The organism is Azospirillum sp. A23, from assembly GCF_042938965.1.
Classification (GTDB): domain Bacteria; phylum Pseudomonadota; class Alphaproteobacteria; order Azospirillales; family Azospirillaceae; genus Azospirillum; species Azospirillum melinis.
Window position 1 is genome coordinate 337,452 of sequence record NZ_CP170664.1, and the last position, 110,435, is coordinate 447,886.

Here is a 110,435-nt window from a genome sequence, read left to right on the forward strand (position 1 = left end):
CCGTAGGCTGGCGGATCGAGGGGAGTGGGATCGGTCATCCGTCTTCTCAATCCACCGGGACCAACAAGCCGTCGGTGCGGAACTGTGCCATCAGCAGATCTTCGGGCCCAAGCGCCTCGTGCCGGCCGGGGGCGAACGGGCGGTCGAAGTCGCGGATCACGCCGCGATAGGGGCCGACCTGCTCCAGCGCGTCGCGCACTGCGGTGCGGTCGGTCGTGCCGGCACGGTCGATGGCCAGCGCCAGGATGCGGGTCAGATCGTAGGCATGCAGGAAGCCCACCGGCGACACGATGTCCTCCGGCCGGCGGATGCCGAACAGCCGCCCGGCGGTCTCCAGCACCGGGGCCAGCCGGTCCGGCGGGATGCGGAGGGGGCTGACCGTCTGGATCACGGTGAAATCGACCTCGCTGAGAGCCGGTCCGGCCTGTCCGACAAAGTCGCCGCCGGTGACGCCCCAATGGCTGAGGATCGGCAGCCGCTGCTGCACCGGCAGGGCGGCCACCTCGCGCACCAGCACGGCGGCCTCGTCGTCGTTGGCGACCAGCAGGATCGCCTGGGCGCCGTCCTCGGCCAGCGCCTGATACTTGTCGAGCAGCGAGCGGTCGCGCCAGTTGTACCAGGCGGTGCCGGCCAGGTCCGGGACCTTGTGGCCGGCGAGATAGCGGTTGGCGGCCTCCAGGTTGGAGCGGCCCCAGGCGGTGTTGGTCAGCAGGAGCCCGACGCGGGTCAGGCCGCGGTCGGCGGCGCGCTTCAGCAGGAAGGGCATCGCCAGGCTGTCGCGCAGCGACAGGCGGAAGATGTAGTTGGGCTCCATGCCGTTGTCGACGATGGCGTCGGCCGACGACCAGGGCGCCAGGAACAGGGTGCGGGTCTGTTCCAGGACCGGCAGCTCCTCGATCACCACCGGGCTGAACCGGCCGCCGAACACGGCGATCAGATCGGGAATGGTGGCCAGTTCCCGGATGTTCTTGATGCCGCGGGCGGAGATCGACCGGTGTTCACGCGTGATCAGCTCCAGCGGCCGGCCGCCCAGCACGCCGCCCTGGCGGTTGATGTCGTCGATGGCGGTCAGGATGCCGCGTTCGATGGCCTCGGCCGAGGTGCTGTTGGTCAGCCCGAATTCACCGTCCAGCGCCAGGATCACCGGCTCGCGGCCCAACTCCCGGCCCAACTCTCCCGCCGTCTGGGCGGCCGCAGCCGTCGCCAGCGCCGCAAGCGGCAGCGCGAACAGAAGAAACATCGGCCGGCAAAGGCGGAGGACTGCGATGAACATTGACCGTCGTTCGATGGGATCGGCGGACGGAAGATGGGCTCCCGCACACGCAAGGCCGCACTATGTGTGGGCAGAAGCAGCGGGGTCAATCTGCCCTTCGGCAGAGCGGAAGGTTTGGAAGACATGAAGCGACGTGGCAGCTTTACCGCCGGTGGCTCGCTGCATTATCTGCACCGGTACGCTTGCCGCCGCGGGACGCCGGCGGGGAAAGGCGCCGCCCGGCATTGGGCGGCGCCTTTCCTGCGGGACGGGTCAGAGAAGCCTGGCGGTCAGGCTGATCTGGGTGCCGGCCAGCGCCTTCGACACCGGGCAGTTTGCCTTGGCGCCGTTCGCCTGTTCCTGGAAGGTGGCCTCGTCGATGCCGGGGATTTCCGCCTCGCACTCCAGCTCGATCCGGCTGATGGCGAAGCCGGCGCCGGCCTTCTCAAGATGCACCTTGGCGGTGGTGTGGACGCGGGTCGGGGGGTGGCCGGCCTGGGAGAGCCCGGCCGACAGCGCCATGGAGAAGCAGCCGGCATGCGCCGCCGCGATCAGCTCCTCCGGATTGGTGCCCTGGCCGTTCTCGAAGCGCGACGGGAAGGAGTAGCTGCCTTCGAAGGCGCCGCTGCCCAGCCGCATCTTGCCGCTGCCCGATTTGAGGTCGCCACGCCATTCGGCGTCCGATTGCCGCATCGCCATGCTGATGTCTCCCTTTGACGGTCGTGGTTGGTCCGGCCGGCAGTGATCGGGGTTGCCGCCATTGCGGGACCGGTCGGGCCTGACCTAGGGCAGGGGGGCGCCGCGGCCAGCCATATACCACCTCCGCGCTTCACGCCGCCCGCTGCCCTCTGCCCTCTGTCGTGCGGCAGGCGTCAGGCCTCCTGGACGGTCTCGATTTCCGACAGGTCCGACAGGCGGCGGGCCAGACGTTCGGTGCAGCGCACTTCCAGAATGCCGAAGCCGGCGTTGGGGGCGATGGTGTGGAGGTCGCCGGCCATGCCGTTCTCGCTGGCCAGCCGCCGCACCCGTTCCACCATCGCGTCGCGTTCCGGCCGTCCCGGACGCAGGCCCGGCAGCGGGCGGGTGAAGTGCAGCTTGTATCGCTTGAAGATCGAAGGGGCCATTCTGGTCACGGAAGCCGGGTCATGGGTGCGAAGTGGGGGGCGGCCCCCCGGCATGAAGCCTGCGGATGCCGTCCCCCGGATCTCGCACAGGCCGGCGGTGCGGCGCCAGCCTGAAAAGCCTGTATTCCGGCAGCCTACTTCTTCGGCTCGACATTCTCGGCGCCGGCACGGGTGCCGCCGAAGCGGTCGGCGCCCTTGGCGTCGGGGGCGTCCGGCTTCTTGTGGTTGCCGGTGTTCTGCTCGCCCCCGGTATGGCGGACGGTCTCTTCGGTGTGGGGCTGCTTGTTCTGCTGGCCGGTCATCGGCGACGCTCCTTCTATATATAAGGTGTCTTCCGTTAACCGGATCGGGCCGCTTTGGTTTCAGGCGGCCTCACCGTTGCCGTACGATGGGCTGGGAAATGGCCTGCGCCACGGCGATCCAGCGCTCCTCCTCGTCCGCTCCCTCTCCCTCGTCGCGCAGCACGCGCAGGGGCGGCCAGACGCCGAGCCGGCTGGAGCGGCGCAGCGCGAAGAACCGGTCGAGTTCCTCGTCGGTCGGCAGGCGGTCGTCCTTACGCTGGTTGCAGCGGCGGTGCGCCAGCACGACGTTGGCCGGATCGTCGATCCCGCCATAGGCCTGGGGGATCAGATGGTCGAAGGTGGACTTCGCCCCCACCGGCCCGTCGCAGAAGAAGCAGCGCCCGCCCTGCTGGACGTCCATCAGTCTGGCATCGTCCGGCGTGACGGGCATGGCGCTCTCCAGTCTGTCGGCAGGGTTCAGAGGTCGCGCTCGACGCTGCCCCACAGGTCGTACTCGTCGGCATGCTCGATGGTGACGTCGACCATGTCGCCCGGCTTCAGGCCGGTCTCGCCGTTCAGGAAGACGTTGCCGTCGATCTCCGGCGCGTCGGCATAGGAGCGGCCGATGGCGCCGTCCTCGTCGACCTCGTCGATCAGGACGCCCAGCGTATAGCCGACCTTCTGCTGGAGCCGCTCGGCGCTGATCGCCTTCTGCGTCTCCATGAAGCGCTCCCAGCGCTCCTGCTTGACCTCTTCCGGGACAGCGCCGGGCAGGTCGTTGGCGGTCGCACCCTCCACCGGCTCGTACTTGAAGCAGCCGACGCGGTCGAGCTGGGCCTCCTTCAGCCAGTCCAGCATGAACTGGAAGTCCTCCTCCGTCTCGCCGGGGAAGCCGGTGATGAAGGTGGAGCGCAGGACCAGATGCGGGCACTCGTCGCGCCACTTGCGGATGCGGTCCAGCTGCTTTTCCTGGGCGGCCGGGCGGCGCATCGCTTTCAGCACGGTGGGCGAGGCATGCTGGAACGGGATGTCGAGATAGGGGAGGATCCTGCCCTCCGCCATCAGCGGGATGACCTCGTCCACATGCGGATAGGGGTAGACGTAATGCAGGCGGACCCACAGGTCGAAGTTCGCCAGCTCGTTGCACAGGTCGAAGAAGCGGGTGCGGACCTCGCGGTCGTACCATTTCTCCGTCTTGTACTTCACGTCGACGCCGTAGGCGCTGGTGTCCTGCGAGATGACCAGCAGTTCCTTGACGCCGGCGACCGCTAGCTTCTCCGCCTCGCGCAGGACCGAATGGATCGGCCGGCTGACCAGATCGCCGCGCAAGGACGGGATGATGCAGAAGCTGCAGCGGTTGTTGCAGCCTTCGGAAATCTTCAGATAGGCGTAATGGCGCGGCGTCAGCCGCAGCCCTTCCGGCGGCACCAGATCGGTGAAGGGATTGTGCGTCGGCGGCACCGCCTCGTGCACGGCGCTGACCACCTGCTCGTACTGGTGCGGACCGGTGACGGCCAGCACGCCGGGGTGGACTTGCCGGATCATGTCCGATTCCACGCCCATGCAGCCGGTGACGATGACCCGCCCGTTTTCCTTGATCGCCTCGCCGATGGCGTCCAGCAATTCCTTCTTGGCGCTGTCGAGGAAGCCGCAGGTGTTGACCAGCACGACGTCCGCGCCGTCGTAGCTGGGGGAGATTTCGTACCCCTCCGCGCGCAGGCGGGTGAGGATACGCTCTGAATCGACGAGCGCCTTCGGGCAGCCGAGGCTGACGATGCCGACCTTCGGGGCGCCCATGGTCTGGGCGGCGGCCGGCGATGCGGACTTCGGAACGGGAGATGTGGTCATCGCGCGCGTATACCGCCGAATCGAAGATTACGCCAGTGAAACATGGCGAAAAGGCGTGCGGGCATGGCCGCCATGCCCGTTTTGCCTGGAACTGTCGGGCCTTCGAGGTCTTTTGGCGCCTTGCCCATCCCTTCTTCCCTCCTGCGCCGGGCTTAAACCAATGCGACAATTTGCAACAAAAGGATGAAGTGTTCGATGTTCCGTTTTGTGTTCAACCACGCTAGTATGTATGACGATCTTATGATCGATGTGGCTGCCGCCTTGCAGCGATAGCCGCCAGCCTTGTGATGCGCCCATCGTATAGCCACTAAACCTTATAGAGTGGAAAAAATGGACTTCGCAAAAGTGCGCGGTGTTGCTGCGGGCCGGATGTCGGTCCGGAACAACGGGACGCTGGACCGGACGCCGATCGGAGCCGGAGCCATCGGAGCCGCCATGGACTTCGCCGAACCGGATCGTGCGGGGGCCGCCTCGCCGCAGGCCATCGCCGACGTGATGCTGCAGATCTCCCACATTGCCGACAGCCTTGGCTATACCCATGGCCTGAAGCCGTCGCAGTGGACGGCGCTCCGCTATTTCGCCGGCGCCAACAACAGCCAGCGCACCGTGTCGGCCTTCGCCGACTTCCACGCCACGACCCGCGGGGCCGCCTCGCAGATGGTCGAGGTGCTGGTGGGCAAGGAGCTGCTGGTCCGCGTGCCGGTTCCGGAGGACCGCCGCGTCACCCAGCTGCACCCGACGCCGAAGGCGCTGGAGCTGCTGCGCCACGACCCGCTGAACGACTTTGCCGGCATCATCGCCGCGCTGCCGGGCGAAGAGCAGTACAAGCTGGCCGAAACGCTGACCAGCCTGCTGCGCGGCCTGCTGGAAAAGCGCCAGTCCGTCTGACCGCCGGCGCGGCCCGGGCGACCGAGCCCGTCCGCCGCCGTCAGGGCTTGCGGCAAGCGGCGACCGCCGCCTCCAGCCCGCGCCGGTCGCGCTCGTTGAGGCGGTTGGCGACGAAGCCCTCCCACAATCCGTTGCGCGCCAGTTCGGATTGCACGCAGCCGCAATTGGCGGCGCAGGTGGCTTTCGCCACGCCGGCGCTTTCGCAGCTCGCCACGCAGGATGCCCGGAACTCGCGCACGGCGGGCGTCTCCACCGGCATCAGCTGCGCCGCGGCCCAGGCGATCCCGAACAGCAGCGGCTGGTGCAGCAGATAGACGGCAAGGCTGTGCCGGCCGCCGAAGGCGAGCAGCCGCGCGGCGCGGCCGGTTACCCTTATTCCCTCGCCCAGTCCCGGCCACAGCCGGCCGATCCCGATTCCGGCCAGCACGCCGCCGATCCAGGGCAGCAGCGGCACGTAATCGTTGGAGTCCGGCGCCACGCTGGTCAGCCCGATCCAGCGCAGCCAGGGGCTGTCGAACAGCGGGAAGCCCTGGGTCGTCCCGACCAGCACCGCCGCTGCCGCCGCTGCCAGTGTCACGATGGCAGGCAGGCGGACGAAGGCAAGGCCGATGACGCTCGCCACCGCGATGTGGTGCAGCACGCCGAAGAAGATCGGGCTGTCGGGGAACAGGGCATAGGACGCCGCCGACACCGCCGCGGCCCCGGCCGCCACCCGCCCCAGCCGGCGCAGGAAGCGCCCGGATTCGATCCCGTCGCGGCTCGCCAGCACCAGCCCGATGCCGGCCATGAGCAGGAAGCTCGACAGGATCGCAGTGCGGGCGGCCAGCCACAGCGGATCGCCCAGCAAATCGAAGCCGGCGAGGCCGAAATAGGTGGCGTCCCAGCTGCCGTGATAGGCCGCCATCGCCACCAGCGCCAGCCCGCGCGCCACGTCGATTGCCGGGCGGCGCGAGGACCGTCGCGCGAGGCCCTGTGCCGGCCCGATGCCGATTGCGCTCATGATCCGGCCATCCCCACCCCGAAAATCCACCCCTCCTGCCGCCTTGCGGTGTCGTCCAGCCCCGGTGGCGCCCAGGCGCGCGGGGTGCCGGCGAGCCAGCGCAAACCGGCGGCCGACACCAGGGCGTCGCTGTCATGATCGCTGACCGTCCCGGTCCGCTCCAATGGGTGCGAGCCCAATCGGCGCAAAGCCTCGTCCATCTCGGCACCGTCGCGGATCTTGCGCTGGCCAAAGCCGGTGTGCTTCAGGAACAGGCGCGGGTAGATCTCCACCATCACGCTGGCGCCCGGTGCCGGGTCATCGAAGGGCCAGACCGCCAGCCGGCCGGGCAGGGCGCGGCGCAGGGCACGCAGCACCCGCATGCCGGCCAGCGCGCCCTTGCCGACCTGACGCGAGCCGATCAGCTTGTAGGGGCTCTGCGGGTGGCCCAGCCCATCGGCGCGGCAGGCCCATTCGGTGGCGCGGTGCGGGTCCTCGTACCAGTCCGGCTGCGGCCCGCCATGCCAGAAGCCGACCCCGTGCAGCGGATGGCTGGCGAAGGGACCGCCGCCGAAGTCGGGCTCCGCCGCGCAGATCTCCTCCACCGCGTCCCACAGGTCGAAGACGGTGGCCTCGCGCCCGGGAAAGCCGCGCGCCGCCACCGCGAAGGGCAGGGAGAAGGCGCAGTCGATGCCGACCAGCGCCGGTTCGCGCACCAGTTCCGTGCGCAGCCAGTCGAACACGGCTGTCCGCGACCACCAGCCGCCGGGTCCTTCAACCAGTCGGGGGGCGGCATCGCCTGCGGTGCACTCCGCCACGGCGATGCCGGCGTAGCGCTTGGCCAGCGCGCCGGACCAGTCGATGGCGATGAAGCGCCCGAAAGCGGGCGCCGCCGTATCGGTCAAAGCTCCGCCACCTCCACCACGCCCGGCACCGCCTTCAGGGCTGAGCGGCTCTGCGCGGTGATGGTGTAGCTGCCGGGCAGCTCGATCTCGATCTCCTTCAGCGGGTCGACCTCGACCAGCACATTGATGCGGCTCTTGCCGCGCGACAGCCGGTCCAGCGTGGCGCGCAGATGCTCGATCGGGCCGGGGTCGCGCAGGACGACGCGCAAGCCGGCGCTGACCGAGGCGACGGCCTCCTCCAGCGGCTTGATCTCCTGGCAGGTCAGGCGGATCTCTTCGCCGTTCAACTGGACGTCGACGGTCAGCAGAACCGCGTTGCCCGGCTCCAGCAGGGCGCGGTTGGCCGCCAGGATTTCCGAGAACAGGGTGACCTCGTAGCCGCCGGCGGCGTCCGACAGCTCGACGAAAGCGAAGCGGTTGCCGGACTTGGAGGTCTTCTCCTTCTTCGACACGATGATGCCGGCCATCGCGCGGCGGGTCATGCCGCCGGCCTTGGCGACGTTCGCCAGATCGGCCGAGCGCACCACCTTCATGCGGCCGAGCGGGCCGGAATAGGCGTCGAGCGGGTGGGCCGACAGGTAGAAGCCGATGGCGCCGAACTCGTGCTTCAGCTTCTCCAGCGGTTCCCAGTCCTTGACCTTGGGCAGCTCCGGTTCGGGCAGGCCGCCACCGCCGCCGCCGAAGAGGTTGCCGATGCCGCTGTCGCGCTCCGCCGCCTCGGCCTGGGCGTAACGGATGATGGTCTCCAGCGCGGCATGCACCTGGGCGCGGTTGGGGTTCAGCCCGTCGAAGGCGCCGGCGCAGGCGAGATTCTCAAGCTGGCGCTTGTTGATGGTCTTCAGATCGAGCCGGCGGGCGAAGTCGAACAGGCTCTTGAACGGGCCGTTCTTCCGCCGCTCCTCCACCACCGCCTTCATGGCAGGCTGGCCGACGCCCTTGACGGCGGCCAGCGCATAGCGCACCGCCTTGGTCCCGTCGGCCAGCTGCTCGACCCCGAAGATCGCATCGGATTTGTTGATGTCCGGGGTCAGCAGCTTGACGCGCAGGCGGGCGAGTTCCTGGCGGAAGACGTTCAGCTTGTCGGTGTTGCCGAGGTCGAGCGTCATCGACGCCGCCATGAACTCCACCGGGTGGTTCGCCTTGAGATAGGCGGTGTGATAGGCGACCAGGGCGTAGGCGGCGGCGTGGGACTTGTTGAAGCCGTAGCCGGCGAACTTCATGACCTGATCGAAGATCATGCTGGCCAGATCGGCCTTGACGCCGCGCGACTCCGCGCCGTCGCAGAATTTGCGCTGGTTGTCCATCTCCTCCTTGATCTTCTTGCCCATGGCGCGGCGCAGAAGATCGGCGCCGCCCAGCGAATAGCCGGACAGCACCTGGGCGATCTGCATGACCTGTTCCTGGTAGATCATGATCCCGAAGGTCTCCTTCAGGATGCCTTCCAGGCTGTCATGCATGTAGTCGGCTTTTTCCTCGCCGTTCTTCACCCGGATGTATTTCGGGATGTTGTCCATCGGGCCGGGGCGGTAGAGCGACACCAGCGCGATGATGTCCTCCAGCCGGTTCGGCTTCAGCCGGCGCAGAACGTCGCGCATGCCCGAGCTTTCCAGCTGGAACACGCCGGTCGCCTCGGCGCGGCTGAGCAGCTGGTAGCTCTTCTCGTCGTCCAGCGGGACTGTGGTCAGATCCGGCTTCTCGGGGATCAGGTCGACCGCGGTCTTCAGCACGGTCAGCGTCTTGAGGCCGAGGAAGTCGAACTTCACCAGACCGGCCTGTTCGACATATTTCATGTTGAACTGGGTGACCGGCATGTCGGAGCGCGGATCGCGGTAGAGCGGCACCAGCTCCTGCAAGGGCCGGTCAGCGATCACCACGCCGGCGGCGTGGGTCGAGGCGTGGCGGTAGAGACCTTCCAGCTTCAGGGCGATGTCGATCAGGTGGCGCACGGTGTCGTCGCCGTCGCGCGCCTGCCGCAGCATCTCCTCGCTGTCCAGCGCCTGCTGGAGCGTCACCGGGTTGGCCGGGTTGTTCGGCACCATCTTGCAGATCTTGTCGACCTGACCGTAGGGCATCTGCAGGACGCGGCCGACGTCGCGCAGCACGGCGCGCGCCTGGAGCTTACCGAAGGTGATGATCTGGGCGACGCGGTCGTAGCCGTATTTCTTCTGAACGTAGCGGATGACCTCTTCGCGGCGGTCCTGGCAGAAGTCGATGTCGAAGTCGGGCATCGACACGCGTTCCGGGTTCAGGAAGCGCTCGAACAGCAGGCCGAAGCGCAGCGGGTCGAGATCGGTGATGGTAAGTGCCCAGGCGACGACGGAACCGGCGCCCGAACCGCGACCCGGCCCGACGGGGATGTCCTGGTTCTTCGCCCATTTGATGAAGTCCGACACGATCAGGAAGTAGCCGGGGAACTTCATCTTGACGATGACGTCCAGCTCGAACTCCAGCCGCTCGAAATAGGTCTGCCTCGTCTCGGCGCGCTGCTCCGGGGTCATGTCCGGGGTGTAGACGACCTTCTCCAGCCGCTCCTCCAGGCCGGCGCGCGACTGGGCGCGCAGCTCGTCGTCCTCGGTGCGGCCGCCTTCGCAGGCAAAGGGCGGCAGGATCGGCTTGATCGGCTTCAGCAGGAAGGAGCAGCGCCGGGCGATGGCGACGGTGTTGTCCAGCGCCTCCGGCAGATCGGCGAACAGCAGCCGCATCTCGTCGGCCGACTTGAAGCGGTGGTCGGGGGTCAGCCGGCGGCGGTCCTCCTGGCTCAGATAGGCGCCCTCGGCGATGCACATCAGCGCATCGTGCGCCTCGTACATGTCGGCGGTGGCGAAATAGCAGTCGTTGGTGGCGACCAGCGGCAGGTCGTGGGCATAGGCGAGGTCGATCAGCGCCGGTTCGATGGCGTTCTCCGCCGCGGCGAAATGGCCGCGCCCGCCCTCGTGCCGCTGCAACTCGACATAGAGCCGGCCGGGGAACAGCCGCTTCAGCCGCTCCAGAACGTCGAGCGCCAGATTCTTCTGCCCCTCGTGCAGCAGCCGGCCGACCGAGCCGCCGGGGCCGCCGGTCAGCGCGATCAGCCCGGCCGAATGGCCGTCCAGCGCGTCCAGCGTCACCTGGGGGCCGGCCAGCGGGTCCGACTCCAGGAAGGCCTTGGACACCAGTGCCGCGAGGTTGCGGTATCCCTCCTCGTTCTGGCAGAGCAGGACGAGCTGGTCGGGGGTGGCCGCCGCCTTGCCGGGCAGGCCGGGCTTCGTCTGGGCCGGGCCGACGCGGGTGATGCCCAGCACGGTGCCGATGATCGGCTGCAAGCCGGCATCGGAGGCGGCCAACGCGAATTCCAGGGCGCCGAACAGGTTGCCGGTGTCGGTGACCGCGACGGCCGGCATCTGCTGTTTCAGACAGAGCTTGACCAGCTCCTTCACCTTGATCGCACCTTCCGACAGCGAATAGGCGGAATGGACGCGCAGGTGGACGAAGTCGGCGTGGGGCATGGCAACCGGGGGCTTGCTTGCTACAGGGCCCCTGGTTCTAGCACAGCCCGGACGGTTCCCGCGACGGTCGCGCGGGGGCATGCGAACGTGGTATGGAAGTCGCCGCAACACGTTCAGGGATGGGGAGGACGCCGCGATGGATCGGCAGCACCTTGCACCCGTCGTCCGACTGCGGCTGGCCCTGCGGGACCGCCGTGCCGTCCGGGCGGCGACGCCTTCGGCCCTGCTGACCGGGGCGCTGCTGGCCGGGTTGGCGCTGACGCTGTCCGCCTGCGAGACCGTGCCGCCGCCGCCGGCAGCGGCCCCACCCGCGGCCGGGCTGCCGGACGGGCCGTCCAAACCCTTCAGCTCGGGCAAGGGCTGGACCGTCCCCATCCACACGCCCCCCGGCGGCAAGCCCTTCTGCGTCGCCGAGCGCGGCATCCCGGTCGGCCAGAACGCCGCCCCGCGCCTCAGCTTCCGCACCGCCGCCGCCGAATCGGGCTTCATCCTGTCGGGCTTCACCCCGTCGGACAGCGGGGCGACGGTGAAGCCCGGCGAGCGCTACGATCTGGCGGTGATGTCCGATCTGGGGCCGCGCCTGTCCTTGAGCGCCCGCGGCCTTCCCAACGGCAGCCTCTATGTCGCCGTGCCGACCAAGGGATTCCTGGAGGAGATGGAACCGCTCGCCCGCTCCCACCGCGTCAGCTTCCGCAGCAGCGGTCTGGGGGATATCGGCACGATGCTGCTGTCGGGATCGTCCTGGGCGATCAACGCATCGGACGAATGCCGATCCTGCACGCGGAGTCGTGAGGCCGGTTCCACCCGCGGGGTTGACGCGCAGGTCAGCCACGCAGGCCGTGCGCTCCGCCGCCGATTGACCGGTCCGGCGGAGCCCGTTTAGCCTTCGGATCATGCGCGCTTCCCACATCCTGCTTGCCGTGGCGGTCGCCGCCGTCTGGGGCCTGAACTTCGTCGCGATCAAGGTCGGATTGCGCGATTTCCCGCCGCTGCTCTTCTCCTGCCTGCGCTTCGCGCTGGCGGCGCTGCCGGTGGTGGTGCTGGGCTGGGGCAAGGGACCGCCGGTGCCCTGGCGCTATGTCGTCGGCATCGGCGTGATGCTGGGCGTGGTCAAGTTCCCGCTGCTGTTCCTCGGCATCGACGTCGGCATGCCTGCGGGGCTGGCCTCGCTGGTGTTGCAGGCGCAGGCCTTCTTCACCGCCATCTTCGCCGCCTTCGCGCTCGGCGACCGGCCGGGGCCGCGTCAGGTCGGCGGCATGGCCGTCGCCTTCGCCGGTGTCGGGCTGATCGCGCTGGAGATGCCGGCCGGCGACTCGCTGCTCGGCCTTGGGCTGACGCTGGCGGCGGCGGCGGCCTGGGGCGTGGCGAACATCGTGATGAAGCAGGCCAAGGCCCCCGACCTGTTCAGCCTGATGGTCTGGGTCAGCCTGATCCCGCCGTTGCCGCTGCTGGCGATGTCGCTGGCGCTGGAAGGGCCGGACCGCATCGTCCATGCCTTCACCTCCCTGACACTGGTCGGAGTCGGCTCGCTGATCTACATCGCGGCGGGGGCGACGCTGTTCGGATTCGCCGCCTGGGGCTTCCTGATGCGGCATTATCCGGCGAGCCTCGTCGCGCCCTTCTCGCTGCTCGTCCCCATTTTCGGCATGAGTTCCAGCGCCTTGCTGCTGGGAGAGACCTTCACCACGGCGAAGCTGGCCGGCGGGCTGCTGGTGTTCGCCGGGCTGGCGCTGTCGGTGCTGAAATTGCCGGCGCGGGTGCGGGCGCGGGCCTGATCATAGGCCGATTGGGGGCCGATTGGGGATCGGATGGGACTGGCAGGAGGAACCAGACGCATGAGAGTCCTATTGAACTCGATGAGCTTGACGCGGCGCTATGGCGTCCGGATCATTCCGGTCGATAGTTGCGTCCCTAAACCATAGGCAAGCCTTGATCCCTTCCGATAGGACCGCGCAACCGAATGGGGGGATGCCGATCCCGCCGATCCCGCCGATCCGGCACTGGCAGGCCCATCTGCGTGCCAGCCGGCCCCTGCGCGTCCTGCTGCTGATCGGCGGGCTGTCGGTCGCCGTGCTGCTGGCGGCGACGGTCCAATACATCGACAGCATGCGCGACCGCGAGATGGAGGGGGCGGAGCGCGAGCTGTCCACCCTGAACCTGTCGCTGTCGGAGCAGACGGCCAGCGCGACGCAGAGCGTCGATCTGGTGCTGACAACCATCATCGAGCAGCTGAAGTCGGACGGGATCGACACGCCGGAGGAGTATGTCCGCCGGATGGGCGGGCGCGACACCTACCAGATGCTGCGGGCGCGCATCACCGGCCTGCCGCAGCTGGATGCGGTGACGATGATCGCGGCCGACGGGCACCTGATCAACTTCTCGCGCTATTACCCGATCCCGCCGGTCAACGTGTCCGACCGGGATTACTTCGCCTATTTGCGCGACCATGACACCACCGGCCCCTTCATCAGCGAGCCGGTGCAGAACCGCGGCAACGGCAGCTGGACGGTCTATCTGGCCCGCCGCATCAGCGGCCGGGACGGCAGCTTCGTCGGGCTGGTGCTGGGCGCCATCGAACTGAGCTATTTCCAGAGGATCTACAAGGCGTTGCAGCCCGATGACGACGGCAGCATCAGCCTGTGGCGCCGTGACGGCATCCTGCTGGCCCGCCATCCGGTGCTACCTGACATCGGCCGGCCGCTGGGCCAGCGCCATTTCCTGAAGGTGCTGGAGCGCGCCAAGTCCGGCGTCTATTTCTCCTCCGGCGGGCTGAACGACGGCGCCCGTCTGGTGGCGACGCGGGCGCTGGCGGACTATCCGCTGGTCGTCAACGTGACGCGCAGGCTGGATGCCGTGCTGGACAAATGGCGCATCCAGGCCTGGACCATCGGCGTGGCAAGCGCCGTCGGCATCGCCGCGCTGCTGCTGTCGCTGTGGGCGCTGGCCCGCCAGTTCAGCGCCTACGAGGCGGCGACGCGGGCGATGGACGCCGCCCGCCGCGCCGTGGAGGGACGGGAACAGGCCGAACATGCGCTGCGCCAGAGCCAGAAGATGGAGGCGATCGGTCAGCTGACCGGCGGCGTCGCCCATGATTTCAACAATCTGCTCCAGGCCATCGGCATCAACCTGCATGTCATCGACAGCCGCACCGAGGACGAGCGCATCGCCGGCCCGGCCCGGCTGGCCTTGCAGGCGGTCGAGCGGGGCGCCACCCTGACCCAGCATCTGCTGGCCTTCTCGCGCCGGCAGCAGCTTCGCCCGGTCCCGGTCGATGTCGCGACGCTGGTGGAGCGGACCAGCCGCCTGCTCGGCCGCACGCTGGGCCAGTCGGTGCGGGTCGAGACGGAGGTGGCGCCCGGCCTGTGGCCGGCGATGATCGACCCGACCCAGCTGGAAATGGCGGTGCTGAACCTGGCGCTGAACGCCCGCGACGCCATGCCTGGCGGCGGCACGCTGTGGATTCTGGCCGGCAACCGGACGGTGGCCAGCCCGGAGGCCGGCGATCCGGCGATTGGCAGCCGGTTGCCGGGGGCCGGTCCGCTGCCGGTGCAGGTGGAGGGGCTGGCAGCCGGCGACTATGTGGTTCTGCGGGTGCGCGACACCGGCACCGGCATGGCTGCCGAGGTCGCCGCCCGCGCCTTCGAGCCCTTCTTCACCACCAAGGAGGTCGGGCGCGGCACCGGGCTCGGTCTCAGCATGGTGCATGGGCTGGCGACCCAGTCCGGCGGCGGGGTGGAACTGGACAGCCGGCCGGGGTTGGGCACCACGGTGACGCTCTATCTGCCGCGCGCCGAGCAGGCGGCGGAGGTGGCCGCGGCACCGCTTCCGCCGCCGGCGAAGGCGAAGGTGGCGGAAACGGCGCCGGCGGGCGTCGGCTGCGCCATTCTGCTGGTGGACGACGAGGAACTGGTGCGCTCCGCCACCGCCGGCTATCTGGCCCAGGCCGGCTTCGCGGTGCGCGAGGCGGCTGATGCGGCGGCGGCGCTGTCCCTGCTCGACCATGGGTTCCGGCCCGACGTGATCGTCACCGACCACATGATGCCGGGGATGACCGGGCTGGAGATGGCCCGCACCCTGCGCGCACGCCAGGACGAGACGCCGATCCTGATGGTCACCGGCTATGCCGAGGATCTGACCTCCACCGCCGCGGCGCGCGAAGTGTCGCTGACCGTGCTGTCCAAACCGATAGAACCGTCGCGGCTGGTCCGCTCTATCCGCGACATGGCGTCGGTCGAGGGGTAGGGCAGGGCGAAGCGTCAAGGATCCTTCCCAGGGACGCTGGGGCAGGGAACCCGGATGGGTATCGCGGCGTTGGAAGGGCGATCCCACTCCATTCCAGCCCCCGGAGAAGCCATGAACGCCCAATCCACGATCCGCAACGCCTATGACAGCGTCTTCGAAGGCAACACCAACCTCGGCATGGGTGAGCGCATCGTCTCGACCGGCCTCGGCCTTGCCGTCGCGGCGGGCGGTCTGCGCAAGGGCGCCAGCATTCCCGGCGCCATCATGGGTCTGGTCGGCGCCGCGCTGGTCGCCCGCGGCATGAGCGGCCATTGCCCGCTCAAGGACCGCCTGTCCGGCGACCACCAGAGCCGGCTGGGCCATGGCAGCTCCTATGGCGAGTCGCAGGCCGTCGACCATTCGCGCATGGCGGAAACCTATTGATCCGCACCGCCATGGCTCCGTCCGTTCACCGGATGTCGCATTCCATTCACGGGATTGCGCGAAGCCATTAACCCTGATGGTGAATTGTTGGGCAGGCCAGCGACGGGGTGAAGACCGGGGACCGCGGGTGTGACATCCTGCGGGGCCCGGGCGGCGGCCCCCGACCTGACGTCCCGTTCAGGAGTTTCACCGCATGTGGTTCCCTGCTTTCCGATCCCGGTCCAGCATTGCGGCGGTGGCGGCGCTCTGCGTCGGCTCCGCCCTGGTGCTGCCGGTGCCGGCGCCCGCCCAGACTGCCGCGACCTCGGCTCCGGCAACGGCCCCAGTCCCAGCCCCAGCACCGACATCGGCTTCGGTCCGCTACGACCTCGGCTACAACATCTTCTATCCCGTCCGCAGCCAGAACGGGATGGTGGCCTCCGAGCACCGGCTGGCGACCGAGATCGGCGTCGACATCCTCAAGCGCGGCGGCAACGCGGTCGATGCGGCGGTGGCCGTCGGTTTCGCCTTGGCGGTGGTGCTGCCCAATGCCGGCAACATCGGCGGCGGCGGCTTCATGGTCGTACATGACGCCAAGAGCGGCAAGGACGTCGCCATCGACTTCCGCGAGATGGCGCCGGCCAAGGCCTTCCGCGACATGTATCTGGACCAGCAGGGCAAGGTGGTCCCCGACCGCTCGCTCTACACCCATCTGGCGGTCGGCATCCCCGGCACCGTCGCCGGGCTGGCCCATGCGCTGGAAAAATACGGCACGATGACGCTGGCCGACGTGCTGGCCCCGGCGATCAAGCTGGCGCGCGAGGGGCATACCGTCACCCCCCAGCTCGCCGGGCTGCTGGAGGTCGAGCGCGACCATCTGGCCGCCTGGGACGCCACCCGTGCCATCTTCTTCAAGGACAACCGCCCGCTGACCGCCGGCGAGACGCTGGCCAACGCCGACCTCGCCAAGTCGCTGGAGACGATCGCGCAGCAGGGGCCGAAGGCCTTCTACGAGGGCGCCATCGCCGACAGGATCGCGGCCGAGATGGCGAAGCATGGCGGCTATATCACCAAGGACGACCTGAAGGCCTACAAGGTGGTGGAGCGCGAGCCGGTCAGCGGCAGCTACCGCGGCTACACCGTCAAGTCGATGCCGCCGCCCAGCTCCGGCGGGACGCACATCATCCAGATGCTGAACATCCTGGAGCGCTGGCCGCTGAAGGAGTACGGCCCCGACAGCGCCCGCTCGATCCACCTGATGGCGGAGGCGATGAAGCTGGCCTATGCCGACCGCTCCGAATATCTGGGCGATCCCGACTTCACCAAGGTGCCGGTGAAGGGCCTGACCTCGCGCAAATACGCCGACGAACTGGCGGCCAAGATCGATCCGGAGAAGGCGACCCCGGCCGGCAGCATCAAGCCCGGCAAGCCGGCGCCCTACGAGAGCGACCAGACCACCCATTTCTCGGTGGCGGACAACCAGGGCAACGTCGTCAGCACCACCTACACGCTGAACCTCAATTTCGGCAGCGGCATCGTTGCCGAGGGCACCGGCATCCTGCTGAACAACGAGATGGACGACTTCTCGGCCAAGCCGGGCGTGCCCAACGCCTTCGGTCTGGTCGGCGGCGACGCCAACGCCGTCCAGCCCTTCAAGCGGCCGCTCAGCTCGATGTCGCCGACCATCGTGCTGAAGGACAGCAAGCCCTGGCTGGTCACCGGCAGCCCGGCGGCAGCCGCATCATCACCACCACCATGGAGACGGTGATCGACCACATCGACTTCGGCATGAACCCGGCCGAGGCCGCCGCCCTGCCGCGCGTCCATCACCAGTGGACCCCCGACGAGCTGCGGGTGGAGAAGGGCCTCAGCCCCGACACCGTCCGCCTGCTGGAGCAGATGGGCCACAAGGTGGCGGTGAAACCGACGATGGGCCGCACCCAGACCATCCAGCTGCGCGAGGACGGTCTGTACGGCTTTTCCGACCCGCGCAATCCCGACGGCATGACGCTGGGATATTGAGGGGAGCAACCGGGGAGGGGGATTGGCCGGAGGGCAGTGACCGGAAGGGAGGAGGGCGCCCGGCGACGGCCGGGCGTCACAATTCCCGTGTACAAAGAAAAAGCGGCGTGCTTTGGTAACCTTTGATCCGCCATGACCGGCGGCGCAGGGGCCAAAGGCTCGTGCCCGTTCGGGAAAGGCAACGGAACAGTTGGATTAAGGCGGGCCTGTCGGTTAGCCTTTGCAGGAGTGAACCGGAGCATTTGCCGTGGACAAGGCCTTGGTCGAAAAGAACCGCGAGTGGACCTATCAGCGTGAAGGAAAGCAGCCCGTCACCATCCGGGTCGCCGATTTCGAGCGCGAGGGGAAGCGCATCGTCGCCTTCCTGGAACAGACCGACATCGCCAAAGCGGCCGGGTTGCCCCAGCCGGCCGTGAACGATTGGCCCCGCATCGCCGAGGCCTATGCGAAGGAGCAGGGTGTCGGCCTCAACGACATTTATTGGTACGAGCTGCATCCGCGCCGCTTTGCCAATGGCCGCCCCAACGTGTCGGAATACCGTCCCGGCATGGCCGAATGGCGGTTCGAGACCAGCATTCCGCTCGCCCGCGCCATCGTCGAGCAGCTGGGCTTCGACCCGGACAATCTGCCGCTCGACATCTGACAGTCCTGCATACGGCCCCCGCGCGCAGCCTCTGTGATGCGCCGCGGGACCGGTGTATGATGGCGCCATATCTCAGGCGGCCGGCGGGACGGTTTCCGCGTGCCGGGAGATAGAGGCCGGGAGACTAAAGATGAAGACGGTGCGGAGGGCGGTCGCCCTGGGTGCTGCGATGCTGGCGGTTGCGGCCGCAGCCGCCGTGATGTCCGTTCCGGGTGCGGCACAGGCGCGCACGTCGGTATCGGTCGGCATCGGCGTCGGACCGATTTTCCCGTCCTACGGCTATTACCATCCGTACCGCTACTACGCGCCGCCCCCGCCGGTGGTGCAGTATTACGCGCCGCCGCCGGTCGTCTACGCGCCTCCGCCGGTGCAATATTATGCACCGCCGCCGGGCACCATCGGCGCCGATCCGGCCGGACCGGTCTATTATTCGCGAAGCGGCCAGCAATGCCGCGAATACCAAAGCAGCGCCATGGTCGGCGGCCGGCCGCAGCCGGTCTACGGCACCGCCTGCCTCCAGTCCGACGGGACCTGGCGGATCGTGAACTGAGGGCAGGTCGAATCAAGGGCGGATCGTGAAACGAGGGCCTCACCGGCCCTCGCGCCCGTTCAGGCACGTCCTTTCAGCCGCGCTTTTCAGTGATGAATCGCTTCGGGAACGAGGTCGGACAACTCTTCGGCGTTCTCGTGGTGGATCCTGCACACGTCCTCCCAACGCGACAGGAAGGCGTCCAGCAGCGCCGGGTCGAAGTGGCGGCCGCGGTTCTCGATCATGTAGGAGCGCGCCTCCTCCAGCTTCCAGGACTGCTTGTAGGGGCGGGCGGAGGTCAGGGCGTCGAACACGTCGGCGATGGCGACGATGCGGCCGGACAGCGGGATGTCCGGCCCGGCCAGACCGTTGGGATAGCCGCTGCCGTCAAACTTCTCGTGATGGCTGAGCGCGATCTCCGCCGCCAGCCGCAGCAGCGGAATCGGGCTGTCCGCCAGGATGCGGTGGCCGATGGCGGCGTGCTGCCGCATCACCGTCATCTCTTCCGGCGACAGGCGTCCCGGCTTCAGCAGGATCATGTCCGGGATGGCGATCTTGCCGATGTCGTGCATCGGCGCCGCCTTCATCAGCTCCTGGGCGAAGGCGCCGCCGCAGCCGGCCGCTTCGGCGACCAGTTTCGAATAGAGCGCCATCCGCTCGATGTGGGCGCCGGTCTCAGGATCGCGGTATTCGGCGGCGCGCGACAGGCGGTTGACCAGTTCCTCCCCCTGGCGCTGGAGGGCGGCGGTCACCCGCTCGACCTCGGCAGCCAGCAGTGCGGCGCGGTCGCGCAGCAGGGCGCGGCTGTGGCGCAGGGCCAGCAGGTTGCGCAGGCGCGCCTGCACCTCCGGCACGACCACCGGCTTGGTCAGGAAATCGCTGCAACCCTCGTCGAGCGCCCGCACGCGGATGTCGACCGCCGTGTTGGCGGTGATCATCACCACCGGCACGGTGTCCAGCCGCGCATCGTCGCGGATGTGGCGCAGCAGCTCGATGCCGTCCATGTCCGGCATCATCTGGTCCAGAAGGATCAGGTCCGGCTCGTTCCCGCGCAGCCATTCGACGGCGTCCAGCGGGCTTTCCATGGTCACCGGCTCTGCATCGTCCAGGCGGCGGACGATGGCGGCCATGATGAAGAGATTGGTGCGGTCGTCGTCGACGATGAGGATGTTCATCTTGCGGCGTCGCCTTCCCGGCCGCTGTCCTTGCGGGCGGCGAGCAGCCGGCCGACCTCGGCCAGCAGGGCCTTCAGGTCGACCGGCTTTTCGAAGGCCGCCTCGGCCCCCAGCAGGCGGGCCATCCCCGGCAGCTCCATCCGCAGGCGCACGCTGCCGCCGGTCACCGCGATCAGGGGCGGGCGCGACTGTTGTGCCTTCAGCCGCAGGATGATCTCGTACCCGTCGGCCTCCGGCATGATGATGTCCGTCACCGCCGAATCCACCGGATGCCGTTCCATGACGGCCAGTGCCGCGTTTCCGTTCTCGGCCTCGTGCACGGTGTAGCCGGCACGCTGGAAGGCGATGCGCACCATTCCGCGAAAGTCGGGGTCGTCGTCGACCAGCAGGATGGACGCGGCGGATTCGGTGGTGGAGGAGGGGGTGGGCAGGCCCCGCAGCTCGAAGAGGGTCATTTCCATGGGTGCCGCTTCCGTGATCCACCGCGTGACCGTCGGGCCGCGCTGGAGAGAAATCGCTAAGCGTCACCATAACCGGCTACCGGCGCGCGCACCCGCTGTGTCTGGGATAGCGGGGACGGGAAATGGGATAGTGGGGATATTATCCCGCATCTATGAAGATGCGGTACTGGACGGAGGCAGGGAAGTATGACCGTCATGCAATTATGACTGGCGTGAAATATGCGGAAGCCACGAAAACTTAAGATTTCGGCCAGTATAACAGAAAATCTTGATACTGTGGGATGAGCGGTTGCCGAGGGTGGCGGAGGCTGGTTGATGAAGATCTTGGTGGCGGACGACCATCCCTTGTTCCGGGACGCCTTGGAGCTGTCGGTCCGTCAGGCTTGGCCGGATGCGGAAATCGGCTGCATCGGTTCACTTCTGGAATTGCCCCTGGCGCCGGCATCGGCCGACGGCAGTCCCGCCATGCTTTTCCGCTATGACCTGATCGTGCTCGACTGGCGGATGCCCGGTGCGGAGGGAAGCAATCCGATCGCCGTGCTTCGCCAGGCGGGGGTCCAGGGGCCGGTCGCCGTGGTGACGGGGGCGGAGGATGCGCTGACCGCCCTGGAGGTGCTGCGCTGCGGTGCCGAAGCCTTCCTGCCGAAAACGACGCCGCGCCGCATCCTGGCGCAGGCCCTGCGTCTGGTGGCCGAAGGCGGCAGCTTCGTGCCGAAATGCGTGGCGCTCGACCTGCTGCACATGACCGACCTGTCGCTCGACATCGACGAGGCGGAGGAGGCCGACGGAGCGCCGCTGGACGGGGAGGGTGCACCGTCCTCGCCCCTGACCGACCGGGAGCAGCAGGTGCTGTCGATGCTCGCCACCGGGGCGACCAACAAGGAGATCGGCCGACACCTCAGCCTTCAGGAGGTGACGGTCAAGCTGCACACCCGCCGCATCCTGCGCAAGCTGGGCGCCCGCAACCGCACCGATGCCGTGCGCCGCGCCCAGCAGGCCGGCCTCTTGTCCCGCAGCCTGAACGAAGCGTCGTCCTGACTCCGGCAGGCGTGCCGGGAAGACCGCTTGCCGCATAGGGCTGGTCCCAGCAGCGGGAGGCCGGCCGTTCTGGTATGGTCGACTCCTCTCGTCACACGCCTTCGTCCGGTGCGGCAGAGATGGGCGTAACCGCTACAGGGCCGCAAAATGGGGCCGCATTCCGAGTCGCCGATGAGCCCATCCGACCATTCCATGCCCGCTCCGCAAACGGTCCGCGCCGCGCCCGCCGCTGTGCCCGCCGCCTTGCCTGCCGCCGGTGCGCCCTCCATCGCGGCGCCCGCAATCTCGGCGCTGTGCGGTGCGGCAGTGCTTGTGCTGTCCGCGCTCGACCCGCTGCGCGAGGCGGCGCCCCTGGCGCTTCCGCTGATGGCTGCCGGCTGCGCTGCGGCGGCCGGGCTGACGCTGCTGTCGGCCTGGAATGCCGGGCGCCGCAAGGCCGCGCGCGACAAGGCGGCGGAATCCACGCCGTTTTCCGTCCCGTTCCCCGGCCCCCTCCCTGGACCGGTGCCGCCGCCGGAGCGGCCGGCCCCCGACATGGCCGCCGGGGCCACCGTCCGCATCGCCGCGCTGGAAGAGGCGTTGCGCCAAAGGGACAGGCAGGCTGCGGAGCGGCTGCGCAGCCAGCAACTGACGGCGATGGACGTCCGTGCCGAGCTTGCCTGCGCCATCGTCCACGACATGAACAATGCGCTGGGCGCGGTTTCGGGCTATGCCGACTTCCTGGTCAGCGACCTGCCCGCGGACTCGCCCCAGGCCGACTATGCCAACCGTGTCCTGACGGCGGTGACCCGCGTCGGTCCCGGCCTGCGCAGGCTGGTGTCGGCCGCAAGGATGGAGCCGGTCCCGCTGAAGCCCGAGCGGGCCGCCGGCATTCTGGACGAGGCGGCCGCACTGCTGCGGACCGTTCCGGTGCAGCCGGGCAGTCTGGCCGTCCGCCACGATCCCGGCGTGCCCGATCCGGTCTGTAACGCTGGCCTGCTGGCGCGGACCCTGGCGGGTCTGGCGGCGGAGATCCTCGCCGCCTCCGGCCGGGCCGGCGATGCCCGGCTTTGCCTGCGCGCCTCGGTTCCCGTGCAGTTGGGGGCAGGGTTGGGATCGGAACCGGTTGCGGATCAGGACGATCCGGATCGGGACGCCACCGGCTGGACCGTCCGGCCGCTCCTGACGCCGCGCCGCGGACCCCACATCCTGTTCGAACTGCGGGTCGACGGCCCGCCGCTGGCCGACGACGTGCTGTCCATGCTGGTCGACCCGCTGTTGTTCGCCCGCGCCTGCTACCGCCGCGGCCAGTCGGAGCGGGAGGAGGGCGCCTCCTGGCCGGCAGCCCTGCTGACCGCGCGGCTTCACGACGGTGGGCTGAGCCTGCTGACCCACCCGGTGGAAGGAACGGCGGTGCGGCTGCACATTCCTGCCGTCCCGCCGCCGCTCCGCACCGCCAGGGCGGCGACACCGCAACCGGAGAACGCGCCGCCACAGCAGCCGCAGCAGCCGCAGCAGGCGCCGCCGCTGCTGCCCCGGCAGGTGCCGGGTCCGGCGACGCGCAGTTCCGCGCCGGCCTGCAAGGTTCTGGTCGTCGATGCCGACCCGGCGTCCGGAGACCGGTTCCAGACCGGGCTGGAGCGGCAGGGATTCGAGGTGTCGGTCTGCGACGACCTTCGCGATGCGCTGGACGTCGTCGCCGACGAGCCGGGCTTCTTCGATGCGGTGGTCATCGGTCCGGGGCTGAGCGCGCTTCCCGCCGGCCTTGCGCTGGCCGGCCGCCTGAAGGCGCTGCGGCCGGACCTGCTCTGCGTGCTCTACGGCGCGGCCGGCACAGAGCTTCCGGGGGCTGGCGCCGTCCCGCTTCACCTCGAGGCCGGCGGACCGGCCGACCTGCTTCTGCCGTTGCCTGTCGATCTGCCGCGGCTGGCGCGCGCGGTGGCGGCGCTCGCCGCCGGCGGCAGCCGGAGGGGCAGCGGGGAGGAAAGCGGGGACGGGATGGCCGGAGGGCGGCGCTGATGCGTGGACGCCTTCATCTGCAAGGCTTCATCGCCGCCATCTGGACGGCGACCCTGGTGATCGCCGCCGGACTGTGGGCGGCGGCCCTGACGCTGGCCCATTACGACGATGCCGAGGCGATGGCGCGGGCCGAGCGCGACAGCGGCAACCTCGCCCGCGTCGTCGCCGAGCAGGCGACCCGAACCGTCGCCGAGGCCGACCAGATCCTGCTGTTCCTGATCGACGATTATCACGAGCATGGCGACAGGTGGACCCACGGCATCACCCAGATGCTGCGGCAGGCGGTGGAGCGTTCGAGCATCCTGGTCCAACTGGCGGTGATCGACGAGCATGGCGACCTCATCCACACCAGCGTCGAGGATGCGCCGGTCCGCATCCATCTGGCCGACCGCGAGCATTTCCGCGTCCATGCCAACAACCCGGCCGCCGGCCTGTTCATCGGGAAGCCGGTGTTTGGCCGCGCCTCCGGCAAATGGTCGATCCAGCTGACGCGGCGCATCAGCAACAGCGACGGCAGCTTCGCCGGGGTGCTGGTCGCGTCGATGGACCCCTTCTATTTCAGCCGCTCGCTGGAGGAGCTGGACGTCGGCCTCAACGGGGCGGTGGCGATCATCGGCACCGACGGCATCCTGCGCGCCCGCTCGCTGATGAACGACCGCATCGTCGGGCGGGACGTCGGCGAATCCCCGACCCTGCAGATGGCGCGCCTCCGGCCCACCGGCTTCGTGCGCAGCGCCAGCGTGATCGACGGGATTCCGCGCCTGCAATCCTTCCGCACCCTGGCCTCCTATCCGCTGATCGTCACGGCGGCGTTCGACGAGGGCTCCTTCCTGGCCGACACGCGGCGGCGGCAGCGGGTCTATCTGCTGGCGGCGGCGGCGTGCAGCGCCGGGCTGATCGGGCTGGCCCTGCTGGCGACGCGGCAGACGGCGCGGCTCGCCGCATTGGCCCGCCAGCTGGCCCAGAGCGAGGAGCGGTTCCGCGACCAGGCGGAAACGGCGTCCGACTGGTTCTGGGAGATGGACGCCGACCTGCGCTTCTCCAATCTGGCTGGGCCGCTGGTCCCGCATGTCGTCAACGGGACGCTGCCCATCGGCCTCAGGCGGGAGGATGTCGCGCTACGCGAACCGGGGGATGCGCCCAAGTGGGAGCGGCACCGTCAGGCGATGGAGCGGCGGGAGCCGTTCCGGAACTTCCGCTACCGGGTGATGACGGCGGCGGGCTTGCGCTATTTCAGCGTCAGCGGCCGTCCGGTCTTCGAGGAGAGCGGGGAGTTCCGCGGCTATCGCGGCTCGGCCACCGACATCACCGAGCGGGAGCTGGCCGCCAACCGGCTGGCCTCCAGCGAGGCGCGCTACCGCGCCATGTTCGAGGCGGTGGGCCAGCCGATCGTCACCATCGACGAGCATGGCACCATCGACGCCTTCAACCGTGCGGCGGAGCGGCTGTTCGGCTACCGCGCAGCCGACATGGTCGGCGGGCCTATGACCCGGCTGATGCCGACCGCGATGGGCGCCGTCCATGACGGGCTGCTGGCCACCTACCGCGAGAGCGATGCCTCCGCGCCGCGCTCGGAGATCCGGGAACTGACCGGCCGCCGCAAGGACGGCAGCGAGTTTCCGCTGGAGGTGACCCTGGCCGGCTGGCGCGAGGGCGACCGCCGGTACGTCACCGGCGCGCTCCGCGACGTCACCGCCCAGCGCGAGATCGAAGCCAGCCTGCGCCGCGCCAAGGAGGCCGCCGATCAGGCCAACCGCGCCAAGGGCGAGTTCCTGGCGACCATGAGCCACGAGATCCGCACGCCGATGAACGGGGTTCTGGGTGCGCTCGCCCTGGTCGAGGGGCCGAACCTGAACGAGGATCAGCGCCAGCTTCTGGACGTCGCCAACCGGTCGGGCAACGCGCTGTTGCAGATCATCGACGACATCCTCGACCTGTCCAAGCTGGAGGCCGGCAAGGCGGAGGTCGAGCCGGTGGATTTCGAGCTGCGCGCCGTGCTGGGCGACAGCATCGACCTGCTGGAGCCGACCGCCTGCGGCCGCGGCCTGATCCTGACGCGGGAGGTGGCGCCCGCCGTGCCCGACCGGGTGCGGGCCGACCTGCGCCGCATCCGGCAGGTGCTGGTCAATCTGGTCGGCAACGCGCTGAAATTCACCAACAGGGGCGGCGTGTCCGTGCGGGTCGGGCTGGAGGGGAGCGGAACGGGAGCGGCGGCACTGGCGGCAGATGGCGGCTTCTTCCTGCGGTTCGAGGTGGCCGACACCGAAATCGGCATTCCGGAGAATGTGCAGCAGACCCTGTTCCGCCGCTTCACCCAGGCCGACAGTTCCACCACGCGGCGCTTCGGCGGCACCGGGCTGGGGCTGGCGATGAGCCGGGAGTTGGTGACGCTGATGGGCGGGCGCATCGGTGTGGTCAGCACCGAGGGCAAGGGCAGCACCTTCTGGTTCACCGTCCGCTGCGAACCCGCCGCCGATCCGTCGTCGGGGCTGCTGGCCGCGCCCTGCGCTCCGGAACCGGTGCCGGCGGCAGGGGACGGGGCTGTCCACACCGGATCGGTGGGGGGCGGAACCGCGCAGCCGGCCGGCCTGCATGTCCTGGTCGCCGAGGACAACGAGATCAACCGCGACATCGTCGTCACCATGCTGCGCCGCGCCGGCCATCGCGTGACGGCGGTGGAGGACGGCTTGCAGGCGGTGCGTCTGGTGGAGGAGGGCGGTTTCGACCTCGTCCTGATGGACGTGCAGATGCCGGTGATGGACGGGGTCACCGCGACCCGGCACATCCGCACCATGCCGGGCGAGGCCGCCCGCCTTCCCATCGTGGCGCTGACCGGCAACGTCATGCCCGGCCACCGCGCCGAATATCTCGCCGCCGGCATGACCGCCTATCTGACCAAGCCCATCGTGTCCGCCGACCTGTTCGACGTGCTGGCCTCGGTGGCCGCGTCGCGGGCGGCCGGCGGGACATGGGGGGACTCCGGCCTGCCGCCGCGGGCGCCCATGGCATCCGTTTCCCCGGCAGCCCCGTCGCCCGCCCCGTCCGAGGCGGAGGTCTGGCGCGCGACGCCGCTGCTGGACGACGCGCAGGCCTCGTCGCTGCGCGCGGTGATCGGCGAGGAGGCCTGGGCGCAGACGGTGGTCGCCTTCCGGCGGACGGTGGGCGACAGCGTGGCCGCCATCCGCGCCGCGGCCGGGCGGGAGGGGGGCGCCGTGCCGCCGGTCCGCATCGCCCATACCCTGAAGGGAACGGCCGCCAACATCGGCGCCGTGCGCCTGAGCCGTCTGGCTTCGCTGCTGGAGCAGCGGGCGCTCGACCATGGCGGCTGGACAGCCGGAGACCCGCACTGCGAAGCGCTGGAGGGCGTCGCCGAGGCCACGCTGGACGCTCTGGCGTCCCGGTTCCAGCCGGCGGACGATGCCGCGCTGGAGCAGGAAACGGCCTGACGCAACGAATACTCTGTCAGCCGTTGTTTTGTTTCCGAAAAGATTTCATAGAATTTCTCAAGTAGAGCAGCGACTTCGCGTCGCATATGCATCCGTTAAAAAGTATTTGCGGTGACCGAATGGTGTGGAATGTCTAGGGTACGCAGTCTCGGCCTGTGCCGATCATTCGTACTCTTAATCAGTAAAGTTCCTCATCATGATGGCTGCCGGAAGCATTCTCCATGTCATCTCGATCCGGGCGAAGGTCGTGGCGGTCGCGGTGTTCGTCTTCGCTGCGGTCGGCCTGTCCTCGGTTCTCACCATGCGCGACATGAACCGGCAGACCGACCATCTGTCGGAGGTGCAGCACGACACGCATGACCTCGTCGGCAGCGTCATCCCCCTGGTTTCCCTGGTTGGGGAAATCCGGTTCGACGTGGTGCAGACGCAGCAGTGGCTGACCGACGTTTCCGCCACCCGCGGGCTGGACGGCATGAATGACGGGCCGGAAAAGGCCGCCGACTATGCCCGCCGGTTCGAGGAGCACACCGCCAAGGCCACCGAACTGGCACGGGCGCTGACCCTGCCCCAGGTGGTCGACGAGATCGGGCGCGCCCGCAAGGCCTTCGGTCCCTATTACGAGATGGGGCGGCGCATGGCGCAGGCCTATGTCGACGGCGGGCCGGAGGCCGGCAACCGGATCATGGGCGAATTCGACAGCGTCGCCGACGCCATGGGCGACAGCATGGAGGCGCTGGGCGCCAGCGTCGTCGCCCTCAGTGCCGACCGGCTGAAGGAGCTGACCGGCGGCATCGGGGCGGTGCGGGAGGCGGCTGATGGGCTGCGCTGGGCCCTGATCGGCGCCGGGCTGGTCATCCTGCTGATGGCCTCGGCCTGCGTCGTCTTCCTGGAGGCGGCGATGATCCGTCCGCTGGAACGGCTGGGCCGCGCCATGGCGGCGCTGGCCGGCGGCAGCCTGGAAGTCGAAGTCGGCCTGAGCGAGCGCCGGGACGAGATCGGCCACATGGCCGACACCGTCCGCGTCTTCCAGCAGGGCGCGCGGGAGAATGCCCGGCTGCGCCTTGCCCAGGAGGAGACCCGCCGCCGGGGCGAGGAGGAGCGGCGCAGGCGCTGGAGTCGATGGCGGAGAAGGTGGAGCGCGAGACCCGCGTCGCCGTCGATCATGTCGCCGAACGGACCAGCCGCATGAGCGGCAATGCCGGCGCCATGGCGGAATCGGCGGTGCAGGTCAGCGACAACGCCCAGAACGTCGCCGCCGCCGCCCAGCAGGCGCTGAGCAACGCCGAGACCGTCGCCGCCGCGACGGAGGAACTGTCGGCCTCCATCGGCGACATCGGCATGCAGGTGTCCACCGCCACCCGGGTCACCGGCCGCGCGGTGGAGCGGGCGGGGCTGGCCCGCTCCACCATCGAACGGCTGTCGGCATCGGTCGAGCGCATCGGTGCCGTCGCCCGGCTGATCGGCGACATCGCCAGCCAGACCAACCTGCTGGCGCTGAACGCAACCATCGAGGCGGCGAGGGCCGGCGATGCCGGGCGGGGCTTCGCCGTGGTGGCGAACGAGGTGAAGAACCTCGCCAGCCAGACCGCGCGGTCCACCGAGGAGATCGGCTCGCTGATCGCGGAGGTGGAGTCGGTGACCGCATCGGCCGTCGGCGTCGTCGGCGAGGTGGCGGAAACCATCGACGAGGTGGCCGGGATTTCCTCCTCCATCGCCGCCGCGGTGGAGGAGCAGGCGGCGGCGACCCAGGAGATCGCCCGCTCGGTCAGCCAGACCAGCGATGCGGCGAAGGAGGTGTCGCTGCGCATCGGCCGCGTTTCCGCCGAGGCCAACTCAACCCAGAACCGCGCCGGCGAGGTGCGGACGGTGGCGGACGACGTCGCCGGCGGCATCGACGCCCTGCGCAACGTGCTGATCCGCGTGGTACGAACCGCCACCAGCGACGTCGACCGCCGCCAGCGCCCGCGTTTCGCCGTGTCGATGGGCTGCGGTCTGGAGGTCGCCGGCGCCGGCCCGGTGCGTGCCGTCGTCGCCAACCTGTCGGCGGGCGGCGCCATGCTGACCGGCGCTCCTGACCAGTTTACCGGCGGGCATGCCACCGGCGGGATGGTGACCCTGCGCATCGACGGGGTGTCCCGGCCGCTCACCGCGCGGGTCAAGTCCAGCGAGCGCGGCCGGTTGCACGTGAAGTTCGATCTGCCCGACGCCGACCGGGAGGCGTTCGAGCGTGAGGTGGAGCGCCTGACCCACGGCCTGACGCCGATGGCTGCCGTTGCGTGACCTGCGGCTTCGCGGAGGCCGGCCTACAGCCCGCCCCTAAAGCCCGCCCCTAAAGCCCGATGAAGGGCTGCATCAGCCGGCCCATCAGGCCGGTGAAGCGCAGCGGCGCGTCGGTCGCGATCAGGCAGATGCAGTCGCGGTGGCTGTCGGCGATGGGCTGGTGGTTGGTGTCGCCATCGACCTCCGCCAGATCGCCGGGGCCGTAGCGGCCCAGCTCGTCGGCAAAATGGCCGCTCAGCACCACGGTCAGCTCCAGCCCGCCATGGCCGTGGTGGGGCAGGGCGGTGCCGGGCGCGATGCGCAGAAGCTGCGCGGCGCCGCCGGACGCCGTGCGCGGCAGCAGTTCCACCCGCCGCACGCCGGGGGCCAGACGCTGCCAGGACAGGCCGTCCAGGGACGGGACATAGGCCCGCAGCGGACGTGGCAAACCCGTCGCCGGTTGCGGCGCGGAGGCGGCTTTCGGCTTGCTCCACTGCGGCTTGAGGCGCAGAGCCTTGCAGGGATTGGCCGGGGCCTCCTCCCGGTCCAGCCGGTCCAGGGTGGCGGCCAGCGACAGGCTTTCCAGCGGGGCCGGCGGCAAATCCTCCAGCAGGGCGCCGCCCAGCGCCTCCACCTCCGCCAGGGTGGCGCGGCAGTCGGGGCAATGGGCGAGATGGACCGCCACGGCCAGCGACAGCCCCTCTCCCAGGCTGCCGGCACCGTAGGCCACCAGCAACGCATCGCTGGGATGGTGGTTCGGCAGGAGGGCCAGGGCGGCATCGGGGTGATTGGCGGTCATCGGTCGTCGTCTCCCAACGCCTTGCGGATCTTGGCCATGGCCAGACGCAGGCGCGATTTCACTGTGCCCAACGGCACGTCCAGCCGTTCGGCGATGGCCGGATGGGCAAGGTCGGCGAAGAAGGACAGCCGAACCACTTCCGCCTGTTCCGGCGTCAGCGCCGCCAGCGCACCGCGCAGGCGGCGGGCACGGCGGTCGCCGTCCAGCAGCTCGTCGGCGGGCGGGCGGTCGTCCTCATGCTCCAGCAGCTCGTCGTCGGACACCTCCGGATGCCGTTCACGGCGCAGCGCGTCGATGCGCAGGTTGCGCGCGATGGTGAAGACCCAGGTGGCGGCCTCCGCCTTCGCCGGATTGTAGAGCCGGGCCTTGCGCCACACCGACAGCATGGTGTCCTGCGCCAAATCCTCCGCCCGCTGCGCCGGCATGCCCAGCTTCAGCATGTACGCCTTCACCCGCGGGGCGAAATGGGCGAACAGCCGGGCGAAGGCCTGACGGTCCCCCGCCGCCACCGCGACCAGATCGGCGGACAGCCGGGCTGCCGCCGGATCGTCGCAGCCGCGCGCCGCCAGCCCGGCTTTTGCCCGGTCCGGCTTGGCCCGGTCCGCTCCGGCGGTGTGCGTCAGAAGAGTGGCGAGGGGGGCGATCATGCTGGAGTTACGCCGACGCCTGCGCTTCGGATCACTGCCGCCCCTTGTCTTTTTGTTCATCCGGCCGGGTGGCGGGAAAGCGCGGGCGTGGCGATGATCCAACCGCGATCCGCCTCCGTATCCCGATCACACGCCGAGCCTACCCAATTCGGATAGAGTGCGGCCCCGGACATCGTCGAGACCCCCCCGATTAGCGCCAAGACCCCCCAAGAGGGCCACCCCATGCCACATTCACCGCCCGAGACCAGCCCGCCGGCCCCGCTCGACATCGCCGTCATCGGCGCCGGCATCGCCGGACTGTCGGCGGCGTGGCTGCTGTCGAAGTCGCACCGCGTCACCCTCTACGAGAAGGAGGACCGGCCGGGCGGCCACGCCAACACGGTGGAGGCGGACGGCGCAGGTCCGGTCGACACCGGCTTCATCGTCTACAACGAGCCCTGCTATCCCAATCTGGTGGCACTGTTCGACCATCTGGGCGTGGCGACGCGGGCGACGGACATGAGCTTTTCCGCCTCGCTGGACGGCGGGCGGGTGGAATATGCCGGCAGTTCGCTCGCCACCCTGTTCGCGCAGAAGCGCAACCTGCTGCGGCCGCGCTTCTGGCGGATGCTGGCCGACCTGCTGCGCTTCTACCGCGAGGCGCCCGGGCTGCTCGCCGAGTTGCAGCAGGGGTCGGCGGCGGAGACGCTGACGCTGGGCGACGTGCTGGACCGCGGCGGCTATTCCGACGCCTTCGTCCGCGACCATCTGCTCCCCATGGCCGCCGCGATCTGGTCGACCCCGGCCGTCGCGATGCGCGACCATCCCGCCGCCGCCTTCATCCGCTTCTGCGACAACCACGGCCTGCTGAAGATCAAGGGCCGGCCCGTCTGGCGCACGGTGGAGGGCGGCAGCCGCAGCTATGTGGAACGCATCCTGGCCGATATGCCCGGCGCCCTGCGTCTGAACCGTGCGGTGGAGGGCATCGTCCGCGAGGGGGGCCGTGTCCTGGTGCGCGACCGCCGCGGAGCGGTGCGCGCCCACGACCATGCGGTGATCGCCACCCATGCCGATCAGGCGCTGGCGCTGCTGGAGGATGCCGGCGAGGAGGAACGCCGGCTGCTGGGCGCCTTCGGTTATGAACGCAACCTTGCCATCCTGCACAGCGACGCCTCCCTGATGCCGAAGCGCCGGGCGGTGTGGTCGAGCTGGAATTATCTGGCCGAGCAGGGCGACAATGGGCGCGACGCCGTGTGCGTCAGCTACTGGATGAACCGCCTGCAAGGCTTCCTGCCCAGGGAGCGCGACCTGTTCGTCACGCTGAACCCGCTGCGGCCGCCGCGCGAGGGCAGCATCCTGCGCAGCGTCCTTTACGACCATCCCATCTTCGGGATGGCGGCGCTGGCGGCGCAGAAACAGCTGTGGAGCCTGCAAGGGCAGCGGCGGACTTGGTTCGCCGGCTCCTATTTCGGCGCCGGCTTCCACGAGGACGGCGCGCAGGCCGGGCTTGCGGTGGCGGAGGCTCTGGGCGGCCTGCCCCGGCCCTGGACGGTGCCGAACCAGTCCGGCCGCATCCATGTGGGACCGGTGCCGGGCTCCCGTGCCGCCGCGCTGGAGGCGGTGTGATGGAGGTGCGGCCCTTCGCCTCCGGCCTCTATGTCGGGAACGTCATGCACCACCGGGTGAAGCCGGTGCGGCACCGGCTGTCCTACCGGGTGTTCAGCCTGCTGGCCGATCTGGACGAGCTTCCCCGGCTTGACCGCGAACTGCGGCTGTTCGCCCACAATCGTTTCGGACTGCTCAGCTTTAATGATGACGATTTCGGCCCGTTGGGTGGTGAATTCCCTCTCCCCCCCGGGGAGAGGGTTAGGGTGAGGGGGGCGCACAACGAGGATTCTCGGGATAGCCACGCAATGCATCCCCCTCACCCCGACCCTCTCCCCGGGGGGGAGAGGGAGATTAAGGGCTTGAAGCAGTGGGCCGAGGGCCAGCTGGACGCCGCCGGGATCGAGGGGGGAGGGCCGGTCCGGCTGCTCTGCTTCCCGCGGGTGCTGGGCTTCGTCTTCAACCCGCTCTGCGTCTGGTTCTGCCACCGCCGCGACGGGACGCTCGCCGCCATCATCCACGAGGTGTCCAACACCTTCGGGCAGCGCCACGCCTATCTGATCCCGGCGGCGGCCGGACCGGACGGGCTGGTGCGCCAGCGCTGCGACAAGGGCTTCTACGTCTCGCCCTTCATGGATATGGAGACCGCCTATCACTTCCGCATCCGTCCGCCCGGCGGGCTGGCCGGGGAGCCGATGGCGGTGTCGATCCGCCAGACCGATGCCGAGGGGCCGGTGCTGCACGCCGCGCTGACCGCCCGGCGGGTGGAGCTGACCGACGGCGCCATCCTTCGCGTCTGGGCCCGCCATCCGCTGATGACCGCCAAGGTGGTGGCCGGCATCCATTGGGAGGCGCTGCATCTGTGGCGCAAGGGGCTGGCGATCCGCCCGCGCCCGCCGGCTCCCGCCCATCCCGTCACCGTCGTAAAAAGCGCCATCCTACCCGTTTCCGAGAAGGCTTTCCGTCCATGACCGACGCTGTTACCGACATCGCTGCGGGAAGGATTCGGCGGCAGCCCCGATGGCTGCGGCTGCTGACCGGAGGGGATTTGTGGACCTCCGCCCTCGCGAGGATGGCCGGCCGCATCCGCCGAGGCGAGCTGACCCTGCGCCTGCCCGACGGGCGGACGATGGGCGTCGGCGATCCAGCCCAGGGGCCGCGGGCCGACCTGACCCTGCTGGACGGGGCGGCGGCACGGCGTCTGTTGCTGGGCGGCGGCATCGGCATGGCGGAGGCCTATGGCGACGGGCTGTGGCGCAGCAGCGACCTGCCGGCGCTGATCGAACTGGCGATCCGCAACGAGGGGGAACTCGGCCGCGGCTCAAAAAGGAATGTGCTGAAGGGCACCCTGGCGGCGGCGCTGGCCAACCGGCTCTTCCACCGCAGCCATGCCAATTCCCGCCGCGGCAGCCGCCGCAACATCGCCTTCCATTACGATTTGGGCAACGACTTCTACCGCCTGTGGCTCGACCCCGGCATGACCTATTCCTCCGCCCTCTACGGGCGTGAGGGCCAGAGCCTGGAGGAAGCACAGGACGCCAAGATCGCCCGCGTCGCCGAGTTGCTGCAGCTGCGTCCCGGCGACCGGGTGCTGGAGATCGGCTGCGGCTGGGGTGGCATGGCGGAGCATCTGGCTGGCCGCTTCGGCGCCTCGGTCACCGGCCTGACCCTGTCGGCGGAGCAACTCGCCTTCGCCCGCGGCCGCGTCGATGGCGCCGGACTGGCAGATCGGGTCGATCTGCGGCTGATGGACTACCGGGATGCCGGCGGCAGCTTCGACCGCATCGTCTCCATCGAGATGATCGAGGCGGTGGGGGAGGAGCATTGGCCGCGCTATTTCGCCGCCCTGCGCGACCGGCTGCTCCCCGGCGGAGCGGCGGTGGTGCAGGCGATCACCATCGACGACGCGCGTTTCCCGTCCTACCGCCGCAACTGCGATTTCATCCAGCGCCACATCTTCCCCGGCGGGCTGCTGCCCTGCCCGTCGGCCCTGCGCGCCGAGGCGGAGCGGGCCGGGCTGGTGGTGGAGAATGTCGAGACCTTCGGGGACTCCTATGCCCGGACCTGCGCGGAGTGGCGGCGGCGCTTCCTGGAGGCCGGGCCGCAGGTGGCGGCGCTGGGCTTCGACGAGCGGTTCCGCCGGCTGTGGGATTACTACCTCGCCTATTGCGAGGCCGGGTTCCGCGCCGGGACCATCGATGTCGGGCTCTGGCGTTTCCGCAAGCCGTGAGCGGGGGACCCTTGCGATGAAGATCGAGGATTTCGCCGCCAACACGCCCGAACTGCGGATCGAGCGGTATTTCGCCGGGCGCACCCATGCCTGGGGGGTGTTCGAGGACCGCTTCGGCACGCTGCGCCGCAGCTTCACCGTGACCATCGACGGGCAGTGGGACGGGCGGGAGCTGGTGCTGGACGAACGCTTCCTCTATGCCGATGGCGAGACCGAGCGCCGGGTCTGGCGCATCGCCAGGGCGGCGGAGGGCCGGTATGAGGGGCGGGCCGACGACGTGATCGGCAAGGCCGTCGGCCGGTCTGCCGGCAACGCGCTGAACTGGACCTACGAGATGGCGCTGAAGGTGGGCGGCGACCGCTGGCGCGTGCGCTTCGACGACTGGATGTGGCTGCAGCCGGGCGATGCGCTGATCAACCGCGCCAACGTCTATCGCTGGGGCCTGTGGATCGGCACGGTCAGCCTGTTCTTCCTGCCCGAAGGCCGGCTGGCGCGGCCCGACGCCGTCAGTCCGGCGGATATGCGCCCAGCCGCTGCCGAATGAGGCGTAGCGGCGCGCCCAGCAGCGGCAGGCGCAGATAGACGTGCTCGCCGGAATCCCAATGGTCGATGTGTTCGGCCACCCGCCCGTCGGCGGCCTGCCGCACCTCGCTGGTGCCGATCACGTCCATGCGTCCGATGCCGGTCACCGTCGCCTCGAACCGCCAGCGCAGGATCGCCAGATCGGGGGCGAACAGCCGGTGGGTGACGGTGAAGCGCAGGTCGCGGCAGCCGTTCAGCGTGTGGACCAGCACCGCGCGCACCGCATCGCGCCCGCGGGCGTCGTTGAAGGGATCGCGGAACCGCACCTCCGGCATCGTCAATTCCGGCAGCCGGTCGAGCGTGTCGAGGCTCAGATGCTCGAAGAAGTCGGCCCAGGCGTCCAGCCCCTGGCTTCTGGCGTCGTCCGTCATGCTCCCGTCGCCTTGCGCACCAGGGGGAAGTAAAGCCGATAGGGCAGGCAGCGCGCCAGCTTCAGCTTGCGGGTGAAGCGCCGGGGAAAGGCGATCTCGAACCGGTTGCCGTCCAACCCGTCAGCCAGTTCCCGTGCCGCATCCTCCACCGGCATCAGGTCCGGCATGCGGAAGCGGTTGCAGGCGGTCAGCGGCGTGTCGATGAAGCCGGGGCAGACCAGCTGAAGCTTGATCCCGGCGCGGTCGCAGTCGGGCTTCAGCGATTCGCACAGGTTGATCAGCGCCGCCTTGGTCGGGCCGTAGGCCGCCGCCGTCGGCAGGCCGCGGTATCCGGCGACCGAGGCCACCACCGCCAGCTGCCCGCGCCCGCGCGCCCGCATCCGCGGCAGCAGCGCCTCCAGCCCATGGACGACGCCCATATAGTTGACCTCCATCAGCCGGCGGGCGGTGTCGGCGGAGAAATCCTCCAGCGACATCGGGCTGTGGGTGCCGGCGTTCAGCACCGCCCGGTCGATGGGCCCCAGCCGGCTTTCGATGGCGGCGACCGTGGCCGCGGTCGCCTTGCGGTCGGTCACGTCGAGCGGGAACATGTGCATCCGGTCGGGCAGCATCTGAACGGCGGCGGTCAGATCCTCGACGGTGCGGGCGGAAAGCGCCACCCGCGCCCCGGCATTGGCGAGGTGGATCGCCAGCGCCCGGCCGATGCCGCTGCCGGCCCCGGTGATCCAGGTGACGCCCTGCGAACCGCCGTCCGAGCCCTTGCCCATGTCACCACCCGCGCCATCCATGGCGTGTGCTCCGCGCAGTTTCGCCGTCGCGGTACGCAGCCAAGGCTCCGCCGGATCACCGGAGCCGGCGGGCCAGTTGGTCGCCGCGTTCCGACAGGTCGCGCATCAGGGTGCGGGCCTCGTCCTCTCCGGTCCAATGGGCGACCGACGCCACGCCGTCGGGGGTGTCCACGGCACCGTCGCGGCCGCCGCCGGAATCGTCCGGCATGCCGAACACCTGTCCCGCCCGCGCCTCCACCACCGCGAAGCGGCCGTCGCTGGCCACCAGACGGAAGCTGCCTTTCTCCTCCACCACCGAAAGCTGGGTCATCGGCCGTCTCCCTGACGCTGTTCCATTGTTCCATGGGCGGTTCAACCGGCGGGAGTGCCGGAAGGTTGCGGTGCGTCGAGATTCTTCGCGACAAAGGACCGGAACGATGGTAGTGAGACTTATTCGCACTTGGTTGCAGGCGCGCTTATTGCCCCGGGATGGTTCGTCAGGCCAATAAAACTGCGGCCGGACGGTGTCGAATTCCCACAAAAAACGACTGAATCCCCGCTGGGCGTGGTCGATTTTCAGTGCGAGTGCGACTCATTCGCATTATAACCGCGGTGGGGTATCCGCTTCGGGGCATTGCTCCGGAGCGCCATCGGGTTTTTTGCAGTGCGCGTGCGGAGCACGCGCCGAGGGGGAGTTGGACCGCCATGCCGACATCGTTTCGCCACCGTCCTGTCCTGGCCGCCGTCCTTGCCGGCGCCGGGGCGCTGATGGCCGGCGCCGTCCAGGCGCAGGAGGCTGCCGCGCCCGTCGCCGCGCCGTCGGCCGGGCCGGGGGTGGCACAGGGCATGGCTCAGGGAGCGGCGCAGGGCGTGCCGGACGCTGCGGCGGCGCTGGCGTCGCTGCCGCACGACCTGTCGCCCTGGGGCATGTTCGTGACGGCCAGCCCGGTGGTGCAGGCGGTGATGGTCGGTCTGGCCCTCGCCTCGGTCGTCACCTGGACCATCGCCATCGCCAAGACGGCGGAAGTCACCTCGGCCAAGCGTAAGGCGCGGACGGCGCTGGCGATGCTGGAAGAGGCGCGGTCGCTGTCGCAGGCGGCGGAGCGGGTTGGCTTCAGCCAGGGCACGGCCGGCGCGCTGGTCCGCGCGGTGCTGGCGGAAACCCACATGTCGGCCGATGCGCCGTCGCGCGACGGGCTGATGGACCGCGCCGCCTCGCGGTTGGAGCGGATCGAGGCGGCGGCCGGCCGGCGCATGGCGCGCGGCACCGGCATCCTCGCCACCATCGGCTCGACCGGTCCCTTCATTGGCCTGTTCGGCACGGTGTGGGGCATCATGACCAGCTTCATCGGCATCTCGAAGGCGCAGACCACCAACCTCGCCGTCGTCGCGCCGGGCATCGCCGAGGCGCTGCTGGCGACCGCCATCGGCCTCGTCGCCGCCATCCCGGCGGTGGTGGTCTACAACGCCTGCAGCCGCGCCATCGGCGGGCACAAGGCGCAGCTGACCGACGCGTCGGCCGCCGTGCTGCGCCTGCTGAGCCGTGACATCGACCGCCATGCCCTGCCGCGCCCCCACGCCGTTCAGGGCCATGCCGTGCCGGGCCATGGTGTTCAGGGCCATGGCAATTCCCGTGCGGCGGAGTAAGGGCGATGGGTGCGCGCCTCGGCTCCGGCAACGAAGACGATCTGACCGAAACCCATGAGATCAACGTCACGCCCTTCATCGACGTCGTCCTCGTCCTGCTGATCATCTTCATGGTCGCGGCGCCGCTGGCGACGGTGGATGTGCCGGTCGATCTGCCGGCCTCCACCGCGACGCCGACGCCGCGGCCGGACAAGCCGCTGTTCCTGACCATCCAGGCCGACAAGACGCTGTCGCTGGGCGAAACCGCGACGACGAAAGAGGCGCTGGGTGCGGCGCTGGACGCCGCCACCAACGGCGACAAGACGCAGCGCGTCTTCCTGCGTGCCGACAAGACCGTCGATTACGGCGCCCTGACCGAGGTGATGAACAGCCTGCGCGGCGCCGGCTATCTGAAGATCGGCCTCGTCGGGCTGGAATCGGCGCCCGCCCCATGAGTGCCGCCTTCGACCAAGGTTCCGCCGACTGGTCCGCTGGCGATGAGGACCGGCCGGGGCGGGGAGCCTTCCGCTGGGGCGGCAGCCTGATGGTGGCACTGGGCGTCCATGCCGCGGCCGGTGTCGCGATGGTCGCCTGGCATGTGCCGATCATGCCGTCCGACGCCGAACCGCCGGCCGTTCTGCTGGAGCTTGCCCCGCTGCCGGTGGCTCCGCCGGAACCGACGCCGGCCATCGACATCCCCTTGCCGGAACCGATGCCGGAGCCGGTGATCGAACCGCCGCCGCCGGAACCCGAGCCGGAGCCGGTCGTCGAGGAACCGCCCCCGCCCCCCGAGCCGCCCCCCGTGGTCGAGCCGGAGGTCGTGCTGCCCAAGCCGCCGCCCGAACCGCCGAAGCCCAAGCCCGAGGTGAAGAAGGAAGCGCCCAAACCGAAGCCGGAGAAGCCGAAGCCGCCCCGTCCGGTCGCCCAGCCGGCGCAGCCCGCCCCGGTGGCGGCACCGCCTGCACCGACCCAGGCGCCCGCCCCGGCGGCACCGGCGCCGTCGGCCGCACCCAGCCGGGCGGTGCCGAGCTGGCAGGGCCGGTTGCTGAGCCATCTGGAACGGCACAAGCGCTACCCGCGCGCCGCCCAGGCCCGCCGGCAGGAAGGCGTCGCCCAGGTCCGCTTCACCATCGACCGCGAGGGCAACGTCCTGTCGGTCCAGCTCGACCGCAGTTCCGGCGTCAGTTCGCTGGACGAGGAGACGGTGGAGATGGTCCGCCGCGCCTCCCCCCTGCCGGCCCCGCCGGAGGAAATGGCGAAGGACCGCATCGAGCTGGTGGTTCCGGTCCAGTTCTTCATCCGCTGACCCGCAGCCCGTCCAACCGCTTATCCCGTCAGAGCCCCTCCCATGGCCAACGCCAGCAAGCCGCGCAGCCAGCGCCTGTGGTATCGCACGCTTCAGAACATCCACCTGTGGGTCGGCCTGATCCTCTGCCTGCCGCTGGTCGTCCTCGGCATCACCGGGTCCATCCTGGTGGTGGACGAGGAACTGCGCAGCCTGACCGGCGACGCGCCGGCCCGGGAATTGTCCGGGACGCCGGCCGACGGTCCGATGCAGCCGGTGTCCGCCATCCTGGCCGCCGCCCGCGCCGCCGCGCCGGCCGGGACGCAGCCGGGCTTCCTGGTCCTGCCCGAGGAGCCGGGCCGCCCGGCCACGGTGCGCCTCGTCGCCGCTCGCAACGGTGACAGGGGCGGTGACAGGGGTGCCGAACGGGGCGGGGAGCGGCCGCAGGGTGCTCCCCAGGGCGCTCCTCAAGGTGCTCCGGCGCCGCAGGGGGGGCCGGTCGGCATGCTCAGCATCGATCCGGTGTCGCTGGCGGTGAGCGGCGGCGCCAACCCGGCGCAGGCGTCCGGCGGCTTCCTGCGCACGGTCCATATGCTGCACGGCAACCTGCTGATCCGCGACCGCAGCGGCCGCGAACTGGTCGGCTGGCTGGGCGTGGCGATGCTGGTGCTGGGCGTCAGCGGCCTCGTTCTGTGGTGGCCGCGGCCGGGCCGCTGGAAGGCCGCCTTCACCGTCAAGGCCGGCGCCCGCGGCATGCGCCTGCACCGCGACCTGCATGGCGCGGTCGGCATCTGGTCGCTGCTGGTCTTTCTGATCGTCAGCTTCTCCGGCGTCTATCTCGCCTTTCCGCAGACGCTGGGGGCCGGCGTGTCGTCGGTTCTGCCGGCCCGCGACCTGCGCACCGCGGTGACGGTTCAGCCGGTGAAGGGCGCCACCCCCATCGATGTCGACCGCGCGGTCGCCCTGGCGCGCGAGGCGATGCCGGGAGCGGCGCTGCGCTCCGTCTCGCCGCCGGCGCGGCCGGATCAGGCGTACCGGATCGGCCTCGCCCCGGCCGGTCAAGCGCATGGCGCGCCCATCGCCACGGTGTTCGTCGATCCCTGGACCGCGCAGGTGGCCGAGGTCCGTGACCCGGCAGCCTATAGTGCCGGCGAGACGGTCATCGCGTGGCAGCGCCCGCTGCATGCCGGCGAGGGGCTGGGGCCGCTGTGGAAATGGGCGGTCTTCCTGTCCGGCATCCTGCCGCCGCTGTTCGCCGTCACCGGCACGCTGATGTGGTGGCTGAAGCGCAAGGCCCGCCGGGCCAAGAACGCCGAGCGTGCGGCGGCGCTGGCGGCTGCGGAGTGAGAGTGGCGGGGGCGTCGTCGGCTGACGACGTCTCCTCAATCCCGCCCCTCAATCGCCCGCCCCTCAATCCAGCGTCGGTTCCATCCGCTTGCCCACCCGCCGCTGGGAGTCGACGGCGGCGCGCAGACGGTCGCGGGCGGCACCGCGGCTGCCGGCGGTGGCGGCCGGACGCAGGCCGTTCAGGGCCGCCAGGAAATTGGTGCCGGCGCGGCCCTTCGGTTCGGCACCGCGCCGGGCCGGGATTGCCGGGATCTCCTGTGTCACCACATCGCGGCTGGCGTCGGTGTCTACCGTCTCCGTCGCCTTCGCCTGGGTGCGGGCCTGCTGCGCCTCCACCCGGGCGCGGGCGACGATGCGGTCACGCAGCTCGGCATCGAGCGTGCGGAACACGCGTGACGCCTCGGTCAATTCGTTCTCCCGGCCGCTGTCCAGCGTCCGCTTCAGGGCGTTGGCGAGCAGGCGGCATTCCAGGACGCCGGGCACCCGCTCGCGCTCCACCGCGCGGGCGAGGACGCCGACGGCTTCGAGGGTTTCGCGGTCGAGGGTGCCCTGGGGCATGGTGCGGCCCGATCCAAAAGGGTTAGGGCCGACACTATCGGTCGGCAAGCGAGCTTATTCAACCCGCTTGTTAACCTTTTGTGCGATGCACCCGGATCAGCGCCCGGCGGTGGTTTCCGGCCGGTCCTGCTCCACCGCACCCCGGCGCTGGAGCCATTCGGCGATCATCCAGCAGAAGGCAGCCCAGGCGGCGCCGACGCTCCAGCCCGCCAGAACGTCGGTCGGCCAGTGGACGCCGAGATAGACGCGGCTCGACCCGATGATGAGGGTCAGCACCATCGCCCAGGTCAACAGATAGGCCTTGGTGCGCCGGCCCTCGACGAACTGCGTCAGCAGGGCGCCCAGCGTCAGGTAGACGACGGCCGACTGCATGGCATGGCCGCTGGGAAAGCTGGCGGAGATCACCTCGTCGCCATGCGGCACCAGATCGGGGCGGGCGCGGTCGAACAGCATCTTCAGCCCCGTGCTGAGCATCCCGCCGCCGCCGACCGACACCAGCACCAGCAGGGCCGCCGCCCGCTTGTGCAGCAGCAGCAGGAAGCCCAGCGTGGCGACGGTCAGGATGGCGAGGATGGTGGTGCTGCCGAGCGAGGTGATGTCGCGCGCCACCCGCGCCAGCCACCAGGGACCGCCGGGCTGGTCGGGGTTCAGCGGATCGCGGAGCGCCAGCAGGATGCGCTTGTCGAAGGCGCTGGTTTCGCCCTCCATCACCTCGCCGGCCAGTTCGACGAAGCCGAACAGCAGGCCGGCGATCACCGAGAGGCTGACGAGCATGCCAAGCCGGTGCCGGCTCAGATTCGCCCAGAACCCGTTTCTACCGCTGCCTGCGACCGCTTCGTTCCGGCTCACCCGCACCCTCCATCCCTGTTGCCGTTCAGGCGGGAGAGAGAAGCCGCACCGGTGAGCCGGCCGTCCAGGCCAGGATGTCCTCCAGGGCGTCGCGGTAGAACACCGCGTAATTCTCCCGCGTCACGTAGCCGAGATGGGGCGTCAGCACGGTGTTGGGAAGGTCAAGCCAAAGGCTGTCTTTCGGCAGAGGCTCGATGGGGAAGACGTCGATTCCGGCGCCGCCGATATGGCCGCGGCTCAGCGCATGAACGAGCGCCGCCTCATCCACCAGCCCGGCGCGCGAGGTGTTGACGAAGAGCGCGGTCGGCTTCATCGCGCCGATCTCGTCGGCCCCGACCACGCCGCGGGTGCGCTCACTCAGCACCAGATGGACGCTGACCACGTCGGACGTGGCGAACAGCGCGCGCTTCTCCACGCGGGTCACGCCGGCGTCCGCCGCGCGCTCGTCGGTCAGGTTGGGGCTCCAGGCCACCACCTCCATGCCGAAGGCCTGTCCGACCCTGGCGACCTTGCTGCCGAGCTTGCCCAGGCCCACCAGACCCAGCCGCTTGCCGCCGAGATCGCCGGTCAGGCCGGTCTGCCAGCGGCCCTCGCGCAGCGCCCGCTCTTCGGTCGGGATGCGCTTGGCCAGCGCCAGGATCAGGCCCCAGGTCAGTTCCGCCGTCGGTGCCCCGACCATGCGGGTGCCGCAGACGGGAATGCCGCGGGCGGCACAGGCCTTCAGGTCGATGGCGTTGTTGCGGGCGCCGGTGGTGATCAGCAGCCTGAGGTTCGGCAGCCGCCCGATCAGGGAGGCCGGGAACGGCGTGCGTTCCCGCATGATCACCAGCGCGTCGAAGGGCTCCAGCGCCGCGGCCACCGCGTCCTCGTCGCCAAGCGGTTTTTCGAACACCGTCAGGCTGCTTCCCGGAGGAAGCCGCGACCAGTCGGCAAGGTCGCAGGCGACCCCCTGGTAGTCGTCGAGGATGGCGATGCGCATGGAGCCCGTCCCCCTTTACTTGGTGAAGTAGGGCGCCAGATTGGCGCGGATGCGGTCCAGCACCGGGACGGCGGTCGCCGGCACCTCGAACGGGCGGCCGGTGATGGTCTCGCCGGCCTCGATGTAGACGCGCGCGGCCTCCAGAACCACGTCGGCGGGGATTTCCGGAACGTCCTGGGTGTAGGGATCGCAGCGGGCGACGACCCAGTTGCGGACGAAGTCCTTGTCGAAGCTCTCCGGCTTCCCGCCGGCCTCGAACCGCTCCTGATAGCTGCCGGCGAACCAGTAGCGCGAGCTGTCGGGCGTGTGGATCTCGTCGGCCAGCAGGATGTTGCCGTCCGCGTCGAAGCCGAACTCGTACTTGGTGTCGACCAGGATCAGGCCGCGGTCGGCCGCCATCTTCTGGCCGCGGGCGAACAGGGCCAGCGCCTTGTCCGACACCTCGTCCCACTGGGCGCGGGTCAGCAGGTTGCGGTCGACGATCTCGGTCGCGGTCAGCTCCTCGTCATGGCCGGCGTCGAAGGCCTTGGTGGTCGGCGTGATGATCGGGGTGCCCAGCTTCTGGTTCTGGCGCAGCCCGTCGGGGAAGATGTGGCCGTACATCTCGCGCCGGCCCTGCTTGTACATCGACCAGATCGAGGTGCCGGTGGTGCCGGCCATATAGTCGCGGACCACGACCTCGACCGGCATGATGGTCAGCCGCTTCGCCACCACCACGTTGGGGTCCGGATATTCCAGCACGTGGTTGGCGCAGATGTCCTTCGTCGCCTCGAACCAGAAGCGGGCGGTCTGGGTCAGCACCTGTCCCTTGAAGGGGATGGCGGTCAGGGCGCGGTCGAAGGCCGACAGCCGGTCGGTTGTGATCAGGATCCGCCGCCCATCCGGAAGGTCGTAGTTTTCACGCACCTTGCCGCGGTAATGATTGGGCAGCTCCGGGATGAAGGCGTCGCGAAGAACGTTGGTCAGATGCGGGGCGAGCAGGGCGGTGTCAACCATGGGATCCTGGTCCGGATGCAGGGGCGGATGCGAGAGGCGCGCATGATACCCGAAACCCCTGCCGGAGCCAGGACGCTAATTTAGGAGGGAGGATCGCTGTCCGATGCATGACGGGACCATCGAAATGCCGGAGGCCGGGGGCGCAACCGGGCTTGCCGAAGAGTATGTCCTGGCCCCCGGAGTCGTCCGCGTCTGGTTCGCCGATCTCACCGCGCTGTCCGGACAAAAGGCGGCGATGCGCGCCCTGCTGTCCGGTGACGAGGTGGAGCGCGCCGACCGGTTCCTGATGGAGCGGCTGACCGAGCGCTTCATCCTGCGCCGTGGGCTGCTGCGGCTGCTGCTGGGGCGCTGCACCGGCCGCGATCCGGCGGGGCTGGTCTTCGACTATGGGACGCACGGCAAGCCGTCGCTGCCCGGCGGCCCCGCCTTCAACCTCAGCGACAGCGAGGACAGCCTTGCCATCGCCGTGGCGGCGGAGGGACGGATCGGCGTCGACATCGAGCGGCTTCGTCCCATCGAAAGCGCCGACGGCATCGCCGACCGCTTCTTCCATGCCACCGAGCGCGCCGCGCTGCATGGGCTGGGGCCGGAGCGGCGGGACGAGGGCTTCCTGCTGGCCTGGACGCGGAAGGAGGCCTTCATCAAGGCGGCCGGCGTCGGGCTGTCGATGCCGCTCGACCGGTTCGCGGTGGAGGTGAGGCCCGATGCGCCGCCGGCCCTGCTGGAGATCGGCGAGGACCTGCGCGGCGATGTCGGCGTGCCGGCGGACTGGAGCCTGTTCGACCGCCGGGTGCTCCCCGGCACCATCGCCGCCATCGCGGCGCACGGCACCGGCTGGACGGTGGAGACTAGGGTGATGGATGCGGGGTTCGTGAAGTAGGGAGACCCTACCTCACTCCCCGCCGGCCAGCGTCCCGGTCAGGCGGTTGCGGATGGCGGAGACGGCGCATTCCAGCGGGCGGTCGTCGTCGGGCTTGGGCGCCTTGTCCATCACGTCGGGGCACATGTCCTGCGCCATCCACACCTGCGGCTTCGGCGGGACCGGGGCGTTGGGGTCGCAGGTCGCCGGGTCGGGATGGGTTTCCTCGGTGCTGCCGTGGGTCGGCTTGACCTCCAGGTTCGGCGAGACGCCGAAGCAGTCCACCAGCGCGCCCGACGGGCGGTAGTAGCGGGCGGTGGTCAGCCGGATGCCGGTGTCGGCGCTGAGCGAGGAAATCGTCTGCACCGACCCCTTGCCGTAGGAGCGGGAGCCGAACAGCAGCGCCCGGTGATGGTCCTGCAGGGCGCCGGCCACGATCTCGGACGCCGAGGCGGAGCCGCTGTTGATCAGCACCACCACCGGCAGCCCGGCCATCAGGTCGCCGGCGGTGCCGCGGTAGGTGCGGGATTCTTCCGGATCCCGGCCGCGGACGGACACGATGTCCACCGTCTCCAGGAAGCGGTCGGCCACCTGCACCGCCTGCTCCAGCAGGCCGCCGGGGTTGTTGCGCAGATCGATGACGGCGCCGGTCAGCCGGCCCTTCGATTGCCGGCGCATGTCCTCGATGGCCGCGTCCAGCGCCGAGGAGGTCGATTGGTTGAAGGTCGCGATGCGGACATAGGCGACGTTGCCTTCAAGCCGGTAGCGCACCGGTTGGATCTTCACGATGGCGCGGGTCAGCGAGACGCGGGTGTTGGCGTCGGTCGCCGGCGGGCGGCGGATCGACAGGGCGACCGAACTGCCGACCGGTCCGCGCATGCGGGCGACGGCGTCGTGCAGGTTCAGCCCCTTCACCGCCACGTCGTCGATGCGGGCGATCAGGTCGCCGCTGCGCAGGCCGGCGCGGGCGGCGGGCGAGCCGTCGATGGGGGAGACGACCTTGATCAGTCCGCTTTCCTCATCCATCGTCACTTCGATGCCCAGCCCGCCGAACTCGCCCTGCGTCTGTTCGCGCAGATAGCGGTAGCGCTCGGCGTCGAGGAAGCTGGAATAGGGATCGAGCCCTCCCAGCATGCTGTCCAGCGCCGCTTCGGTCAGCAGCCGGTCGCTGGCCTTCGGGTTCTCCGCCTTCTTCTTCTTCAGCCCGTCTTCCGCCTTGTCGATCAGCACCTGCGGATCGAAGGGCTTCACATGCTCCGTCAGGACACGGCGCATGGCGTCGGAAAAGAGGACGTAATTGCGGTCGGCGGTGGACAGCGACCCGTAGCCGCGGATTTTCGCGAAGTCCGTACGGTAGCGGTCGAGCGCCGCAACGGTGTCGGCACGGCTGGTGGGCGCCACGGCGCAGGCGGGCCCGATCGCCACCATCATCAGCAGCAGGGCAGCCAGCAGCTTCGCCATCCTTGGACCCTCTTGACTGGCCGATCCGGCCGGCGGTCTTGCACGCATCGTTCACTATACCAGGGTTTCGCCGGTTGCCCCGACCCTAGCACGTCGTCCGCCCATTCTCAAAGTCCACCCGATTTCGGCAAGAGGGCATGCCTGGGGCGGAACGGCCGAACCGCAAGATGGAGCGGAGTCCTGACATAGGACGCACAAACAGCGATGTCGCGCGCCCCGATGGGACGCGCGACCGACGTGAAGGGATGAACACTTTTGGAGGGTTGAGGCCGGCCCCGGCCCAAGCAGATGCGCTCAGTAGGCGCCGCTGCCCTTCACCACGACGCGCACGGTGCGCAGCATGATGCCGATGTCGGCCCAGAAGTTCCAGCCGACGACATAGGCGGTGTCGAGCTGGACGCGGCGCACGTAATCGACATCGCTGCGGCCGCTGACCTGCCACAGCCCGGTCAGGCCGGGGCGGCAGCGGGTGTAGAAGGGGAAGCAGGCGTGATAGTAGGACACCTCGTCGTCGATGATCGGACGCGGGCCGACCAGGCTCATGTCGCCGCGCAGCACGTTGACCAGCTGCGGCAGCTCGTCCAGGCTCGATTTGCGCAGGAAACGGCCGACAGGGGTGATGCGCGGGTCGTTGCGCAGCTTGCGCGTCGCCAGCCATTCGGCGCGCGCCTCGTCGTCGGTGGCGAGCAGCCGTTCCAGCACCTCGGCGGAATTGACCACCATGGAGCGGAACTTCAGGCAGGTGAAGGAACGCCCGTCGGCGCCGATGCGCCGGTGGCCGAACACCGCCGGGCCGCCGTCGCGCGCCACCATCCAGGCCAGCACCACCATCAACGGTCCGAAAACGGCGAGCAGCCCCAGCGCGCCGACGATGTCGAAGGCGCGTTTGACGCGGTGCCTGTGCAGAGGGGGGCAACCGGGAAGCCGGTCCATCGCCTGCATCGCCGACCGGGTCCCGGCCATCCGGCCGGGGTCCAGACGGGGAGCGCCCAAAAGAGCGATGTTGGACAACGCCATTGTATCTCTCGTCGCTGATCGTCTCTGGTCAGAGCATAGGACCATCCGAGAGAGGCAACGGCCAGCGCGCGAAAGGGGTCCCGCCAATGGGGCCGCTTCTTTGGAAACAGCGGGTTAGCCCGCCGGTACGTATCAGCAGATACGGGGAAGCTGTTCTCCGGTCAGCCAATCCACGATCCGGCGGCCACCGAAGCGGGTCTCCATCTGAACGAAGCGGTGGGGGTCTTCCACCACCCGTCCGATGCAGGAGGCATCCCGTCCCAGCGGGTGATCGCGCATGGCGGAGAGCAGGCGGTCGCACTCCTCCTCGGCGCAGATCGCGATCAGCTTACCCTCGTTGGCGGCGTAAAGCGGGTCGAGCCCCAACAATTCGCAAGCCGCCGTCACCTGCGCCCGCACCGGGATGTCGGATTCGCGCAGCCGCATGCCGACGCCGGACTGGTGGGCGATCTCGTTGAGCGTCGTCGCCAGCCCGCCGCGGGTGGGATCGCGCAGCACATGGATGTCCGGCACCGCCGCCACCATCGCCGCGACCAGCCCGTTCAGCGCGGCGCTGTCGGACAGGATCGCCGTTTCGAAGCCCAGATTGTCGCGGGTCGACATGATGGCGACGCCATGGTCGCCCATGGTGCCGCTGACCAGGATCACGTCGCCGGGCCGCGCCCGGTCGCCCGACGGGGCGACGCCGGGCGGCACCATGCCGATGCCGGTGGTGGTGATGAAGATACCGTCGCCCTTGCCGCGCTCCACCACCTTGGTGTCGCCCGACACGATGGCGACCCCGGCCTCGCGCGCCGCGGCGGCCATGCTGTCGACCACCCGCTTCAGGTCGGCGAGCGGGAAACCCTCTTCGATGATGAAGCCGGCGGTCAGGTGCAGCGGCACAGCACCCGCCATGGCGACGTCGTTCACCGTGCCGTGGACGGCCAGCGACCCGATGTCGCCGCCGGGGAAGAACAGCGGCGAGACGACGAAGCCGTCGGTCGTCATCACCATGCGCCCGCCCGGCACGTCGAAGGCGGCCTGATCGTTGCCCTGGTCGAGATACGGGTTGGCGAAGGCGGCGGCGAACAGCTCGCGCACCAGCTGCGCCATCGCCTTGCCGCCCGACCCGTGGGTCATGTCCACCGCCCCGCGGGCGATGTCGAGCTTGCGGGTGAAGAGGCGGCGGTCGGTCATGGCGGGGGTCCGGATGGTCGGCGGGTGTGTGGAAGGGGAGGGGACGTCAGGCCGCGGCTTCGGCGTTGGCGGCTTCGACTTGGGCGACTTCGGCCAGGAGAGCGAGCGTTCGCTCGGCTTCCTCCGCATCCAGGCGGGACAGGGCGTAGCCGACATGGACGATCACGTAATCGCCTACGGCGACGCCCTCCACCAGCTCTAGCGAGCAGGTGGAGGTGACGCCGCCCAGGCTGACGGTGGCGCGGTCGTCGGGCAGCAGGGCGGTGACCAGGGCGGGGACGGCAAGGCACATGGCGGCGGTCCTCCGGTCAGACGGCTGCGGCGGCAGTATGAGACGCGCGGGCCTCGGCCAGCCCGTCGGCGATCCAGTCGTACCATTCCTCCAGCCCCTGGCCGGTGGTGGCCGACAGCTGGATCACCGCCAGCGACGGGTTCAGGCGCTGGGCGTAGCCGATCATCCGCTCCACATCGAAGGTCAGATGGGGCAGCAGGTCGATCTTGTTGACGACCAGCAGGTCGGCGCGGACGAACATGTCCGGGTATTTCAGCGGCTTGTCCTCGCCCTCCGTCACCGACAGCACGACGACGCGGTGGGTCTCGCCCAGATCGAAGCCGGCGGGGCATACCAGATTGCCGACATTCTCGACGAACAGCACGCCGTCCCCGGCGAACTGGCCGTCGGCCGCCAGCTTGTCGGCGGCCTGCGCCACCATCGAGGCGTCGAGATGGCAGCCCTTGCCGGTGTTGACCTGCACCGCCGGGGTGCCGGTGGCGCGGATGCGGTCGGCGTCGAAGCTGGTCTGCTGGTCGCCCTCGATCACCGCGACGGGGAAGCGGCCCTTCAGGTCGGTCAGGCTGCGGGTCAGCAGGGTCGTCTTGCCCGAGCCGGGGCTGGACATCAGGTTCAGCACGAACACGCCGCGGTCGGCGAAGCGGCGGCGGTTGACGGCGGCCAGCCCGTCGTTCTTCGCCAGGATGTCGCGCTCGATGGTGACCAGCCGCGGCTGGTTCAGCGCGGCACCGCCGTCGATGGCGTCCGGCCGGTCGGGGCGGTGGTGGTCGTGGGTGGCGTGATGGTGGCCGTGGTCATGGCTGTGATCGTGGCCATGGTCATGCCCATGCCCGTGGTCATGATCATGCCCATGGTCGTTGTGGCTGTGGCGGAACACCGTGCCGTCGGGGGCGACATGCTCGTGGGTGTCGTCATGGTGATGGTTGGCATGGTGGTGCGCTTCGCCATGGCGGTGGCGGTATATTTTGCCGTCGGGGCCGACGTGCTCATGCCCGGCATCGGTGGCCTTGCCGTCGATCCGGGTCTCGCCTTCACCGCATCCGCAAACCGTGCACATCACGCGCTCTCCCACTCTTCCATCCGCAAGACGCCCGCCATCATCGACTTGCCCGCGGGCTTCGGCAAGCGCTCGTCATTCGTGTACGTCTATGCCGCAGGCGACGCACGGATCCAGCATCGCGACCAGCAGCCGCACCCGCTCCACCGCATCGTCGCGGTCGCGCACCGCCGCTCCGGCGAGGCCGCGCGCCAGCGGGCCGTCGGCGGCGAAATTCCAGTCGGTCGGCGCCACCATCCGGGCATCGGCCAGCCGGCCGTCCCCGTCCAGCCGCAGCCAGTGGGCCAGCCGCCCGCGCGCTGTCTCCGCCACGCCGCAGCCTTCGCCCGGAGCGGAGTTTGTGGGAGCGGCGGCAACCGGATCGGCCGGCCGAAGCGCGGCGATAGCCGCCTCCATCCGACGTGGCAGCTCCACCAGATCGGCGAGCCGCGCCGCGAACAGCCCAGCCAGCCCGTCGCCGAAGCGCTCCGTCACCGAGACGACCAGCGGGTGGTCCACCTGCCGCTCCAGCGGGCCGGTCAGGGCCGGGGCACCGTTGCGGCGGGGGGCGGTGGCGAAACCCGGATCGCCGGCCAGTGCCGCTGCAAACCAGCCGGGCGACCGTTCATCGAGCAGCGGCACACCGCAGGCCCCCCAGCCGGCCAAACTCCAGCCCGCCGGACCGGGCGACAGCAGCCGGGCGGCCAGCAACGCCGCGTCCGTGCCGCCGCGCGCCGCCCAGCCGGCCAGTTCATCGGCATCCCGCGGCGGCGGGCCGGCGAAGACCGTCGCCTCCAGCCAGCCGGCCATCCGGTCCAGCGCGTCGCGCAGAGCCGCCACGTCCGGCCGCAGGACGCCGCCGCCGGGGCGCAGCCCACCCTTGGCCGGATAGAGCGCCGGCAGGACGGCGGACACCGCGGTCCGAAGCTCGCGCAGGGCCGCCGGCCGCGGCGGAGCGCCCAGGCGCACCGGCCATTCGACCACCGCCTGCCAGCCATGGCTGTCCAGCGCCTCCGCATCGGTCAGCAGGCTGCGCGCCGCGTCATGGGCGCCCGCGTCGAGTCCCAATGCCGCCTCGCAGGCGCGGGCGACGGCCAGCCCCTGGGCGCTGCCGCACAGGCTGAACAGCAGGGGCGCCAGCCGCGCCGCCTCCTCCGCCCTGCGGCCGACCAGGGCGGCGACGGCGCGCGGGCGGCGGGTGGCGACCTCGGCCCGGCGGATGGCCATGCCCTCCGGACCGCCGTCCAGCCACAGCCGGACGGACACCGAACCCTCTCCGGGAAGCATGACGGTGGACATTAGGGTTTCCTGGAGTGGAGTTTCCCGATGGCATTAACGGATTGCATCCTGACGGATCGGGGGTGCAACTCATTGACCTGCGTCAAAATACGTAGATCCGGCGGGGGTGTAGCGCTGTCTCGGCCATGGCCGGGCCGGCGCTTTCTGCTACACTTCGCCCCAACCGCGCCACACCGTCCGGTTTCCCCTGCGTCGGGCGGGAAAGCCGGGACGGCACAATCCGATGGGCGCGACACGACATCAGAGGATGCTGGTCCATGAAACGTTTCCCTCTCGCCTCGGCCGTCCTGCTGGCCGGGCTGGTGCTGCCCGCGGTCGCCGACGCCCACACCTTCGGCGCCCATGACGCCGGTTTCGCCCACGGCTTCCTGCATCCGATCGGCGGCTGGGACCATCTGCTGGCGATGGTGGCGGTCGGGCTGTGGGCGGCGCAGCGCGGCGGTGCCGCCCTGTGGGCGCTGCCGGCGGCCTTCGTCACCGCCATGATCGGCGGCGGTCTGCTGGGCATGACCGGCATCGGGCTGCCGGCGGTGGAGCTGGGGATCGCCGGGTCGGTGATCGCGCTGGGCGCCCTGATCGCCGCGCAGTCGCGCCTGTCGCTGCCGGTCTCGCTGGTCTTGGTTTCGGCCTTCGCCCTGTTCCACGGCCATGCCCATGGCGCCGAGATGCCGGAGGCGGCACAGCCGCTGCTTTACGGCCTGGGCTTCGCGCTCGCCACTGCGCTCCTGCATGGCGCCGGCGTCGGCGCCGCCCTGTCGCTGCGCGGCGTCGTCCGCGGAGGCAAGGGCGCGCTGGCCCTGCGCGGGCTGGGTGCCGCCATCGGCCTTAGCGGCGTGGCCCTGGTGGCCCTGGCCTGAGCGCCGCCACCGGTTCGCCCAGGATGGCTTGCCCATGAGGAAGGGCCGGGCGGGAAACCGTCCGGCCCTTCGGCGTTATGGTCTCCGCGACATTTTCTACCGTGGCCGGGTGGCGATGTTGCGCCACCGCGCGTTCACGCGCTATAAGGCGGATCTTCCCCGCCCGCCTCCTCTCCACCGACAATCGACGGACCGCCCGTGAACTCGCTGATTCCCGAACTGATCGCGCTTGGCCAGGTGGTCTTCATCGACCTCGTGCTTGCCGGTGACAACGCCATCGTCGTCGGCATGGCCGCCGCCGGGGTGGCGCGGGAAAAGCGGGCCCGCGTGATCTTCTGGGGCATCGCCGCCGCGGTGGTGCTGCGCATCGGCTTCGCGCTGGCGGCGACGAAGGTGATGGACATCATCGGCCTGACGCTGGCCGGCGGTCTGCTGCTGCTGTGGGTGTGCTGGAAGCTGTTCCGCGAACTGCGCAGCCAGCGCGAGGAGGCCCAGGCCGCGGCGCTGGTTGGCGACGGGGATGGGGATGAGGCTGGCGATGGCGGGGCCGCGGTCCCGGCCGGCGGCGGCAAGTCGGTGCGCACCGCCGTTTGGGAGGTGATCGTCGCCGACGTGTCGATGTCGCTCGACAATGTGCTGGCGGTGGCGGGTGCGGCGCGCGAGCATCTTTGGGTGCTGGCCATCGGGCTTCTGCTGTCGGTGGCACTGATGGGGGCGGCGGCCAGCGTGATCGCGCGGCTGCTGAACCGCTTCCACTGGATCGCCTATCTGGGACTGCTGGTCATCGTCTATGTCGCCGTCCGCATGATCTGGCAGGGCAGCATCGAGGTGATGGCCTTCGCCCAGATTATCGGCTGACCTTATGGGTTGATGGCCAGGAGGGTAAGCGGGAGGGACCGGAACAATCGGCCTGTGGTGGTGTTGCAAGCCGGCAGCCCCCACAGGAGACGCCCGGCATGACCAATCAGAACGACGCCATTCCGTCCGCCGCTCCTCCCGACACGACAGCCACCCAAGGCCGCCGCCCGGAAGACATCGAGCACGAGATCCAGTCGATCCGCGCCCGCATGGATTCGGTGATCGACGAGATCGAGTTCCGCCTGTCGCCCGGCCAGATGTCCGGCGGGGTGGTGCAGGTGGTGCGCGACGTGATCCAGGGCGGCGGTGACGGACTGTCCGGCCGCATCGCCCGCGCCGTGCGCGCCAACCCGATCCCGGTGGCGCTGATGGGCGTCGGCGCGCTCTGGCTCGCCGTGGCGGTCGCCCGCACACCGGAGTGCACCACCGAATTCGACGATTACGCCCCCGACGGCCGGCAACTCGACCCGCGCGGCCGGCATCTGCTGACCGACCTGACCGGCGCCTGCCGTGATGGCGCCGAGGCCTTCCGCCGCGCCGACATGACAATTGCCGACCCGTCGCTGTCGGGCCGGTTGCAGGAGCTGGCCGACCAGCTCGACCGCAGCGCCGTGGCGCTCGACGCCGAACTGCGCCAGGGGGGCGGCTGGATCGAGACCGCCGGCGACGGTGCGCGCGTCTGGTCGCCGATGCATGGGCTGGCGCAGGCCAGCGCCCGCAGCGTGATGGCCGGGGCCGGCGGGCCGGGTGCCCGCGGCGACCTGCTTGCCCGGCTGGAAAGCGGGCTGGACGGCACGCTGGCGCTGTTCCGCGACGCCCTGCGCGATGCGCCGGACGACCATCTCCAGGTCGCCATCGGCGCCCAGTTCCATGCCCTGGAAACGGCGCGGCACCGGGTCGGCGCTCTCCGCGAAGCCGTGGCCTGAGGAGGGCGGGGGATGCTGGGGCTGAGCCGCCGACATTATTACGAGCACCGCAGCCGCTTGAACCGGCAACACGGTGGGCAGCATGGCGGCGGGCATGCTGCCAATACCGGCGACGGCAGGGGCCGGTCGGCGGACAGCCCGTCGGAAATTCCCAAGAAGGGCTGGAAGGACATTCTGCTGCGGGTGTGGGACGAGCAGAGCAAGGACAATGTGTCGATGCTGGCCGCCGGCGTCGCCTACTACGCCCTGCTCGCCATCTTCCCGGCCATCGCGGCGCTGGTGTCGATCTATGGCCTCGTCGCCGACCCGGCGACCATCGAGAGCCAGCTGAACCAGCTGGGCAGCCTTTTGCCACCCGAGGCGCTCAGCATCGTCAGCGACCAGGCGCGCAAGGTGGCGACCGCACCGTCGCAGGGGCTGGGCTTCGGCCTGATCTTCGGCCTGATGCTGACGCTGTGGAGCGCCTCGCGCGGGACCAACTCGATGGTGTCCGCGCTGAACATCGCCTATGGCGAGAAGGAGACGCGCGGTTTCCTCATGCTGGCGGCGCTGTCGATGGGGCTGACGGTGGCCGGGCTGCTGTTCGTCATCCTCGCCATGGCGATGATCATCGCCGTCCCCGCCGCCATCAACATCATCGGGCTACAGGACACACCCATCGGCTGGATCGCCAGTTTGGCGCGCTGGCCGATCCTGGCGGTGACCATCATGCTGGCGCTGGCCGTCTTCTACCGCTATGCCCCTGACCGGCGGGAGCCGAAATGGCGCTGGGTCAGCTGGGGTTCGGCGATGGCGACGGTCGTCTGGCTGCTGGGCTCGCTCGGTTTCTCCATCTATGTGTCGAACTTCGGCAGCTACAACGAGACCTACGGGTCGGTCGGCGCCGTCGTGGTCCTGCTGCTGTGGTTCAACCTGACCTCCTACGTCGTGCTGCTGGGGGCGGAGCTGAACGCGGAGATCGAGCACCAGACCGCCCGCGACACCACCGACCGCGACGGCCGTCCGGCCCGGCCGCTGGGCCAGCGCGAGGCCTATGTCGCCGACACGGTCGGGGAGCGTAAGGCCAGCTAGCCGCGAAGCCGCCGCTTGGCCCAAAAGCCTCTTGGCAAGGCGGTGGCCGCGCGCTATGGTCGCGTTCATGCAACAGATGCTCGCCATCGCGTCCTGCGGACGCTCCCGATATTTTGGCCGCTGGTTTCGTTCGGCGGCCTAGGAACGCGCATCTGTCGCTCACTCCCGAAGCCGCCCGGACCGACCCGCGGCGGCTTTCGTGTTTGTGACCCACGGCCCTCAATGGGCTGCACATCCTGAAAAATCCGAACACGGGCGACCCGGGCGGCTTCATCACAAGCCGAGAGAGGTTGTCATGTTCGATTTCGATGTCGTCACCGGTCCCACCCAGCCGCCCCACTGCCATCTCGCCGACGAAGCCGCCGGCCCGGCAGCTTCCGAGTCGGCCCTGCCGCCGGCCAACCCGATCAGTGCTGCGGACACCGCCCTGGCCGAGCCGCATACGGCGAAAGGAGAAAAGCCGCGATCCTGATGCGGATCGGGCCGCCGGCCATGGCGTGCAGGGGCCGCATCCCAGCTTTCGACCAAAAAAATCACGAATCCTACCTATGTTCGGCCGGCTGTTGTCGTATACTCCCTTTGGGCAGACGTGTCCGGGTGGCGGCTCAGCCGGCCGCACTCTTGTTGTCAGTTCCTCGCCGATGTCCGGGTTGGGACGGGCGTGATGGTCGGATCGGAAGAAGGATGACGAATCATGGCGGATGATGCTCTCTCAGGCGTCAACTCTATGGTCTCCAGCCTCAACGCGTCGATCAACAACGCGGTGGAGGCCATCAAGAAGTCGCAGAGCAATCAGGCTGTCGGCGACGTCAAGGAATATTCCAAGACGGTCAAGAAATCGGCGCTGACCACCACGAGCGGCGCCACCGACATCGGCGTGCTTGCGAAGAACACCACCCGCCTGAACGTCGCCAGCACCCTGGCGCCGAACGACAAGGTCGATTTCTATAAATTCAAGGTCACCTCGAAGGGCGAGATGACCATGGGGCAGGTCGGCGACGACGGCCTGCGCGTCCAGCTGATGAACAAGCTCGGCCGCGTGGTGGCCGACAGCGACCCGAAGGCCGGTGACGACTACAAGGCCTTCAAGCAGTTGCAGGCCGGCAATCTGACGGTTGACAAGGGCGACTACACCCTGCGCGTGAGCCGCGACAAGGGCCAGTCGGACAAGGACCCGAAGAATTACGCCATGCAGCTGGTCATGGGGAATTACAGCCAGGATTTCGACACGGTCGCCAAACAGCCGGCCAAGGGTGACACCGGCATGGCGCTCACCACCGGGCAGCAGGCGACGCTCGACGGTCTGAACCAGGCCATCGGCAGCATGAACTCCATCCCCAGCGGACAGACCGGCACCCAGAAACTGATGGGCAGCTTTAGCCTGTTCGTGTGAAGGCGGGCCGCCGGCTGTGCTATGACGGAACGGAGCCGATCCGTTCCGGAGCAAGATTTTGCCGTCCATCACGCGCCTGAGCCTCGCCGACCATCGCCGCGTTCCCTGGAAGAACGGCGGCGGCGTTACCACCGAGCTGGCGGTGGAACCCTCCGACGATGGCCGCCCCGATGGGCGTTTCGTCTGGCGAGTCAGCATTGCCGACGTGGTCGAGCCCGGTCCCTTTTCCGCCTTTCCCGGTTATGACCGCCTGATCGCCGTGGTGGAGGGCGACGGCATGCGCCTGTCGGTCGATGGCGCGCCGCCGGTCGAACGCCGCCGCCTCGACCCCGCCTTCGCCTTTCCCGGCGAGGCCGCGGTATGGTGCGAGCCGACCGCCGGGCCGATCCGCGACGTCAATCTGATGCTCGACCGCGCCTCGGCGACCGGCGTGTTGACCCTGCTGGCCGGCTCCGCCGCGCACCGGGCCAATGTGCACCAGGCTGCGGGCGACGTGCTGCTGGTCCACGCCCTTGCCGGCACGCTGACGGTGACCCCCGAGGATGGCGAGGCGCTGACGGTTCCCGCCGGCCACAGCCTGCTCCTGCGCGACGCGGCGGCGCTGGTGGAGGCGCCGGGCGAGGCGGAGGGCGTCTGTGCCGAGGTGTGGCGGCGTTAGGACTTCGCCGCCCGGATCAGTTCCGCGTACCAGTGTGCCGAGTCCTTGCGTGTGCGGGCCAGGGTCTGGAAATCGACGTGGACGATGCCGAAGCGCTGGCCGTAACCGCTGCCCCATTCGAAATTGTCCAGCAGCGACCAGACGAAATAGCCGCGCACGTCGGCACCCTGGGCCATCGCGTCGCGCATCGCCGCGTTGTAGATGGTCAGGTAATTGATGCGGTGGGGGTCGTGGACCCTGCCGTCCGGGCTGACGGCGTCGCTGCCGCCGCAACCGTTCTCCGTCACAACGATGGGCAGGCGGTAGCGGTGCTGGATGGTCAGCAGCTCGTCCCGGAAGGCATCGGGGAAGATCGCCCAGCCGACGCCGTGGGTCGGCGAATCGGCCGGCGCGTCGCCCCAGCCATAGCCCCAGCTCCGGGCCGGATCGGCCTTGGCGAAGATCGGGCCGTAATGGTTCAGCCCGAACCAGTCCACCGGCCGGGCGATGCGCGCCATGTCGCCGGGCTGGACATGGGGCTCGATGGCGGCGGCGGTCTGCGGCGGGTAATGGCCCAGGATCTGCGGGTCGCAGAACACCAGATTCCAATGCTCGTCCAGCAGGGCGGCGGCGGCGCGGTTCTCCGGCGTGTCGGTCTCCGGGATCACGACCTGACGGTTGTGGATGGCGCCGATGGAGGCGCCCGGCACCATGTCGCGCAGCACGTCCACCCCGGCGCCATGGGCGAGGTTGACATGGTGGATGGCGCGCAGATGCTGCGCCCGGTCGACGATTCCCGGTGCCGCCCAGGGGATCGCATAGCCGAACAGGGTGAAGACCGAGAATTCGTTGAAGGTGATCCAGCGCTTCACCCGGTCGCCGTAACGCTGGGCGCAGAGTGCCGCATAGTCGGCGTACCAGCCGGCGCAGTCGCGGGACGACCAGCCGCCCAGATCCTGCAAGGCCTGCGGCAAATCCCAATGGTAGAGGCACAGCCAGGGCTCGATGCCCGACTCCAGAAGCCGGTCGATCAGCCGGTCGTAGAAGTCCAGCCCCGCCTCGTTCACCGCCCCCTTGCCGCGCGGCATCACCCGCGGCCAGGAGATGGAGAAGCGGTAGGCGTCGACGCCCAGCCCCTTCATCAGGGCCACATCCTCCGGCATGCGGTGGTAGTGGTCGCAGGCGACATCGCCGGTGTCGCCGTTCACCACCCCGCCCTGGGTTCGGCAGCGCACGTCCCAGATGCTGGCGCCGCGCCCGTCCTCGGCAGCCGCCCCTTCGATCTGGTAGGCGGAGGTGGAAACGCCCCAGACGAAGCCCGGCGGGTATGGGGTGGACGGGAGGGGGGAGGTCCGGTCATTCATCGTCAGGCTGCGATCTGGTTGATGCTGCGGCAGCGGGCCTCGAAGGCGTCGGAGATGAATTCGGGGCGCTTGTAGTAGCCCTTGATCCAGCTCGCCAGCAGGCAGAGTTCCTCCAGCTTCACCAGCTCGTCCAGCGTCCCGTCAGGAAAGCGGATGGCGAAGCTCTCAGCGATATATTCCAGCACCTGCTCGACCTGGTCGATGGACAGCTGGATGTCGGTTTCCAGCGTCGCATTGCGGGTCAGCAGAGCCTCGTCGACCCCATACTCGTCGCGGATCAGCTTCACGATCCAACGGAACATGTGCATCCAATTGGATACACCCTCGATCGACTTGCTCATCGCGACGCTCGGCTTCGGTTGCGCGAAAGGGGTATGCGGCAGCGACTGTACGCACGGATCGTTAAAGAATAACGCAGCCCCCGTCGGGGTCTCCAGCCGGGCGCGGCAATAAACCGCGCGGCTTTTGCCACCTGTACGGGCAGCGGTGTCGTGGATCTGCCCAAGCACTGTGCATCGGCGGGCGGGGAAGCGGCCGGAAGCCGCCATCCGCCGGTGCGGCACGCCCCATGCAGAACGAAGCCGACCGATTGCAGAGCGAGGCTTCCGCCATGAAAAGCGCCGCCACCCCCGATGTCCATCCCGTCGACGAGGTTCTGGCGCCCTGGCGGCTGCTGGCGCTGGGGTTGCAGCATGTGCTGGTGATGTATGCCGGGGCCATCGCGGTGCCGCTGATCGTCGGCGGCGCCTTGAAGCTGCCGAAGGACCAGATCGCCATGCTGATCAACGCCGACCTGTTCGCCTGCGGCGTGGTCACGCTGATCCAGGCGGTGGGGGTCTGGCGATTCGGCATCCGGCTGCCGGTGATGATGGGCGTCACCTTCGCCGCCGTCGGCCCGATGGTGGCGATGGCGACCAACCCGTCGCTGGGGCTGCTGGGGATTTACGGCGCGGTGATCGGGTCGGGCATCTTCGCCATCCTGGCCGCCCCGCTGGTCGGCCGGCTGCTGCCGCTGTTCCCGCCGGTGGTGACCGGCAGCGTGATCGCCATCATCGGCGTCTCGCTGATGCGGGTGGGTGTGGGCTGGGCCGGCGGCGGTGTCGGCAACCCGCGATTCGGCGATCCGGCCTTCCTGGGCGTGGCCGCCTTCGTGCTGCTGACGATCCTGGCGCTGATGAAGCATGGCCGCGGCTTCGTCCGCAACGTCGCGGTGCTGCTGGGGCTGGTGGCCGGCATGGTGCTGGCGATGGTTCTGGGCATGGTCGATTTCAAAGGGCTGGGGGAGGCGCCTTGGGTCGCGCTGGTCCAGCCCTTCCAGTTCGGCATGCCGGTGTTCGATCCGGTCGCCATCCTGACCATGTCGCTGGTGATGATCGTGGTGATGATCGAGTCGACCGGCATGTTCCTGGCCGTCGGCGACATGGTCGGCCGCCCGGTGAGCCGGGAGGATCTGGTCCGCGGCCTGCGCACCGACGGGCTGGGCACGCTGATCGGTGGCGTCTTCAACACCTTCCCCTACACCTCCTTTTCGCAGAATGTCGGGCTGGTCGGGGTGACGGGCGTGCGCAGCCGCTGGGTCTGCGCTGCGGGCGGGCTGATCCTGCTGCTGCTCGGGCTGCTGCCGAAGCTGGCCCATGTGGTGGCGTCGGTGCCGGCCTTCGTGCTGGGCGGGGCGGGGCTGGTGATGTTCGGCATGGTGGCGGCGACCGGCGTGAAGATCCTGGCGCAGGTCGATTTCGCCGGCCGGCGCGAGAACCTGATCGTCGTGGCGGTCAGCATCGGCGTCGGGCTGATCCCGCTGGTGTCGGACAAGTTCTTCTCGCAGATGCCGGCCTTCCTGTCGCCGCTTCTGCACAGCGGCATCCTGCTCGGCACCCTGACCGCGGTGGCGCTGAACTGGTACTTCAACGGGTTGGAGAGCGCCGACCGCGCCCGCCACGACGTCGCGGCCGCAGCGCAGGGGGCGGAGGCTTAGGCCTTCCGCCGCAGCAGATCCTTGCTGGCGAGCAGCGACCCGCCGGCGATCAGGGCGCAGGACACCCAGATGATGCCCGAGTTGGGGGCGAGGCCGAACAGGACCAGCAGCAGGGTGGACAGCAGGGGCGCCAGATAGGACAGCGCCCCCAGCGCCCGGATGTCGCCGTGGCGCACGCCGTAATCCCAGACGAAGAAGGCCGCGCCCACCGGTCCCAGCCCGAGCAGAAGCATCGCTCCCCAGCCGGCGGCGCTGTCCGGCCACACCGTGCGCTCCAGCGCCAGATGGCAGAGCAGCGACAGCAGCGCGGTGACGAGGCAGAAGGCGCTGACCGCGTCGGTCGGCGCCTCGCCGATCTGGCCCAGCCGGCGGCGCAGCACCGAATAGCCAGCCCAGGTGACGGCGCTGCCGAGTGCCGCGGCATAGCCCGGCAGATGCGCCGGGTCGATGGAAAATCCACCCGTGCCGCCGCGCGCGATCAGCAGGGCGGTGCCCGCCAGCCCGGCGACGGCGCCGCCGAGATGCCATGCCTGCAGCCGCTCGCCCGGCAGCAGGGCGGAGAACAGCACGATCAGCAGCGGCCACAGATAGTTGATCAGGTTGGCCTCCACCGGCGGGGCGGCCTGCAAGGCCATGAAATAGAGGAAGTGGAAGCCGAACAGTCCGCCGACGCCCAGTGCCCAGGCCGCGACAGGCTGGCGGAAATAGCGCAGGGGGTTGTCGCCGCGGGACGCGGTCCAGCCGCTGCCGACCAGGAAGGCCAGCAGGAAGGAGGTCGCCACCAGCTGGAACGGCGGCACCATGGCGGCCAGCGTCGCCAGCGGGGCCAGCGTTGCCCACAGCAGGATGGCGATGAAGCCGACCAGCGTGGCGCGGTTGGATGAGCGGCGGTCGGGCAGGGTGGCGGTGGTGGAGGAGGCGGTCATGATGCCTGTCGGTCGGTTGGCCCCGGGGAGGCGACCATAGCCGGCATGCTGAGGGCTGTCTTGACCGGACCTCCGCCGCGCATTGACCGAAACTCCGGCCTCACGCCGTCATCGGCAGCGGCTCGGTCCGGGCGAAGGTGGTCATCACCATCGCTTCGGCCGCCTCGGCCGCCAGCGGGCGCGAGATCAGATAGCCTTGCAGGCAGTCGCAGCCGGCCTCCGCCAGCCAATGGCGCTGCTCTGCGGTCTCCACCCCCTCCGCCACGGTGGACAGCAGAAGCCGCTGGGCAAGGGCGATGACGGTGGAGGCGATGTCGGGGGCATGCGGCAGGTCGTTGACGAAGCTGCGGTCGATCTTCAGCACATCGACCGGCAACTGGCGCAGATAGGCCAGAGAGGAATAGCCGGTGCCGAAATCGTCGATGGCGATGCGCACCCCCAACGCCCGCAGCCGGTTCAGCGTCGGCAGATGGTGGCGCACGTCCTTCATGATGACGGTCTCGGTGATCTCCAGCTCCAGCAGGTTGGGCGGCGTGCCGTGGCGCTGCAACACTTGTTCGACCAGCCGGGCGAAGCCGGGATCGGCGAGCTGGCGGGCGGAGACGTTGACCGCCACCGGCACCGGGCCGTGGTCGAGCGCCCAGCGGGTCGCGGTGCGGCAGGCCTCCTCCAGCACCCAGCGGCCGATCTCGATGATCAGGCCGGTATCCTCGGCGACCGGGATGAAATCGGCGGGAGAGACCGCCGCCCCCTCGTGCCGCCAACGGATCAGCGCCTCGAAGCCGGTCAGCCGGCCGCCCGCCGCCTCGATCTTCGGCTGATAGACCAGCTCGAAGGCGCGCGTCGCCACCGCCTCGCGCAGGCCGGACTCCAGCCGCAGGCGGGTCTCCGCCCGGTCGGTCATCTCGCGGGTGTAGAAGACGAAGCGGTCGCCGCCCGCCGCCTTCGCCGCCTGCATCGCCGAATCGGCCATCCGCATCAGGCCGGTGGCGTCCGGCGCTTCTCCATTCACCGCTTCCGGATGGACGGCGATGCCGATGCTGGCGGTGAGATGGACGCGGTGCTCCCCCACCTCGCGCAGCGAGGACAGGCCGTCGAGCAGCCGTTGCGCGACCATCGCCGCCTCGTCCCGGTCGGCGACACGCTCCAGCACCACCAGGAACTCGTCGCCGCCCAGCCGGCCGACGGTGTCGCAGCGGCGCACGCTGGCGCCCAGCCGCTCCGCCACCCGGCAGAGCAGCAGGTCGCCGATGCCGTGGCCCAGGCTGTCGTTCACCCGCTTGAAACGGTCGAGGTCGACATAGAGCACCGCCAACCGGCCGGCATCCGGTTCGCGCGCGCGGTTCGCGAGTTCGATGGCGTGGTCCAGCCGGTCGAGCAGCAGAGCCCGGTTCGCCAGCCCGGTCAGCGGGCAGCGCGTCGCCAGCCGCCGCAGCTCGTCATGTTCGTGCTCCAGCAGGGTGAGGGTCTGGTTGAAGCGGGCGATGACGAAGCCGAGCTCGTCGTCGGCATGGCCGCGCGGCACGGCCAGCGGCTGGCCATAGGGCTTTTCCGGGTCGATCCGCGCCACCGCGCGGCCGATCTGCAACAGCGGGCGGGTCAGCAGCCGATGGAACACCGCCGCCATCGCCAGCCCGATCAGCAGGTTGCGCAGGGTCCCCGCCACCAGCGCCGCGGAAACATAGGTGAGGAAGCCGGAGGCGGCCCGTCCGGTGTCGATGCCGACGATCAGCTGTCCGATCCGCGAGCCGTCGGCGGCCCGCGGCCCGCTCGCCAATCCGTTCGGCGGGGTCATCAGCTCGTGCGTCACCACCGGCCGGTCGACGAACAGCAGGGCGGTCGCCCCGCGCTCCAGCAGGCTGGCCGGCTTGGGCGGGCGTTCGCGGCGCGCCAGCAGGGTGCCGTCGCTGAGACGGATTTCCGCCCAGGCGGCGTTGGCGCGGACCATGCCCTGCAACACCTGTCCGGCCAGCTCCGCGTCGATCAGCCAGGCGGCGCTGGCGGCCGGCCCCTCGACCAGCGCGACCACATCCTTGACCTGCGCCAGCGCCGCCGCCCGCTCGCGCGTGGCGGTCCAGGCGAATTCGGCCGCGGTGATGGTCAGGCCGATGACGAAGGCGGCGAGGACCGCGTGAATCGCCTGCTTCAGCGTCAGGCTGCGCAGGACTGGGATCGCCATCGCACCGTTCCTAAGGCCGGGTGTTTCGCATCGCCGCCCCTGCCTGGGGTTAAGCCTTTCGGCAGGGACGGCGAACCGCAGCATTAGTGGTACGGGCGATGACCGGGACGCGGCGGATCTGTGAAATTTTTGTAACCGGGGCTGTGCTCTATTGCTGACAATGCATATTGCTGCATAGGGCTATTCCCGTGGCGCATGGCTACCATTCAGCATTGGTAATACCAGTTCGTGTGCGCCGCAGCATATTCTGCCCTTGCCCATTCTCGGGGCGTTTCCTCCCTAAACTATAGGGCCGCGCGATTGCGCGGCCCTTTTTCTTTTTCGGGGTCTTTTCCGGGAAAGCCGGGCGGGTCAGACCCGGCGGGCGAGCGCCAGCAGGCCACCGGCGCCGATCATCAGCCCGCCGGTCAGGCGGTTCAGCGACTTGGCCGCCGACACAGTGGTCAGCTTCGCCGCCAGACGGTCGCCACCGGTGGCATAGGCCATGATCCAGCCGAACTCGATCACCACCATGGTGGCGACCAGCGCCACCAGCTGCGGCGCCAGCGGGGCGGCGGCGTCGATGAATTGCGGGAACAGCGCGCCCATGAAGACCAGCGCCTTCGGGTTGCTGAAGGCGACCAGCGCGCCGCGCAGGAACAGGCGGACAGGGGTGCCCTCCCCCGAAGCGGCGGCGGCGGCATCGCGCTCGCCCGGCTGTTCGACCGGCGCGCGCCATGCGGCGATCCCGAGCCAGGTCAGATAGGCGACACCGGCCCAGCGCACGATCTCGAAGGCGAGGACGGAGGTGGAGAGCAGGGCGCCCAGCCCGAAGGCCGACAGCGCCGCCATCACCGCCAGCGCCGCGCACATGCCGGCCCCGCCCCAGGCGGCGCGGCGTGCGCCGAACCGCAGGCCGAGGCTCATCGCCAGCAGCATGTTCGGGCCCGGCGTCATCGAGATCACGAAGGCGGTGGCGAAGAAGAAGGCGAGCGTCTGCCACGTCATGGCTGGAAACCTCGATACCAGGGGGTATGCCGGGGAGGGAGCGACAATCGGCCACATCACAGCAACATGCGCCCGGTTCCGCCGCAAGCGGCGGCGGCGAAACACAGCCATGCTTGCGGAACCGGCTTTCCGCAACCGGCATTTACGATGCCGGCTTTCCGATACGGCTCAGTGCGACGCCGTCTGGACCTGCCAGGCACGGAAGGCGAGGTTCGCCGAATCCTGGTCGGGCCGCTTGTAGGAGGCGAAGCGGCGGTCGCGGATGCGGCCGCGCGCCTCCTTCCACACGGCGTTCCAGTCGATGGCGCCGTCGGCCAGCAGCCGCTCCTCCATGATGCCGAGCAGAGCCTCGTTGACCGTCGACACGCCGATGTTCTGGGTCGCCAGAACCAGCGCGTCGGGGGCACGTTCCAAGGTCGAGCGCAGGCGCGTGTGTCCGCCGCAGGAGCCCCAGAAGACCAGCGCCGTGCCCGGCGCGATCTCCGTCATCGTGGCGTCCTCGTGATAGCTGTGGCCGCGATGGATGACGATGGACGGGGCCAGCCCCTCGCGCGCCATCCAGTCCCAGGCGGCGGCGCGGCCGGCATCGCCGGCACCGGGGATGTCGGCGACGATGATGATCCGGCGTCCGTGGCGTTCCGGGCTGATGGCGACGGCGAAGCCGGACTGGGCGTGCAGCGCCCAGCCCTGCGCGCGGTGCTGGCGCAGGAAGCCGCGGAAGGACGCCCGGCCGTCGGGATCGTCGTAGAAGGTCATCCGCTGCACATTGATGCCGTTGCGGAACAGGCGCTCTCCGCTCAGGACCGGCAGGGCGGCCAGCGGATGGTGCTGGGGGAAGCGTTCCGCCTCGAAGGCGGGGGTGGCCACCCGGCCGGACAGCCGTGCCGCGTGCAGGCTGCCCGCCAACCCGATCATGCTCCGGGCCGGCGTGTCGCCGGTCCCGTTCCGTACGGAAACTTCCTGAAGGCCGGTCTTTGCCGGCGTGTCGCCAGCGGCGCGGTAGCGGGCGGCCAGCTCGTCCTCGAGCGCGGCGCGGATGGGAGGGCTGTCGAGATCCATGGCGTCGGCCAGGGCGCCGATCACGACCGCGGTGTCGATCGCCGGCGGCTTTCCGTCGACCGGCAGCAGAGCCCGCAGGCTCTCGCGCATCAGGTCCCGCGCGATGGCCGGGTTGGTGCCGAACAGGCTCGCCGCCCGTCCGCCGCCGACCGTCGCGACGAAGAACTCCGCCCACAATGGCCGCGTCCGCTCCTCGCGCGCGAGGTCGAGGAAACTGCGCTTCTCCAGCTTCACCTGGATCCGCAGGATGTTGACCAGCCCGTCGAGCGAGGAGGTGTAGAGCTGCGGCCCGATCCGCGCGATCAGCCCGAGCAGATCCTCCGACGACATCGCCATCGTGATGCGGAAGCGGTCGGCCGGCGGATCGTCGACCATGTCGTCGAGCAGCGCGCCGATCTTCGGCGCCATCCCCGCCGGATCGCGCGCCAGCGAGGCCGCCAATGCCTTGGCCGCATGGATTTCCAGGGCCCGGAGATCCGTCTTCGGCAGGCGTTTGCGCAGCTCGTGCCGCGTCTCGTAGAAGGGCATGCCCCCCTCCAGCGAGCGGGTCAGCAACCCGAGGTCGAGCGCACGGGCGATGATCTCCTCGCCGCCGGGCCGGGTGCCCAGCTGGTCGGCGGCTCCGACCGCATCGAAGGGCGCCTGCGGAACGGCGTCGCGCAGGGCGGCCAGCGCCGCGTCGCCGGGGAACAGGCTGGAGCAGCGGAACGCCTCGGCCGGCGACCGGCGGGCCAGGTCTGCGAAGGCCGCATCCCCGCCGAACAGGGCGTCGAGCACCTGCTGGCTCGCCGGCTCATGGTCGGCGCAGGCGGTCTGCCCGTCCGCCGGCCGGCTGTCGGAGGCCCGGCTGCTCATGATCCGCTCGTCGGCGGCCCTGGCTTCGGCCGCCCTGGCGGCTCTCGCCGCTTTCGCGGCGGCCCTCGCCTCTGCGGTCTGCGGATCGGCGTTCAACGCATTGGAAGGCGTGGCGGGCGGCTTGGTGGCGACGGGCTGGGTCCGGCCCTGCGGTTTGGGCCGCTCGGGCGCCATCAGTTCCGCCGCATGGATGGGCTTGGGCGGCAACTCCGTCACCGGCTGTGCTATGCCCAAAGCCGGAAATCCGGTTGCGAGGACGGTGCAGACGGACAGCAGCAGCCGGCTGGTCCATCGCGACGGGGAAGCCGCAGCGGGAGCGGGGAGCGAACGACCAGGGAGCACGTCGATGGCTGCTTCGGAGATTGAACGGGGCGGGCGGCGGAACAGGATAGCGCCGGCCTGACGGCTTACCCCGTTAGGACTAGCGTATGCAGGCAATATCGGATTTGTCACCCGTTACCCGCACTTCGCCTGCATATTCTTGCCGCTTCGGCGGTGGAGTACCCCGCACTGGCCGTCGGGCGGGAACGGAATAGCCCAGTGAAGCATGGACAGGGACCGTTCGCGTACCAATCCTCAATCCTTCGTCCGGCGCCTTGGCCGGACCGGTGGCTGGATGGAGGGTGCGTATGCGTGCATACCGTCTCTTGGCCCACTCCTTGGCCCGCGCCTTCGCGCCTGCGGTCGCCCCTCTTCCGATCCTCGCTTTTTTATGCCTGTCCGCATTCGTGGGTCCGGCCGTGGCACAGACGCCGGTGGACGTGGAACTGGTCTTTGCGGTCGACGTGTCCGGCAGCGTCGATCCGGACGAGGCGAAGCTTCAGCGCAACGGCTATGTCCAGGCCCTGCTGAACCCGAAGGTGCAGGCGGCGATCCGTGGCGGACCCTTCGGCCGGATCAGCGCCACCTATGTGGAATGGGCGGGGGAAAGCCACCAGCACACCGTCGTCGGCTGGACCGAACTGAGCGATCCGGCCAGCATCGAACGCTTCGCCGCCAACGTGGCGGAGGCGCCGATGATGACGGAGCAGTGGACCTCGATCAGCGCGGTCATCGACTACGCCATCCCGCTGTTCGGCAACAATGGGTTCGAGGGGACGCGGCGGGTCATCGACATTTCGGGCGACGGCGAGAACAACCGCGGCCGTCCGGTGGAGGAGGCGCGCGACGCCGCGGTCGCCCGCGGCATCACCATCAACGGGCTGCCGATCCTCAACGACCGTCCCAACCCCTGGGGCGGGGCGGCGCCGAACGATCTGGAAGCCTATTACCGCGAGCATGTCATCGGCGGTCCCGGCGCCTTCCTGGTGCCCGCCCGCGATTTCGACGCCTTCGCCGACGCCATCCTCAACAAACTGCTGCTGGAGGTGTCGGGCGTGCCGCCGACCGGGCGGGGAAAGGACTTCGCCGCCCGCTGAACGGGCGGTGATTCGGTTCACCGCCCGGCCGTCAGTTGAGCGCCTGGTCGTCAGTTGACCGTCCGGTCGATGGCACGACCGGCCTTTTCCGCCGGACCCGGCGGGTCGATGGCGTCCTTGACGCTCTGGCCGGCATTGTCGAGGGATTTGCCGGCCCGCTCGGCCGGGCCTTCCTGGTGGCAGGCGGCCACGGCGACCAGCGGCAGGACCAGGGCGGCGGCGCGCAACAGCGTCAGCATCGGAGTCTCCTTCACGTATGGCGCGCGGCGTCCGGTGACGGGCGGCGCGCTGCAGTGCGGAAGGAACGCCATGGCCGGGCTTCGGGTTCGCCGGCCTAGCCGATTTCTCCGTCGACGGCCACGCCTGGGCCGGAACGCCGCCGTTCAAGCTACTCCCCCTGATCGCGCCTTCCTCTCTCCGGCCGGCATTTTGTGTTCTACGGTCAACTGCCCGCCGCCGCACCCGTGCCACTCTTCTGTCCGTGACGAGACAGGCGGGAGGCCGGCATGGCTGGTTACCAGTGCGACCTGGGGCGGCAGCGCCACCGGTTCGACGATCTGAAGGCGGTGATGGCCTGCGCCTCGCCGCGGCGGTCGGGGGACGAACTGGCGGGCATCGCCGCCGACAGCGACGAACGGCGGGTGGCGGCGCGCATGGTGCTGGCCGACCTGCCGCTGAAGATCTTCCTGAACGAGGTGCTGGTCGCTTACGAGACCGACGAGGTGACGCGCCTGATCATCGACCGCCACGACGCGGACGCCTTCCGACCGGTGGCGCACATGACGGTCGGGCAGTTCCGCGACTGGCTGCTGTCCTATCAGGCCGACGGCGCGGCGCTGGCCGCACTCGCCCCCGGCCTGACGCCGGAGATGGTGGCGGCGGTGTCGAAGCTGATGCGCAACCACGATCTGGTCTGCGTCGCCGCCAAATGCTCGGTCGTCACCCGCTTCCGCACCACGGTCGGGCTGCCGGGGCGGCTGTCGAGCCGCTTGCAGCCCAACCATCCGACCGACGATCCGACCGGTATCGCCGCCTCCACGCTCGACGGACTGCTCTATGGCATCGGCGACGCGGTGATCGGCATCAACCCGGCGACCGACAATGTGCCGGCCTGCATCGCGCTCCTGGAGATGCTGGACGCCGTGCGCACCCGTTTCGACATCCCGGTGCAGTCCTGCGTGCTGGCCCACGTCACCACGACGATGCAGGCGATGGAGCGCGGGGCGCCGGTCGATCTGGTGTTCCAGTCCATCGCCGGCACCGAGAAGGCCAACCGCGGCTTCGGCGTCACCCTGTCGCTGCTGGCCGAGGCGCAGGAGGCGGCGAAATCGCTGAAGCGCGGCACCATCGGCGACAACGTCATGTATTTCGAAACGGGGCAGGGGTCGGCCCTGTCGGCGGACGCCCATTTCGGCGTCGACCAGCAGACGGTGGAAACCCGCGCCTATGCCGTCGCCCGCGCCTTCGACCCGCTGCTGGTCAACACGGTGGTCGGCTTCATCGGCCCCGAATATCTGTACGACGCCAAGCAGATCACCCGCGCCGGGCTGGAAGACCATTTCTGCGCCAAGCTGCTGGGCGTGCCGATGGGCTGCGACGTCTGCTACACCAACCATGCCGAGGCCGACCAGGACGACATGGACGTCCTGATGACGATGCTGGCGACCGCAGGGGTCAATTTCCTGATCGCGGTGCCCGGCGCCGACGACGTCATGCTGAACTACCAGAGCCTGTCCTACCACGATGTGCTCGGCCTGCGGCACCTGCTGAAACGCCCGCCGGCGCCGGAGTTCGAGGCATGGCTGGAGAAGGCCGGCTGGCTCGACGAGCAGCGCCGCCTGCCGCCCTGGCCCGACCAGAGCCTCGTCGTCTCCGCCCTGCTGGGGAGTGCGGCCTGATGAGCGAGACTCCGAAAGATAATCAAAAGGATCCGTGGGCACGCTTCCGCAGCGCCACCCGCGCCCGCATCGCGCTCGGCCGCAGCGGCGACGCCCTGCCGACCAAGGCGCTGCTGGAGTTCCAGCTGGCCCATGCCCGCGCCCGCGACGCGGTGCACAGCGCGGTCGATTTCGACCGGCTGGCCGCCGACCTGTCGCCGCTGGAGACGGTCCGCGTCCACAGTGCCGCCCCCGACCGCCCGACCTATCTGCGCCGTCCGGACCTCGGCCGCCGGCTCGATCCCGCCAGCGCCGCCGGACTGCCGGCGGGGGAGTGGGACCTGCTGTTCGTGATCGCCGACGGGCTGTCGGCCGCCGCGGTGCAGGTCAACGCCGCTCCGCTGGTCCGGGCCTGTACGGCGCGGCTGGAGCATCTGCGCATCGGGCCGGTGGTGCTGGCGGAGCAGGCGCGGGTCGCTCTCGGCGACGAGGTGGCGTCTGCCATGGGCGCCCGGCTGGTGGCGCTGCTGGTGGGCGAGCGGCCGGGCCTGTCGGCCGCGGAATCGCTGGGGGTCTATCTGACCTGGGATCCGAAGCCCGGCCGCGCCGATTCCGAACGGAACTGCATTTCCAACATCCATTCCGGCGGCCTGTCGATCCAGACGGCCGCCGACAAGCTGTGCTGGCTCGCCACCGAGGCGGCGCGGCTGAAACTGACGGGTGTCGCCTTGAAGGAGGACACCCCGTCGCTCGCCGGTCCGGACAACGAGAAAAACCAACTGACCGACCGGTCGTGAGAGAGCGCCGCCATCGGCACCAATGCCGTGACTTTCAAAGCCTTGAACAGGGGCAGGAGGCAACATGTCTGGGAACACGAAACCTGAATTGAGCAAAAGCCTGAGCGGGCTCCATCTGTGGGGCATCGCCGTCGGGCTGGTGATCTCCGGCGAGTATTTCGGCTGGAGCTACGGCTGGGCGGCGGCGGGGACGCTGGGCTTCCTCGTCACCACGATCCTGATCGCGGCGATGTACACCACCTTCATCTTCAGCTTCACCGAGCTGACCACCGCCATCCCCCATGCCGGCGGTCCCTTCGCCTACAGCTACCGCGCCTTCGGGCCCAAGGGCGGCTTCGTCGCCGGCTTCGCCACGCTGATCGAGTTCGTCTTCGCCCCGCCGGCCATCGCGCTGGCCATCGGCGCCTATCTGAACGTGCAGTTTCCCGGGCTCGACCCCAAGACCGCGGCGGTCGGCGCCTACATCCTGTTCATGGGGCTGAACATCGCCGGCGTGTCCATCGCAGCCACCTTCGAGCTGTTAGTCACCATCCTGGCGATCATCGAGCTGGTGGTGTTCATGGGCGTCGTCTATCCCGGCTTCTCCTGGGCCAACTTCACCGCCAACGGCTGGGCGGGGTCGCCGAGCTTCAGCAAGGACGCGCTGGGCGGCATCTTCGCCGCGATCCCCTTCGCCATCTGGTTCTTCCTGGCCATCGAGGGGGCGGCGATGGCCGCCGAGGAGACCAAGGATCCCAAGCGCACGGTGCCGCGCGCCTATATCGGCGGCATCCTGACGCTGGTGGTGCTGGCCTTCGGCACGATGATCTTCGCCGGCGGCGTCGGCGACTGGAACGCGCTGTCCAACATCAACGACCCGCTGCCGCAGGCGATGAAGGCGGTGGTCGGTGAGTCGAGCGGCTGGCTGCACATGCTGGTGTGGATCGGCCTGTTCGGCCTGATCGCCTCCTTCCACGGCATCATCATGGGCTATTCGCGCCAGATCTTCGCGCTGTCCCGCGCCGGCTTCCTGCCGCCGGTGCTGGCCCGCCTGCACCCGACGCGCAAGACCCCGCACTGGGCGATCCTGGCCGGCGGCGTGATCGGCATCGCCGCCATCTATTCCGACGAGCTGATCCAGATCGGCGGGCAGCCGCTGACCGCCAACATCGTCACCATGTCGGTCTTCGGCGCCATCGTCATGTACATCATGAGCATGGCCGCGCTGTTCCGACTGCGCGCCACCGAACCGGCGCTGGAGCGTCCGTTCCGCGCACCCTTCTATCCGGTGTTCCCGGCGATCTCGCTGGTGCTGGCGGTGCTGGCCTTGGTGACGATGGTCTACTACAACACCCTGGTCTTCGGGCTGTTCGTCGCTCTGTTCGCTCTCGGGTACCTGTTCCACCTCGCCACCGCCGGCATGCGGGTGAAGGCCGGCGGGGCCGAAGGGCTGACGCACATGGATGCGTTCACCGAGGCGCGGACCATGGTGGATTGAGGCGGTGGACTGAGAAATTTCAACTGGTTGACGTCAGAAAAGGGGCGCCGGTGTTCGGCGCCCCTTTTCTGTTCATCGCCCGCCTTCACTCGCCGTCGTGGCTTTGGATGAAGCTGCGGATTTCCGGCAGGATGGCTTCGCGCCAGCGGCGGCCGTTGAAGATGCCGTAATGGCCGACGCCCTTCTGGAAATGCGTCTTGCGCATGTCGTCCGGCAGCGACGAGCACAGGCGCTGCGCCGCGATGGTCTGGCCGGGGGCGGAGATGTCGTCCAGCTCGCCTTCCACCGTCATCACCGCGGTCTTGGCGATCGCCGACGGCTCCACCTTGCGGCCGCGCGACACCATGGTGCCTTCGGGCAGGGCGTGCTTCTGGAACACCGTCTCGATGGTCTGCAGGTAGAAGTCTGCCGACAGGTCCATCACCGACAGATATTCGTCGTAGAAGCGGCGATGCTGCTCGGCCGAATCGCCGTCGCCGCGGACGAGGTGGCGGAACAGCCCGACATGCTCGTTGATGTGGCGGTCGAGGTTCATCGACATGAAGCCCGACAGCTGGATGAAGCCCGGATAGACGCGGCGGAAGGCACCCGGATAATAGACCGGGACCGTGGTGATCACGCTGCGTTCGAACCACTTCAGCGGGCGTTCCATCGCCAGCTTGACCGGCACCGTCGGGTTGGCCATCGGGTCGATGGGGCCGCCCATCAGGGTCATGCTGCGCGCCTGCACCGGCTCGTCCGCCGCCGCCATCAGCGACACCGCCGCCATCACCGGAACCGCCGGCTGGCACACCGCGATGACGTGGGTGTTGGGGCCCAGGAAGCGGATCAGCTCCGCCACCGTGTCGATGTAGTCGTCCAGATCGAAGCGCCCGGCCGACATCGGCACCAGCCGCGCGTCGATCCAGTCGGTGATGTAGACGTCATGGTCGCGCATCAGCGCTTCCACCGTGCCGCGCAGCAGCGTGGCGTGATGGCCCGACATCGGGGCGACCAGCAGAACCTTCGGCTGGCGCGGCGTGCCTTCCGGCTTGGCGAAGTTCAGCAGCTGGCAGAAGGGCGACTGCCAGACGAACCGCTCGGTGACCGGAACGGTCTGCCCGTCTATCACCGTCTCCGGCAGCCCGAAGGCGGGCTTGCCGAAGCGGCGGGTCGTCCGCTCCACCAGCTCGGCCCCGGCGGCGACCGCCCGGCCCAGCTTGGTGTAGGACAGGGGCATCAGCGGGTTCTGGAAGGTCTGCTGGGCGGCTTCGGCCCAGAAACGCATCGGCCGCATGGCAGCGTGTTGCATGTCGTACAGGTGATACAGCAAATCAGATCCTCACGTCACGGCTACCCCCGGGCGGCCAGGGTCGGTCATTCCTTCGACCATATATTGATCGTATTACCAACCATATCCTTCGTCGGGGATCGCGTATAGGTCAAGAGCCTTTTCGCGTTTGCAAAGCTCTGTTGTTAAAAGAACATTGCAGTGCACAAAAAATTATCAACCGCAACAATTCCCCTATGACCTCCGCGCAGGATTCCGTTGGTCATACTGACGTTTTGATGCGCAATCGACGATCAGGGAACGGCCAGCACGGCGCGGACCGGCAGATGGTCCGATGCCCGACGGGTGAGGATGGTGCGGATCACCTCGAAAGCGGGGATTTGCAAGCCTCCCGTCACATAGATGCGGTCGAGCCGCAGGGTCGGCATGCGGGCGTGGAAGCTGCGCGGATTGGCGACGTCGGCGAAGGAGGACGCCAACTGGCGCAGCCGGGGGGAGCTGGGCGTCCATTCGTTGAGGTCGCCCATGAACAGGGTCGGCAGCTCCGGCTGGCTCTCCACCCGCGACACTATGTCGCCGACCTGCTTGGCCCGCTCCCAGGGATCGAGGCCGAGATGGGCGACGATTACCCGCACGGGGCGGCCCTGCACCTCCACCACCGCGTCGATGCCGCCGCGCGGCTCGCGCTTGCCGACCGACAGGTCCATCGTCTCCATCGACCGCACCGGCAGGCGGGTCAGCAGGCAGTTGCCGTAATGGGCGCGCTCGCTGTGCTTGGTCGGGCCGGCATAGGCTTTCAGCCCGGTGTTGCGTTCCAGGAAGGCGAACTGGTCCATCCCCGATTCGCCACGGTGGTGCCAGCCGACCTCCTGCAGCCCGATCAGGTCGACGTCGAGGTCGCGGATCACCTGGGCGATGCGGTCGGGGGCGAAGCGGGCATCCAGGCCGACGCAGCTGTGGATGTTCCAGGTGGCGACGCTGAGTGCGGCCATGCCGTCGGGAACGGGGAGACTGCGGCGGTCGGCACGGCGGGGGCGGCGGGAGCGGGCTGCGCGCAACGCGGCGGCGATGCGCTGGACACGGTCGCGGCTGAAACGGATCACGGTTCCAAATTCCTTTCCTTTGGCCTTGCGTCAGCCCTGTCGTCCTGCCGGCCCGGCGTGTCGCCAGCCCGATCCCGGCCGGAGCGTCCGAGAAGCCGGCTGGTCAGCCAGCCGAGCCCGATGGCCACCGCCGCCATTCCCGCCAGCAGGGCGAAGTCGGCGGCGCCGGGATTCGTCATGGTGCGCTCAAGCTGGTGCCCGAGCAGATTGAAGGCAAGGATGCCGGGTGCAAGACCGACCATGGTGCCGATCACGAAATCGCCGAAGCTCAGCTTCGAGGCGCCGGCGGCGAGATTGACCACGGTGTAGGGCGCTATCGGCACGGCGCGCACGCCGGCCACGGCCGCGATGCCGCTGTCGGCCAGTTTTCCGTTGATGCGGGCGATCAGCGGCCCGCCATGGCGGTCCAGCAGGTCGCGTCCGGCGATCCGCCCGGTCCAGAACATCGCCGCCGCCGAGGCGACCGCCCCGGCCATCGCGGTGGGGAAGCCCCACCACGGTCCCATGACGATGGCGGTGGCGGCGATCATCACGGTCAGCGGGAACATGACGTAGCCGCCGGCGACATAGGCCAGCATCAGCCACAGCGGCGCCAGCGGGCTGTCGCCCAGGCCGTGGAAGGCCGACAGCACGGCATCCAGCGTCGCCCATTCCCTAAGCGCGGTGTAGCGCCACATGCCCCACAGCCCCAGCAGAGCCAGGATTCCGGCCAGCGTCAGCCAGTGGCGGGTGCGCGGGATTCGCGACGGCAGCACGCGGCGGACGATCTCCACCGCGCCGACCGGATGTTCGGGATCGAAGACACGGGCATCGGCCACCGCGGCGGCCAGCCCGTCCGGTTCGGGGTCGTGCAGCGGCTCCAGCGTGCGGCCGACCGGCTTGCGCAGCGACTCGATGGCCGCGGCGAGCGAGCCCAGCCGCCGGTGCGCCGCCGCCACCTCCGCCGCGGTGGAGCCCAGATGCTCGGCGATCAGGTCGTCGCGGGTGTGCAGGATGGCCCGGCGGGTGTCGGCATGCTCCGGCCCCGGCCCGGCCTCCAGCGCCAGGTCGCACTCGGTGTCGAGCCCCATGGAGCGGTTGTTCAGGTTGGCCGAGCCGATGCGCAGCAGCCGGTCGTCGACAACCATCACCTTGGCATGGACGGTGATGCAGGCGCCGCTGTCGGTCAGCGCGGCGAACAGGCGGAAGCGGCCATGGCGGTCGGCCTCGCGCAACTCGCGGGTCAGCCGGGCGCGGGCGCCGAGCATGACGGTGTTCTCCAGCCAGCTGGTGGTGCGCACCGGGTTGACGACGATCACCTCCGGGCCGTCGGGCTCCGCCAGCCGGGCCTTCAGCGCCTCGGCCACCGCGGTCGAGGCGAAATACTGGCTTTCCAGATAGATGACGTCGCGCGCCGCGGCGATGGCCGCCAGATAGAGCGCCTCGACCTCGCGGATCTCGTCGCGCCCGTTGCAGGCGGGATCGGTGCGGGCGATGCCGACGCGCACGCCGCGCAGCATCGGCTCGAAGCCCGGCGGCCAGGGGTCGGCGGCCAGAGGATGGCGGCGGGCCGGCCGGCCGGGGGCCGGGGCGGGGGGCTTCAGCGTCTCGCCGGTGGCGCGCGCCCAGCGGTCGCGGAACATCTCGCCCAGCGCGCGGGCGGCGTCGCCATCCACCGCCATCATCACGTCGTGGAACGGCTCGTAGGGCTTGCCGTCGGGCTGGCGCCGCCGCGGGTCATGGGCATGGTGGGCGCGGGTGTCCCAGCGGTTGGCGGTGATGTCGAGCCCGCCGCAGAAGGCGACCCGGTCGTCGATCACCAGCATCTTCTGGTGATGGCAGGCGCCGGTCGGGTGGTCGCCGTCCAGCCGGTATTGCAGGCGCCGGTGGGTCAGCCAGTTGCGCAGCATGAAGGGGTGCGACCAGCGGGCGAGGTCGAACAGCTCGGCATAGTCCCACTTCAGCACATGGATGTGCAGGTCGGGCCGGGTGGTCGCCAGCCAGTTCAGCAGCGTGCCGAGCCGGTCTGGGCGGCGCGGCCGGCGGGTCTGCGGCATCAGGCGGATGCGGGCGTCGAAATCCCAGGCGGTCATGTAGATGCTGCGCCGGGCGCGCCGCATGGCGGCCTTGGCCAGCGCGAAGTAATCCTCCGCATCGACAATCACGCCGAGCCTTGCGGTGTCCTCCACCCGCCAGCAGGTCTGCCCCGGTTGCAGGATCGGTCGCAGCACACCGGCCGATCCGGCGATGTCGGGCGTCGATCCGGCTGACGGAAGCGGCTGGGGCGAGTGGGCGTACATGGCGTCCGATCGGGTGGCTGTCCTGGGTCATAACATGTGGGAAGGCCAATCCTTCCCCACCCTTCGCCATTTGGTGAAAGCCGATGGGAATTGCAGCCATCCAGGCCACGCCTACGCTCAAAAAATCACGATGGCCGGAGCTTTCAAGGGCGCCGGCCCCCCCGATTGACCTCGCTCAGTGCGGGCGGGTGCCGGGCGTGGCAGGACTGCGCCGTCGTCGGGCACCGCCTTCGAGGGGACCGCAGAGCATGAAGATCGCCATCGGCACCAAGGATTTCGCCACCATCGCCACCCATGGCGGCCGCACCCGCCGCTTTCTGGTCTATGAGGCCGACGCCGGCACCGCCCCGGTGGAGACCGGGCGGATCGAGCTGGGGGAGGAGGAGGTGCTGCATCTCTGCGGCGACGGCCGGCCCCATCCGATCGATGCGGTGCGGGTGGTCATCACCGGATCGTCGGGCGCCGGCTTCGTCGCCCACATGAAGCGCCGCGGCATCGAGCCGGTCACGACGACGGAGACCGACCCGCTGCGGGCGATCCACGGCTGGTTCGCCGGCACGCTGGAACCGGCGGCGGAACCGGCGCATCCCCATGAGCACCATGACGGTGACGGGCACGCGCATTGACTGGATTTCCGCCTTCGCGGAAATGACGGCGATCCGAACCCCGATCAGACCGGGAAGCTGACGCTGGCGGTGGTGCCGGCGGCGTCGCTGTCGGTGGACAGCGTGTCGCCGAGCTGGCCGGCCAGCGCCTCGGCCAGCATCAGCCCGTCCTCGGCGGTGGTGTCGAAACCGGCGGGCAGGGCGCGGCCGTTGTCCTCCACCGTCAGGCGGGCGCGGCCGCTGTCGCCCTGCTGGCGCACGGTGATGCGGATCCACCCGTCGTCGGGGAAGGCGTGGTGCAGGCAGCTCGTCACCAGTTCCGCGATGATCAGGCCGAGCGGCATCGCCTCGTACAGGCCGATCTGGATCGGGTCGGAATTGACGGTCACCGGCACGCGCGACAGGGCGCCCGGCGTGCCTTCCCGCACCGCTTCGCAGAGTGCCGTGACATAGCGGCCGAGATCGACATGGGTGCCGGCGCCGCTCTCGTGCAGCTGGCGGTAGAGGATCGCCAGCGCCTCGATGCGGACCATGGTCTGCTCGTAGGCGGCGCGGGCGTCGGGGTCGCGGATGCGTCCGGCCTGCAGCTTCAGCAGGCTGATGACCAGTTGCAGGCTGTTCTTGGCGCGATGCTGCAATTCCCGCAGCTCGGCTTCCAACTCCTGGATGCGCGCCGTCAGCCGGTCGGCCGGAGACAGGCCGGACACGCCTGACGCGATGCCGTCGCCGGTCTGGTCCGGAGGAGAATAGGCGGTCTGCGACCGCGGAAGCATCGGCATGGGGACGGACTCGGCTCGATCGTCACGGGTAAGGATCGTCGAAAACATTCGTCAATCTAAGCGCTTGTCCGGCAGGCCCCACCGGTTCTGAGGGAGTAATCCGCCGCGCCTAGCCGATATGACCGGGCCGTTATGAGAGAGGTGGCGTAACGCTCGCCCTGCATCCTGCCGTATGTCTGACGCCGCGACCAGAAGAAAGCCAAAAGAAATATTGTATCCCTCGGTTGCACTGGCAAGAGTGGCCCGATGACGATACGCAAAAGCCTGGCCTGGAGCCTGTTGCTGGTCGCCCTGTCCGGCGGTTGCGCCGCCGTGGTCGGTGCCGGCGGCGACTCCGATCCCACTCCCGGCTCCCTCCCCGTCACCGCCTCCGCGGTGCCGCTCGACCGCGGGCGGCCGGACAAGGTCGCGGTCGGGCCGCTGCGCTTCCTGGGCGGCCTGGATATTGCCGGAGGAGAGCAGGTCGGCGGCCTGTCCGGCCTTTGGGTCGGTCCGGCCGGCGACCGCTTCGTCGCCATCGGCGACACCGGGCTGGTGATGGACGGCCGGCTGCAAACCGATGCCGAGGGCCGGCTTGCCGGCCTGTCGGAGGTCCATGCCCGTCCCTTGCCGGTCGAGGAGGGGATCTCCCATCGCAAGCGCCGCACCGATGCCGAGGATTTGACGCGGCTGCCCGACGGCGGCTGGCTGGTGTCGCTGGAGCGCGACCACCGCATCCTGCGCCACAAGGGCGGCGATGGCGGTGATCGCGGACCGGAGGGCACGCCCACGCCGATTCCGATGCCGCCGGGGATGGACAGCACGCCGGAGAATGGCGGGCTGGAGTCGCTGACCCTACTCCCCGACGGCCGGCTGCTGACCATCGAGGAGGGCAAGGACGACGGCCATCAGGACCGCCGCGCCTGGATAACCCGCATGGGATCGTCCGGAGACGGCGTGCCGCCGAGTGCCGACGACTGGCAGCCCTTCACCTACCGGACGGCCCCGCGCTACCGCCCGACCTCCGTCGCCCCGCTGCCGGACGGCGGCGTGCTGGTGCTGGAACGCAGGGTGTCGCTGCTGGGCGGCTGGTCGTCGCGGCTGGTGCGGGTGGCGGCGCGCCAGTTGGCCGCCGGTGCGGTGGTGGACGGCGAGGAACTCGGGCGTCTGGAGGCGCCGCTGGTGAACGACAATTTCGAAGGCATCGCCACCCGGCCGGGGCCGGCGGGGGAAACGCTGGTCTATCTGATCTCCGACAACAATTTCAGCGCGCTCCAGCGCACCTACCTGCTGATGTTCGCCCTGCACGGCCCCTCCTCGTGACCCTCTCGGCCCGACCAAAGTAGGACGCGGACGACAGTGCTGGGCATTTGACAGGGATGCCGCCCTGCGGCTAGCTGGGCGGGTCTGGTTGCAAGGGAAACAATCGTGGTGGCGAGCGATAAGACGGGTGCCGTTCCGGCGCCGGCGGTGCCCACTGCCGGTCGGGCGGCGCTGCTGACCGTGCTGGCGATGCTGGCCTTCGCCGCCAACTCCATCCTGTGCCGGCTGGCGCTGACCCAGACCGTCATCGACCCGGCCGGCTTCACCCTGGTGCGCATCGCCTCCGGTGCGGCCAGCCTGTGGCTGATCGCCCGGGCGACCGGGCACGCGAAGGCGGGCGCCGGCAGCTGGCGCGGGGCGGCGGCGCTGCTGGCCTATGCCGCCGCCTTCTCCTTCGCCTATCTGACCATGACCGCGGGGACCGGGGCGCTGCTGCTGTTCGGGGCGGTGCAGGCCACCATGATCCTGGTCGGGCTGTATCGCGGCGAACGGCTGGTGCCGCTGCAATGGGGCGGGCTGGCGCTGGCGCTCGGCGGGCTGGCCCTGCTGCTGGCGCCCGGCCTGTCGGCGCCGGACCCGCTGGGGGCGCTGCTGATGGTGGTGGCCGGTGCAGCCTGGGGGATCTATTCCCTGCTGGGACGGGCCAGCTGCGACCCCATCGCCACCACCGCCGGCAATTTCCTGCGCGCCGCACCGATGGCGGCGGTTCTGGCGCTGCTGGCGGCGTTGGCGGGGCCGCTGTCCGGCGGCGGCCTGCGCTGGGACCAGGGCGGGCTGGTCTATGCGGTGCTGTCGGGGGCGCTGGCGTCGGGGGTCGGCTATTCCATCTGGTATGCCGCGCTGCCGGCCCTGACCGCCGCCCGCGCCGCCTCCGTCCAGCTGAGCGTTCCGGTCATCACCGCGCTTGTTGCGGTGCTGGCGCTGGGCGAACGGATCACGCCGGTCCTGGCGGTGTCGTCGGTCGCCGTGCTCGGCGGCATCGCCCTGGTCATTCTCGGCAAATCCCGGCGGGGGTGAGCCGCCCCGCCTCACACCGGAGCAGCCTCTGTCCGCGTCAGCGCCCGTAGGGCCTCCGACCGGTTGCGCAGCCGGGAGGGCGGGAACAGCACGGTTGCGGTGGTGCCCCGGCCCAGCACGCTCGACAGCACGAAGCGGCCGTCCTGCAACTCGACCAGCGACTTGACCAGCGGCAGCCCCAACCCGGTTCCGGCATAGCGGCGGGTGTGGGAGTTGTCGACCTGATGGAAGGGCTCCATCACCTGGTCCAGTTCGATGGCGGGGATGCCGATGCCGGTGTCGCTGACCCGCAGGCGCAGGCTGCGCGCCACCCGGTCGGCCTCGACGACGATCCGCCCGCCGGGCGGGGTGAACTTCACCGCGTTGGACAGCAGGTTCAGCAGGATCTGTCGCACGGCACGGGCATCGGCATGGAGGATGGGCAGGGAGCCGGGCAGCGCCGCCGTGAGGGTCACGCCCTTTTCCACCGCCAGCGGCCCCATCTGGCGCAGGCATTCGCCGATCAGGTCGTCGACCGGCAGATCCTCCTGATGCAGCACATATTTGCCCGACTCGATCTTGGTGGTGTCGAGGATGTCGTTGATCAGGCTCAGCAGATGCTGGCCGGACTTGCGGATGTCACCGACATATTCGGTCTGCTTGGCCGACATCTGGCCGAAGATGCCGCTTTCCAGCGCCTCGGCGAAGCCGATGACGGCGTTCAGCGGGGTGCGCAGCTCGTGGCTCATGTTGGCCAGGAACTGGGTCTTGGCCCGGTTGGCGGCGTCGGAGACCTGCTTGGCGGCGATCAGCTCCGCCTCGATCCGGTGGCGGGCGGCGATGTCCTGGATCAGCCGCTGCTGGCTGTCGCGCAGCGCCCGTTCGCTGTCCTGGAGGTCCGCCATCGCCCGTTCCCGCCGCCCCGCCTCGCGCAGCAGGGCGAGCGTCATCGCCGCCAGCACCAGCGTCCCGGCAAGATCGGCCACCGCCAGCGTCATCGCCTTCGACCACCAGGGCGCCAGCACCGCATCGCGCGACGACGAGACGGTCACCGCCACCGGCATCTCGGCCGACGCGCGATGGCTGAGGATCCGGCGCGGCCCGTCGCCGGCGCTGTCCAGCAGTTCGGTGCCCGCCCGCGCCTGCTTCAGCAGGGTGGTGAACAGCGGCAGATGGTGGGCGGAAAGGCCGATGTGGCTGTCATGGTCGGGGAAGCGGGCGATCACCGGCCCGTCGGCGTGATAGAGCGTGACCACCGCGTCGCCGGAGAGGGGAAGCGTCTGGTAGAAGCTGCGGAAGGCCATCGGTTCCATCACCGCGACCACCACGCCGGCGAAGCGGCCGTCCGCCGATTCGAGCCGCCGGCTCATGCTGATGAACCAGGTGTTGGAGGTGCGGCCGCGCACGGGGTTGCCGACGAAGACAGCATCGGCACCGCCGGGAACCAGCCTGTCGCGGTGCGCCATCAGGTAATCGCGGTCCGACAGGTCAATGCCGGCCGGCTCCAGGGTCTGGGTGTCGTGGATCAGTTTGCCGTCGGCCGACACCACCAGGATGGCGCGGATCAGCGGCGACAGGGTTGCCTGACGGCGCAGCAGGGCAAAGACGTCGGTGTCGCCGCGCTCCCAGGCGTCGGCGCGCACCGCCAGGACCTCGACCACCCCGGCCAGGATTTTCGCCACGCCGGACAGGCTGTCGGTGGCATGGTGCTCCAGCACCAGTGCCATTGCCGCGCTGTCCTCCCGCGCCCGGGCCAGCGTCTCGTCGCGCTGGTGCAGCAGGTCGTAGCCGACCAGGGCGTTGAGGCCCAGGATCAGCGCCACACCGAATGCGCCCATTCCCCCTTTGAGACGCGAGATCAAGCGACGGCCCGCCATGTCCGGTCAAGGATTGATCGATCCTACACCGTGCAGGGGTTGGCTGGAAGTCGCCTTTTCGTGGAATAAGGAGGTCGCCTGTTCCCTTAAAGGCGGACGGACGTGCTGGAATAGCGCTCCGTGGTCGAGTGGCCCATCGTGTTCAGCACCGCAGCCGTGCCCAGCGCGATCACCGCCGCGGCGGCGAAGCCGAGGATCATTGCCTTCATTCCATCACTCCCTGACACATGCGCGACTTCGGTCGCATAAAAGCAAAGCGGCCGCGGCGGCGCAATCCGCGCTTTCCCGGACGCCGGAGACCCGGCCGAAGCCGCTCAGATCCCGTCGGGATCGACCAGCGTCAGCGAGATGACGTCGCTGTCGATCAGCACCTTGCCGGCATGCTCGAAATTGACGGTGATGCGGTTGCGGATGGCCGACTGCACCTGTCCCAGCCCCCAGTCGGGCTGGTCCGGGTGGCGCACCCAGGCGCCGGGCACCAGCGAATCGTCCATGTCGGGTCCCATCTATCGAACTATTGTACATAGGAAATGCGACCGCCTGTGCGGCGGCGCCGGGAAAGTATAGAATCTCCAGCACCGCGCCGTCGCCGTTCCTTTTTTCCGGAGTCTGCCTCGTGACCGAATCGTCCTCCCTCCCCGTCAGCGTCGACATCCGCGTTCTGGAACTGCTGGCGTCGAAGCTCTGCCACGATCTGGTCAGTCCGGTCGGCGCCATCCGCAACGGGCTGGAACTGATCGAGGAGATGCAGGAGGACGAGGATGGCGGGACTGCCGTCGGCGGATTTCTCGGCGAGGCGGTGAAGCTGATCGACCATTCCTCCGGCCAGGCCGACCGCCGGCTGCGGGTGTTCCGGCTGGCCTATGGGGTGGCGGGGCGCGACCAGAAGGGCTTCGGCGACGCCCGCGCCGCCGCCGCCGGCTATGTCGAGGGCGGACGCACCCGGCTGGACTGGCCGGAACGGGTGCCGCACGACATGACCGCCCAGCGCCGAGGCGTGGTCAAGCTGGTGCTGAATCTGGTGATGCTGGCGGACGAGGCGCTGACCCATGGCGGTCTGGTCTCCGTCGCCGCCGACGGCGACGAGACGGCGGGCCGCATCACCGTGACCGCCGCCGGCCGGCCGGGCACCCTCAAACCGGAGACCGCGGCGGCACTGGCCGGAACGGCGACGGCCGAGGCGCTGAGCCCCCGTACCATCCACGCCTATCTGGCCGGCAGGCTGGCCGAGAGCGACGGCTTCCGCATCGCCGTCGCCACTGAAAGCAGCGAACGGCTGGTCTTCACCGCGGAGTGGTGAGGCGTCCGGCCGGTCTTCCGGCCGCGTCTACAGCTGTTTGAAAATCCGCGGCTCCACCACGACCTGCTCCACCCCGCCGGTGGTCTGGTGGGCCGTGGTGCGCAGCGTGATCGCCAGATTGTGGCGCGCGGCCTCCGCCAGCGCGGCGTTGAGGCGTTCCACGGCTTCGCGCACGGATTGGGCGATTTCGGCGTCGCTCATCGATCCTCCCTGTGACAAAGGAACCCCGATCCTACCGGTAGCAGCCCCCGGAAGACTCCCTATCGGAAGAGGTAAGGTTCTCTTAATCAGTGTTTGACAGGCTCCCACCCTACCTGGACTGGAGCGCAACCGGCAGCCTTTCGATGCTGCCCGTTCGAGCCGCAGGCCGGCGCGGACCATAAACATTGGGCCTGGGGAATGCGACATGGATGATCTGCTGTCCGAATTTCTGACAGAGACCAACGAAAACCTCTCGGTGCTCGACGTCGAGCTGGTCAGGTTGGAGCAGAATCCCAACAATCCGGAACTGCTGTCGAACATCTTCCGGCTCGTTCACACCATCAAGGGAACCTGCGGCTTCCTCGGCCTGCCCCGCCTGGAAAAGGTGGCGCACGCGTCGGAGAACGTGCTGGGCAAGTTCCGTGACGGCGAACTGACGATCAACCCGGAAGCCGTTTCGCTGATCCTGCAGGCTCTGGACACCATCAAGAGCCTGCTGGCGGTGCTGGAAGCGACCGAGGCGGAACCGCCCGGCGACGACCTGCCGCTGATCGAGCGGCTGAACCTGTGCGCCGAAGGCAAGCTGGGCGGTCCCGCCCCGGCCGCCGCCGCCGCTCCGCCGCCGCCGCCGACCGCCCCTGCGGTTGCCGCGTCGGAATCCCGGCCGGTGACGATGGACGAGCTGGAGGCGCTGTGGAACTCCACGCCCGGCCCGAACGACATTCCCGCTCCGGCGGCCGGCACCGCGGTCGCCACCCGCGCGCCCGAGCCGGCCGAGGAGCCCGCCCAGTCGCACGACCTCGTCGTGCCCGATGCCGAGCCGGCCGCTGCCAAGGTGCCGGCGCCGGTCGCCCCGATGGCGGGTGCCTCGGGCGGCGGCAACGCCGGTGCCGCCGATGCCGGTGCCGAGGCCGCGACCAAGGAATCGGCGGTCGCCGCCCAGACCATCCGCGTCAACGTCGACCTGCTCGAAAACCTGATGACCATGGTGTCGGAGCTGGTGCTGACCCGCAACCAGCTGCTGCAGATCCTGCGGTCGCAGAAGGAAAGCGAGTTCGCCGCACCGCTGCAGCGCCTGAACCACGTGACGTCGGAGCTGCAGGAGGGCGTCATGAAGACGCGCATGCAGCCCATCGGCAACGCCTGGGCCAAGCTGCCGCGTCTGGTGCGCGATCTGGCGCATGAACTGAACAAGAAGATCGACCTCCAGATGCTCGGCGCCGACACCGAGCTGGACCGTCAGGTCCTGGAGCTGATCAAGGATCCGCTGACCCACATGGTGCGCAACAGCGCCGACCATGGCCTGGAGATCCCGGCGGAGCGCGTGAAGGCCGGCAAGACGGAGACCGGCCGCATTACCCTGAACGCCTATCACGAGGGCGGCCACATCATCATCGAGATCCAGGACGACGGTAAGGGCCTTGCCATCGACCGGATCAAGCAGAAGGCGATCCAGAACGGGATGGCGTCGGAAGGCGAGCTGGCCTCGATGACCGACCAGCAGATCATCCAGTTCATCATGAAGCCGGGCTTCTCCACCGCCGCCAAGGTCACCAACGTGTCGGGCCGCGGCGTCGGCATGGACGTGGTGAAGACCAACATCGAGAAGATCGGCGGCACGATCGAGATCAAGTCGGCCCAGGGCAAAGGCTCGACCTTCGTCATCAAGATCCCGCTGACGCTGGCCATCGTCTCGGCCCTGATCGTGGAATGTGCCGGCGAGCGCTTCGCCATTCCGCAGATCAGCGTGGTCGAGCTGGTGCGCGCCGCCGCCGACAGCGAGCACACCATCGAGCGGCTGAAGGGCACCCCGGTCCTGCGCCTGCGCAACCGCCTGCTGCCGCTGGTCTCGCTCCAGCAGCTGCTGCGGCTGGACGACAGCGAGGACGCCAAGAAGCCGGCGGATGAGACCTTCATCGTCGTCACCCAGGTCGGCACCTACACCTTCGGCATCATGGTCGACCGCGTGTTCGACACCGAGGAAATCGTGGTGAAGCCGGTGGCGCCGATCCTGCGCCACATCGAGATGTTCTCGGGCAACACGATCCTGGGCGATGGCTCGGTCATCATGATCCTGGACCCCAACGGCATCGCGTCGGCCACCGGCGAGATGGCGATGGGCGAGGCCGCCGGCAAGGAGACCACCGCGGTCCAGACCCAGCGCCAGGAGGACAAGATGGCGCTTCTGCTGTTCCGCGCCGGCGAGGGTGCGCCCAAGGCGGTGCCGCTGTCGCTGGTCGCCCGCCTGGAGGACGTCGATCTCGCCACGGTCGAGCTGTCGAACGGCCTGCCGGTGGTCCAGTACCGCGGCAAGCTGATGCCGCTGGTCCCGATCGACCCGAACTTCGTCGTCGCCAACGAAGGCCGCCAGCCGGTGCTGGTCTTCGCCGACGGCGACCGCTCGATGGGCCTGATCGTCGACGAGATCGTCGACATCGTGGAGGAGAAGCTGAACGTCCAGCTGGCCGCGGAGCGTCCCGGCCTGATGGGGTCGGCCATCATCGCGGGCAAGGCGACCGAGGTGATCGACGCCGGCTTCTTCCTGACCCAGGCCTACAAGGACTGGTTCGGCTCCTCCACCCAGGAGGGGTTCGAGGAGGAGAAGCTCCAGCGCGTGCTGCTGGTGGACGACAGCCCCTTCTTCCGCAACCTGCTGACGCCGCTGCTGTCGGTCGCCGGCTACGACGTGACGGCGGTGGAGAATGCCGGCGACGCGCTGGCGCTTTGCGAGGCGGGCGAGGACTTCGACGTCATCGTCTCCGACATCGAGATGCCGGGCATGAGCGGCTTCGACTTCGCCGAGGCGGTGCGCCACGGCAGCCGTTGGCAGCGCGTTCCGATGGTGGCGCTGTCCAGCCACGCCAGCGCCCGCGATCTCGACCGCGGCCGGATCGCCGGCTTCAACGACTATGTCGCCAAGTTCGACCGTGACGCGCTGCTCTTCGCGCTCCAGCAGACGCTGACCGACCAGAAAGGTGCCGCATGAGCAACGCCAAGCTGCCGTCCACCGTCCGCAAGTCGCGGGGCGACGATCTCGTCGTCTCCGGCAACCAGGACTTCGTGACCATGACGATCGCCGACCAGATGTTCGGCATCCCGGTCCTTCAGGTGCAGGACGTGCTGGGCCATCAGCGGATCACCCGCATCCCGCTGGCCCCGCCGGAGGTCGCCGGATCGCTGAACCTGCGCGGCCGCATCGTCACCGCCATCGACGTCCGCCTGCGGCTCGGCCTGACCGGCCGTCCGAAGGACAAGCCCGGCATGTCGATCGTCGTCGATCTGCGCGGCGAGCTGTACAGCCTGATGGTCGATTCGGTCGGCGAGGTGCTCAGCCTGACCAAGGAGGACTTCGAACGCAACCCGGCGACCCTGGATCCGCGCTGGCGCGAGGTATCGACCGGAATTTATAGGCTGAACGGCCAGTTGATGGTTGTGCTGGACGTGCCCCGTCTGCTCAACTTCACAACCATCGAGACGGCCTGACGGTTTGCGGCGCCTTGCCCCCTGGGGGAGGGCGCCGCACCGGCCGGCCGGCTTTCGCCGACGAACAGATGACCTGAGGCCCTGCCGCAATGAAATCCTGCCTGGTGGTCGATGACAGCCGCGTTGTCCGCAAGGTCGCGCGCAAGATCCTGGAAGAGCTGAATTTCGCCTGCTCGGAGGCGGAGGACGGCAAGCAGGCGATGGAAGCCTGCGCGGCACAGATGCCGGACGCCATCCTGCTGGACTGGAACATGCCGGTGATGACCGGGATCGAGTTCCTGCGGCGGCTGCGCAAGATGAGCGGGGGCGAACAGCCCAAGGTGGTGTTCTGCACGACCGAGAACGATCTTGCCCATATCCAGGAGGCGCTGTCCGCCGGGGCCAACGAGTACATCATGAAGCCCTTCGACAGTGACATCATCCAGACCAAGTTCGCGCAGGTCGGCCTTCTGTGACCCCGAGCGGGATGTCAGGAGAGCCAGCGTTGAACCAGTCGAGTTGAAAGGCGAATCGCCGTTATGTCGGACAGTTTTGGCAGAGGCCCCCTCACCACCGCGCGACCGGCCAACCCGGATCCCGTCCGGGTCATGGTGGTGGACGACTCCGCCGTCATCCGCGGCCTGCTGACCCGCGCGCTGGAAGGGGACCCGGACATCCGCGTGGTCACCTCCGTCGGCGACGGCCAGATGGCGGTCAATTCGCTGCAGCGCAATTCCATCGATGTCATCGTGCTGGACATCGAGATGCCGGTGATGGACGGGCTGACCGCCATCCCGAAGCTGCTGGCGGTTGCGCCGCAGGTGAAGATCATCATGGCCTCCACGCTGACGCTGCGCGGGGCCGACGTGTCGATCCGCTGCCTGTCGGCCGGTGCGGCCGATTACATCCCGAAGCCGACCTCCACCCGCGAGATCGGCGGGGCGGAGGACTTCAAGCGCGAGCTGGTCGCCAAGGTCAAGGCGCTGGGTGCCGCCGCCCGGCGTGCCGGATCGCGCTCGCGCGGCGAGATCCGGCCGCTGACCCCGGCGGCTCCGCTGGGGCTGCTGAAGCGCGAGGTCGGGCCGATCGTCACCCGGCCGACTCCGGCCGGCGCCATCGCCACCAAGCCGGACGTGATCGCCATCGGCAGTTCCACCGGCGGGCCGCAGGCGCTGTTCGAGGTGCTGTCGCACCTGAAGGCCGGCGTCAGCCAGCCGATCCTGATCACCCAGCACATGCCGGCGACCTTCACCACCATCCTGGCCGAGCACATCACCCGCCAATGCGGGATCGATGCGCGCGAGGCCAAGGACGGCGAGCCGATCGTGCAGAACCGCTGCTACATCGCGCCCGGCGACTTCCACATGCTGGTGACGCAGCGCGCCGGCGCCAACGTGATCGCGCTCAGCAAGGATCCGCCCGAGAATTTCTGCCGCCCGGCGGTCGACCCGATGATGCGGTCGATCCTGAAGGCCTTCGGCGGCCGCAAGATCTTGGCCTGCATCCTGACCGGCATGGGGCAGGACGGGCTGAAGGGCTGCACCGACGTGGTCAATGGCGGCGGCACACTGATCGCCCAGGACGAGGCATCGAGTGTGGTCTGGGGCATGCCCGGTGCCGTGGCGCAAGCCGGCATCTGCAACGTCATCCTGCCGCTCAAGGAAATCGGTCCCCACATCCGCAAGCTCGCTTCGAGGGCAGCATGAGAGTCGAAGATTTCGACATGTTCTCCACGCTGCTCAAGCAGCGTTCCGGCCTGGTCCTCACCCGCGACAAGGCGTATCTGCTCGAATCCCGGCTGATGCCGGTGGCGCGCAAGTGGAACATGAAGGGGCTTGAGGAGCTGGCGACCACCGTCCGCACCCGCAAGGACGAGGCGCTGCTGCGCGACATCACGGAGGCGATGACGACCAACGAGTCGTCCTTCTTCCGCGACCAGAAGCCGTTCGACCAGTTCCGCCAACTGGTGCTGCCCAAGCTGATGGAGGCGCGGGCGGCCAAGCGCAGCTTGCGCATCTGGTCGGCCGCCTGTTCGTCGGGCCAGGAAGCCTATTCGCTGTCGATGATCCTGAACGACGAGGCGGCGAAGCTGGCCGGCTGGCGCATCGAGATCGTCGGCACCGACATCTCGGCGGAAATGGTGGAGCGGGCGAAGGCCGGCGTCTACACCCAGTTCGAGGTGCAGCGCGGCCTGCCGATCACCATGCTGGTGAAGCATTTCAAGCAGAACGGCGACAAGTGGCAGATCAGCCAGCAGCTGCGCCAGATGGCGTCGTTCCGCGAATGGAACCTGCTGGGCGATTTGTCGGCGCTGGGACAGTTCGACATCGTCTTCTGCCGCAACGTGCTGATCTATTTCGACCAGCCGACCAAGGCGAAGGTTCTGGAATCGATTTCCCGCCAGATGCCGCAGGACGGCGTTCTGTATCTGGGCGGTGCTGAAACGGTGCTGGGCATCACCGACAAGTTCAAACCGGTGGAAGGCCAGCGCGGTCTCTACAGCCTGGGGGGCTTCTCGGCCGCCGGCGCCAAGGTGGCGTAAGGGGCCTCGGGAGCGGCGTCTTCGGGAGCGACGGGGGCGGGGAAGCCGCCCCCACTCGAATCGGTGAAAAATCAGGCCGACGGCGTGATCGACTTGATCGGGCCACGCGGATTGCCGGACATTTCGGCGATCTTGCGGTCCTGCGCTTCGATGTACGTGCGGATGGAATTCTCGCGGTCGAACTGATCGATGTCGGTGGTCGGCACCTTGCGGTTCGAGGTGCGCGCACCGTCCTGGTAAATCACGTCGAAAAGCGCGAAGGCGTTGTCGACGGGCTGTTTCTTCTGACGGGCCATGGCCTGTCCTCCGTATGGTCGCGGTCGGCCGCGCCTGCGGCCGTCCGTTCAGGCATTGTTGGTGTCGGTTTTGGTCTCGGCATCGCTGTCGGTCGCCAGGGACTCGTCCTGCGTCTCCGTCCCGTCCGGATCGCCGGCGCGGCGGGCGGCGACGCCTTCCTCGCGACGCTGAAGCTTTTCCTGCTTCCTCTGTTCCTTGGCCCGGTTGCGCTCGGCCCGCTGCTGGTTGTAGTTCGGTTTGAAAGCCATCGCGGATCTCCTCTGGGCAGAGCCCTGCATCTGGGCGACAGGGACTTGTGCAACACGGAAAAAGGGCACCGGTTTCCCGATGCCCCTTTTTCCGCAGGTCGGCGGTCAGGCGGTCAGACCGCCTTCAGATTTTCCGCCGAGGTCTTGCCACGCTTCGGATCGCGCTGCTCCTCGTAGGAAATCTTCTGGCCATCGACCAGGCTGCGCAGCCCGGCGCGTTCGACAGCGGAGATGTGAACGAACACATCCGGGCCGCCGCTTTCCGGCTGAATGAAACCGAAGCCCTTGGTGCTGTTGAACCATTTGACGGTGCCGACGGGCATGTCTGTCTCCCATAACGCAAAGGGCGCCACACCACCGGTGCGGCGCATCAGACTGGGTGTGGGATTGGCGGCCCCCAGGTGCTCGCGATCGAATTTTGCGATGGCGAAAAAAGAGGGGCTGAGCGTGGAGGCTTTTGAAAGCCCCGCAGTCCGAAGCAGAATGACCCACCAGATATGGCAACGCCCGGTCCGGCTTTCAAGGTGAAAGACGGCCGGGCGTGGAGGAGCGGCAAAAGAAAAGCGGAAGCGGTGAGGAGTCAGCCGGCGGCCTGCTGTTGCGGCACGCGCGGCGGGGGCGGGGGATTGCCTTCGACGATTTCCTCGTGCGGGTCGCGCAGCACGTAACCGCGGCCCCACACCGTTTCGATGTAGTTGTCGCCCTGGGTGGCGGCGGCCAGCTTCTTGCGCAGCTTGCAGACGAAGACGTCGATGATCTTCAGTTCCGGCTCGTCCATCCCGCCATAGAGATGGTTCAGGAACATCTCCTTGGTCAGCGTCGTGCCCTTGCGCAGGCTCAACAGCTCCAGGATGCCGTATTCCTTGCCGGTCAGGTGCAGCGGCGACTGGTCGACCTCCACCGTGCGGGTGTCGAGGTTTACGGTCAGGCGGCCGGTGCGGATGATGCTGTCGGAATGGCCCTTCGACCGGCGGACGATGGCCTGGATGCGGGCGATCAACTCGCGCTTGTCGAACGGCTTGGTCAGGTAATCGTCGGCGCCGAACCCCAGCCCCTTGATCTTGTTGTCCATTTCGGTCAGGCCGGACAGGATCAGGATCGGGGTGGTCACGCGCGCGGCGCGCAGGCGGCGAAGAACCTCGTAACCGTCGATGTCCGGCAGCATCAGGTCGAGAATGATGATGTCGTAATCGTAGAGCTTGCCGATCTCGAGTCCGTCCTCACCCAGGTCGGTAGAATCGACGATGAAACCTTCCGTGTTCAGCATCAGCTCGATGCTTTTGGCGACGGAGGAATCGTCTTCAACCAGCAGAACCCTCATGGCGATATCCCGACGTTTGATGGCGCGCTTTCGCTACCCGACCCCGGACATGGTCCCCGATCCTTGATGACCGATTTCAACCATCCCGTTTACACAAGTTAACAGACGATTCAGCTTAACGCCAGTGCCAAGCGCTTACACAACGTTAATCCTTCCATCGCAAGATGCGATCATGGTGGTTAACGTCGCCTCCGTCCACAGAGCTACCACTTAATAGGAGCGCGTCCCGTCTTGGGACCGCCTTCCCTGGAAACGCCGGTATCCGATCCATGACGTTCGATATCGATCAGTTGATCCGCGACATCGACCGGATCCCGGACTCCAGCCGGTACGGCCGCGTCACCGCCGTGTCCGGCCTGATGGTCGAGGTCGGCGGGATCGAGAAGGAACTGTCGGTCGGCGGCCGCTGCATCGTCGAGACGCGCGACCGCCGTCAGGTCCCGTGCGAGGTGGTGGGCTTTCGCCAGGGCAGGGCGCTCGCCATGCCCTTCGGTGCGCTGGACGGCGTGGGGCTGGGCTGCCGCGCGCTTGTGGCGGGCGATCAGGCACGGATCTTCCCGACCGACGCCTGGCTCGGCCGCGTCGTCAACGCGCTGGGCGAACCGGTGGACGGCAAGGGGCCGCTGCCCAAGGGGCCGCAGGGCACGCCGATCCGCAACACGCCGCCCAACGCCCATTCGCGGGCCCGCGTGGGAGAGAAACTGGATCTGGGCATCCGCGCCATCAACGCCTTCCTCACCTGCTGCCTCGGCCAGCGCATGGGCATCTTCGCCGGATCGGGCGTCGGCAAATCGTCGGTCATGTCGATGCTGGCCCGCTTTTCCGCCGCAGAGGTCGCGGTGATCGGCCTGATCGGCGAGCGCGGGCGCGAATTGCAGGAATTCATCACCGAGGATCTGGGCGAGGAGGGGCTGGCCCGCAGCGTCGTCGTCTGCGCCACCTCGGACGAGGCGCCGCTGATGCGCAAGCAGGCCGCCTACATGACGCTGGCGGTCGCCGAGCATTTCCGCGACCAGGGCCGCGACGTGCTGTGCATGATGGACAGCGTCACCCGCTTCGCCATGGCCCAGCGCGAGATCGGCCTGTCGGCCGGCGAGCCGCCGACTACCAAGGGCTATCCGCCGACCGTCTTCGCCGAGCTGCCACGCCTGCTGGAGCGCGCCGGTCCGGGCGTGGTCGGGGCGGGCACCATCACCGGCCTGTTCACCGTTCTGGTGGACGGCGACGACCACAACGAGCCGATCGCCGACGCCGTGCGCGGCATCCTGGACGGCCACATCGTGATGGAGCGCCAGATCGGCGAGCGCGGGCGCTATCCCGCCATCAACATCCTGCGCAGCGTGTCGCGCACCATGCCCGGCTGCAACACGGCGAACGAGAACGAGCTGGTCGGCCATGCCCGGCGCCTGCTGTCGTCCTACGACAACATGGCGGAGATGATCCGGCTGGGCGCCTACCGCCGCGGCACCGACCCGCAGGTGGACGAGGCGATCCACTTCCAGCCGGCATTGGAAGCCTTTTTGAAGCAGAGCAAGCGCGAGGCCACCGATCTGGAGACCAGCTACGCCATGCTCGCTGAAATCTTTGGGGTGCAGTGGCCGCAATGAGCCTGAAGACGATCATCCGCCTGCAAAAGCTGCAACTGGACGAGAAGCGTCGCGTCCTGGCGGATCTCCATACGCTGGCCGACCGGCTGCGCAACGAGATCGAGAAGGTGAAGCAGGAGATCGTGCACGAGCAGGAAACGGTCCGTGACGACTTTTCGGTTTCCTTCACCTATTCCAACTTCGCCCAGGCGGCGATGGAGCGCGGCCGCAAGCTGGGCGAATCGCTGGGGCAGGTGGAGATGCAGATCAACATCGCCACCGACGAAATGGCCGAAGCCTTCCAGGAATTGAAGCGCTACGAGCTGGCCGAGGAAGAGCGGCTGAAGCGCGAACGCGACAAGCAGAAGCGCAAGGAGGCCGCCATGCTGGACGAAACCGCGCTGGTGGGGTTCAGGCGCCGGCAGGCGGAGGAGGAGGCGACCGGGGGGTGAGGCTTACGGGCGGGGCAATCGGACGCGCTGCCCGGTTCAAAGCTGCCCGGTCAAGCCCTTCAGACGGTCACCGAAACCAGTCCGCCCGGCGACCCGCCGCTGTATCCGCCCGTCGCGGCCGGTGTGAATCCGCTTGTCGCCGGTGCCGCGGCGGTGGACCCCGCCGCCGTCCCGCTGCTGCCGGGAGCGCTGGCGAAGGACACGCCAATCGACGCGCTGGCCGCCGTGCCGGTCGTCGTGCCACCGGACCCGGACCCGCCCGCCGTCGCGCCATAGCCGCTGCCGGGCGATGTCCCGGTGCCGCCCGCCGATCCGTCCGAGTTGCTCTTCGCCGCAGCTGCTTTCCGCTCGTCCTCCTGGGACAGGCGGTTGGCGGTGCGGCGGTATTCCTCGACCACGCGCTGGGACGGGATCTGGTCCTGGGTTTCGCCGGTGTCGAAGTCGCGGAAATACAGCACGGCCACCCGCGCGCCCTGGTCATAGCGCAGGAAGGGGCTGATGAAGCCGGCGCCGGAGGATTTATCCGTCTCGCCGGAGGCTGGCGCTCCGGTGCTCTCGGCTGAAGTCGACGGGGAAGCGGTGCCGGCTTCCGTCGGCTGGAAAGCCGTCGGGCGGACTGCCGTCGAGCTGGAAATGCCACGGATCTCCATCGCTGCCTCCCGCGCTTCTTGCCCGCTTTCCAGGCGTTGCCCCTGGGACAGCCCCTTGGCGGGCACCGCCCCTCGATGGTCTCCTCAACCGACCCTGCCGCACCGGACCTGCCATGCGATCCGCTACGGATCAGACCGTGATGTTCAGGTTCTGGCCGCGGGTGGCGGTGGTGTTGCCGCCGTTCGATCCGCTCTGGGCCGTCTGCGCGTCCTGCTGGCGGCGGGTGCGCTCGGTCTGGTCTTCCTGTGCGGATTCGACGGGCGAGGTCGACCGCTGCGCCGCGGCCGGGCCGCTGCTGAGCGGGGTGACGTATGGCTGCTGCTGATAGCCGCCGATGCCGCCAATGCTGCTGACGCCCATGATCGTTCCTCCGGTCGCTGACGCGACGCTTCTCAACCCAACTAGGCAAATTTTGCCTGATCGAAAGGGTTAGCGCCAGCGAAATCGCTTCGGTGGAGAAGCTTTGTCGGGAATGTCAACGATCAAAGTGACTTGGGGGTAAAGGGTCACAACTCTTTTTCGGCGGTTGCTTCTGATCCGGCAACCTGCGCGGCGGGCTCCGGCGGCGACTCGGCGTTCCGCCACAGGGCGGCTTCGACCGCCAGCGTCCAGAAGCTTTCGGCCGCCTTGCTCTGGCGGGCGCGCGGGCGGACCAGCCGGATCTGCACCGGCACGGTCCAGCGTTCGTCGCCGGAAGGCACACCGGCGCGCACCAGGGAGCCGCGCGCCAGATCCTCGACGATCAGGCTTTCCGGCAACCAGGCCACGCCGCGCCCGTCGCGCGCCAGCGTGCGCAGAACCGCGGCAAGATGGGAGGTGAAGACGGTGTCGAGCGCGGTCGGCAGCGGCTGCGCCGCCCGCACCGCCTCCAGGATGCGGCCCATGCCGGATTCGCGGCTGTAGGACAAATGCGGCAGCGGTGTGTCCTGACCGTCCGCCAGCAGATGGCGCGGCCGGCCGCCGGCATCGGGGGCGGTCACCGCCAGCAGCCGGTCGCCGCCGACGACGACGGAGCGGAAGGACTCCGCATCCAGCCGGCCGGCCGCCGCCGGATGGGCGTGGCAGAGCAGGAACTGCGCCTGGCCTGCCAGCATCAGCCGCTCGCAGGCCTCCAGGCTGTCCGACGACAGGGTGATGGCGCCCAGCCTTGCGCGGGCTTCCAGCGCCCGCAGCCAGGACGGGAAGAAGGTCAGCGACAGCGCATGGGTGGCGGCGAAACGCAGGGTCGCCGCTTCCGACTGGGCGGCGAGCCGGGCCTCTTCCCGGCCTTGCAGCAGGCGGCGCACGGTTTCGTCGGCGAAGGGGCGGAAGCGCCGCCCGGCTTCCGTCAGGGTCACCGGCTGTCCGCTGCGGTCGAACAGCGGGGTGCCGGCCCAATCCTCCAGCGCGCGGATGCGGCGGCTGAAGGCCGGTTGGGTCAGGTGGCGCATGTCGGCGGCGCGGGAGAAGTTGCCGCAATCCACCAGCGCCAGGAAATCGTCGAGCCAGGAGAGTTCCATCGCCCAATCTTCGTCACGTCTGCCGGGCCGGCCCGGTGCCTGTAGGCGCCCGATTTCTCTGGGCGCCCACCCTCCGGCCACCCTATGCCGAACCCGCATGATGCGTTCCGACCTTGGCATTGGCCCGGCGGCCCGCAACATCCCTACAGTGCCGGCACGAAACGCGCCACCACGCTGCAAGGGAAACCGCCATGCGCATCGTCGAAATCCGCGAGCAGACCGCCGGCATCAAGTCCGACATCGCCAACGCCTTCATCGATTTCAGCCAGATGACGTGCAGCGTCGTCGCGGTGGTCACCGACGTGGTGCGCGATGGCAAGCCGGTGATCGGCTACGGCTTCAATTCGAACGGCCGTTATGCGGCGGGCGGGCTGCTGCGCGAGCGCTTCATCCCCCGGCTGATGTCGGCGGCCCCCGACAGCCTGCTCGACGACACGGGTGAAAATCTCGACCCGTTCCGCATCTGGGCGCGGCTGATGACCAACGAGAAGCCGGGCGGCCATGGCGAGCGCTCCGTTGCCGTCGGCACCATCGACATGGCTGTGTGGGATGCCGTGGCGAAGATCGCCGGCGTGCCGCTCTACCGCCTGCTGGCCGACCGGTTCCGCGGCGGTGTGGCCGATGACAGCGTCTGGGTCTATGCCGCCGGCGGCTATTACTATCCCGGCAAGGATGTGACGGCGCTTCAGGACGAGATGCGCAGCTACCGCGACCGCGGCTACAAGGTCGTGAAGATGAAGATCGGCGGCGCCCCGCTGGAGGAGGATCTCCGCCGGATCGACGCGGTGCTGGAGGTGGTCGGGTCGGGCGAGAACCTGTGCGTCGATGCCAACGGCCGCTTCGACCTCGCCACCGCCGTCAAATACGCCGAGGCGCTGAAGCCCTACGGCCTGTTCTGGTACGAGGAGGCCGGCGATCCGCTGGACTATGCGTTGCAGGCCGAACTCGCCGCCCATTACGACCGGCCGATGGCGACGGGCGAGAACCTGTTCTCCCACCAGGACGCCCGCAACCTGATCCGCCATGGCGGCATGCGGCCCGACCGCGACTGGCTGCAATTCGACTGCGCGCTGAGCTACGGTCTGGTGGAGTATCTGCGCACGCTGGACATGCTGAAGGACAATGGCTGGTCCAGCCGGCGGGTGGTGCCGCATGGCGGGCACCAGATGTCTCTGAACATCGCCGCCGGCCTGCATCTGGGCGGCAACGAATCCTATCCGGACGTCTTCAAGCCCTTCTGCGGTTTCGCCGACGGTATCGCAGTCGAGGATGGCCGCGTGCGGCTGCCCGATCTGCCCGGCGTCGGTTTCGAAGCGAAGTCGGAACTGTTCGCGACGATGAGCGGGCTGCTGGAAACCCGATAACAGCGCTCAGGTTCAAGGCCCGGACCTGTTCCATTGGGAGACGGCGTCGCCGATGTTCGAATCGGCCATTGACCAAGCGCTGCACTGTGTCAATCTGTTGGAGGTCGCAACGTTTCAGAAAGGAGGTGATCCAATGTCTCATGGAGCCAGTCCGGTCGTCGCCGCTTTGTTCGGTCTCGCCACTCTCCTGACGGCGGGGATCGCCAACGCGGACTGTTCGCCCAACCACAGCGCGAGCGCATCGCCGCCGCCGGCCTCCAGCACCGTCGGGTCGGCAGGAGCACCGGCGCCCAGCAGCACGCGCGGCGGGTGACGGCCCAACGCTGACGACCAGGAAAATCCATGCACAGGAACGGGCCGCTCTTTGCAAAAAGGGCGGCCCGTTTTCATTTCGGCAACGAACCGAATCGGGTTGTGGAGAGCGCTATCCGAAAAATGCCACAAGGATGAATTTTTATTGCTTTTCCATATGGTGGTAGACCCTATATTGAAATTTTTAACAATCCGCTGCCACCATTGCGCGTGAAACCTCGATATGGGTTCGAGGCGTGTTGGAGGGCAAGATGGATCATTCGACCGGTCATCACCATGGCTGCTGCCAGAGCGAACACAGCTCGCGCCGCGGGTTCCTGAAGCTGGCGACATTGGGCGCCGGCGTGACGTTGATGGCACCGATGATGATGAGCCGCCCGGCCCAGGCCGGCAGCGTCGATACCCTTCTGCTGTCCTGCATGGACTATCGCCTGATGGGCCATGTCGCTGGCTACATGAACGCCCGCAACATGCAGGCGAACTACGACCACGTCATTCTGGCCGGTGCCAGCCTGGGCGCGCTGACCGACAAAAAGCCGGCCTGGGGCGACGCCTTCTGGGATCATGTCGCCGTCGCCAAGGAACTTCATCACATCAAGCGCCTGATCGTCATGGATCACCGCGACTGTGGTGCCTACAAGGTCTTTCTCGGCATGGACCTGTCGCCCGACCCGGCGAAGGAGGCCGAGGTGCACGGTCAGTACCTGAGCAAGCTGAGGGCGATGGTAAAAGAACGCCACCCGGACCTTGAGGTCGAACTGCTGCTGATGGGCTTGGACGGCAACGTCGAAAAGCTGGCTGCGTAAGCATTGCGGACCCAGAAAGCCCCTTCTCCTGGTTCGAGAAGGGGCTTTCTGATTCCATCCTCACATATCCAGGCCGAGATCCAGGTTCGGAGCACTGTGGGTCAGCCAGCCGCAGCTGATCATGTCGACGCCGGTCTCGGCGATGGCGCGGACGGTGGCGAGCGTGACGTTGCCCGATGCCTCGGTCAGCAGGCGGCCGTCCACCATCCGCACGGCGCGGCGCAGCGTGTCCGGGTCCATGTTGTCGAGCAGCACGACATCGACCGGCAGGCCCAGCAGCTCGTCCAGCTGGTCGAGCGTGTCGACCTCCACCTCCACCTTCACCATGTGGCCGATGGCGGCGCGGACGCGCTCCACCGCCGGGCGCACGCCGCCGGCGACGGCGATGTGGTTGTCCTTGATCAGCACCGCGTCATCCAGCCCGAAACGGTGGTTGAAGCCGCCGCCCAGCTTGACCGCATGCTTTTCCAGAACGCGCAGGCCGGGGGTGGTCTTGCGGGTGCAGACGATGCGTGCCTTCGTGCCCTCCACCTCGCGCACCAGGGCGCGGGTGGCGGTGGCGATGCCGGACAGCCGGCCCATCAGGTTCAGCGCCGTGCGTTCCGCCGTCAGCAGGGCGCGGGCCTTGCCGGTCAGGGTGGCGATGGTGCCGCCGGGGGGCACGTCGTCGCCGTCCGTGCGCTCCACCGTCACCGAAATACCGGGGTCGAGCAGGCGGAAGGCGATCAGCGCCGCCTCCAGCCCGGCGACGCGGCCATCCTTGCGGGCGGCGATGCGGGCGGTCGCCACCGCGTCGGCCGGGATGATGCTGTCGGTGGTGATGTCGCCGGCCCGGCCCAGATCCTCCGCCAGGGCGGCGCGGACGATGGGCTCGACGGTCAGAGGATGCAGCATGCGGCGTCTCCGGGCAGGGGGCCGGCGGTGCCGGCCAGTTCGCTGAGGGTCAGGGTGCGGGAGATGGAGGCGGGGTTCGGCAGGGGATGGTCGCTGCGGCAATGGGCGCCGCAGCTTTCCTCCCGCGCCAGCGCGGCATGGACCACCAGACGGCCGACCAGCAGCCGGTTGCGCGCCTCGCCCCAGTGCCGGACGATCTCGGGCGGAGCCTGGACAGTGCCATAGGCGTCGCCGTCCTCGCAGCGGAGCATGTCCAGCGCCGCCGCCAGCCGGTCGAGCTTGCGCCGGGCGGCCAGCAGCCCCAGACCGTTGCGGACCAGACCGGCCCCGTCATAGAGCGCCGTCCGCGCCTCCGCCCCGATGGCGTCGAGCAGGGCATGGCCGACATCGGCGGCGACCGCCGGCGGGCGGGGTAGTGCGAAGGGCGGCAGCGGCGCCAGGGGACGGTCCGCCACGTCGCGGGCGACGCGGGCGCCGAACACCAGCGCCTCCAGCAGGGAATTGCTCGCCAGCCGGTTGGCGCCGTGGACGCCGGTGCAGGCGACCTCGCCGCAGGCCCACAGCCCCTCCAGGCTGGTCCGCCCGTCGGCGTCGGTGACCACTCCGCCCATATGATAGTGGGCGGCGGGCGCCACCGGCATCGACTCGGCGAAGGGGTCGAGGCCATGCTCGGCGCAGAGCGCCAGGACGGTGGGGAAGCCGCCGGGCTTGGCGGCGAGCGCCGGACGCAGGTCGAGGAACACCGGCTCCCCCGCCGCGACACGCCGGCCGATGGCGCGGGCCACCACGTCGCGCGGCGCCAGCTCCGCCAGCGGATGCTCGTCCGGCATGAAACGGTGGCCCTCGCTGTCGAGCAGCAGGGCGCCCGCCCCGCGCAATGCCTCGGTCAGCAGCGGCACCGGGTCGGCATCGACGGCCAGCGCCGTCGGGTGGAACTGGACGAACTCCAGGTCGGCGAGAGTGGCGCCGGCCCGCGCGGCGATGGCGAGCCCGTCGCCGGTGGCCTCCGCCGGGTTGGTGGTGCGGGCGAAGGTGGCGCCGATGCCGCCGGTCGCCAGGATCACGCGCGGTGCCCGGTGCAGCACCCAGCCCTGCCCATGGCAGGCCAGCAGGCCGCAGACCCGGCCGTTGCGCAGCACGAGATCGACGGCGAAGGCGTCGGTCTCCACCCGCACCGAGGGGGTGGCGCGCAGGCGGTCCGCCAACGCGCTGACCAGGGTGCGTCCGGTGGCGTCGCCGCCGGCATGGACGATGCGCGCAGCACCATGCGCGGCTTCGCGGCCTAGCAGCGGCGAGCCGTCGGGCGCACGGTCGAAGGGCAGGCCGTCCTCCAGCAGCCGGCGGACCTGGGCGGCGCCGTCGCGGGTCAGCAGGGCCGCCATCGCCGCATCGACCAGACCGGCCCCGGCGGCGACGGTGTCGGCGGCATGGTCCTCCGGCCGGTCGCCGGGACCGACGGCGGCGGCGATGCCGCCCTGGGCGTAGAGGCTGGAGCCGCCGGGCAGGCCGGCGGTCTTGGTGATCAGCGTGACCGCGCGCGGCGCCAGTTGCAGCGCCGCGGTCATCCCGGCAAGGCCGGAGCCGACGACGATCACCTCGGCATCGCGGACATCGTAAGGCGTGCTGGAGGTCATGGGGGACTCCTACACAACGCGAGCAGATCCCTTCTCCCCCCAGGGGAGAAGGTTAGGATGAGGGGGTTCGGCGAAGCCGAAGACGTTCGGCAAATGCATCCCCCTCACCCCGACCCTCTCCCCGCTTTCGGCGGACCAAAGGTCCGCCTGTCGCGTCAGCGCAAACGTCGTTTGCGCGAGAGCGGGGGGGGAGAGGGGGAGGTCGACGCGCTCACTTCGGCTTCACCGCCAGCATGCGTTCCACGGAGCGGCGGGCGCGGGCGGCCAGCGCGTCCGGGATCTCGACGCGCGGTTCCAGGGTCCGCAACGAGTCCAGGATGCTCGACAGCGTCACCGTCTTCATGTGCGGGCACAGGTTGCAGGGCCGCACGAACTCCGTCTCGGGCGAGGCGGCGGCGACGTTGTCGCTCATCGAGCATTCGGTGACCATAAGCACCCGCTGCGGCTTCTCGGTGCCGACGAAGTCGATCATGCGGGCGGTGGAGCCGACGAAATCGGCCGCTTCCAGCACGTCGGGCGGACATTCGGGGTGGGCGATCACGGTCAGCCGGTCGAAGCGGCGGCGGAACTCGTCGATCTCGGCGCCGGTGAAGCGCTCATGCACCTCGCAATGGCCCTTCCAGGCGATGATCTCGACCTTGGTCTGGGTGGCGACATACTTCGCCAGATACTCGTCGGGCAGGAAGATCACCCGGTCGACGCCGAGCGATTCCACCACCTCCACCGCGTTGCCCGACGTGCAGCAGATGTCGACCTCCGCCTTCACCTCGGCCGAGGTGTTGACATAGGCCACCACCGGCACGCCGGGATGCGCCTCGCGCAGCAGGCGGACGTCGGCGGCGGTGATGCTGTCGGCCAGCGAGCAGCCGGCGTTGCGGCTGGGGATCAGCACCGTCTTGGCCGGATTGAGCAGCTTCGCCGTCTCCGCCATGAAATGCACGCCGGCCAGCACGATCACATCGGCGTCGGTCTCGGTCGCCTTGGCGGCCAGCGCCAGGCTGTCGCCGACGATGTCGGCCACGCCGTGGAAGATCTCCGGTGTCTGGTAGTTGTGCGCCAGGATGACGGCGTTGCGCTCGCGCTTCAGCTCGTTGATGGCGTGGACCAGCGGGGCGTGGAAGGGCCATTCGATGGCCGGCACGACACGCTTCATGCGGTCGTAGATCGGCGCGGTCGCCGCGGCGACGGCAGGGGTGTAGGCGAGTTCGGCGACCTCGGGCATCGGATGCTCCGCTCTATGCTCGTTCTGAGCAAAACCATATGTGCTCGATTAGAGCATATCAAGCGGAAAAGCGAGGATGGAAACAATCGGCTCCGGGCGGCGTTGTGCGATGGCGGGAAAGGCCGGCATCGCGGCTTTTTCCCCGGTAAGCGCTGTCTGGAGAATCACCGATGAAAGCCTTCCTCGCCGCGCTCTGCGCTATCGTCGTCCTGGCTGGCGGCGCCTGGGCGGTGCTGCCGAGCCTGTTCGCCCGCAGCGCCGATGAGACCTTCGCGTCGAGTGGCGCACGGGTGGGGGAAGAGGCGTCGGTCGCGCACCGCAACTTCTCCGGCCGTCCGCATCCCGACAGCCAGCAGGGCGGCAATCCGCAGAAGTGACACCGCAGGCAGAGCGCAGGGCAGGCGGGAAAAATGGATGACCCCGGCAGGGTAGCCCCGACCGGGTAAGGCAACCTTTGCCCGCGCGGGCCGTTGTTACGGTTCGGGCCTGCCATGGCCTCGAACAGGGCTTGCGGGAGTGTGATGACGGTTCACGATCCGGAAAGCGGCGCGGAGGACTTGCGTGCCGATGTCTACCGGCTGCTGGCGCTGACGCTGGCCGCCCCGCCGGGCGCCGACCTGCTGGCTCTGCTGGGCGGTCTCACCGGCGACACGACGCCGCTCGGCCGGGCCTTCGACGGTCTGGCCGCCCGGGCCAGCGCCACCGATCCACAGGCGGCGGAGCGCGAGTTCAACGCGCTGTTCATCGGCGTCGTCCAGGGCGAACTGGTTCCCTATGCCTCCTACTACCGCACCGGCTTCCTGACCGACCGTCCGCTGTCGGCCCTGCGCGCCGACCTCCAGGCTTTGGGGTTGGAGCGCGCGCCCGACGTGTCGGAGCCGGAGGACCACATCGCCGCGCTCTGCGATGTGATGGCCGTGCTGATCCGCGAGGGGGCCGATCCGGTGGTGCAGCGCCACATGCTGGACAGCCACCTGACGCCCTGGGCCGGGCGCTTCTTCCAGGATTTGGAAAAGGCGGAGGCGGCCGGCCTCTACCGCCCGGTCGGCACCATCGGCCGCCTGTTCCTGGAGATCGAGCAGGAGGCCCTGAACAGACAGATCGACCAGATGGAGGGAGCCGACGCATGAAGTCGCAGCAAAACCCACCGCAAGACCCGCCCCGCAACGGCCCCGCACGCAATCCCCTGCAACGCCGCGACATCCTGAAGACGCTTGGCCTGGGTGCGGCCGGCGCCGCCGCAGCCACCATGCTTCCGGTGGGGGACGAGGCGCAGGCGATGGAATCGCCGCAGGAGCAGGTGAAGGCCCGCTACCGCGAAACCGAACACGTCAAGCGCTTCTACGCGCTGAACCGCCTCTAAGGGCGATCCGGAGAATGTCCATGCTGGTCAAACGCAGCTCGGCGAAAACGGCAGGCGGAAAGCGGTCCGGTCTGGTCACCGCCCTGGCCAACAGCCTGGAATCGGGCGTCAGCCGCCGCGGGTTCCTGCGCCGCTCCGGCCTTGCCGCGGGCGGCATCGCCGCCGTCGGCGCGCTGCCGGGTGCCATGATCCGCAAGGCGGAGGCCGGTCCCATCCTGCCGAATGTCGAGGTGGTGACGCGCAAGAACGTCTGCACCCACTGTTCGGTCGGCTGCACGGTGATCGCGGAGGTGCAGAACGGCGTCTGGGTCGGGCAGGAGCCGGGCTGGGAAAGCCCTATCAACCAGGGCACACACTGCGCCAAGGGCGCTTCGGTGCGCGAACTGACCAAGGGCACCCGCCGCGTCAAATACCCGCTCAAGCTGGTGGATGGCGTCTGGCAGCGGATTGGCTGGGATCAGGCGATCGAGGAGATCGGCAACCAGCTGATGGACATCCGCAAGGCGTCGGGGCCGGACGCGGTGTTCTGGCTTGGCTCGGCCAAATTCTCCAACGAGGGCGCCTATCTCTACCGCAAGCTCGCGGCCTTCTGGGGGACCAACAACGTCGATCATCAGGCGCGCATCTGCCACTCCACCACGGTCGCCGGCGTGGCGAACACGTGGGGCTACGGCGCCATGACCAACAGCTACAACGACATCCAGAATTCAAAGGCGCTGGTGATCGTCGGCGGCAACCCGGCCGAGGCGCACCCGGTGTCGATGCAGCACATGCTGCGCGGCAAGGAGCACAACCGCGCCCCCTTCATCGTCATCGACCCGCGCTTCACCCGCACCGCCGCGCATGCCACCGAATATGTCCGCATCCGTCCCGGCACCGACATTCCGGTCGCCTGGGGCCTGCTGTGGCACATCTTCGAAAACGGCTGGGAGGACAAGGAGTACATTCGCCAGCGCGTCTACGGCATGGACGAGATCCGCGCCGAGGTGAAGAAGTGGACTCCGGAAGAGGTGGAGCGGGTGACCGGCGCCCCCGGATCGCAGCTTCGCCGCGTGGCGGAGGCGCTGGCGAAGAACAAGCCCAGCACGGTGATCTGGTGCATGGGCGTCACCCAGCACACGGTCGGCACCGCCAATGTCCGCGCCCTGTCGATCCTGCAACTGGCGTTGGGCAACATCGGCGTGGCCGGCGGCGGCGCCAACATCTACCGCGGCCACTGCAACGTGCAGGGCGCCACCGACTTCGGCCTCGATGTCAGCACGCTGCCCGCCTATTACGGGCTGGCGGAAGGGGCGTGGAAGCATTTCGCCCGCGCCTGGGACGTCGAATACGACTATCTGAAGGGCCGCTTCGCCACCAAGGATCTGATGGAGGCCAAGGGCATCCCGACCACGCGCTGGTTCGATGCCGTGCTGGCCAAGCCGGGCGAGATCGACCAGCCCAGCCCCTTGCGCGCCATGATGTGCTTCGGCCATGGCGGCAACACCGTCACCCGCATGCCGGAGATGGTGAAGGGTCTGGAGAAGCTCAGCCTGCTGGTCATCGCCGACCCGCACCCGACCACCTTCGCTGCCATCAAGGAGCGGCGCAACGGCACCTACATCCTGCCGGCCTGTTCCCAGTTCGAGACCGACGGGTCGCGCACCTGCTCCAACCGCTCGATGCAGTGGGGGGAGAAGGTGGTGGAGCCGATCTTCGAATCGAAGGACGACTACACCATCATCTATCTGCTGGCGCGCAAGCTGGGCTTCGCCGACGAGATGTTCAAGCACATCACGGTGGAGAAGGACCGGCCGGTGCCGGAGGACATCCTGCGCGAGATGAACCGCAGCTGCCTGTCCATCGGCGCCACCGGCCAGTCGCCGGAACGGCTGAAGATGCACATGAAGCATCAGGCCGATTTCGACAAGATCACCATGCGGGCCGCCTCCGGTCCCTGCGCCGGCGACTATTACGGCCTGCCCTGGCCCAGCTGGGGCCATCCGGAGATCCGGCATCCGGGATCGGCCGTGCTCTACGACACCTCCAAACATGTGATGGACGGGGGCGGCGTCTTCCGCGCCCGCTTCGGGGTGGAGCGCAACGGCGTCTCGCTGCTGGCCGACGGCTCCTATTCGAAGGGGTCGGAGATCGAGGACGGCTATCCCGAATTCACCATGGCCGTGCTGAAGAAGCTGGGCTGGGACAAGGACCTGACGCCGGACGAGATGCGCGTCATCCAGGCCATCAGCGGCGGCGGGGCCGAGGTGGACAATGTCAGCTGGCAGACCGACCTGTCGATGGGCATCATCCGCGTCGCGCTGAAGCATGGTTGCGTGCCGCACGGCAACGCCAAGGCGCGCGCCGTCGCCTGGAACCTGCCCGACCCGGTGCCGGTCCACCGCGAGCCGATCTATTCCCCGCGCCCCGATCTGGTGAAGGCCTTCCCGGCCATCGAAGACCGGCGCGACTTCCGTCTGGTCCAGCTTGCCCGCTCGTTGCAGTTCAAGGTGGCGGACAGCGACCTGCGCCAGCGCTTCCCCATGGTGCTGACCTCCGGCCGGCTGGTCGAGTACGAGGGCGGCGGCGAGGAAACCCGGTCCAACCCCTGGCTGGCCGAGTTGCAGCAGTCGATGTTCGCGGAGATCAACACCAGGGACGCCGAGCGGCTGAACATCAGGGACGGCGCCTGGGTCTGGGTCTATGGGCCGGAGGACGGCAGCAAGGCCAAGGTCAAGGCGCTGGTGACCGACCGCGTCGGCGGCGGCACGGTGTTCATGCCCTTCCACTTCTCCGGATTCTGGCAGGGCGACAGTCTGCGCGGCAACTACCCGCCCGACACCGACCCCATCGTGCTGGGCGAGCCGGTGAACGGGGTGACGACCTACGGCTACGACCCCGTCACCTTCATGCAGGAAACCAAGGTCACCCTCTGCCGGGTCGAGCCGGCATGACGTACGGGAGCTGAACAGAACAATGGCCCGGATGAAGTTCCTGTGCGACGCCGAACGCTGCATCGAATGCAACGCCTGCGTCACCGCCTGCAAGAACGAGCATGAGGTGCCGTGGGGCATCAACCGCCGCCGGCTGGTCACGCTGAACGACGGCAAGCCGGGCGAGCGGTCGATCTCCATGGCCTGCATGCATTGCAACGACCCGCCCTGCGCCGCGGTCTGCCCGGTCGACTGCTTCCTGCAAACGGCTGATGGCGTCGTGCTGCACAGCAAGGATTTGTGCATCGGCTGCGGCTACTGCTTCTACGCCTGCCCGTTCGGCGCGCCGCAATTTCCGCGCACCACCGACTTCGGCAGCCGCGGCAAGATGGACAAATGCACCTTCTGCGCCGGCGGCCCCGAACCGGACGGCAGCGTCGAGGAATACCAGAAATACGGCGCCAACCGGTTGGCCGAGGGCAAGTTGCCCTTGTGCGCGGAGATGTGTTCCACCCGCGCGCTGATGGCCGGCGACGGGGCGGTGCTGGCCGACATCTATCAGGAACGCTCGCTGCGCCGCGGCTATGGCTCGGGCGCGCCGGGCTGGTCGACCGCCTATGGCCGCAACGACCGCGGCTCCCCCTTCGCCCCCGGCGGGCCGGGCACGGGAGGGGCGTAAGCGCCCCCGCAAGAAAGATCATACCGGGAGACCACCATGCGCCCCACCAGACTCCCCCTGCACGCCCTGCTGCTTTTGATTGCCCTGCTGGCCGTCGAGAGTCTGGCCGCTCCGACTTTCGCACAAGCGCAGCTCACCCAGGTGCCCGGCCAGAACTCGCCGACCAGCAAGGAGCAGGTGCCGCTCTATGTCCCGCAGGACGACAAGCTGATCGGCCGCGTCAGCATCCCGGACGAAAAGCTGGCGGTGCTGGTCCAGCCGGAAGGGCGGGAATGGCGGGAATGGCGCACCCACACGCTGCGGCTGGCGATCGGCGGGCTTGCCATCGGCATGACGGCGGTGCTGGCGATCTTCTTCCTCTATCGCGGCACCATCCGCATCCATGGCGGCAAGTCGGGGCGGCTGGTGCTGCGCTTCAACGGGCTGGACCGCTTCGCCCATTGGACGACGGCGGTCAGCTTCCTGCTCATGGCGCTGACCGGGGTGATCATGACCTTCGGACGGCCGCTGCTGATCCCGCTGATCGGCCATCAGGCCTTCACGCCGCTGGCGGAATATGCCAAGTCGATCCACAACTTCGTCAGCGTGCCCTTCGTCGTCGGGCTGCTGATGATCATGGGCCTGTGGCTGCGCGACAACATCCCGGAGAAGGCCGACTGGACCTGGATCAGGACGGCGGGTGGCCTCTTTTCCAAGGCCGGCGGACAGCATCCGGAGGCCGGGCGCTTCAACGCCGGGCAGAAGCTGGTGTTCTGGAGCATCGTGCTGGGCGGCATCGGCATGGCGGCCACCGGCTATCTGCTGATGGTGCCCTTCGCCGTCTCCGGGATCGGCGGCATGCAGATCATGCACGTCATCCACGGGCTGCTGGCGGCGGGCCTAATTGCCGCGGTGATCGGCCACATCTACATCGGCACCATCGGCATGGAGGGCGCCTTCGACGCCATGGGCTGCGGCGAGGTCGACGAGAACTGGGCGATGGAGCATCACCGCCGCTGGTATCAGGAGCAGCTGCGCAAAGGCTATGTCGAGGGTCGCCAGCCGGCGGAATGAGGTGCTGCAACGATGCGTTCATAGGGCGGGATACGAACAATCCCACCCGCCGACCGTCTCCTTCCATAGTACAATTTACCCCCTCCCTCTCAGAGTGGCTGAATGGCCCTCGACAAACGCGCTGGACCGGAGACCTGACCGGTTCACCACACTGAGAGGAACGGCCCAAATGCTCCACCAGGCTCTCGACACGCTCCAGAAGCAGATCGCGCTCCGCCCCCGCTACGACAACTATATCGGTGGTCAGTGGGTTGCGCCGGTGGATGGCCAATACTTCACCAATCTCACCCCGATCACCGGCAAGCCGCTGTGCGAGATCGCCCGCTCCCAGGCCGCCGACGTGGAGCTGGCGCTCGACGCCGCCCACGCCGCCAAGGATGCCTGGGGCCGCACCTCGCCGACCGAACGCTCGAACATCCTGCTGAAGATCGCCGACCGCATGGAAGAGCGGCTGGAGGTCATCGCGCTGGCCGAGACGCTGGACAACGGCAAGCCGATCCGCGAGACCCGCGCCGCCGACGTGCCGCTCGCCATCGACCATTTCCGCTACTATGCCGGCTGCATCCGCGCCCAGGAAGGTTCGATCGCTGAGATCGACCACACCACCTACGCCTACCATTTCCATGAGCCGCTGGGCGTCGTCGGCCAGATCATTCCCTGGAACTTCCCGCTGCTGATGGCCGCCTGGAAGCTGGCCCCGGCGCTGGCCGCCGGCAACTGCATCGTGCTGAAGCCGGCTGAGCAGACCCCGATGGCGATCATGGTGCTGGCCGACATCATCGGCGACCTGCTGCCGCCCGGCGTGCTGAACATCGTCAACGGCTTCGGCATCGAGGCCGGCAAGCCGCTCGCCACCAACAAGCGCATCTCGAAGATCGCCTTCACCGGCGAGACCTCGACCGGCCGCCTGATCCTGCAATACGCGTCGGAGAACATCATCCCGTCGACGGTCGAGCTGGGTGGCAAGTCGCCGAACATCTTCTTCGAAGACGTGATGGCCGAGGACGACGAGTTCCTCGACAAGGCGCTGGAAGGCTTCGCGATGTTCGCGCTGAACCAGGGCGAGGTCTGCACCTGCCCGAGCCGCGTCCTCATCCAGAAGTCGATCTACGACCGCTTCATCAAGCTGGCGGTCGAGCGCGTCGCCAAGATCGCCCAGGGCCATCCGCTGGACGGCGGCACCATGATCGGTGCCCAGGCGTCGCAGGAGCAGCTGGAGAAGATCCTCTCCTACATCGAGATCGGCAAGGCCGAGGGCGCCAAGGTTCTGATCGGCGGCGAGCGCGCCCATCTGGGCGGCGAGCTGGAAGGCGGCTACTACGTGCAGCCGACCATCCTCGAAGGCCACAACAAGATGCGCATCTTCCAGGAGGAGATCTTCGGCCCGGTCGTCGCCGTGACGACCTTCGAGACCGAGGAAGAGGCGCTGGCCATCGCCAACGACAGCGAGTTCGGCCTGGGCGCCGGCGTGTGGAGCCGTGACGGCAACCGCGCCTTCCGCATGGGCCGCGGCATCCAGGCCGGCCGCGTGTGGACCAACTGCTACCACCTGTACCCTGCGCACGCCGCCTTCGGCGGGTACAAGAAGTCCGGCATCGGCCGCGAGACGCACAAGATGATGCTCGACCACTACCAGCAGACCAAGAACCTGCTGGTCAGCTACAGCCCGAAAGCGCTCGGCTTCTTCTGAGCCCTGCTCCTCCCTATCGGGCAAACCTGGGCCGGGGGCGTGTCCCCCGGCCTTTTTTCTTTCTCCGTGTGGTTTCGTGATAAAGGACCACCATGATCGCCACAACGCCGACTGACCGCGTCATCGCTACCCCCGAGGCCGTCGCCCTGCTGGACCGGCTTGCCGCGAAGCACGGGCCGCTGATGCTGCACCTGTCGGGCGGCTGCTGCGACGGCTCGGCGCCGCTCTGCCTGCCAAAGGGGGAGTTCAGGATGGGCGGTCGCGACCTGTGCCTGGGGACGGTCGCCGGTGCGCCCTTCTGCATGTCCGACGACACCTTCCAATGGTGGCGCAACACCCAGGTCATCCTGGACGTTATCCAGGCGCGCGGCGGCGGCTTCTCACTGGAGGCGCCGGACGGTATCCGCTTCACCGCCAGGGCCCGCCTGTTCACCGACGAGGAGCTGGCCGGCCTGCCGGATCCGCAACCGGCCGAGACTGTCTAGGAGCCGCCCCGCATCATGTCCTCCTTCACCGGTCCGCGGATTGGTCTTGCCCGCCGCCATCCCTGGAGTACCCTTGCCGGATCGCAACCGCAGACCGGGAGGGAGGCGGCAGGGGCAGCGATGTCCGCACAGGGGAACTCCGCAGACGGTCCCACCGTAAATCGCCCGGTTAGAACGGCATCCGGCGACGGCATGCCGCGCGCCGTCACCCATGCCGAGCGCGCCGACGAGGCGGCGCGGGAACTGCGCGCCGGGCTGGGCGAGGTGGCGCTGGAACTGGTGGTCGTCTTCTGCGCCCCCAGCTATGACCGCGAGGCGCTGGCCGACGCGCTGGCGGCGCAGTTCGGCATGGTGCCGGTGATCGGCTGCACAACGGCGGGGGAGATCGGCCCCGGCGGCTACACCACCAACGCCCTGGTGGCGGTTGGCTTCCCGACCGAGGATTTCTGCATCGTCACCGCGCTCGTGGACCATGTCGACCGCTTCGAGATCGCCGACAGCACCGCCATCGCGCGGTCGCTGCTGTCGCGCCGCGACCGCGCGATGGGAACTCGCCCGGTGCCGCTGGGCGAGGAGGCCCGCAGCTTCGCCATGCTGCTGATCGACGGCCTGTCGATGAGCGAGGAGACGGTGGTCAGCGCGCTGCACAACGCGCTGATCGACATCCCGCTGTTCGGCGCGTCGGCCGGCGACGACCTGCATTTCGAGCGCACCTTCGTCCTGCACGAGGGTGCCTTCCATCCCAATGGCGCGGTGGTGGCGCTGTTCACCACGACGCGGCCCTTCACCGTCTTCCGCACCCAGCATTTCGTCAGCTCCGACCGCAAGATGGTGGTCACCGGCGCCGATCCGCAG

The 110,435-nt window shown here is 69.0% G+C and carries 107 protein-coding genes and 2 pseudogenes (2 of these 109 cut by a window edge); 57 read left to right on the forward strand and 52 right to left on the reverse strand.

Annotated elements, in window-relative coordinates; genetic code table 11:
- The 7 genes from ABNQ40_RS06920 to rimO all read right to left on the reverse strand — a co-directional run.
- A protein-coding gene (locus ABNQ40_RS06920) for a hybrid sensor histidine kinase/response regulator (RefSeq protein WP_109047844.1) crosses the window boundary here: on the reverse strand, window positions 1-38 show its start. It extends 2,317 nt beyond the left edge of the window; only the first 38 of its 2,355 coding nucleotides appear in the window; the start codon lies at window positions 36-38; the stop codon falls past the left edge of the window.
- Window positions 39-46: 8 nt separating this feature from the next.
- Window positions 47-1,240 (reverse strand): ABC transporter substrate-binding protein, encoded by a 1,194-nt coding sequence (locus tag ABNQ40_RS06925; RefSeq protein WP_247879547.1) that lies wholly within the window; start codon window positions 1,238-1,240, stop codon window positions 47-49.
- 285 nt (window positions 1,241-1,525) lie between these two features.
- Window positions 1,526-1,951, reverse strand: a complete 426-nt coding sequence (locus ABNQ40_RS06930) for an OsmC family protein (RefSeq protein ID WP_109047845.1) — start codon at window positions 1,949-1,951, stop codon at window positions 1,526-1,528.
- Window positions 1,952-2,124: 173 nt separating this feature from the next.
- On the reverse strand, window positions 2,125-2,376 hold the full coding sequence (locus tag ABNQ40_RS06935; RefSeq protein WP_042690341.1) for a hypothetical protein: 252 nt from the start codon (window positions 2,374-2,376) through the stop codon (window positions 2,125-2,127).
- A gap of 134 nt (window positions 2,377-2,510) precedes the next feature.
- Window positions 2,511-2,678 carry a hypothetical protein gene (locus ABNQ40_RS06940; protein WP_199235232.1) on the reverse strand — a complete coding sequence of 56 codons (168 nt, stop codon included), beginning with the start codon at window positions 2,676-2,678 and terminating at the stop codon, window positions 2,511-2,513.
- 70 nt (window positions 2,679-2,748) lie between these two features.
- Window positions 2,749-3,108 (reverse strand): HNH endonuclease, encoded by a 360-nt coding sequence (locus ABNQ40_RS06945; RefSeq protein ID WP_109047846.1) that lies wholly within the window; start codon window positions 3,106-3,108, stop codon window positions 2,749-2,751.
- A 26-nt stretch (window positions 3,109-3,134) separates the two neighbouring features.
- Entirely contained in the window at window positions 3,135-4,454 is a 1,320-nt protein-coding gene (rimO, locus tag ABNQ40_RS06950; RefSeq protein WP_391346078.1) for a 30S ribosomal protein S12 methylthiotransferase RimO, read from the reverse strand.
- Window positions 4,455-4,940: 486 nt separating this feature from the next.
- On the opposite strand from rimO, the gene ABNQ40_RS06955 reads away from it, so the two are divergent.
- Window positions 4,941-5,393, forward strand: coding sequence for a MarR family winged helix-turn-helix transcriptional regulator (locus tag ABNQ40_RS06955; RefSeq protein ID WP_109490701.1), 453 nt, complete (start codon window positions 4,941-4,943; stop codon window positions 5,391-5,393).
- A 40-nt stretch (window positions 5,394-5,433) separates the two neighbouring features.
- On the opposite strand, the gene ABNQ40_RS06960 is transcribed toward ABNQ40_RS06955, so the two are convergent.
- From ABNQ40_RS06960 to dnaE, 3 genes are read right to left on the reverse strand one after another with little or no spacing between them, the layout of a single operon-like run.
- Window positions 5,434-6,393, reverse strand: coding sequence for a DUF1624 domain-containing protein (locus ABNQ40_RS06960; RefSeq protein ID WP_109047848.1), 960 nt, complete (start codon window positions 6,391-6,393; stop codon window positions 5,434-5,436).
- The gene (locus tag ABNQ40_RS06965) at window positions 6,390-7,277 is read right to left on the reverse strand and encodes a hypothetical protein (protein ID WP_109047849.1); all 888 of its coding nucleotides are present in this window, start codon (window positions 7,275-7,277) and stop codon (window positions 6,390-6,392) included. The genes ABNQ40_RS06960 and ABNQ40_RS06965 overlap by 4 nt, the downstream gene beginning before the upstream one ends.
- Entirely contained in the window at window positions 7,274-10,762 is a 3,489-nt protein-coding gene (gene dnaE / locus ABNQ40_RS06970; RefSeq protein WP_391345878.1) for a DNA polymerase III subunit alpha, read from the reverse strand. Before dnaE ends, ABNQ40_RS06965 begins: the two co-directional genes overlap by 4 nt.
- Before the next feature lie 136 nt (window positions 10,763-10,898).
- Between dnaE and ABNQ40_RS06975 the strand changes: the two genes are divergently transcribed.
- The 7 genes and pseudogenes from ABNQ40_RS06975 (at window position 10,899) to ABNQ40_RS07005 (ending at window position 18,621) form a co-directional block, all read left to right on the forward strand.
- Window positions 10,899-11,645, forward strand: a complete 747-nt coding sequence (locus ABNQ40_RS06975; RefSeq protein WP_391345879.1) for a hypothetical protein — start codon at window positions 10,899-10,901, stop codon at window positions 11,643-11,645.
- 10 nt (window positions 11,646-11,655) lie between these two features.
- Complete coding sequence (locus tag ABNQ40_RS06980) at window positions 11,656-12,537, forward strand: EamA family transporter (protein WP_109047852.1); 882 nt, start codon at window positions 11,656-11,658, stop codon at window positions 12,535-12,537.
- A gap of 193 nt (window positions 12,538-12,730) precedes the next feature.
- On the forward strand, window positions 12,731-15,004 hold the full coding sequence (locus ABNQ40_RS06985) for a hybrid sensor histidine kinase/response regulator (protein ID WP_158285528.1): 2,274 nt from the start codon (window positions 12,731-12,733) through the stop codon (window positions 15,002-15,004).
- Window positions 15,005-15,115: 111 nt separating this feature from the next.
- Window positions 15,116-15,427, forward strand: a complete 312-nt coding sequence (locus ABNQ40_RS06990; RefSeq protein ID WP_109047854.1) for a DUF2892 domain-containing protein — start codon at window positions 15,116-15,118, stop codon at window positions 15,425-15,427.
- Window positions 15,428-15,620: 193 nt separating this feature from the next.
- Window positions 15,621-17,428, forward strand: a pseudogene (gene ggt / locus ABNQ40_RS06995) (gamma-glutamyltransferase).
- Between the two features lie 247 nt (window positions 17,429-17,675).
- A complete protein-coding gene (locus tag ABNQ40_RS07000) occupies window positions 17,676-18,071 on the forward strand; it encodes a hypothetical protein (protein WP_109047856.1) in 396 nt (131 codons plus the stop codon).
- 130 nt (window positions 18,072-18,201) lie between these two features.
- The gene (locus ABNQ40_RS07005) at window positions 18,202-18,621 is read left to right on the forward strand and encodes a hypothetical protein (protein ID WP_109047857.1); all 420 of its coding nucleotides are present in this window, start codon (window positions 18,202-18,204) and stop codon (window positions 18,619-18,621) included.
- An 86-nt stretch (window positions 18,622-18,707) separates the two neighbouring features.
- On the opposite strand, the gene ABNQ40_RS07010 is transcribed toward ABNQ40_RS07005, so the two are convergent.
- Together ABNQ40_RS07010 and ABNQ40_RS07015 are read right to left on the reverse strand one after the other, a co-directional pair.
- The gene (locus ABNQ40_RS07010) at window positions 18,708-19,775 is read right to left on the reverse strand and encodes an HD domain-containing phosphohydrolase (RefSeq protein WP_109047858.1); all 1,068 of its coding nucleotides are present in this window, start codon (window positions 19,773-19,775) and stop codon (window positions 18,708-18,710) included.
- The gene (locus ABNQ40_RS07015) at window positions 19,772-20,236 is read right to left on the reverse strand and encodes a response regulator (protein WP_391345882.1); all 465 of its coding nucleotides are present in this window, start codon (window positions 20,234-20,236) and stop codon (window positions 19,772-19,774) included. Before ABNQ40_RS07015 ends, ABNQ40_RS07010 begins: the two co-directional genes overlap by 4 nt.
- A 315-nt stretch (window positions 20,237-20,551) precedes the next feature.
- Here ABNQ40_RS07015 and ABNQ40_RS07020 point away from each other — a divergent pair, with 315 nt between their 5' ends.
- From ABNQ40_RS07020 to ABNQ40_RS07040, 5 genes are all read left to right on the forward strand, one after another.
- On the forward strand, window positions 20,552-21,274 hold the full coding sequence (locus ABNQ40_RS07020; protein WP_109047860.1) for a response regulator transcription factor: 723 nt from the start codon (window positions 20,552-20,554) through the stop codon (window positions 21,272-21,274).
- A 192-nt stretch (window positions 21,275-21,466) separates the two neighbouring features.
- Entirely contained in the window at window positions 21,467-23,272 is a 1,806-nt protein-coding gene (locus tag ABNQ40_RS07025) for a hypothetical protein (RefSeq protein ID WP_247879548.1), read from the forward strand.
- Window positions 23,272-26,718, forward strand: coding sequence for a PAS domain S-box protein (locus ABNQ40_RS07030; protein WP_391345885.1), 3,447 nt, complete (start codon window positions 23,272-23,274; stop codon window positions 26,716-26,718). The genes ABNQ40_RS07025 and ABNQ40_RS07030 overlap by 1 nt, the downstream gene beginning before the upstream one ends.
- A 196-nt stretch (window positions 26,719-26,914) precedes the next feature.
- Window positions 26,915-27,907, forward strand: a complete 993-nt coding sequence (locus tag ABNQ40_RS07035; RefSeq protein ID WP_391345887.1) for a HAMP domain-containing protein — start codon at window positions 26,915-26,917, stop codon at window positions 27,905-27,907.
- Window positions 27,838-28,998, forward strand: a complete 1,161-nt coding sequence (locus tag ABNQ40_RS07040) for a methyl-accepting chemotaxis protein (protein WP_391345889.1) — start codon at window positions 27,838-27,840, stop codon at window positions 28,996-28,998. Before ABNQ40_RS07035 ends, ABNQ40_RS07040 begins: the two co-directional genes overlap by 70 nt.
- 49 nt (window positions 28,999-29,047) lie before the next feature.
- Here ABNQ40_RS07040 and ABNQ40_RS07045 read toward each other — a convergent pair whose 3' ends face one another.
- A complete protein-coding gene (locus tag ABNQ40_RS07045) occupies window positions 29,048-29,776 on the reverse strand; it encodes a ChrR family anti-sigma-E factor (protein ID WP_109047863.1) in 729 nt (242 codons plus the stop codon).
- On the reverse strand, window positions 29,773-30,423 hold the full coding sequence (locus tag ABNQ40_RS07050) for a sigma-70 family RNA polymerase sigma factor (protein ID WP_391345891.1): 651 nt from the start codon (window positions 30,421-30,423) through the stop codon (window positions 29,773-29,775). The genes ABNQ40_RS07045 and ABNQ40_RS07050 overlap by 4 nt, the downstream gene beginning before the upstream one ends.
- Window positions 30,424-30,645: 222 nt before the next feature.
- Between ABNQ40_RS07050 and ABNQ40_RS07055 the strand changes: the two genes are divergently transcribed.
- From ABNQ40_RS07055 to ABNQ40_RS07070, 4 genes are read left to right on the forward strand one after another with little or no spacing between them, the layout of a single operon-like run.
- Entirely contained in the window at window positions 30,646-32,028 is a 1,383-nt protein-coding gene (locus tag ABNQ40_RS07055; protein ID WP_391345893.1) for an NAD(P)/FAD-dependent oxidoreductase, read from the forward strand.
- Window positions 32,028-32,978, forward strand: a complete 951-nt coding sequence (locus ABNQ40_RS07060; RefSeq protein ID WP_391345895.1) for a DUF1365 domain-containing protein — start codon at window positions 32,028-32,030, stop codon at window positions 32,976-32,978. The genes ABNQ40_RS07055 and ABNQ40_RS07060 overlap by 1 nt, the downstream gene beginning before the upstream one ends.
- The gene (locus tag ABNQ40_RS07065) at window positions 32,975-34,237 is read left to right on the forward strand and encodes a cyclopropane-fatty-acyl-phospholipid synthase family protein (RefSeq protein WP_109047867.1); all 1,263 of its coding nucleotides are present in this window, start codon (window positions 32,975-32,977) and stop codon (window positions 34,235-34,237) included. The genes ABNQ40_RS07060 and ABNQ40_RS07065 overlap by 4 nt, the downstream gene beginning before the upstream one ends.
- 16 nt (window positions 34,238-34,253) lie before the next feature.
- Entirely contained in the window at window positions 34,254-34,781 is a 528-nt protein-coding gene (locus ABNQ40_RS07070) for a DUF3833 domain-containing protein (RefSeq protein WP_109047868.1), read from the forward strand.
- Here the strand turns inward: ABNQ40_RS07070 and ABNQ40_RS07075 are convergent.
- The 3 genes from ABNQ40_RS07075 to ABNQ40_RS07085 are packed head-to-tail and all read right to left on the reverse strand — an operon-like array spanning window position 34,744 to window position 36,288.
- Entirely contained in the window at window positions 34,744-35,190 is a 447-nt protein-coding gene (locus tag ABNQ40_RS07075; protein ID WP_109047869.1) for a nuclear transport factor 2 family protein, read from the reverse strand. The genes ABNQ40_RS07070 and ABNQ40_RS07075 overlap by 38 nt on opposite strands.
- Window positions 35,187-35,978, reverse strand: coding sequence for an SDR family NAD(P)-dependent oxidoreductase (locus ABNQ40_RS07080; RefSeq protein ID WP_247879550.1), 792 nt, complete (start codon window positions 35,976-35,978; stop codon window positions 35,187-35,189). The genes ABNQ40_RS07075 and ABNQ40_RS07080 overlap by 4 nt, the downstream gene beginning before the upstream one ends.
- A gap of 55 nt (window positions 35,979-36,033) precedes the next feature.
- A complete protein-coding gene (locus ABNQ40_RS07085) occupies window positions 36,034-36,288 on the reverse strand; it encodes a hypothetical protein (RefSeq protein ID WP_109047870.1) in 255 nt (84 codons plus the stop codon).
- A 374-nt stretch (window positions 36,289-36,662) separates the two neighbouring features.
- Here ABNQ40_RS07085 and exbB point away from each other — a divergent pair, with 374 nt between their 5' ends.
- From exbB to ABNQ40_RS07105, 4 genes are read left to right on the forward strand one after another with little or no spacing between them, the layout of a single operon-like run.
- Complete coding sequence (gene exbB, locus ABNQ40_RS07090; RefSeq protein WP_247879551.1) at window positions 36,663-37,604, forward strand: tonB-system energizer ExbB; 942 nt, start codon at window positions 36,663-36,665, stop codon at window positions 37,602-37,604.
- Between the two features lie 5 nt (window positions 37,605-37,609).
- Window positions 37,610-38,038 carry a TonB system transport protein ExbD gene (gene exbD / locus ABNQ40_RS07095; protein ID WP_098735982.1) on the forward strand — a complete coding sequence of 143 codons (429 nt, stop codon included), beginning with the start codon at window positions 37,610-37,612 and terminating at the stop codon, window positions 38,036-38,038.
- On the forward strand, window positions 38,035-38,889 hold the full coding sequence (locus ABNQ40_RS07100) for an energy transducer TonB (protein ID WP_109047871.1): 855 nt from the start codon (window positions 38,035-38,037) through the stop codon (window positions 38,887-38,889). Before exbD ends, ABNQ40_RS07100 begins: the two co-directional genes overlap by 4 nt.
- Window positions 38,890-38,931: 42 nt before the next feature.
- On the forward strand, window positions 38,932-40,215 hold the full coding sequence (locus tag ABNQ40_RS07105; protein ID WP_109047872.1) for a PepSY domain-containing protein: 1,284 nt from the start codon (window positions 38,932-38,934) through the stop codon (window positions 40,213-40,215).
- A 63-nt stretch (window positions 40,216-40,278) separates the two neighbouring features.
- On the opposite strand, the gene ABNQ40_RS07110 is transcribed toward ABNQ40_RS07105, so the two are convergent.
- The 4 genes from ABNQ40_RS07110 to ABNQ40_RS07125 all read right to left on the reverse strand — a co-directional run bounded on the left by ABNQ40_RS07110 (window position 40,279) and on the right by ABNQ40_RS07125 (window position 43,597).
- Window positions 40,279-40,773, reverse strand: coding sequence for a hypothetical protein (locus tag ABNQ40_RS07110; protein ID WP_109047873.1), 495 nt, complete (start codon window positions 40,771-40,773; stop codon window positions 40,279-40,281).
- 96 nt (window positions 40,774-40,869) lie between these two features.
- On the reverse strand, window positions 40,870-41,547 hold the full coding sequence (locus ABNQ40_RS07115) for a phosphatase PAP2 family protein (protein WP_247879552.1): 678 nt from the start codon (window positions 41,545-41,547) through the stop codon (window positions 40,870-40,872).
- 100 nt (window positions 41,548-41,647) lie between these two features.
- Window positions 41,648-42,601 (reverse strand): D-2-hydroxyacid dehydrogenase family protein, encoded by a 954-nt coding sequence (locus ABNQ40_RS07120; protein WP_109047875.1) that lies wholly within the window; start codon window positions 42,599-42,601, stop codon window positions 41,648-41,650.
- A 15-nt stretch (window positions 42,602-42,616) separates the two neighbouring features.
- The gene (locus ABNQ40_RS07125; RefSeq protein WP_109047876.1) at window positions 42,617-43,597 is read right to left on the reverse strand and encodes a phosphoribosylaminoimidazolesuccinocarboxamide synthase; all 981 of its coding nucleotides are present in this window, start codon (window positions 43,595-43,597) and stop codon (window positions 42,617-42,619) included.
- Between the two features lie 103 nt (window positions 43,598-43,700).
- Between ABNQ40_RS07125 and ABNQ40_RS07130 the strand changes: the two genes are divergently transcribed.
- Complete coding sequence (locus ABNQ40_RS07130) at window positions 43,701-44,477, forward strand: 4'-phosphopantetheinyl transferase superfamily protein (RefSeq protein WP_247879553.1); 777 nt, start codon at window positions 43,701-43,703, stop codon at window positions 44,475-44,477.
- Between the two features lie 12 nt (window positions 44,478-44,489).
- Here ABNQ40_RS07130 and ABNQ40_RS07135 read toward each other — a convergent pair whose 3' ends face one another.
- The 6 genes and pseudogenes from ABNQ40_RS07135 to ABNQ40_RS07160 all read right to left on the reverse strand — a co-directional run bounded on the left by ABNQ40_RS07135 (window position 44,490) and on the right by ABNQ40_RS07160 (window position 50,740).
- Window positions 44,490-45,917, reverse strand: a complete 1,428-nt coding sequence (locus ABNQ40_RS07135; protein WP_109047877.1) for a S41 family peptidase — start codon at window positions 45,915-45,917, stop codon at window positions 44,490-44,492.
- 294 nt (window positions 45,918-46,211) lie between these two features.
- Window positions 46,212-46,808: pseudogene (locus ABNQ40_RS07140) on the reverse strand (sugar transferase); the annotation flags it as partial.
- Window positions 46,809-47,066: 258 nt separating this feature from the next.
- Window positions 47,067-48,113 (reverse strand): hydrogenase expression/formation protein HypE, encoded by a 1,047-nt coding sequence (gene hypE / locus ABNQ40_RS07145; RefSeq protein WP_391345907.1) that lies wholly within the window; start codon window positions 48,111-48,113, stop codon window positions 47,067-47,069.
- 46 nt (window positions 48,114-48,159) lie between these two features.
- The gene (locus tag ABNQ40_RS07150) at window positions 48,160-48,405 is read right to left on the reverse strand and encodes a HypC/HybG/HupF family hydrogenase formation chaperone (protein ID WP_109047879.1); all 246 of its coding nucleotides are present in this window, start codon (window positions 48,403-48,405) and stop codon (window positions 48,160-48,162) included.
- Between the two features lie 16 nt (window positions 48,406-48,421).
- Window positions 48,422-49,462: a hydrogenase nickel incorporation protein HypB gene (gene hypB / locus ABNQ40_RS07155; RefSeq protein ID WP_391345909.1), complete on the reverse strand. Its 1,041-nt coding sequence runs from the start codon at window positions 49,460-49,462 to the stop codon at window positions 48,422-48,424.
- A 75-nt stretch (window positions 49,463-49,537) separates the two neighbouring features.
- Window positions 49,538-50,740 (reverse strand): nickel-dependent hydrogenase large subunit, encoded by a 1,203-nt coding sequence (locus ABNQ40_RS07160; RefSeq protein WP_391345912.1) that lies wholly within the window; start codon window positions 50,738-50,740, stop codon window positions 49,538-49,540.
- A 257-nt stretch (window positions 50,741-50,997) separates the two neighbouring features.
- On the opposite strand from ABNQ40_RS07160, the gene ABNQ40_RS07165 reads away from it, so the two are divergent.
- The 7 genes from ABNQ40_RS07165 (at window position 50,998) to ABNQ40_RS07195 (ending at window position 56,503) form a co-directional block, all read left to right on the forward strand.
- Entirely contained in the window at window positions 50,998-51,597 is a 600-nt protein-coding gene (locus ABNQ40_RS07165) for a HupE/UreJ family protein (RefSeq protein ID WP_391345914.1), read from the forward strand.
- A 198-nt stretch (window positions 51,598-51,795) separates the two neighbouring features.
- On the forward strand, window positions 51,796-52,455 hold the full coding sequence (locus tag ABNQ40_RS07170) for a YjbE family putative metal transport protein (RefSeq protein WP_391345915.1): 660 nt from the start codon (window positions 51,796-51,798) through the stop codon (window positions 52,453-52,455).
- A gap of 98 nt (window positions 52,456-52,553) precedes the next feature.
- Complete coding sequence (locus ABNQ40_RS07175) at window positions 52,554-53,381, forward strand: DUF3618 domain-containing protein (protein WP_391345917.1); 828 nt, start codon at window positions 52,554-52,556, stop codon at window positions 53,379-53,381.
- Between the two features lie 12 nt (window positions 53,382-53,393).
- Entirely contained in the window at window positions 53,394-54,452 is a 1,059-nt protein-coding gene (locus ABNQ40_RS07180; RefSeq protein WP_391345919.1) for a YihY/virulence factor BrkB family protein, read from the forward strand.
- 295 nt (window positions 54,453-54,747) lie between these two features.
- Window positions 54,748-54,924: a hypothetical protein gene (locus ABNQ40_RS07185; protein ID WP_158285529.1), complete on the forward strand. Its 177-nt coding sequence runs from the start codon at window positions 54,748-54,750 to the stop codon at window positions 54,922-54,924.
- A 222-nt stretch (window positions 54,925-55,146) separates the two neighbouring features.
- Entirely contained in the window at window positions 55,147-55,845 is a 699-nt protein-coding gene (locus ABNQ40_RS07190) for a hypothetical protein (protein WP_199235233.1), read from the forward strand.
- A 58-nt stretch (window positions 55,846-55,903) separates the two neighbouring features.
- The gene (locus ABNQ40_RS07195) at window positions 55,904-56,503 is read left to right on the forward strand and encodes a HutD family protein (protein WP_109047887.1); all 600 of its coding nucleotides are present in this window, start codon (window positions 55,904-55,906) and stop codon (window positions 56,501-56,503) included.
- Here the strand turns inward: ABNQ40_RS07195 and ABNQ40_RS07200 are convergent.
- Both ABNQ40_RS07200 and ABNQ40_RS07205 read right to left on the reverse strand, forming a co-directional pair.
- Window positions 56,500-57,846, reverse strand: a complete 1,347-nt coding sequence (locus tag ABNQ40_RS07200; RefSeq protein ID WP_109047888.1) for a GH1 family beta-glucosidase — start codon at window positions 57,844-57,846, stop codon at window positions 56,500-56,502. The two genes, ABNQ40_RS07195 and ABNQ40_RS07200, sit on opposite strands and share 4 nt — an antisense overlap.
- Window positions 57,847-57,848: 2 nt before the next feature.
- Window positions 57,849-58,187, reverse strand: coding sequence for an acyl carrier protein (locus ABNQ40_RS07205; RefSeq protein ID WP_098736002.1), 339 nt, complete (start codon window positions 58,185-58,187; stop codon window positions 57,849-57,851).
- A 269-nt stretch (window positions 58,188-58,456) separates the two neighbouring features.
- Here ABNQ40_RS07205 and ABNQ40_RS07210 point away from each other — a divergent pair, with 269 nt between their 5' ends.
- Window positions 58,457-59,821, forward strand: coding sequence for a nucleobase:cation symporter-2 family protein (locus ABNQ40_RS07210; RefSeq protein ID WP_391346079.1), 1,365 nt, complete (start codon window positions 58,457-58,459; stop codon window positions 59,819-59,821).
- Here ABNQ40_RS07210 and ABNQ40_RS07215 read toward each other — a convergent pair.
- From ABNQ40_RS07215 to ABNQ40_RS07230, 4 genes are all read right to left on the reverse strand, one after another.
- Window positions 59,818-60,747 carry a DMT family transporter gene (locus ABNQ40_RS07215; protein ID WP_109047890.1) on the reverse strand — a complete coding sequence of 310 codons (930 nt, stop codon included), beginning with the start codon at window positions 60,745-60,747 and terminating at the stop codon, window positions 59,818-59,820. The two genes, ABNQ40_RS07210 and ABNQ40_RS07215, sit on opposite strands and share 4 nt — an antisense overlap.
- Before the next feature lie 100 nt (window positions 60,748-60,847).
- Window positions 60,848-62,926 (reverse strand): bifunctional diguanylate cyclase/phosphodiesterase, encoded by a 2,079-nt coding sequence (locus ABNQ40_RS07220; protein WP_109047891.1) that lies wholly within the window; start codon window positions 62,924-62,926, stop codon window positions 60,848-60,850.
- 351 nt (window positions 62,927-63,277) lie between these two features.
- Complete coding sequence (locus ABNQ40_RS07225; RefSeq protein WP_098736211.1) at window positions 63,278-63,913, reverse strand: LysE family translocator; 636 nt, start codon at window positions 63,911-63,913, stop codon at window positions 63,278-63,280.
- A gap of 168 nt (window positions 63,914-64,081) precedes the next feature.
- Complete coding sequence (locus tag ABNQ40_RS07230) at window positions 64,082-66,061, reverse strand: hypothetical protein (protein ID WP_247879556.1); 1,980 nt, start codon at window positions 66,059-66,061, stop codon at window positions 64,082-64,084.
- Between the two features lie 506 nt (window positions 66,062-66,567).
- Here ABNQ40_RS07230 and ABNQ40_RS07235 point away from each other — a divergent pair.
- Window positions 66,568-67,245, forward strand: a complete 678-nt coding sequence (locus tag ABNQ40_RS07235) for a DUF1194 domain-containing protein (RefSeq protein ID WP_247879557.1) — start codon at window positions 66,568-66,570, stop codon at window positions 67,243-67,245.
- Between the two features lie 50 nt (window positions 67,246-67,295).
- On the opposite strand, the gene ABNQ40_RS07240 is transcribed toward ABNQ40_RS07235, so the two are convergent.
- Window positions 67,296-67,484: a hypothetical protein gene (locus tag ABNQ40_RS07240; protein ID WP_247879558.1), complete on the reverse strand. Its 189-nt coding sequence runs from the start codon at window positions 67,482-67,484 to the stop codon at window positions 67,296-67,298.
- A 267-nt stretch (window positions 67,485-67,751) separates the two neighbouring features.
- Between ABNQ40_RS07240 and ABNQ40_RS07245 the strand changes: the two genes are divergently transcribed.
- The 3 genes from ABNQ40_RS07245 (at window position 67,752) to eat (ending at window position 71,396) form a co-directional block, all read left to right on the forward strand.
- A complete protein-coding gene (locus ABNQ40_RS07245; protein WP_109047895.1) occupies window positions 67,752-69,143 on the forward strand; it encodes an ethanolamine ammonia-lyase subunit EutB in 1,392 nt (463 codons plus the stop codon).
- On the forward strand, window positions 69,143-69,919 hold the full coding sequence (gene eutC, locus ABNQ40_RS07250) for an ethanolamine ammonia-lyase subunit EutC (protein ID WP_109047896.1): 777 nt from the start codon (window positions 69,143-69,145) through the stop codon (window positions 69,917-69,919). Before ABNQ40_RS07245 ends, eutC begins: the two co-directional genes overlap by 1 nt.
- A gap of 64 nt (window positions 69,920-69,983) precedes the next feature.
- Window positions 69,984-71,396 carry an ethanolamine permease gene (eat, locus tag ABNQ40_RS07255; RefSeq protein WP_109047897.1) on the forward strand — a complete coding sequence of 471 codons (1,413 nt, stop codon included), beginning with the start codon at window positions 69,984-69,986 and terminating at the stop codon, window positions 71,394-71,396.
- Window positions 71,397-71,481: 85 nt separating this feature from the next.
- Here eat and ABNQ40_RS07260 read toward each other — a convergent pair whose 3' ends face one another.
- From ABNQ40_RS07260 to ABNQ40_RS07270, 3 genes are all read right to left on the reverse strand, one after another.
- Window positions 71,482-72,708 (reverse strand): polyhydroxyalkanoate depolymerase, encoded by a 1,227-nt coding sequence (locus ABNQ40_RS07260; RefSeq protein WP_109047898.1) that lies wholly within the window; start codon window positions 72,706-72,708, stop codon window positions 71,482-71,484.
- A 251-nt stretch (window positions 72,709-72,959) separates the two neighbouring features.
- Window positions 72,960-73,769 carry an endonuclease/exonuclease/phosphatase family protein gene (locus tag ABNQ40_RS07265; protein ID WP_109047899.1) on the reverse strand — a complete coding sequence of 270 codons (810 nt, stop codon included), beginning with the start codon at window positions 73,767-73,769 and terminating at the stop codon, window positions 72,960-72,962.
- Complete coding sequence (locus ABNQ40_RS07270; RefSeq protein WP_109047900.1) at window positions 73,766-76,048, reverse strand: VTT domain-containing protein; 2,283 nt, start codon at window positions 76,046-76,048, stop codon at window positions 73,766-73,768. Before ABNQ40_RS07270 ends, ABNQ40_RS07265 begins: the two co-directional genes overlap by 4 nt.
- A gap of 248 nt (window positions 76,049-76,296) precedes the next feature.
- Between ABNQ40_RS07270 and ABNQ40_RS07275 the strand changes: the two genes are divergently transcribed.
- Entirely contained in the window at window positions 76,297-76,674 is a 378-nt protein-coding gene (locus ABNQ40_RS07275; protein ID WP_109047901.1) for a NifB/NifX family molybdenum-iron cluster-binding protein, read from the forward strand.
- 44 nt (window positions 76,675-76,718) lie between these two features.
- On the opposite strand, the gene ABNQ40_RS07280 is transcribed toward ABNQ40_RS07275, so the two are convergent.
- Window positions 76,719-77,432, reverse strand: a complete 714-nt coding sequence (locus ABNQ40_RS07280) for a sensor histidine kinase (RefSeq protein ID WP_098736200.1) — start codon at window positions 77,430-77,432, stop codon at window positions 76,719-76,721.
- A gap of 246 nt (window positions 77,433-77,678) precedes the next feature.
- Here ABNQ40_RS07280 and ABNQ40_RS07285 point away from each other — a divergent pair, with 246 nt between their 5' ends.
- Both ABNQ40_RS07285 and ABNQ40_RS07290 read left to right on the forward strand, forming a co-directional pair.
- A complete protein-coding gene (locus ABNQ40_RS07285) occupies window positions 77,679-78,734 on the forward strand; it encodes an esterase-like activity of phytase family protein (RefSeq protein ID WP_199235234.1) in 1,056 nt (351 codons plus the stop codon).
- A gap of 105 nt (window positions 78,735-78,839) precedes the next feature.
- Window positions 78,840-79,751, forward strand: a complete 912-nt coding sequence (locus ABNQ40_RS07290) for a DMT family transporter (protein WP_109047903.1) — start codon at window positions 78,840-78,842, stop codon at window positions 79,749-79,751.
- Window positions 79,752-79,762: 11 nt separating this feature from the next.
- On the opposite strand, the gene ABNQ40_RS07295 is transcribed toward ABNQ40_RS07290, so the two are convergent.
- The 3 genes from ABNQ40_RS07295 to ABNQ40_RS07305 form a co-directional block, all read right to left on the reverse strand.
- Window positions 79,763-81,568, reverse strand: coding sequence for an ATP-binding protein (locus ABNQ40_RS07295; RefSeq protein ID WP_109047904.1), 1,806 nt, complete (start codon window positions 81,566-81,568; stop codon window positions 79,763-79,765).
- A 125-nt stretch (window positions 81,569-81,693) separates the two neighbouring features.
- The gene (locus ABNQ40_RS07300; protein ID WP_282187156.1) at window positions 81,694-81,816 is read right to left on the reverse strand and encodes a hypothetical protein; all 123 of its coding nucleotides are present in this window, start codon (window positions 81,814-81,816) and stop codon (window positions 81,694-81,696) included.
- A gap of 105 nt (window positions 81,817-81,921) precedes the next feature.
- Complete coding sequence (locus tag ABNQ40_RS07305; RefSeq protein WP_109047905.1) at window positions 81,922-82,101, reverse strand: DUF3553 domain-containing protein; 180 nt, start codon at window positions 82,099-82,101, stop codon at window positions 81,922-81,924.
- A 122-nt stretch (window positions 82,102-82,223) separates the two neighbouring features.
- Here ABNQ40_RS07305 and ABNQ40_RS07310 point away from each other — a divergent pair, with 122 nt between their 5' ends.
- Complete coding sequence (locus tag ABNQ40_RS07310; RefSeq protein WP_109047906.1) at window positions 82,224-82,907, forward strand: histidine phosphotransferase family protein; 684 nt, start codon at window positions 82,224-82,226, stop codon at window positions 82,905-82,907.
- 27 nt (window positions 82,908-82,934) lie between these two features.
- On the opposite strand, the gene ABNQ40_RS07315 is transcribed toward ABNQ40_RS07310, so the two are convergent.
- Window positions 82,935-83,108 (reverse strand): hypothetical protein, encoded by a 174-nt coding sequence (locus ABNQ40_RS07315; protein ID WP_174474538.1) that lies wholly within the window; start codon window positions 83,106-83,108, stop codon window positions 82,935-82,937.
- Between the two features lie 205 nt (window positions 83,109-83,313).
- Here ABNQ40_RS07315 and ABNQ40_RS07320 point away from each other — a divergent pair, with 205 nt between their 5' ends.
- From ABNQ40_RS07320 to ABNQ40_RS07340, 5 genes are all read left to right on the forward strand, one after another.
- The gene (locus ABNQ40_RS07320; protein WP_109047907.1) at window positions 83,314-86,094 is read left to right on the forward strand and encodes a chemotaxis protein CheW; all 2,781 of its coding nucleotides are present in this window, start codon (window positions 83,314-83,316) and stop codon (window positions 86,092-86,094) included.
- Window positions 86,091-86,591 carry a chemotaxis protein CheW gene (locus ABNQ40_RS07325; RefSeq protein ID WP_109047908.1) on the forward strand — a complete coding sequence of 167 codons (501 nt, stop codon included), beginning with the start codon at window positions 86,091-86,093 and terminating at the stop codon, window positions 86,589-86,591. Before ABNQ40_RS07320 ends, ABNQ40_RS07325 begins: the two co-directional genes overlap by 4 nt.
- A gap of 89 nt (window positions 86,592-86,680) precedes the next feature.
- Window positions 86,681-87,046, forward strand: coding sequence for a PleD family two-component system response regulator (locus tag ABNQ40_RS07330; protein ID WP_045583532.1), 366 nt, complete (start codon window positions 86,681-86,683; stop codon window positions 87,044-87,046).
- A gap of 63 nt (window positions 87,047-87,109) precedes the next feature.
- Window positions 87,110-88,276 (forward strand): chemotaxis response regulator protein-glutamate methylesterase, encoded by a 1,167-nt coding sequence (locus ABNQ40_RS07335; protein WP_109047909.1) that lies wholly within the window; start codon window positions 87,110-87,112, stop codon window positions 88,274-88,276.
- Window positions 88,273-89,112 carry a protein-glutamate O-methyltransferase CheR gene (locus ABNQ40_RS07340; protein WP_109047910.1) on the forward strand — a complete coding sequence of 280 codons (840 nt, stop codon included), beginning with the start codon at window positions 88,273-88,275 and terminating at the stop codon, window positions 89,110-89,112. The genes ABNQ40_RS07335 and ABNQ40_RS07340 overlap by 4 nt, the downstream gene beginning before the upstream one ends.
- Before the next feature lie 71 nt (window positions 89,113-89,183).
- On the opposite strand, the gene ABNQ40_RS07345 is transcribed toward ABNQ40_RS07340, so the two are convergent.
- The 4 genes from ABNQ40_RS07345 to ctrA form a co-directional block, all read right to left on the reverse strand.
- Window positions 89,184-89,408, reverse strand: coding sequence for a hypothetical protein (locus ABNQ40_RS07345; RefSeq protein ID WP_098736191.1), 225 nt, complete (start codon window positions 89,406-89,408; stop codon window positions 89,184-89,186).
- 48 nt (window positions 89,409-89,456) lie between these two features.
- Entirely contained in the window at window positions 89,457-89,657 is a 201-nt protein-coding gene (locus tag ABNQ40_RS07350; RefSeq protein ID WP_158285530.1) for a hypothetical protein, read from the reverse strand.
- Window positions 89,658-89,770: 113 nt separating this feature from the next.
- Window positions 89,771-89,980 (reverse strand): cold-shock protein, encoded by a 210-nt coding sequence (locus ABNQ40_RS07355; RefSeq protein ID WP_012977930.1) that lies wholly within the window; start codon window positions 89,978-89,980, stop codon window positions 89,771-89,773.
- Between the two features lie 257 nt (window positions 89,981-90,237).
- Window positions 90,238-90,978 carry a response regulator transcription factor CtrA gene (ctrA, locus tag ABNQ40_RS07360; RefSeq protein WP_098736190.1) on the reverse strand — a complete coding sequence of 247 codons (741 nt, stop codon included), beginning with the start codon at window positions 90,976-90,978 and terminating at the stop codon, window positions 90,238-90,240.
- Window positions 90,979-91,247: 269 nt separating this feature from the next.
- On the opposite strand from ctrA, the gene fliI reads away from it, so the two are divergent.
- The gene (fliI, locus tag ABNQ40_RS07365; RefSeq protein WP_109047911.1) at window positions 91,248-92,585 is read left to right on the forward strand and encodes a flagellar protein export ATPase FliI; all 1,338 of its coding nucleotides are present in this window, start codon (window positions 91,248-91,250) and stop codon (window positions 92,583-92,585) included.
- Window positions 92,582-93,016: a flagellar export protein FliJ gene (locus tag ABNQ40_RS07370; RefSeq protein ID WP_098736188.1), complete on the forward strand. Its 435-nt coding sequence runs from the start codon at window positions 92,582-92,584 to the stop codon at window positions 93,014-93,016. Before fliI ends, ABNQ40_RS07370 begins: the two co-directional genes overlap by 4 nt.
- Window positions 93,017-93,075: 59 nt before the next feature.
- Here ABNQ40_RS07370 and ABNQ40_RS07375 read toward each other — a convergent pair whose 3' ends face one another.
- From ABNQ40_RS07375 to ABNQ40_RS07385, 3 genes are all read right to left on the reverse strand, one after another.
- Window positions 93,076-93,666, reverse strand: coding sequence for a hypothetical protein (locus ABNQ40_RS07375; RefSeq protein WP_109047913.1), 591 nt, complete (start codon window positions 93,664-93,666; stop codon window positions 93,076-93,078).
- Between the two features lie 130 nt (window positions 93,667-93,796).
- A complete protein-coding gene (locus ABNQ40_RS07380) occupies window positions 93,797-94,027 on the reverse strand; it encodes a hypothetical protein (RefSeq protein WP_109047914.1) in 231 nt (76 codons plus the stop codon).
- A gap of 146 nt (window positions 94,028-94,173) precedes the next feature.
- Entirely contained in the window at window positions 94,174-95,166 is a 993-nt protein-coding gene (locus ABNQ40_RS07385; RefSeq protein ID WP_109047915.1) for a LysR family transcriptional regulator, read from the reverse strand.
- Window positions 95,167-95,357: 191 nt separating this feature from the next.
- Between ABNQ40_RS07385 and ABNQ40_RS07390 the strand changes: the two genes are divergently transcribed.
- From ABNQ40_RS07390 to ABNQ40_RS07400, 3 genes are all read left to right on the forward strand, one after another.
- Entirely contained in the window at window positions 95,358-96,530 is a 1,173-nt protein-coding gene (locus tag ABNQ40_RS07390; RefSeq protein ID WP_109047916.1) for a mandelate racemase/muconate lactonizing enzyme family protein, read from the forward strand.
- A gap of 133 nt (window positions 96,531-96,663) precedes the next feature.
- Complete coding sequence (locus tag ABNQ40_RS07395) at window positions 96,664-96,843, forward strand: hypothetical protein (RefSeq protein ID WP_391345943.1); 180 nt, start codon at window positions 96,664-96,666, stop codon at window positions 96,841-96,843.
- Window positions 96,844-97,093: 250 nt separating this feature from the next.
- Window positions 97,094-97,648, forward strand: a complete 555-nt coding sequence (locus ABNQ40_RS07400) for a carbonic anhydrase (protein WP_109490707.1) — start codon at window positions 97,094-97,096, stop codon at window positions 97,646-97,648.
- A 60-nt stretch (window positions 97,649-97,708) separates the two neighbouring features.
- Here ABNQ40_RS07400 and nadC read toward each other — a convergent pair whose 3' ends face one another.
- The 3 genes from nadC to nadA all read right to left on the reverse strand — a co-directional run bounded on the left by nadC (window position 97,709) and on the right by nadA (window position 101,398).
- Window positions 97,709-98,542 (reverse strand): carboxylating nicotinate-nucleotide diphosphorylase, encoded by an 834-nt coding sequence (gene nadC / locus ABNQ40_RS07405; protein ID WP_109047918.1) that lies wholly within the window; start codon window positions 98,540-98,542, stop codon window positions 97,709-97,711.
- Window positions 98,527-100,176 (reverse strand): L-aspartate oxidase, encoded by a 1,650-nt coding sequence (locus ABNQ40_RS07410; RefSeq protein WP_391345946.1) that lies wholly within the window; start codon window positions 100,174-100,176, stop codon window positions 98,527-98,529. The genes nadC and ABNQ40_RS07410 overlap by 16 nt, the downstream gene beginning before the upstream one ends.
- 211 nt (window positions 100,177-100,387) lie before the next feature.
- The gene (gene nadA, locus ABNQ40_RS07415; protein ID WP_109051599.1) at window positions 100,388-101,398 is read right to left on the reverse strand and encodes a quinolinate synthase NadA; all 1,011 of its coding nucleotides are present in this window, start codon (window positions 101,396-101,398) and stop codon (window positions 100,388-100,390) included.
- Between the two features lie 170 nt (window positions 101,399-101,568).
- Here nadA and ABNQ40_RS07420 point away from each other — a divergent pair, with 170 nt between their 5' ends.
- The 9 genes from ABNQ40_RS07420 to nosP all read left to right on the forward strand — a co-directional run.
- Window positions 101,569-101,775, forward strand: coding sequence for a hypothetical protein (locus tag ABNQ40_RS07420; protein ID WP_109051600.1), 207 nt, complete (start codon window positions 101,569-101,571; stop codon window positions 101,773-101,775).
- A gap of 144 nt (window positions 101,776-101,919) precedes the next feature.
- The gene (locus tag ABNQ40_RS07425) at window positions 101,920-102,528 is read left to right on the forward strand and encodes a molecular chaperone (protein WP_109051601.1); all 609 of its coding nucleotides are present in this window, start codon (window positions 101,920-101,922) and stop codon (window positions 102,526-102,528) included.
- On the forward strand, window positions 102,525-102,761 hold the full coding sequence (locus tag ABNQ40_RS07430; RefSeq protein ID WP_109051602.1) for a twin-arginine translocation signal domain-containing protein: 237 nt from the start codon (window positions 102,525-102,527) through the stop codon (window positions 102,759-102,761). The genes ABNQ40_RS07425 and ABNQ40_RS07430 overlap by 4 nt, the downstream gene beginning before the upstream one ends.
- A gap of 20 nt (window positions 102,762-102,781) precedes the next feature.
- A complete protein-coding gene (locus tag ABNQ40_RS07435; protein ID WP_109051603.1) occupies window positions 102,782-105,694 on the forward strand; it encodes a formate dehydrogenase subunit alpha in 2,913 nt (970 codons plus the stop codon).
- Window positions 105,695-105,716: 22 nt separating this feature from the next.
- Window positions 105,717-106,352: a formate dehydrogenase FDH3 subunit beta gene (gene fdh3B, locus ABNQ40_RS07440; protein ID WP_109051604.1), complete on the forward strand. Its 636-nt coding sequence runs from the start codon at window positions 105,717-105,719 to the stop codon at window positions 106,350-106,352.
- A 36-nt stretch (window positions 106,353-106,388) separates the two neighbouring features.
- Window positions 106,389-107,405, forward strand: a complete 1,017-nt coding sequence (locus tag ABNQ40_RS07445) for a formate dehydrogenase subunit gamma (protein WP_109051605.1) — start codon at window positions 106,389-106,391, stop codon at window positions 107,403-107,405.
- A 169-nt stretch (window positions 107,406-107,574) separates the two neighbouring features.
- Window positions 107,575-109,095: an aldehyde dehydrogenase gene (adh, locus tag ABNQ40_RS07450; protein WP_098736173.1), complete on the forward strand. Its 1,521-nt coding sequence runs from the start codon at window positions 107,575-107,577 to the stop codon at window positions 109,093-109,095.
- A gap of 92 nt (window positions 109,096-109,187) precedes the next feature.
- A complete protein-coding gene (locus ABNQ40_RS07455) occupies window positions 109,188-109,580 on the forward strand; it encodes a DUF779 domain-containing protein (RefSeq protein WP_109051606.1) in 393 nt (130 codons plus the stop codon).
- 192 nt (window positions 109,581-109,772) lie between these two features.
- Window positions 109,773-110,435: the 5' portion of a nitric oxide-sensing protein NosP gene (gene nosP, locus ABNQ40_RS07460; protein ID WP_247880015.1), read on the forward strand. 474 nt of this gene lie beyond the right edge of the window; 663 of the gene's 1,137 nt are visible here — the first part of the coding sequence; the start codon lies at window positions 109,773-109,775; its stop codon lies off the right edge, out of view.

Coding starts and splice junctions, on each gene's coding strand:
- ABNQ40_RS06925 (WP_247879547.1), bottom strand. CDS start 1,240: ATGTTTCTTCTGTTCGCGCTGCCGCTTGCGGCGCTGGCGACGGCTGCG.
- ABNQ40_RS06930 (WP_109047845.1), bottom strand. CDS start 1,951: ATGGCGATGCGGCAATCGGACGCCGAATGGCGTGGCGACCTCAAATCG.
- ABNQ40_RS06935 (WP_042690341.1), bottom strand. CDS start 2,376: ATGGCCCCTTCGATCTTCAAGCGATACAAGCTGCACTTCACCCGCCCG.
- ABNQ40_RS06940 (WP_199235232.1), bottom strand. CDS start 2,678: ATGACCGGCCAGCAGAACAAGCAGCCCCACACCGAAGAGACCGTCCGC.
- ABNQ40_RS06945 (WP_109047846.1), bottom strand. CDS start 3,108: ATGCCCGTCACGCCGGACGATGCCAGACTGATGGACGTCCAGCAGGGC.
- rimO (WP_391346078.1), bottom strand. CDS start 4,454: ATGGGCGCCCCGAAGGTCGGCATCGTCAGCCTCGGCTGCCCGAAGGCG.
- ABNQ40_RS06955 (WP_109490701.1), top strand. CDS start 4,941: ATGGACTTCGCCGAACCGGATCGTGCGGGGGCCGCCTCGCCGCAGGCC.
- ABNQ40_RS06960 (WP_109047848.1), bottom strand. CDS start 6,393: ATGAGCGCAATCGGCATCGGGCCGGCACAGGGCCTCGCGCGACGGTCC.
- dnaE (WP_391345878.1), bottom strand. CDS start 10,762: ATGCCCCACGCCGACTTCGTCCACCTGCGCGTCCATTCCGCCTATTCG.
- ABNQ40_RS06975 (WP_391345879.1), top strand. CDS start 10,899: ATGGATCGGCAGCACCTTGCACCCGTCGTCCGACTGCGGCTGGCCCTG.
- ABNQ40_RS06980 (WP_109047852.1), top strand. CDS start 11,656: ATGCGCGCTTCCCACATCCTGCTTGCCGTGGCGGTCGCCGCCGTCTGG.
- ABNQ40_RS06985 (WP_158285528.1), top strand. CDS start 12,731: ATGCCGATCCCGCCGATCCCGCCGATCCGGCACTGGCAGGCCCATCTG.
- ABNQ40_RS06990 (WP_109047854.1), top strand. CDS start 15,116: ATGAACGCCCAATCCACGATCCGCAACGCCTATGACAGCGTCTTCGAA.
- ABNQ40_RS07005 (WP_109047857.1), top strand. CDS start 18,202: ATGAAGACGGTGCGGAGGGCGGTCGCCCTGGGTGCTGCGATGCTGGCG.
- ABNQ40_RS07010 (WP_109047858.1), bottom strand. CDS start 19,775: ATGAACATCCTCATCGTCGACGACGACCGCACCAATCTCTTCATCATG.
- ABNQ40_RS07015 (WP_391345882.1), bottom strand. CDS start 20,236: ATGGAAATGACCCTCTTCGAGCTGCGGGGCCTGCCCACCCCCTCCTCC.
- ABNQ40_RS07020 (WP_109047860.1), top strand. CDS start 20,552: ATGAAGATCTTGGTGGCGGACGACCATCCCTTGTTCCGGGACGCCTTG.
- ABNQ40_RS07025 (WP_247879548.1), top strand. CDS start 21,467: ATGCCCGCTCCGCAAACGGTCCGCGCCGCGCCCGCCGCTGTGCCCGCC.
- ABNQ40_RS07030 (WP_391345885.1), top strand. CDS start 23,272: ATGCGTGGACGCCTTCATCTGCAAGGCTTCATCGCCGCCATCTGGACG.
- ABNQ40_RS07035 (WP_391345887.1), top strand. CDS start 26,915: ATGATGGCTGCCGGAAGCATTCTCCATGTCATCTCGATCCGGGCGAAG.
- ABNQ40_RS07040 (WP_391345889.1), top strand. CDS start 27,838: ATGGCGGAGAAGGTGGAGCGCGAGACCCGCGTCGCCGTCGATCATGTC.
- ABNQ40_RS07045 (WP_109047863.1), bottom strand. CDS start 29,776: ATGACCGCCAATCACCCCGATGCCGCCCTGGCCCTCCTGCCGAACCAC.
- ABNQ40_RS07050 (WP_391345891.1), bottom strand. CDS start 30,423: ATGATCGCCCCCCTCGCCACTCTTCTGACGCACACCGCCGGAGCGGAC.
- ABNQ40_RS07055 (WP_391345893.1), top strand. CDS start 30,646: ATGCCACATTCACCGCCCGAGACCAGCCCGCCGGCCCCGCTCGACATC.
- ABNQ40_RS07060 (WP_391345895.1), top strand. CDS start 32,028: ATGGAGGTGCGGCCCTTCGCCTCCGGCCTCTATGTCGGGAACGTCATG.
- ABNQ40_RS07065 (WP_109047867.1), top strand. CDS start 32,975: ATGACCGACGCTGTTACCGACATCGCTGCGGGAAGGATTCGGCGGCAG.
- ABNQ40_RS07070 (WP_109047868.1), top strand. CDS start 34,254: ATGAAGATCGAGGATTTCGCCGCCAACACGCCCGAACTGCGGATCGAG.
- ABNQ40_RS07075 (WP_109047869.1), bottom strand. CDS start 35,190: ATGACGGACGACGCCAGAAGCCAGGGGCTGGACGCCTGGGCCGACTTC.
- ABNQ40_RS07080 (WP_247879550.1), bottom strand. CDS start 35,978: ATGGATGGCGCGGGTGGTGACATGGGCAAGGGCTCGGACGGCGGTTCG.
- ABNQ40_RS07085 (WP_109047870.1), bottom strand. CDS start 36,288: ATGACCCAGCTTTCGGTGGTGGAGGAGAAAGGCAGCTTCCGTCTGGTG.
- exbB (WP_247879551.1), top strand. CDS start 36,663: ATGCCGACATCGTTTCGCCACCGTCCTGTCCTGGCCGCCGTCCTTGCC.
- exbD (WP_098735982.1), top strand. CDS start 37,610: ATGGGTGCGCGCCTCGGCTCCGGCAACGAAGACGATCTGACCGAAACC.
- ABNQ40_RS07100 (WP_109047871.1), top strand. CDS start 38,035: ATGAGTGCCGCCTTCGACCAAGGTTCCGCCGACTGGTCCGCTGGCGAT.
- ABNQ40_RS07105 (WP_109047872.1), top strand. CDS start 38,932: ATGGCCAACGCCAGCAAGCCGCGCAGCCAGCGCCTGTGGTATCGCACG.
- ABNQ40_RS07110 (WP_109047873.1), bottom strand. CDS start 40,773: ATGCCCCAGGGCACCCTCGACCGCGAAACCCTCGAAGCCGTCGGCGTC.
- ABNQ40_RS07115 (WP_247879552.1), bottom strand. CDS start 41,547: ATGCTCGTCAGCCTCTCGGTGATCGCCGGCCTGCTGTTCGGCTTCGTC.
- ABNQ40_RS07120 (WP_109047875.1), bottom strand. CDS start 42,601: ATGCGCATCGCCATCCTCGACGACTACCAGGGGGTCGCCTGCGACCTT.
- ABNQ40_RS07125 (WP_109047876.1), bottom strand. CDS start 43,597: ATGGTTGACACCGCCCTGCTCGCCCCGCATCTGACCAACGTTCTTCGC.
- ABNQ40_RS07130 (WP_247879553.1), top strand. CDS start 43,701: ATGCATGACGGGACCATCGAAATGCCGGAGGCCGGGGGCGCAACCGGG.
- ABNQ40_RS07135 (WP_109047877.1), bottom strand. CDS start 45,917: ATGGCGAAGCTGCTGGCTGCCCTGCTGCTGATGATGGTGGCGATCGGG.
- hypE (WP_391345907.1), bottom strand. CDS start 48,113: ATGACCGACCGCCGCCTCTTCACCCGCAAGCTCGACATCGCCCGCGGG.
- ABNQ40_RS07150 (WP_109047879.1), bottom strand. CDS start 48,405: ATGTGCCTTGCCGTCCCCGCCCTGGTCACCGCCCTGCTGCCCGACGAC.
- hypB (WP_391345909.1), bottom strand. CDS start 49,462: ATGTGCACGGTTTGCGGATGCGGTGAAGGCGAGACCCGGATCGACGGC.
- ABNQ40_RS07160 (WP_391345912.1), bottom strand. CDS start 50,740: ATGTCCACCGTCATGCTTCCCGGAGAGGGTTCGGTGTCCGTCCGGCTG.
- ABNQ40_RS07165 (WP_391345914.1), top strand. CDS start 50,998: ATGAAACGTTTCCCTCTCGCCTCGGCCGTCCTGCTGGCCGGGCTGGTG.
- ABNQ40_RS07175 (WP_391345917.1), top strand. CDS start 52,554: ATGACCAATCAGAACGACGCCATTCCGTCCGCCGCTCCTCCCGACACG.
- ABNQ40_RS07180 (WP_391345919.1), top strand. CDS start 53,394: ATGCTGGGGCTGAGCCGCCGACATTATTACGAGCACCGCAGCCGCTTG.
- ABNQ40_RS07185 (WP_158285529.1), top strand. CDS start 54,748: ATGTTCGATTTCGATGTCGTCACCGGTCCCACCCAGCCGCCCCACTGC.
- ABNQ40_RS07190 (WP_199235233.1), top strand. CDS start 55,147: ATGGCGGATGATGCTCTCTCAGGCGTCAACTCTATGGTCTCCAGCCTC.
- ABNQ40_RS07200 (WP_109047888.1), bottom strand. CDS start 57,846: ATGAATGACCGGACCTCCCCCCTCCCGTCCACCCCATACCCGCCGGGC.
- ABNQ40_RS07205 (WP_098736002.1), bottom strand. CDS start 58,187: ATGAGCAAGTCGATCGAGGGTGTATCCAATTGGATGCACATGTTCCGT.
- ABNQ40_RS07210 (WP_391346079.1), top strand. CDS start 58,457: ATGAAAAGCGCCGCCACCCCCGATGTCCATCCCGTCGACGAGGTTCTG.
- ABNQ40_RS07215 (WP_109047890.1), bottom strand. CDS start 60,747: ATGACCGCCTCCTCCACCACCGCCACCCTGCCCGACCGCCGCTCATCC.
- ABNQ40_RS07220 (WP_109047891.1), bottom strand. CDS start 62,926: ATGGCGATCCCAGTCCTGCGCAGCCTGACGCTGAAGCAGGCGATTCAC.
- ABNQ40_RS07225 (WP_098736211.1), bottom strand. CDS start 63,913: ATGACGTGGCAGACGCTCGCCTTCTTCTTCGCCACCGCCTTCGTGATC.
- ABNQ40_RS07240 (WP_247879558.1), bottom strand. CDS start 67,484: ATGCTGACGCTGTTGCGCGCCGCCGCCCTGGTCCTGCCGCTGGTCGCC.
- ABNQ40_RS07245 (WP_109047895.1), top strand. CDS start 67,752: ATGGCTGGTTACCAGTGCGACCTGGGGCGGCAGCGCCACCGGTTCGAC.
- eutC (WP_109047896.1), top strand. CDS start 69,143: ATGAGCGAGACTCCGAAAGATAATCAAAAGGATCCGTGGGCACGCTTC.
- eat (WP_109047897.1), top strand. CDS start 69,984: ATGTCTGGGAACACGAAACCTGAATTGAGCAAAAGCCTGAGCGGGCTC.
- ABNQ40_RS07270 (WP_109047900.1), bottom strand. CDS start 76,048: ATGTACGCCCACTCGCCCCAGCCGCTTCCGTCAGCCGGATCGACGCCC.
- ABNQ40_RS07275 (WP_109047901.1), top strand. CDS start 76,297: ATGAAGATCGCCATCGGCACCAAGGATTTCGCCACCATCGCCACCCAT.
- ABNQ40_RS07280 (WP_098736200.1), bottom strand. CDS start 77,432: ATGCCGATGCTTCCGCGGTCGCAGACCGCCTATTCTCCTCCGGACCAG.
- ABNQ40_RS07285 (WP_199235234.1), top strand. CDS start 77,679: ATGACGATACGCAAAAGCCTGGCCTGGAGCCTGTTGCTGGTCGCCCTG.
- ABNQ40_RS07295 (WP_109047904.1), bottom strand. CDS start 81,568: ATGGGCGCATTCGGTGTGGCGCTGATCCTGGGCCTCAACGCCCTGGTC.
- ABNQ40_RS07300 (WP_282187156.1), bottom strand. CDS start 81,816: ATGAAGGCAATGATCCTCGGCTTCGCCGCCGCGGCGGTGATCGCGCTG.
- ABNQ40_RS07305 (WP_109047905.1), bottom strand. CDS start 82,101: ATGGACGATTCGCTGGTGCCCGGCGCCTGGGTGCGCCACCCGGACCAG.
- ABNQ40_RS07315 (WP_174474538.1), bottom strand. CDS start 83,108: ATGAGCGACGCCGAAATCGCCCAATCCGTGCGCGAAGCCGTGGAACGC.
- ABNQ40_RS07320 (WP_109047907.1), top strand. CDS start 83,314: ATGGATGATCTGCTGTCCGAATTTCTGACAGAGACCAACGAAAACCTC.
- ABNQ40_RS07325 (WP_109047908.1), top strand. CDS start 86,091: ATGAGCAACGCCAAGCTGCCGTCCACCGTCCGCAAGTCGCGGGGCGAC.
- ABNQ40_RS07330 (WP_045583532.1), top strand. CDS start 86,681: ATGAAATCCTGCCTGGTGGTCGATGACAGCCGCGTTGTCCGCAAGGTC.
- ABNQ40_RS07335 (WP_109047909.1), top strand. CDS start 87,110: ATGTCGGACAGTTTTGGCAGAGGCCCCCTCACCACCGCGCGACCGGCC.
- ABNQ40_RS07340 (WP_109047910.1), top strand. CDS start 88,273: ATGAGAGTCGAAGATTTCGACATGTTCTCCACGCTGCTCAAGCAGCGT.
- ABNQ40_RS07345 (WP_098736191.1), bottom strand. CDS start 89,408: ATGGCCCGTCAGAAGAAACAGCCCGTCGACAACGCCTTCGCGCTTTTC.
- ABNQ40_RS07350 (WP_158285530.1), bottom strand. CDS start 89,657: ATGGCTTTCAAACCGAACTACAACCAGCAGCGGGCCGAGCGCAACCGG.
- ABNQ40_RS07355 (WP_012977930.1), bottom strand. CDS start 89,980: ATGCCCGTCGGCACCGTCAAATGGTTCAACAGCACCAAGGGCTTCGGT.
- ctrA (WP_098736190.1), bottom strand. CDS start 90,978: ATGAGGGTTCTGCTGGTTGAAGACGATTCCTCCGTCGCCAAAAGCATC.
- fliI (WP_109047911.1), top strand. CDS start 91,248: ATGACGTTCGATATCGATCAGTTGATCCGCGACATCGACCGGATCCCG.
- ABNQ40_RS07370 (WP_098736188.1), top strand. CDS start 92,582: ATGAGCCTGAAGACGATCATCCGCCTGCAAAAGCTGCAACTGGACGAG.
- ABNQ40_RS07375 (WP_109047913.1), bottom strand. CDS start 93,666: ATGGAGATCCGTGGCATTTCCAGCTCGACGGCAGTCCGCCCGACGGCT.
- ABNQ40_RS07380 (WP_109047914.1), bottom strand. CDS start 94,027: ATGGGCGTCAGCAGCATTGGCGGCATCGGCGGCTATCAGCAGCAGCCA.
- ABNQ40_RS07385 (WP_109047915.1), bottom strand. CDS start 95,166: ATGGAACTCTCCTGGCTCGACGATTTCCTGGCGCTGGTGGATTGCGGC.
- ABNQ40_RS07390 (WP_109047916.1), top strand. CDS start 95,358: ATGCGCATCGTCGAAATCCGCGAGCAGACCGCCGGCATCAAGTCCGAC.
- ABNQ40_RS07395 (WP_391345943.1), top strand. CDS start 96,664: ATGTCTCATGGAGCCAGTCCGGTCGTCGCCGCTTTGTTCGGTCTCGCC.
- ABNQ40_RS07400 (WP_109490707.1), top strand. CDS start 97,094: ATGGATCATTCGACCGGTCATCACCATGGCTGCTGCCAGAGCGAACAC.
- nadC (WP_109047918.1), bottom strand. CDS start 98,542: ATGCTGCATCCTCTGACCGTCGAGCCCATCGTCCGCGCCGCCCTGGCG.
- ABNQ40_RS07410 (WP_391345946.1), bottom strand. CDS start 100,176: ATGACCTCCAGCACGCCTTACGATGTCCGCGATGCCGAGGTGATCGTC.
- nadA (WP_109051599.1), bottom strand. CDS start 101,398: ATGCCCGAGGTCGCCGAACTCGCCTACACCCCTGCCGTCGCCGCGGCG.
- ABNQ40_RS07420 (WP_109051600.1), top strand. CDS start 101,569: ATGAAAGCCTTCCTCGCCGCGCTCTGCGCTATCGTCGTCCTGGCTGGC.
- ABNQ40_RS07425 (WP_109051601.1), top strand. CDS start 101,920: ATGACGGTTCACGATCCGGAAAGCGGCGCGGAGGACTTGCGTGCCGAT.
- ABNQ40_RS07430 (WP_109051602.1), top strand. CDS start 102,525: ATGAAGTCGCAGCAAAACCCACCGCAAGACCCGCCCCGCAACGGCCCC.
- ABNQ40_RS07435 (WP_109051603.1), top strand. CDS start 102,782: ATGCTGGTCAAACGCAGCTCGGCGAAAACGGCAGGCGGAAAGCGGTCC.
- fdh3B (WP_109051604.1), top strand. CDS start 105,717: ATGGCCCGGATGAAGTTCCTGTGCGACGCCGAACGCTGCATCGAATGC.
- ABNQ40_RS07445 (WP_109051605.1), top strand. CDS start 106,389: ATGCGCCCCACCAGACTCCCCCTGCACGCCCTGCTGCTTTTGATTGCC.
- adh (WP_098736173.1), top strand. CDS start 107,575: ATGCTCCACCAGGCTCTCGACACGCTCCAGAAGCAGATCGCGCTCCGC.
- ABNQ40_RS07455 (WP_109051606.1), top strand. CDS start 109,188: ATGATCGCCACAACGCCGACTGACCGCGTCATCGCTACCCCCGAGGCC.